The 90,656-nt window shown below is 68.6% G+C and carries 74 protein-coding genes and 4 pseudogenes; 51 read left to right on the top strand and 27 right to left on the bottom strand.

Annotation, left to right across the window (positions count from 1 at the left end; genetic code table 11):
- Positions 1-282: 282 nt before the first annotated feature.
- Both ACZ6Q9_RS29870 and ACZ6Q9_RS29875 read right to left on the bottom strand, forming a co-directional pair.
- Positions 283-837 (bottom strand): hypothetical protein, encoded by a 555-nt coding sequence (locus ACZ6Q9_RS29870; protein ID WP_396830669.1) that lies wholly within the window; start codon positions 835-837, stop codon positions 283-285.
- A gap of 666 nt (positions 838-1,503) precedes the next feature.
- On the bottom strand, positions 1,504-2,313 hold the full coding sequence (locus ACZ6Q9_RS29875; RefSeq protein WP_396830667.1) for an alpha/beta fold hydrolase: 810 nt from the start codon (positions 2,311-2,313) through the stop codon (positions 1,504-1,506).
- 221 nt (positions 2,314-2,534) lie between these two features.
- Here ACZ6Q9_RS29875 and ACZ6Q9_RS29880 point away from each other — a divergent pair, with 221 nt between their 5' ends.
- Positions 2,535-2,969, top strand: a complete 435-nt coding sequence (locus ACZ6Q9_RS29880; protein ID WP_393452268.1) for a hypothetical protein — start codon at positions 2,535-2,537, stop codon at positions 2,967-2,969.
- Between the two features lie 1,244 nt (positions 2,970-4,213).
- Complete coding sequence (locus tag ACZ6Q9_RS29885; protein ID WP_396830665.1) at positions 4,214-7,903, top strand: hypothetical protein; 3,690 nt, start codon at positions 4,214-4,216, stop codon at positions 7,901-7,903.
- 175 nt (positions 7,904-8,078) lie between these two features.
- On the opposite strand, the gene ACZ6Q9_RS29890 is transcribed toward ACZ6Q9_RS29885, so the two are convergent.
- The 4 genes from ACZ6Q9_RS29890 to ACZ6Q9_RS29905 form a co-directional block, all read right to left on the bottom strand.
- Positions 8,079-14,312, bottom strand: coding sequence for a hypothetical protein (locus tag ACZ6Q9_RS29890; protein WP_396830663.1), 6,234 nt, complete (start codon positions 14,310-14,312; stop codon positions 8,079-8,081).
- Positions 14,313-15,602: 1,290 nt separating this feature from the next.
- The gene (locus ACZ6Q9_RS29895) at positions 15,603-16,100 is read right to left on the bottom strand and encodes a hypothetical protein (protein WP_396830661.1); all 498 of its coding nucleotides are present in this window, start codon (positions 16,098-16,100) and stop codon (positions 15,603-15,605) included.
- An 11-nt stretch (positions 16,101-16,111) separates the two neighbouring features.
- A complete protein-coding gene (locus tag ACZ6Q9_RS29900) occupies positions 16,112-22,177 on the bottom strand; it encodes an RHS repeat-associated core domain-containing protein (RefSeq protein ID WP_396830659.1) in 6,066 nt (2,021 codons plus the stop codon).
- Between the two features lie 522 nt (positions 22,178-22,699).
- Positions 22,700-27,124, bottom strand: coding sequence for a LamG-like jellyroll fold domain-containing protein (locus ACZ6Q9_RS29905; RefSeq protein WP_396830658.1), 4,425 nt, complete (start codon positions 27,122-27,124; stop codon positions 22,700-22,702).
- A gap of 983 nt (positions 27,125-28,107) precedes the next feature.
- Between ACZ6Q9_RS29905 and ACZ6Q9_RS29910 the strand changes: the two genes are divergently transcribed.
- Complete coding sequence (locus ACZ6Q9_RS29910; RefSeq protein ID WP_396830656.1) at positions 28,108-28,752, top strand: hypothetical protein; 645 nt, start codon at positions 28,108-28,110, stop codon at positions 28,750-28,752.
- Positions 28,753-29,000: 248 nt separating this feature from the next.
- Here ACZ6Q9_RS29910 and ACZ6Q9_RS29915 read toward each other — a convergent pair whose 3' ends face one another.
- From ACZ6Q9_RS29915 to ACZ6Q9_RS29930, 4 genes are all read right to left on the bottom strand, one after another.
- Positions 29,001-29,759, bottom strand: a complete 759-nt coding sequence (locus ACZ6Q9_RS29915) for a tyrosine-type recombinase/integrase (protein ID WP_396830677.1) — start codon at positions 29,757-29,759, stop codon at positions 29,001-29,003.
- A gap of 2 nt (positions 29,760-29,761) precedes the next feature.
- On the bottom strand, positions 29,762-30,136 hold the full coding sequence (locus ACZ6Q9_RS29920) for a tyrosine-type recombinase/integrase (RefSeq protein WP_396830654.1): 375 nt from the start codon (positions 30,134-30,136) through the stop codon (positions 29,762-29,764).
- Between the two features lie 2 nt (positions 30,137-30,138).
- Entirely contained in the window at positions 30,139-30,507 is a 369-nt protein-coding gene (locus tag ACZ6Q9_RS29925) for a helix-turn-helix domain-containing protein (RefSeq protein ID WP_396830652.1), read from the bottom strand.
- 92 nt (positions 30,508-30,599) lie between these two features.
- Entirely contained in the window at positions 30,600-30,737 is a 138-nt protein-coding gene (locus ACZ6Q9_RS29930; protein WP_396830651.1) for a hypothetical protein, read from the bottom strand.
- 222 nt (positions 30,738-30,959) lie between these two features.
- Here ACZ6Q9_RS29930 and ACZ6Q9_RS29935 point away from each other — a divergent pair, with 222 nt between their 5' ends.
- From ACZ6Q9_RS29935 to ACZ6Q9_RS29945, 3 genes and pseudogenes are all read left to right on the top strand, one after another.
- Positions 30,960-32,144, top strand: a complete 1,185-nt coding sequence (locus ACZ6Q9_RS29935; protein ID WP_396830649.1) for an IS110 family RNA-guided transposase — start codon at positions 30,960-30,962, stop codon at positions 32,142-32,144.
- A 54-nt stretch (positions 32,145-32,198) separates the two neighbouring features.
- The gene (locus tag ACZ6Q9_RS29940) at positions 32,199-32,714 is read left to right on the top strand and encodes a hypothetical protein (protein WP_396830648.1); all 516 of its coding nucleotides are present in this window, start codon (positions 32,199-32,201) and stop codon (positions 32,712-32,714) included.
- An 834-nt stretch (positions 32,715-33,548) separates the two neighbouring features.
- Positions 33,549-33,668 (top strand): annotated as a pseudogene (locus tag ACZ6Q9_RS29945) (site-specific integrase); the annotation flags it as partial.
- A gap of 1 nt (position 33,669) precedes the next feature.
- Here ACZ6Q9_RS29945 and ACZ6Q9_RS29950 read toward each other — a convergent pair.
- From ACZ6Q9_RS29950 to ACZ6Q9_RS29960, 3 genes are all read right to left on the bottom strand, one after another.
- The gene (locus ACZ6Q9_RS29950; RefSeq protein ID WP_396830678.1) at positions 33,670-34,254 is read right to left on the bottom strand and encodes a hypothetical protein; all 585 of its coding nucleotides are present in this window, start codon (positions 34,252-34,254) and stop codon (positions 33,670-33,672) included.
- Between the two features lie 68 nt (positions 34,255-34,322).
- Entirely contained in the window at positions 34,323-35,312 is a 990-nt protein-coding gene (locus ACZ6Q9_RS29955; protein WP_396830646.1) for a TRM11 family SAM-dependent methyltransferase, read from the bottom strand.
- On the bottom strand, positions 35,309-36,187 hold the full coding sequence (locus ACZ6Q9_RS29960; protein ID WP_396830645.1) for a hypothetical protein: 879 nt from the start codon (positions 36,185-36,187) through the stop codon (positions 35,309-35,311). Before ACZ6Q9_RS29960 ends, ACZ6Q9_RS29955 begins: the two co-directional genes overlap by 4 nt.
- Before the next feature lie 1,221 nt (positions 36,188-37,408).
- Between ACZ6Q9_RS29960 and ACZ6Q9_RS29965 the strand changes: the two genes are divergently transcribed.
- The 10 genes from ACZ6Q9_RS29965 to ACZ6Q9_RS30010 all read left to right on the top strand — a co-directional run bounded on the left by ACZ6Q9_RS29965 (position 37,409) and on the right by ACZ6Q9_RS30010 (position 48,565).
- Complete coding sequence (locus ACZ6Q9_RS29965; RefSeq protein WP_396830643.1) at positions 37,409-38,275, top strand: hypothetical protein; 867 nt, start codon at positions 37,409-37,411, stop codon at positions 38,273-38,275.
- A gap of 535 nt (positions 38,276-38,810) precedes the next feature.
- Positions 38,811-39,188 carry a pilin gene (locus tag ACZ6Q9_RS29970; RefSeq protein WP_466021448.1) on the top strand — a complete coding sequence of 126 codons (378 nt, stop codon included), beginning with the start codon at positions 38,811-38,813 and terminating at the stop codon, positions 39,186-39,188.
- A 6-nt stretch (positions 39,189-39,194) separates the two neighbouring features.
- Complete coding sequence (locus ACZ6Q9_RS29975) at positions 39,195-40,115, top strand: TrbL/VirB6 family protein (RefSeq protein ID WP_396830641.1); 921 nt, start codon at positions 39,195-39,197, stop codon at positions 40,113-40,115.
- The gene (locus ACZ6Q9_RS29980; RefSeq protein WP_396830639.1) at positions 40,112-41,080 is read left to right on the top strand and encodes a PrgI family protein; all 969 of its coding nucleotides are present in this window, start codon (positions 40,112-40,114) and stop codon (positions 41,078-41,080) included. Before ACZ6Q9_RS29975 ends, ACZ6Q9_RS29980 begins: the two co-directional genes overlap by 4 nt.
- On the top strand, positions 41,077-42,864 hold the full coding sequence (locus ACZ6Q9_RS29985) for a VirB4 family type IV secretion system protein (protein ID WP_396830637.1): 1,788 nt from the start codon (positions 41,077-41,079) through the stop codon (positions 42,862-42,864). The genes ACZ6Q9_RS29980 and ACZ6Q9_RS29985 overlap by 4 nt, the downstream gene beginning before the upstream one ends.
- Positions 42,865-42,932: 68 nt before the next feature.
- On the top strand, positions 42,933-45,410 hold the full coding sequence (locus ACZ6Q9_RS29990; protein ID WP_396830635.1) for a type IV secretory system conjugative DNA transfer family protein: 2,478 nt from the start codon (positions 42,933-42,935) through the stop codon (positions 45,408-45,410).
- A 248-nt stretch (positions 45,411-45,658) separates the two neighbouring features.
- On the top strand, positions 45,659-46,141 hold the full coding sequence (locus ACZ6Q9_RS29995) for an NADAR family protein (protein ID WP_396830634.1): 483 nt from the start codon (positions 45,659-45,661) through the stop codon (positions 46,139-46,141).
- 264 nt (positions 46,142-46,405) lie between these two features.
- Positions 46,406-47,572: an IS110 family RNA-guided transposase gene (locus ACZ6Q9_RS30000; RefSeq protein WP_396830633.1), complete on the top strand. Its 1,167-nt coding sequence runs from the start codon at positions 46,406-46,408 to the stop codon at positions 47,570-47,572.
- A 252-nt stretch (positions 47,573-47,824) separates the two neighbouring features.
- A complete protein-coding gene (locus tag ACZ6Q9_RS30005; RefSeq protein WP_396830631.1) occupies positions 47,825-48,094 on the top strand; it encodes a hypothetical protein in 270 nt (89 codons plus the stop codon).
- A gap of 255 nt (positions 48,095-48,349) precedes the next feature.
- The gene (locus ACZ6Q9_RS30010; protein ID WP_396830630.1) at positions 48,350-48,565 is read left to right on the top strand and encodes a hypothetical protein; all 216 of its coding nucleotides are present in this window, start codon (positions 48,350-48,352) and stop codon (positions 48,563-48,565) included.
- A gap of 450 nt (positions 48,566-49,015) precedes the next feature.
- On the opposite strand, the gene ACZ6Q9_RS30015 is transcribed toward ACZ6Q9_RS30010, so the two are convergent.
- Entirely contained in the window at positions 49,016-49,696 is a 681-nt protein-coding gene (locus tag ACZ6Q9_RS30015) for a hypothetical protein (protein ID WP_396830628.1), read from the bottom strand.
- A 322-nt stretch (positions 49,697-50,018) separates the two neighbouring features.
- On the opposite strand from ACZ6Q9_RS30015, the gene ACZ6Q9_RS30020 reads away from it, so the two are divergent.
- The 3 genes from ACZ6Q9_RS30020 (at position 50,019) to ACZ6Q9_RS30030 (ending at position 52,288) form a co-directional block, all read left to right on the top strand.
- Positions 50,019-50,369, top strand: a complete 351-nt coding sequence (locus ACZ6Q9_RS30020; protein WP_396830626.1) for a PadR family transcriptional regulator — start codon at positions 50,019-50,021, stop codon at positions 50,367-50,369.
- A gap of 56 nt (positions 50,370-50,425) precedes the next feature.
- Positions 50,426-51,430: a hypothetical protein gene (locus ACZ6Q9_RS30025; protein ID WP_396830624.1), complete on the top strand. Its 1,005-nt coding sequence runs from the start codon at positions 50,426-50,428 to the stop codon at positions 51,428-51,430.
- Positions 51,431-51,679: 249 nt separating this feature from the next.
- A complete protein-coding gene (locus ACZ6Q9_RS30030; protein WP_396830622.1) occupies positions 51,680-52,288 on the top strand; it encodes a DUF6368 family protein in 609 nt (202 codons plus the stop codon).
- Between the two features lie 158 nt (positions 52,289-52,446).
- On the opposite strand, the gene ACZ6Q9_RS30035 is transcribed toward ACZ6Q9_RS30030, so the two are convergent.
- From ACZ6Q9_RS30035 to ACZ6Q9_RS30050, 4 genes are all read right to left on the bottom strand, one after another.
- Complete coding sequence (locus tag ACZ6Q9_RS30035) at positions 52,447-53,484, bottom strand: CU044_5270 family protein (protein WP_396830674.1); 1,038 nt, start codon at positions 53,482-53,484, stop codon at positions 52,447-52,449.
- A gap of 1 nt (position 53,485) precedes the next feature.
- Positions 53,486-54,034, bottom strand: coding sequence for an RNA polymerase sigma factor (locus ACZ6Q9_RS30040; RefSeq protein ID WP_396830621.1), 549 nt, complete (start codon positions 54,032-54,034; stop codon positions 53,486-53,488).
- A gap of 777 nt (positions 54,035-54,811) precedes the next feature.
- Positions 54,812-55,417 (bottom strand): YdeI family protein, encoded by a 606-nt coding sequence (locus ACZ6Q9_RS30045; protein WP_396830619.1) that lies wholly within the window; start codon positions 55,415-55,417, stop codon positions 54,812-54,814.
- A 320-nt stretch (positions 55,418-55,737) separates the two neighbouring features.
- On the bottom strand, positions 55,738-56,691 hold the full coding sequence (locus ACZ6Q9_RS30050) for a hypothetical protein (protein WP_396830617.1): 954 nt from the start codon (positions 56,689-56,691) through the stop codon (positions 55,738-55,740).
- A 477-nt stretch (positions 56,692-57,168) separates the two neighbouring features.
- Here ACZ6Q9_RS30050 and ACZ6Q9_RS30055 point away from each other — a divergent pair, with 477 nt between their 5' ends.
- The 26 genes from ACZ6Q9_RS30055 (at position 57,169) to ACZ6Q9_RS30180 (ending at position 78,323) form a co-directional block, all read left to right on the top strand.
- Entirely contained in the window at positions 57,169-58,095 is a 927-nt protein-coding gene (locus ACZ6Q9_RS30055; RefSeq protein WP_396830615.1) for a replication-relaxation family protein, read from the top strand.
- Positions 58,096-58,663: 568 nt separating this feature from the next.
- Complete coding sequence (locus ACZ6Q9_RS30060; RefSeq protein ID WP_396830613.1) at positions 58,664-59,482, top strand: hypothetical protein; 819 nt, start codon at positions 58,664-58,666, stop codon at positions 59,480-59,482.
- Between the two features lie 106 nt (positions 59,483-59,588).
- Positions 59,589-60,008 (top strand): hypothetical protein, encoded by a 420-nt coding sequence (locus ACZ6Q9_RS30065; protein ID WP_396830611.1) that lies wholly within the window; start codon positions 59,589-59,591, stop codon positions 60,006-60,008.
- 409 nt (positions 60,009-60,417) lie between these two features.
- The gene (locus ACZ6Q9_RS30070) at positions 60,418-61,341 is read left to right on the top strand and encodes a hypothetical protein (RefSeq protein WP_396830609.1); all 924 of its coding nucleotides are present in this window, start codon (positions 60,418-60,420) and stop codon (positions 61,339-61,341) included.
- Between the two features lie 64 nt (positions 61,342-61,405).
- A complete protein-coding gene (locus tag ACZ6Q9_RS30075; protein ID WP_396830607.1) occupies positions 61,406-62,275 on the top strand; it encodes a MarR family transcriptional regulator in 870 nt (289 codons plus the stop codon).
- A 92-nt stretch (positions 62,276-62,367) separates the two neighbouring features.
- Entirely contained in the window at positions 62,368-63,003 is a 636-nt protein-coding gene (locus ACZ6Q9_RS30080; protein WP_396830605.1) for a diguanylate cyclase domain-containing protein, read from the top strand.
- Positions 63,004-63,099: 96 nt separating this feature from the next.
- Positions 63,100-63,684 (top strand): hypothetical protein, encoded by a 585-nt coding sequence (locus ACZ6Q9_RS30085; RefSeq protein WP_396830604.1) that lies wholly within the window; start codon positions 63,100-63,102, stop codon positions 63,682-63,684.
- Positions 63,681-63,944 (top strand): hypothetical protein, encoded by a 264-nt coding sequence (locus tag ACZ6Q9_RS30090; protein ID WP_396830602.1) that lies wholly within the window; start codon positions 63,681-63,683, stop codon positions 63,942-63,944. Before ACZ6Q9_RS30085 ends, ACZ6Q9_RS30090 begins: the two co-directional genes overlap by 4 nt.
- Before the next feature lie 50 nt (positions 63,945-63,994).
- Positions 63,995-64,507 carry a hypothetical protein gene (locus ACZ6Q9_RS30095; protein ID WP_396830601.1) on the top strand — a complete coding sequence of 171 codons (513 nt, stop codon included), beginning with the start codon at positions 63,995-63,997 and terminating at the stop codon, positions 64,505-64,507.
- Positions 64,504-65,574 carry an NlpC/P60 family protein gene (locus ACZ6Q9_RS30100; RefSeq protein WP_466021449.1) on the top strand — a complete coding sequence of 357 codons (1,071 nt, stop codon included), beginning with the start codon at positions 64,504-64,506 and terminating at the stop codon, positions 65,572-65,574. Before ACZ6Q9_RS30095 ends, ACZ6Q9_RS30100 begins: the two co-directional genes overlap by 4 nt.
- 236 nt (positions 65,575-65,810) lie before the next feature.
- A complete protein-coding gene (locus ACZ6Q9_RS30105; RefSeq protein ID WP_396830597.1) occupies positions 65,811-66,035 on the top strand; it encodes a hypothetical protein in 225 nt (74 codons plus the stop codon).
- Between the two features lie 88 nt (positions 66,036-66,123).
- Positions 66,124-67,329: a DUF4314 domain-containing protein gene (locus ACZ6Q9_RS30110; protein ID WP_396830595.1), complete on the top strand. Its 1,206-nt coding sequence runs from the start codon at positions 66,124-66,126 to the stop codon at positions 67,327-67,329.
- Entirely contained in the window at positions 67,329-67,976 is a 648-nt protein-coding gene (locus tag ACZ6Q9_RS30115) for a hypothetical protein (protein WP_396830593.1), read from the top strand. Before ACZ6Q9_RS30110 ends, ACZ6Q9_RS30115 begins: the two co-directional genes overlap by 1 nt.
- On the top strand, positions 67,963-68,355 hold the full coding sequence (locus ACZ6Q9_RS30120) for a hypothetical protein (RefSeq protein ID WP_396830592.1): 393 nt from the start codon (positions 67,963-67,965) through the stop codon (positions 68,353-68,355). Before ACZ6Q9_RS30115 ends, ACZ6Q9_RS30120 begins: the two co-directional genes overlap by 14 nt.
- A gap of 388 nt (positions 68,356-68,743) precedes the next feature.
- Positions 68,744-69,862 (top strand): AAA family ATPase, encoded by a 1,119-nt coding sequence (locus tag ACZ6Q9_RS30125; RefSeq protein WP_396830590.1) that lies wholly within the window; start codon positions 68,744-68,746, stop codon positions 69,860-69,862.
- A 26-nt stretch (positions 69,863-69,888) separates the two neighbouring features.
- Positions 69,889-71,487, top strand: a complete 1,599-nt coding sequence (locus tag ACZ6Q9_RS30130; RefSeq protein ID WP_396830588.1) for a VWA domain-containing protein — start codon at positions 69,889-69,891, stop codon at positions 71,485-71,487.
- 466 nt (positions 71,488-71,953) lie between these two features.
- Entirely contained in the window at positions 71,954-72,919 is a 966-nt protein-coding gene (locus tag ACZ6Q9_RS30135) for a DUF4192 domain-containing protein (RefSeq protein ID WP_396830586.1), read from the top strand.
- Between the two features lie 96 nt (positions 72,920-73,015).
- On the top strand, positions 73,016-73,447 hold the full coding sequence (locus ACZ6Q9_RS30140; protein ID WP_396830584.1) for a DUF3085 domain-containing protein: 432 nt from the start codon (positions 73,016-73,018) through the stop codon (positions 73,445-73,447).
- 72 nt (positions 73,448-73,519) lie between these two features.
- Positions 73,520-74,047 (top strand): hypothetical protein, encoded by a 528-nt coding sequence (locus tag ACZ6Q9_RS30145; protein ID WP_396830583.1) that lies wholly within the window; start codon positions 73,520-73,522, stop codon positions 74,045-74,047.
- A gap of 432 nt (positions 74,048-74,479) precedes the next feature.
- A complete protein-coding gene (locus tag ACZ6Q9_RS30150; RefSeq protein WP_396830582.1) occupies positions 74,480-74,890 on the top strand; it encodes a hypothetical protein in 411 nt (136 codons plus the stop codon).
- Between the two features lie 588 nt (positions 74,891-75,478).
- A complete protein-coding gene (locus tag ACZ6Q9_RS30155; protein ID WP_396830580.1) occupies positions 75,479-75,739 on the top strand; it encodes a hypothetical protein in 261 nt (86 codons plus the stop codon).
- Positions 75,740-75,796: 57 nt separating this feature from the next.
- Positions 75,797-76,000 (top strand): hypothetical protein, encoded by a 204-nt coding sequence (locus ACZ6Q9_RS30160; protein ID WP_396830579.1) that lies wholly within the window; start codon positions 75,797-75,799, stop codon positions 75,998-76,000.
- A 20-nt stretch (positions 76,001-76,020) separates the two neighbouring features.
- Complete coding sequence (locus ACZ6Q9_RS30165; protein ID WP_396830577.1) at positions 76,021-76,446, top strand: hypothetical protein; 426 nt, start codon at positions 76,021-76,023, stop codon at positions 76,444-76,446.
- A 290-nt stretch (positions 76,447-76,736) separates the two neighbouring features.
- Positions 76,737-77,330 carry a hypothetical protein gene (locus ACZ6Q9_RS30170; protein ID WP_396830575.1) on the top strand — a complete coding sequence of 198 codons (594 nt, stop codon included), beginning with the start codon at positions 76,737-76,739 and terminating at the stop codon, positions 77,328-77,330.
- 157 nt (positions 77,331-77,487) lie between these two features.
- A complete protein-coding gene (locus ACZ6Q9_RS30175) occupies positions 77,488-77,865 on the top strand; it encodes a hypothetical protein (RefSeq protein WP_396830574.1) in 378 nt (125 codons plus the stop codon).
- Positions 77,862-78,323: a DUF4262 domain-containing protein gene (locus ACZ6Q9_RS30180; RefSeq protein ID WP_396830572.1), complete on the top strand. Its 462-nt coding sequence runs from the start codon at positions 77,862-77,864 to the stop codon at positions 78,321-78,323. Before ACZ6Q9_RS30175 ends, ACZ6Q9_RS30180 begins: the two co-directional genes overlap by 4 nt.
- A gap of 377 nt (positions 78,324-78,700) precedes the next feature.
- On the opposite strand, the gene ACZ6Q9_RS30185 is transcribed toward ACZ6Q9_RS30180, so the two are convergent.
- Positions 78,701-80,668 carry a DUF6461 domain-containing protein gene (locus ACZ6Q9_RS30185; protein WP_396830570.1) on the bottom strand — a complete coding sequence of 656 codons (1,968 nt, stop codon included), beginning with the start codon at positions 80,666-80,668 and terminating at the stop codon, positions 78,701-78,703.
- Positions 80,669-81,170: 502 nt separating this feature from the next.
- On the opposite strand from ACZ6Q9_RS30185, the gene ACZ6Q9_RS30190 reads away from it, so the two are divergent.
- Positions 81,171-81,563 (top strand): hypothetical protein, encoded by a 393-nt coding sequence (locus tag ACZ6Q9_RS30190; RefSeq protein WP_396830568.1) that lies wholly within the window; start codon positions 81,171-81,173, stop codon positions 81,561-81,563.
- Between the two features lie 174 nt (positions 81,564-81,737).
- Here the strand turns inward: ACZ6Q9_RS30190 and ACZ6Q9_RS30195 are convergent, their stop codons facing one another.
- From ACZ6Q9_RS30195 to ACZ6Q9_RS30205, 3 genes are all read right to left on the bottom strand, one after another.
- Entirely contained in the window at positions 81,738-82,457 is a 720-nt protein-coding gene (locus ACZ6Q9_RS30195; protein WP_396830566.1) for a hypothetical protein, read from the bottom strand.
- A gap of 138 nt (positions 82,458-82,595) precedes the next feature.
- Positions 82,596-83,321: an IS110 family transposase gene (locus ACZ6Q9_RS30200; protein ID WP_466021452.1), complete on the bottom strand. Its 726-nt coding sequence runs from the start codon at positions 83,319-83,321 to the stop codon at positions 82,596-82,598.
- Positions 83,322-83,519, bottom strand: coding sequence for a hypothetical protein (locus tag ACZ6Q9_RS30205; RefSeq protein WP_466021450.1), 198 nt, complete (start codon positions 83,517-83,519; stop codon positions 83,322-83,324).
- Positions 83,520-83,861: 342 nt separating this feature from the next.
- On the opposite strand from ACZ6Q9_RS30205, the gene ACZ6Q9_RS30210 reads away from it, so the two are divergent.
- Entirely contained in the window at positions 83,862-85,007 is a 1,146-nt protein-coding gene (locus ACZ6Q9_RS30210) for an IS110 family RNA-guided transposase (RefSeq protein WP_466021451.1), read from the top strand.
- A gap of 96 nt (positions 85,008-85,103) precedes the next feature.
- Here the strand turns inward: ACZ6Q9_RS30210 and ACZ6Q9_RS30215 are convergent, their stop codons facing one another.
- From ACZ6Q9_RS30215 to ACZ6Q9_RS30230, 4 genes and pseudogenes are all read right to left on the bottom strand, one after another.
- Positions 85,104-85,835, bottom strand: a complete 732-nt coding sequence (locus tag ACZ6Q9_RS30215; RefSeq protein WP_396830561.1) for a class I SAM-dependent methyltransferase — start codon at positions 85,833-85,835, stop codon at positions 85,104-85,106.
- 59 nt (positions 85,836-85,894) lie between these two features.
- On the bottom strand, positions 85,895-86,392 hold the full coding sequence (locus ACZ6Q9_RS30220) for a YcxB family protein (RefSeq protein ID WP_396830671.1): 498 nt from the start codon (positions 86,390-86,392) through the stop codon (positions 85,895-85,897).
- A gap of 357 nt (positions 86,393-86,749) precedes the next feature.
- Positions 86,750-86,821 (bottom strand): annotated as a pseudogene (locus tag ACZ6Q9_RS30225) (hypothetical protein); the annotation flags it as partial.
- Positions 86,794-87,024, bottom strand: a complete 231-nt coding sequence (locus tag ACZ6Q9_RS30230) for a mycothiol transferase (protein WP_396830559.1) — start codon at positions 87,022-87,024, stop codon at positions 86,794-86,796. The pseudogene ACZ6Q9_RS30225 and the gene ACZ6Q9_RS30230, both read right to left, overlap by 28 nt.
- A gap of 524 nt (positions 87,025-87,548) precedes the next feature.
- Here ACZ6Q9_RS30230 and ACZ6Q9_RS30235 point away from each other — a divergent pair.
- The 3 genes and pseudogenes from ACZ6Q9_RS30235 to ACZ6Q9_RS30245 all read left to right on the top strand — a co-directional run.
- Positions 87,549-88,136, top strand: a complete 588-nt coding sequence (locus tag ACZ6Q9_RS30235; RefSeq protein ID WP_396830558.1) for a hypothetical protein — start codon at positions 87,549-87,551, stop codon at positions 88,134-88,136.
- A gap of 49 nt (positions 88,137-88,185) precedes the next feature.
- Positions 88,186-88,496 (top strand): annotated as a pseudogene (locus ACZ6Q9_RS30240) (integrase core domain-containing protein); the annotation flags it as partial.
- A gap of 262 nt (positions 88,497-88,758) precedes the next feature.
- A pseudogene (locus tag ACZ6Q9_RS30245) lies at positions 88,759-88,950 on the top strand (S1 RNA-binding domain-containing protein); the annotation flags it as partial.
- Between the two features lie 98 nt (positions 88,951-89,048).
- Here ACZ6Q9_RS30245 and ACZ6Q9_RS30250 read toward each other — a convergent pair.
- Positions 89,049-89,381, bottom strand: coding sequence for an HflX-like GTP-binding protein (locus tag ACZ6Q9_RS30250; protein WP_396830555.1), 333 nt, complete (start codon positions 89,379-89,381; stop codon positions 89,049-89,051).
- A 282-nt stretch (positions 89,382-89,663) separates the two neighbouring features.
- On the opposite strand from ACZ6Q9_RS30250, the gene ACZ6Q9_RS30255 reads away from it, so the two are divergent.
- The gene (locus tag ACZ6Q9_RS30255) at positions 89,664-90,302 is read left to right on the top strand and encodes a class I SAM-dependent DNA methyltransferase (RefSeq protein ID WP_396830554.1); all 639 of its coding nucleotides are present in this window, start codon (positions 89,664-89,666) and stop codon (positions 90,300-90,302) included.
- The last annotated feature ends 354 nt before the right edge of the window (positions 90,303-90,656 follow it).

Raw genomic sequence — 90,656 nt, forward strand, 5'->3', positions numbered from 1 at the left:
ATCTTCCCTCGACAAGAAGAATGATCAACCAAGGGCTGTCCCCATGATCAGTCGGGGTCACCGACCAACCCTCGCAGGTTAAAGATCAAGTTAGCGGAAGCGACCATGCTGACGGCCAAGGCGACCCGGGGCATCCAGCGACCTTGACCCACAGGCAACCAACGAGCGATCTCGACCAGTAGTGCCACAGCCGCTCACCTGCACAAACAGTCCCCCGTCGTCCGGGGACATCCCGCCACCCGGGTCGCAAACGGCCCTGGCCTCGGGGGCGCGTAGGGCCATTCAGGATCCGGTCGTCTGGAATCTGCGGAGCGCAGCTTCGGCGAGCTGGGTGAGGTATTTGTTGCCGCCGGGCTTGTTGCCGTGCTCCTTGACGACCACCAAAGTGGTTCCGATCCGAACGAGAATACTGTCGCATTCCAACGTGCCAAAATCGGACATCGAGCTGCAGCTGACGTGAATACTGTCATCACCCAACTGCGGCCCTGGTGCCACTGCGAAGCGGTACCTGTCGCCGATGCCAAGGCCGGACGAGACGACGACGGTGGGACAACGGCCGATGAAGGTTCGCAGGTCGGCCATTGCTCGTTGTGCACCGTCATCGGCGTAGGTCCTGAGGACTTCGTTCCCCACCCAGAGGTCATCGGGACCCGCGTCATAGCTGAGGGTGGCTGCGGCCATCGCTGACGGAGTCCCGGTCAGCCGCGTGGCCGACAGCAGCGGGAGCATGCTGTCCGAGCAGGAGACGTCGACGCCTGAGGGCTGATCTCCAGCATCCGGCGGCATAACTGTCGCGATCTCCACAGTGAATCCGGGCGGCACCGAGTCCGTGGTCACCAAGCGTGCGGACAGCGTCGCGGAGTAGCCGGACCCGCCGGTCGCCGGAACTGCTGGGGAAGCCGGCTTCGTGGCGGCGACCGAGCCCGTCGCCTGCGCCGCGGAGGGGATCGTCTCGCCCGCTGATCGATCCGCTGTATGAGCCGTTGAAGAACCGCACGCGGTCACCATGCAGACGGCCACCACCGCGACTGACCTACGTAGCACAATCCTGAGCACCGGGCGGACTCCACCTCTTGCGCGAGACGCGTCAGGCTACCAGCGCGCGACCTCAGCCGCCGCGCACCCTGAACCGCGTAGGCCTCGCAGCTCGCCGCCAATCGATCATCGCTAGTTGGGCCGACACTGGGCCGGACGATCTTGACCCGACTCGGCGCTTCCTCCCGCCGACAGCGGGCCGGAGGAGTCGTCCCGGCGGCAGGGGTGGTGGTGCTGCCCTGGGTGACACTCCGCCCAGGGCAGCACCTGCACGACCTCCAGTCTCACCCACCAAGATCGCCGGATGCGGCATCCCTCGCGAGCACCCACACGGAAGTTTCAAGTGCCGTCCAGCCGGATGTGTCACCCACGTCCCGAGACTGATCTGTCACGGACGTCCTGAGACCCGACATCGCTCAGGCGCGAGGGTGCTTGATCGCCGGTCAGAGCAGATCACCGCTCGGCCCATCAGCCCTGGTGGTTGGCCACCCAGCCGAGGAGCAAGGCGAGGAATCGGTCGGGCTGCTCCAGCGACGGCAGGTGGGCGACGTCCGGCCAGTCGACGCGGCGAACGTTGGTAAGCCCTCCGCACACCCGGTCAGCGGAGTCTCGGGTCGTGGCGAGGTCGTGACCGCCGACCAGCACCAGCGTCGGCGCTTTGATGTCGTCCAGCCGATCCAACGCAGGCGGATCCAGCTCAACCTCGTCGACGTCTGCCCATGACGCGGTCACCTCGAACGCCTGGCGCTGCATGCGTCGTACGAAGTCCTGGAAGCCGGGGTCGACCTGCGAGGCCTCCCGGCCGGGACCGACGACCCAGGAGGCGATGTTGGCCTCGACAGCGGCATCGATGTCGCCAACGGCGAGCGCGCTCTTCTCCGCGTCGAAGAAGGCCTTGAGGTCGTCGGTCAGTTCGGCCAGCAGGCTGCCGCCTGGCGGGCACAGCAGGAGCGATTGAACGAGCTGCGGCGCCGTCAACGCCACTTCGAATGCGACGCCGGCGCCGAACGACGATCCCACGAGGTGGCATCGCCCGATGCCGAGATGGGAGAGCGTCGAGAGGACGTCGTCGACGTGCGACAGCGCCCCTTCTGGAGGAGCCGTCGATTCCCCGAAGCCGCGTAGGTCAAGCCGCACGACGTTGTGTTCGCTGCCGAGACGCTCCCATTGGGGGTCCCACATCCTACGGTCGGCGATACCGGCGTGGATCAGGACGATCGGCAGGTCGTTGGTGCCTACAGCGTGGTCGTAGGCGATTCCGAGCGGTGTGGTGGCCACAGCTCTCCTGGGGTTGGGAAGTCGTTGACGGGCGTCAGGCAAGCAGGACGACAGGTCCGTGTGCAACAGGTTTTGTCGGAGCAGTCTCCCCAGATCAGCCACCGACTCACCTCCGCACCGTCACTCAAACAGTCCTTGCGGGGACGCCCTGAAGTCGGCCACTGCGGCCTCCGCTGATCCGTGACGCTCGGCCCGTTCCCGATCATGCGACGATGACGCCCGTGTCGAGCAGCGAGGCAGACCACTCCCGAACTTTGCGGCTGATCGGCTACTGGTGTAAGCCAGGCGAAGAGCACTGGCCCGACCCCGCGCTATTCGTGGACCGCGAGGCCGATGCGGCGAGCCAACGACGGGTAAGCGACTACCTGCGTGGTGGCACGTGGTTCGTAGCTACAGCCGGCCACTCACTGTGTCGGCTGTGTGGCACCCGCAACGGATCCACCGAACTGACCGACGGCAAGTACTTCGTATGGCCAGAGGGGCTCGCGCACTACATCGACGCGCACAACGTGCGACTACCCGATGAGATCACCGAGCTGATGGATCAGCCGCCGGGGCCCGTCAACGTGGAAGCGTTCGAGCGTGACGTCCTCGAAACGGAACAGATTGTCATCGACACTGCCTGGTGGCATTCGGTGCGTGGCTCACAGTCCTGAACCCGATCACAGCCCTAGCGCCAAGCATCCTGCGACACCGCTCCGTCAACTATCGCCGGCAGCCGGCTGGCCGGGAGGTCGAGGCCGATCTCTTCGCGGATCTCCCGGCGACACGCGGCCAGCGGCGATTCATCAGCGTCGGCCACGCCCCAACGACGTGGCGAAGGGGATCGGGCACGAGCAGACGTCGACGACGTTGAACCGCTACACGCACTCGACGGCTGAGCGCGACCGCCGGGTTTGAAGTCCTTTGCTGCCTCCGAGCAACGACTAACCCTCAGATAAGAGTCAAGGCCCCTCGATCGAGGGGCCTTGAACTTGCCTTATTCATGGTGGGCGATACTGGGATCGAACCAGTGACCTCTTCGGTGTGAAGCAGGACGCCGCACCGACTCTGACCTGCGGAAACGAGAACGCGCAGGTCGTGATGGGTGCAGTTGAACGCCGTTGAGTGCCGCTGGACGCTGTTCAACGCCGTTCAGTGCATCCGTCTGCTCCCAACCCGCTCCCCTAATCCTGGCACGAGACCGCTAGCGATTGATCGGCCAGCATGGTTTCCCTTCGCGCAGACGGGTGCCCGTGTGGGCCTGGCCACGTGGTGTCATTCCCTTGCCTAAGACGCGGGCACCGCGTCGGCCGGACCTCATCCGCAGCTCTCAAACCGCTCCCTCAGGGCACCCTGTGCCAGCTCACCGTGCCAGCTCGAACGGACGGTGGTGACCGGCCGCAATGACGTTGCCGGCTCTGAGGTTCCCCCGGATTCCCGGAGGGCTCGATCTTGGCGGGGCGACTTGACGGATCCGTTATGACGGCAATCTGCTCGGGTCACAGGTTCATCGGCGCCGCCTCGGCGCAGTGGATGTTGCAGAGGTCAGGAAGCAGATCGTCAGCAGAATCAGCGTCAGGGTTGCCGAAAACGTGGCCGCACCCGTCATGACTGCGGAAGCGGGGTGGGCGCCGCCCAGATGCACAAGTACACCGCCGCTGATACCGATGATCAGGCTCAATAGCAGACCCCAAGCCAGCCAGAGGCCCCGAATTTCCAACCTTGTCATGTGATAGCCCGTCTTCGTGTCGTGTCGCGGTGTCCGACAGCTGAAGCCCATCGGTGACGACCACGCTCGGGGTCCATTAGTCCAGCGGAAAGAAGCTTGGACACAGTTGGACGACGGACCTCCTAATCGGTGCGCGCCGATAATCTGATCTCATACGGGTTCTATCCTGGACGGGGTCCGGGAGCGGTGGTGACGGGGCTGGAGGATGCGGTGGGTCCAGGGGACCAGCAAGATCTATCTGCCGCGCTGGACCAGGCGCAGGATCGGAGGCAGTTCGGAGGTTGTCTGCGGCTGCTGATGGCGGAGCGTGGTCATTCCGTTGACAGCGTGGCACGACTCAGTCGCCGGGCGGGAAAGGGAATCTCTCGTAGCACCGCCTCGAACCTGATCATCGGCAAGACGGCTACCGAGAGGTCGCTGCGAGGCTTCCTGCTCGGCTGTGGGCTGCCCGAGCAGGAGCATGGCCCGTGGCTAGTCACGCGCCAGAGAATCTATCCGAGCCAAGTGGACGTGCCGCGGACGGCGGCATCGTCCAGATGGATTATGTCGGCGGAGGCACGGGGACATTTCACCCACCGCGCCCGCGGGCACCGCAGCGGGCTGGCCGAGACTGACCTGTTCCGCGGTCGTGACGCCGCGCTGGCACAGGTAGGCGCATGGTGGACTGCGGCACAATCACCGGGACGACCTTTGGTAGTCACGGGACAGCCAGGCGGCGGCAAGTCGGCCCTGCTGGGTCGTGCGGTACTGCGACTAGAAGCCGACCACGTCAACCGCGGTGTGGCGGTCCATGCTCGAGGCCTCACTGAAGTCGAGGTTCGCAGGGCGATAGCCCCGCTCGCCCGCCTACGGGAGGTTCACAGCACCGCTGAGCTGCTGCATGCCCTGAGCGGCGAGGACGGCCCACCCCTCATGGTCGCGGTCGACGCCTTAGATGAGGCCGCCACGGATACCGACCGTCAGGCGATTGCTGATCTGTTGGTCGGCCTGGCCCAGTTGCCGCGACTTCGCGTCGTCGTGGCCACCCGCCCGCTGGGGGGGCGAGACCGTCATGCCCCCGGCACTCTGCTCTACAGTCTGGGAGCCAGCTCTACCGCAGGCCGCAATCTGATAGATCTCGACACAGACACCTACTTCGACCCTGCCGGCCTGCGCGCCTTCGCCGCCGCGGTGCTCACCCAGGACCTGCCAGGCGGCTCGTGGACCTCCTATCGGACAGACTCGGGGCTAGCCGGACGTCTCGCAGCGGCCGTGGGCGAACGCGCCGGAAAGAATCACTTGGTAGCAGCATTAGCGGCAACTGAACTTGGCTGGCGTGACCGGACGGTTGACCCAACCGACCCGGAATTCGACACCACGGCGATCCCCTCGACGGTAGGCGAGGCGATTACCAAGTACCTCGATGCCGTGCCGACATCGCAGCGAGCCATGACGCGAGCCCTCCTGACGGCGCTGGCCTACGCCCGTGGGGACGGCATCGACGAGCGGCGTTGGGTTGAGTTCGCCGAGGCGCTGGGCTATCCGGTCACCCGGATGCACGTTCAGAACCTGCGGCAGTCGCCGGCGTCCGCGTACCTGGAACACCATGAGACCGACGACGGTGACCGCACCGTTCGGCTCTTCCACCAGGCATTAAACGACGAACTGCTCCGCCAGCAAGACGATCCACGACGTGACGAGCGGGCTCTGCTGTCAACGCTGCTCCCAGCCCCGGACGGCGAGCGGGGGTGGGCAGATGCCGACGCCTATCGGCGAAGCCATGCCGCCGATCACGCGGCGGCGGCCGGACTGCTGCCAGCGCTGCTCAACGACCCAAAGTTCCTTACAGTGGCCGACCTCGACCGCCTGCTGTCACTGCTGCCGGCAAATCCGCCGCCGGAAATCGCACCCATTGCCGCAGTCCTACGGCAGGCGACCGATGCACGCTGGCGCTCTCCGCGACGTCGGGGACGCCTCTTCGCGCTCAGCGCGGCGCACCTTGGTCTGCCCCAGCTCCAGGCTTCCATGGGGTCGCTGGCCACCGACCGCTTGCGAGTCGGGTGGGCACACTCCCTCGGCAATCCTCACCAGGTGATCGGCGGGCATACGGGTGAAGGCGTGGTCGTGTCGATCGGACGGTTCGCTGGGCGGACAGTAGTTGTCAGCGGCGACGCCAAGGGAGCGGTGCAGGTTACCGACGCGGCCAATGGCTGCCTGCTGGCCGAGCTTCCCGGCCACCCGGGCGGAGTAGACGCCGTCGCGGTCGGCAACGTAGGAGGCCGCGACGTCGTGGTGACGGCGGGAAGCGGCCAGGTCCGCCTCGCCGACGCCCCGACATCAAGCTCGCTACTGGTCAGCGGTCATGGCCCTCTGGCGCTAGGCCGGATAGGCGAGCTTGACGTGGTAGTCATTGGGGATGACAACGGCCTGCTGGTGCACGATCCCGTGTCCGGTCGGATCGTGTACCGAGTGCCAGATGAACTGCCTACCTTTGCGGCGGCAGCCATCGGTCGCATCGGAACGCGCGATGTGATCGCGTACTCCGCACGCAGCGGCGTCGTGCTACTTGACGGCCACGACGGCACGACTATCAACGAGCTTGCCTGCGATGTCGAAGACGGCGTATCAGCGATTTCGTTCACCCGTGTGGACGGCCGCGATCTCGTGATCACCAGCGGCATGGGGCCGATTCAGGTGCATGACCCGGTCACTGGCGAGCGGATCCGTGAACTCGGTCAGTACCCGATGACCACATGCATCGCCACCGTTGGCGACGACCAGGTCTTCGTGGTGGCCGCCGACACGGGGGGCGCCATCGACTTGATCGACTGCAGCACCGGAAAGTTGGCAGGCACGATTCGCGGACACACTGACACGGTGATAAGCCTCGCCGTAGGTTCGGTTGGCGGACGTGACGTGGTCGTGTCCGGCAGCCTCGATGCGATGGTGCGCATCCATGACCTCGGAATAACGGCCGCCCCCGGTACCCCGCGGATTGGACACCAAACCAAGGTGGATGCAGTTGCGGTGGCGCTCGTTGACGGGCGATCGATGGTGCTATCCGCCGGCGACGGCGTGCGTATGTTCGATGCGGACACCGGCCGGCCGGTCGGCCCTCCGCTGTCAGGCGTGCGGTCGCACATGTCAATGGCCGCCGGTCGCGTCTCCGGCCGCGACGTCATCGTTTGCGGCGGCTTCGGCGGCGCCTTGCAGATCTTCGACGCGGTGACGCGCGAGGAGATCGGCGACTGGAGCGATGAGAACTGGTACTGCGTGACAGCTCTCGCTCTCGGGACGGTCGACGGCCGAGACGTTCTCGCAGTCGGAGCCAACGATGGCAGCGTACGGCTGCTGAACGCTTTGACGGGCGATCAAATCTGCCAGATATCCTCCTCCGCGCGGAAAGTGGCCATAGGGCGGGCGGAGAAGCACAATTTCGTGGCCGTCGTGGGCAACGACTTCACCTGTCGCGTCTTCGACGCCACGACCGGGAAACAGCTGAGCGACCTGTCGGAAGCCGCCGGACCGGTGTGGGCGGTCACCACCGGGTCGCTGCAAGGCCGAGATGTCGTGGTCACCGCCCGCGACGACGGGCAGGTACTGCTCGTCGACCCGCTGACCGGGGTTGCGGTGGAGAAACTGATGCAGCACGAAGGCGAGGTGTTCCATCTGGCGACCACTTACATCGGCAACGAACTCGTCGTAGTCAGCGGTGGCCACGATGCCACGGTGCAGGCGACCACGGTTCAGAAGGACGACGTCTTCGCTATCGACGTGGTTGACGTGGTGAACGACCTCGCCGCAGGCCAGGACGGTCGGATCTTCGTCGCCAGCGGCACTTCGATCTTCAGCCTGGTGCCAACCGAAGGGTTCAGACGAGGAAGTCACCGTTGCGATTGAGAAGCTGCACGGCACGAAGGGCACGGCACCATCCGCGCCGGGCCGCGGCTCCTTCGCCGACCGACCGAAGGTGTTCCGACGAACGCCGATCCCCGGCACCGGCACCGGCACCGGCACCGGCACCGGCACCGGCACCGGCAAGAGTGGCAGACGAGTTCCTTCCGCTCCGGCGGGGTCAGCGTGGCTCCGTAAGCGAGATGCGGTAGTCGCCGGCCTCTGCGGCTGGCCGGTCTTCGCGGGGGCGGGCGGGTAAGGTCCTTTGGACGAGGAGGTTACGTCGCAGCGGCCCGAACGCTTGGCGTAGCTCCGCAAGGCCGGTGTTGCTCAGTACGACTTGCCAGCCCTCGGCGCAGTAGGCATGGCCGGGAGGCTGGTGGCTGAGCTGTCCCCGCGCGCGCCGGATCGAGCGCGCCCGCCAGGTTCCGTCGTCGCCGTTCCAGCAGAAGAGCTCGCTCAGGTCAGGTGTCCAGCCGAGGTGGTGGCCGACCGCAGGATGGAGCGCGAGCCAGCGGTACAACGGCGGGTCGGTGTACATCTCCCATCCCTCGACAACCAGTTGCTCGTCTGTCCAGGTCAGGTCCCGGGCTCGGAGGTAGCCATTTGCGGGTGTGAAGCTCTTCTCCCACAGTTCCCGCGGAGGCAACATGACGCCACCCGCGTCGGCCAGGCCGTGAGCGGTCTGAATGGTTCGGCATTCCTCGGGCTTCCCCCACTCCAAACGGACCCACTCGGTGGACTCCGCCAGGACGTACGTTGATGCCACCTCCGCCGCGGTCGCGTACGTCCGTGCGGCGTGCGCTGCCTGCTTGCACCAGCCCCGCACGTCGTAGCTCGCGTCCGTGGGCGCCCGCCACGGCGCAGGTGTCGTGCCGTCCAGCGGCTCCGGAACGACGTGCATTAGCACTTCGTCGATGAGGCCCATCGCGTAGGAGGGTGCGGCGATACCGCGCTCGAGGGCCCCGGCGTCTGCCAGTTCGGCGAGAACGATCCCGAGCGCTCGGCGCCCAGCCATGAATGCCCAGGGGCGGTAAGCGTGGCGCTGCCCTCGGGTCGTCAGGCGGGTTGCGTGCGCTTGGTGCCCGCCGCGCAGCCATGGCACGTCGAGCGCTATCGCGATAGCGGCTGCGCGGTGCAGGGTGGCTTCCTCCGGCAGTCCGGCAATCCTGGCCGCAAGGCGGAGGGGCTCGTCGAACGGCGCGAGGATCTGCTGCGGATCGTGCATGTCGATCATAGGAACCCCGCGGCTGTCCGTTTCAGGCGCGGCTCGCACTGGTAGTGGGGGCAGCGCCAGCTCGTAGGTGCGGGCCAGCGGACGCATCGAGGGAATGGGGGCGGCGAGCCCGTGCCGTGCGCATAGCTGACGGGCTAGGTCGCGGCAGATCGCGTCATCGGATGCCGCTGCCGTTGCGATTGACTCCGCGAGCGCGGAGGATAGCGCGGCCCGTGGCGGCCTATGCACGGCCAGGGTGTGCAGCGCCGCCTCCGCCTGCCACCCGCCGAAGCTGTTGGACTCGGCGAGCACGGTCTCTGCCTCTGGGAGCGCCATCGCGAGTCCTGCGTGCAGGACGTGCCTGGCGCCGAAGTCGCGTGGCCGGACAGGGTGGCCGAAGTAGCCTGCGACCCATCGCAACAGCGCCTCTACTGGCGTGCTGGCAGCAGCGACCGGTTCGTCCGGGCCGGGCACCTGGTGGGCAGCGGGCGCATACATGTCAAGGTGTTCCGCCACCTGTTGCCAGGCGGATGCGACCGCGTGTTCGCCGACGATCGTCTCGAGGATCCGGCGCAGGTCGATGGGCTGGATCTGCCCCGACAACGCACCGGTCGACAACGCCCCGGCGAGATCGGAGGCTGCCAGTCGTGCGATGGTCGGATCGCGGTGCCTCAGTGCAGCACGCAGCAGGTTGAGGCGGCTGCCACCGTCGTAGTGGCGGATCCAGCCGTAGGCCGGGGTGCGGGCGAGAGCGTCGGCGAGTACGCCTGCGGCGGTCTCGGCTAGTCCGGCTTGTGCGGCCATCGCGGCGATCCCACCAAGGGCCTCGCCGTCCAGACGCAGCCGGCTCGCTTCGTTCAGCAGCGCCTCGGCAACGGCACGTGTCACACGACCGCCAGCCACTGCCTCGACCGCGGGACCCCAGTCGCGGGGTTCGGCTTCCGCTTGCGAGATGCGGCGCATCTCAGCCAACAACGCTGTAACGCTCGTTGGGGACGCAGCCAGCGCCGGGACCTTGCCCCGTTCCGTCGATGCGACGGTTGGACTCGGGCTGTGTGAGCCGTCGGAATTGGGGCTGTCGGGGTCCTCCGGCACCGACCACACTGCGATGGCATCGTCGATGGTGGCGACCGCCCGCGGCGTTTGCGGATCTAGGCGCTGCTCGATCGCCCGGCGTACTTCGTTGGAGGGCTGCCTGCGCAGCGGGATGAGCAGCTCCGCGGCCGCGACTGCGGCGAGTTCGACCGGCACTCGCGAGTCGCGCGCACTTCCCAGCAGCACGGCCTCGATCGCGTCGTTCTCTTCGATGATGCCGGTCTCGCACAGTGACTCTGCCAGGGTCGTGCTCAGAGCGGGGTCAGCCGACCACACCATTTTGATGAGCTGTGCGGCCGCTTCGGCGGCGTCCTCGCCGGCGTCGTTCGCCGCTACGAGCCTGCCCGCGTAGCAGCGAGCGGCCTCGAGGAACTCCTCGAGCTTCAGCACGTTGTCGGCTGCAGCAGCGCTGAGCCAATCGAGCCAGGCGGTTAGCTGCCGGTCGTCGTGGTGAAAGCCGGGGCCCCAGGAGGCGCGCAGTGCTGACCGGACTGCCTCCTCAGCCCGCTGCAGGTTTCCGGCTTTGCTCCACCCTTTCGCCTGTTCGAGCCAGACCTCAGCCAGCTCGTGCGGTCCGGCGGCCCAATCCGCGATGGCGGTGTCGAGTCGTTCGAGATGGTTGCGTACTCGATCGACGACGTCGGCCTTCGCGAAGGGCAGAACAGCGCGCAGGACGTGCATCTGCCGCTGCGGCGACCAGTACTTGGCACGATGCGGGTCGTCCCAAGCTGCAGTGAACCGATCGAGGAGCGCATGGACTGTATCCGGCCCACCAGCGGCGGCAAGACGGGCGAGCCGCCGGAACAGCCCGGGCGCCGCAGCCTGGACGTAGTACCAACCCGTCCAATCCCGTGTCTGGCGATTCGGCACCTCTAGCAGGCGGATGATCGGATCAGCCTCAGCAGCGACGTATGGTGCGCTGCCGCGGCCGATGTCCGCTGCGACCTGGCGTCCCTCCAGTTGCGCGAGGATGCCAAGGGCGCGCCGAAACCGTTCGGTTCCGGCGTCGCGTCGGTTAGACGGGGCTGTTGACGGGAGGCCCGTGGGCGTGGCGCTGGTCGCAGTATGCAGGACGCGCAGCTTGGCCAGGTCGATGAACGTCTGGAACGGCGTCAACCCGTGCTGTCCTGACGGGACGGACGGCCACGCGGCGACAGTGTCCGGCGGCACGAGCAAATCGAGTTCGGGCGCATCGATCAGGCCGCTGGCGATCAGCATGTCAGCGGCCCTTAAGCGAAGGTTGAGCGGGGCCCCCCCGGTCCGACGCGTTGGTGAGGCGTCCTCTTCATCGTGTTCGTCGTCTCGCTCAACCGTGTGGAGCTTGATCACCTCGCGGCTCCAATGCAGGACAGAGCTCGCGTCGCCGTCCTCGCAGGCGGCGATCGCGTGGACCACCCGGGCGCGAGCGCGCCAGCCTGAGGACGACTCCCGGTCGATCCTGTCCCGCAGGGTTGTCAAACCCGTCTCGTCACGGACCTCGATGAGCAGGTCGAAGCACCGGGCCAACATCACGTTGCGCGCCAGCGTAATGTTGGCCATGCGTTCCTCGTGATCGCGTTGGCGACGCTCGACAGCCCAGTTCGCCTCGTCGTCGAGTACTGCCGGCGGGTCATTGGGCACAGGGCCGGTGGTTGGCACCGTCAGATGGTCGTCGAGTTGCGAGAGAACCTCGTCGAGGCCGGAGATATGAAATGTGACCTCGGCCCAGTCGGCAGCGCTCGAGGGTTCGTCGTGGACGATCTCGGCCAGGCTTCCGGCAGCGCGCAGAATCTGTGCAGCGGCTTCAAAGGATCCGGTGCGAGCGAAGCGAGCAGCAGTCTTCAACGCAGGCTTAACCGGCACCCGCAATAGACCAGCCGCGACGACGTGCTCGAGCGCCCGCTCGGGCGGCCCGAGGTAGACCATCACGCTCGCGAGCTCTTCAGAGCTGATGACTAGCTCTCGCTGCCAGACCTCGTTGTGGAACAGCAGCATTCGGACGAGATTGGCGTGATCACCCGTGTCGGCAGCTGCCCGCAGCGCAAGCCGCGCCTGGTCTCGCACGACGGCTAACGGGCGCAGCTCCAAGATCTTGTCCCGCAGCAAGTTCGGCGTCGCCAGCTGGATGACTCGTGCGTAGTCCCCTGCCAGGTAACGGTGCGCCAGCTCCTCATCCCGGTATAGTGTCCAGCGCTGATCTGAGCGTCCACAGACGTCGGCCAGCACGGCGTGCAAGGCCCGGTCCCGCTCAGCGTCGAACGTCCCGGCGACTCGCGACGTCTCCTCCATGAGGAAGCGGCGAAAGCTGTTGTGGATGAACCGCCACACCGTCCCCTCGCGGCGAAAGAACGTCGCTGTCCTCTGTACGAACGCCTCGAGTACCGGCGTCGCTACCCATGTCTTGAGCCACTCGAGATCCACTGGTGTGCGCAGCCGGGCAACTGCGGCCACGACGTCTAGCAGTTCGCGATCGTCACCGACGGCCAGCAGATAGCCACGGTATCGGACCTCAACCTCGCGTCCGTACGCTGAGGCGTCGTTCAGCAGCGTATCCACGGCCAAGTTCCGCAGCTGCGGATCGGACTCTGCGGACTCCAGCGCCGCAAGATCCTGTAAAAGGTAGGTCAACGCAAGCGGGTGACCCTCGCTGGCCGCGACTAGGCGTTCGCTCTGGCCGGGAAGCAGCCACTCCCCTGGTCCAGTGGCATCGGCCAGCCGAAGCACCTCGCCCGGAGCAAGCGGCGGCAGCTCAACCGTCCGGTCGTCGGTGGTCAGCGCGTCACGGATCGGCTGCGGCAGGATGCCGGTCGTCTGTGTGCCAAGCACGACGAACACCCCCTCCGGTATGCCTGTCGGCGCGGGCAACTCCTCCAAGAGAGAGCGCGACGGGTTCTGCTCGCGCGGGATGTGGTCGAGCCCATCGACTACGATCACAGTCGCTTCCTGGCAGTCGCGCCACCGCTCGCCGGCGTCGGCAAGCTGCTCCTGCAGCATGGCGCGCTGGGTTCGCAGGTCGTTGCCGTATCCTCGACGGCGGAAGCCGACACCTTCCAGCGCGAGACTAACGTCGTGCAGGAAGCTGTCGGCCTCACCGCGCCCACTCAGCGGGTCGGACGCGTCGGGAACGAATGCGTAGTACCGGACAACCCGCCGCTGTGGCCAGGTCAAGCTGGCCAGCAACGTCGACTTGCCAGCACCGGCGGGACCGACCAGCGCGACGTAGCCACCCCTCAACTCGTCGAGCCGTACCTGGAGTTGCCGTCGAGCGGCCTCGTTCGCGGTGTAGACGGCGGGCATCGGGAAGGCGTGCGGGTTCCGGAAGCGCAGCCTGTCGGTCCAGCCGAGCCGTTCGAACAGCAGCTCGCGGCTCAGCTGCATCGGCCGGGCCGGGTCAGCGACTAGCGCCTGCAGAGTCGCGGCAAGGTGCTCCAGGTCGCTGTCTCGGGGTGCCTCATCCGGACGTAGCAGTTGATCTTCCACAGCAGGGCCGAAGTGCATATCCAAGTCGCCGACGAATGCCGCGAACGCGTCGACGTCCAGACCGGCCGCGATGCGCAGCGCCTCCCACGCTGGCTGCCAGGCGGTCACCTCGGGCAGCGTCGCAACCTGCGACCATTTGCCGCTGCCAGCGCGCAGGCGCTCCCGAGCCGGCATCCACGACCTGGCCAAGAACGCGGCAAAGTGCCGTGGCGGCTGCGCTGAGCAGGACGCCAGGACAGACCCCTGCCGTGGTGAGGTCACCGAGGGGTTCTCGTTACTCCACAGGCGGATCTCGAGCGGTCCGGACCAATTCTCACGGATGCGCTGCCACGCCTGCGCAAGCCGCCCGATAAGCGGTGTCGCATCCTGCGATGCGTTGACCAGTTCGGCCCAGCCGAAGGCGCCGGGGTACTGCGCCCACTTGACCTGCAGGGCGTAGCGGGTTCCCCCGGCCTGGAACTGGAAGTCATCCGCGACTCCCGCGTCGGGATCCGCGACCCGAATCCACTCCAGAGTAGTGATCTTTGCACGCACGGTCCGCGCAGCCAGGCCGTACTGACCGCTGAACCCGACAACGGCGGCGCGTTCACCTTCTGCTGGACGCGCGCCGGCATCGCTGGCGACACTAGGCTGTTCTGGGGGCACTCGGCCATTGTCGCCTGCCCCACACGCACTACAAGTGCGACACCAGGAGCCGACCGCCTAAAGGCGAGCTTCTATCCACACGCGGGAACCGCATCGGTCGTTCGCTCATCGGCTATGAGCAGACGTCATCGGGCCCGCGAGCCTGAGCCACGGCACTGACACCTTCGGGTACGTCGAAGAGGTCACCGAGCAAGAAGCGCTGCTCAGACGGTTGCCGGTGGGATTCGAGCCTCAGCTCCCGGGAGCCTACCAGCGCCACCAGGACGGCACTCAGAGCCGCATGTCGATGCGACATGACCCCCGGGGAACCGCATCAGCGGGCCCGAGGACGACAGCCGGCATGATCCAGGCGGGGAGCAGCTAACCCTGACCACTTCGGTCTTCTCTGGGAGGTCACGCCGGCCCACTCGCCCGCATCACCGCAGTTCAGCGCGCTGTTCCGCGTCCATCTGCGGTGAGCACTTCGGACGGAGTGACCACTTCGCCAAGCTGCTCCCAATCTGCACCCACCTGCAAGACCCGGCCACCCGGCAGCTCCTTACCGCTCTGACCTGGGCACACGTCCCTACCAGGCGACATAGAGTGTCGTCAAATGCTGCTCAATATGGCTGAGCACTCCGTGTGAAGCAGGACGCAGCACCGACTCTGACCTGTGAAAACGAGAACCGGCAGGTCACGGTGGGTGCCGGTGCACGCCGTTGCTTGCCGTTCGGTGCAGTTGAAGGCCGTTCAGCGCACCTGTTACTCCCAACCCGCTCCCCCGATTCCAGCGGTTCGGACGCCGCGTGCACCAACGCGGCACCGCCGCCGTCGACACCGAGATCAAACTCCTCGGCGGTGCACAACCTAAACAAGATCTTCGCCACGATGCCAGGCAGAGGACCTCTTGACAGTCGAAGATTGGAAGCTGTGCGACAGCCTCCCCGCCTACCTGGCCAGTGCACCGAAACCTCCCGCCCTGGACCAGGACGACCCGCAGGCCAGCCGAACAAGCAACCCGCCCAAACGACACGACGTGCACATTAGCCCACGCGCGAAAGCGAAACCAAGACCTCCACCGGTCCCCGCCCACGCCGCACAGGTTAAAGATCAAGTTAGGCGGCGCGCCACCGCGCGGCCACCTCCCCACTGCGATCACAGGTAGGGACACTGCATCGGTGTGTTGCCGTGCACTCTCCATCTCTGACGGCAACCCGAGCGGACACACGCCTCCGCCGACAGCCCTCGGCTACCATGCGTGATTCTTAGGGTATGCGGCTCGTAGGCCAGACAACATGATCAAGGATCACCTCAACTCACCGTTGAGCGAATTCCACCGGCAATTGCAACAAGCTCACCCTCAGCCGACACGCCGACCCATGCATCCCCGCAGTCAATGTATTCTGCAGCCGCCGATTCAGAAATGCCCAGGACAGCGAGATTCTCGGCTCGCGAGTAGGTCAGACTCGCCGACAAGCGCACGACAGACCGCGCAGGAATTGCGATTTGGGCGTTTTCCCGGACACCCAACTCGGCTAGATCAACCAGTGGCACACGCCCGGCACCTACCGTCGCACCTATCTCTCTATCCATCTCCCCCAATGGGGGAACGTCAATGACGATAGCTTGCATGAGTCTTCCGGTAGCAGGCTCCAGCTTCAACTCGACCTCACCGCCATTGTTCCCAGACAGTCGGACATACAGCGGCTGACCTGCGAAACGTGGGTACCACGAGATCTTCAAGTCAATCCAGGGATCGCTCTCGACGATTGCTTCGACGCATTCGACTGTGCCAGCAATTCGAATCACAACTACTCCGCCTACCCTATGTACAACGCATGAAATAGCACCGGAAGTTGACCCTCGCTGCGCGGGGCACCGAATTTGAGTTCCCAACCGCCCACATTCATCATCTTACCAAAGGAGATTCCCCCACGACCTGCTTCTCCAACCGCCGCCTGGAGGCTTGAGAGTTGGGCTTGCGTTGCCATGTCAATCGAAGCTTTCGACGCTCCACGTGAAGCCATCCCAGACAGATATTCAGCCATGTGTTCCGTAGCATTTCCATGGACCCACACCGACGTATCACCTGCCTTTAGTTCAAACGAGCGGGGCAATAAGGATCCCGTGTAGTTCGGTTGAGTTGCCTTCACGCCATCCCACACCGTCCCCGGGCGTTTTGGGGTCGTTCGGAGAGGATTCCGGAGCGGATTCAAGCCGACCACGGGCCCGGCAGATGCGGCCAGCGCTGGAGCTGAAATAATTAGAGCCAAACCGACGACGTTCACGAAACCTTTGAGGATGCAAAAGAATGAGTTTGCGCATTGGGCGTCCTCTAGGTACTTCTCAACGTTGGTGCAGTCAGTGAAACTGTTGCACCGCATCATCGGAGACCCTTTAACGCATTTACGGGCTAGGCACATCATATGGCCGCTCGGCGGGGAAGGACGTTGCACCTTCGGCGCGGTCGGCAGCAACGGCGAGTAGGGGTGCGTATTGCAACCCCAATTGCACCACATTTTCGGCGCATGCCAGTCAGGAGTGTTGTTTCCCGCTTCCTGCCAGTCGTCGTCGCCGCAGTTCCCCCCGCAGCCGTCGTTGTCGCCGGAGACCTCGGTGTAGCTTCCGTCGAGGTGTTCGTAGTCGGAGCCGGGCCGGCAGTTGTCGTCGGCGCAGGACTTGAGTCCGCTGGGGTCTGACCGTGTGATGGGGCTGTTGTCGGCGTAGGAGTAGCCGTGCCATTGCTGGGGTGTGGCGAGGTCTTGGAGTGGGTCGACGCTGATGAATCTGCCGAGGGTGGGGTCGTATTCGCGGGCTCCGAGGTGGGTGAGGCCGCTGGGGTCTTTGTCGCCGCCGACGAAGCCGAGGGTGTTGGGCCAGGTGGGTGTGGTGCCGCGGGGTTGGCCGTAGGGGTCTTGGCGTCGGGTGGTGACGGCGTGGGTGGTGGCGTTGATGGTGGTGTGTTGGGTGCCTTGGTGGTCGGTGTAGGTCCAGGTGAGGCCGGTGGCGGTGTTGCGGCTGGCGATGAGTTTGTCGCCGAAGGTGTAGTAGCGGGTGCCGCTGATGGCGGTGGTGTTGTCGCGGTGGATTTCCTGGCCGGGGAGGTAGAGGGTGGTGCCGGTGGCGTCGCGGCGTAGGAGGCGGTTGCCGTCGGCGTCGTAGATGTTGCTGCCGGCGGTGGTGGCGTTGCCGGAGATGGTGGTGAGGTGGCCTTCGGGGTCCCAGGCGAGGTGTTGGGCTTGGGCGTCGGGTGGGCAGGTGTTGGCGGCGGTGCCGGCGGGTCGGCAGGTGGTGTTGCCGGCGTTGTCGTAGCTGTAGTTGTTGACGACGGCGGGGTTGGTGCCGATCGTGGTGGTGACTTTGGTGACGGCGTGGGGGCGTGCTACGTCAGGTCCGCCGGTGGGGTGGGTGTAGACGCGTTCGGTGTTACCGGTGGCGCTGTGGGAGGTTTCTTTGGTGCGGTTGCCGACGGCGTCAAAGGTCCAGTCGAGCCAGTAGGGTGCGGGGCCGCCGAGGTTCGCGGTGGTGGGGTCGGTGGCGCAGGGAATGTCGGTCTTGGGGGTCCAGGCGGAGGTGAGGCGGCGCAGGGTGTCGTAGCGGAAGCACTGGGTTTCGCTGGTGCCGATGTTGGGGGTGTCGGTGATGGTGGTGATGTTGCCGGAGTCGTCGGGGAAGTAGCGGCGGTCGGAGACGGTGCCGGCGGCGGTTTGCGGCTGGATGGTGGTGCGGTTGGCGCGTCGGGTGATTTCGTCGTAGTAGGTGGCGTCTTCGACGTAGAGGCCGCCCGCGATCTGGCGGGTGGTGATGTTGGGTTCGCCGAACTCCGTGTAGGTCTGCAGAGCGACGTACGTGCCGGCGCTGGTTGACGTCAACGAGGTGGGCAGGCCGGTGGTGGCGTTGTAGACCGTTTCGACCTGCTCGTTGGGCAGACCGCCGCTGGCGGTGCTGCCGTTGGCCTTGTTCGGGTAGAGGATGCTGGTGGGCGTGCCGTCGTACGGCGAGTACCCGTAGCCGTAGGTCCACGTGCCGGACAGGCCGGCGCCCTCCGCGGCGGGGATGACGTAGTTGACGCTGCTCGGTTGGCCTCGCGGGTTGAAGGTTCCGACCTGCCACTTGTAGATGTTCGTCGAGCCCGGCGCGTCGTATCGGAAGGCCTCGGTCAGCTGCCCCTTGGCCCGGGCTGTCGACCCGGTGTAGAGCTGGTCGTACTTCCACTTTGCGCGCAGGGTCCCGGTCGCGGAGTCGTCACGGAGTTCGCTCTTGCGGCCGAGGGCGTCATAGGTGTACCAGAGGACTTCGCCTCGTGCGTCGGTCGTCTTCTCGAGCTCGTCGAAGTCGTTGTACTGGTTGGTCGTGGTTCCGCTGTCCGGGTCGGTCGTAACGGTCTGCCGACCCTTGACGTCGAAGGTGTACGTCCACTTGTTGCCGACGTGATCGGTGATCTTAGCGAGCTGGTCCTTGTTGTTGTAGGTGTACCAGGTCGACTGGTAGGGGCCGGTCACGCCCTGGCTGGTGGTGTGTTCGCGCAGTTCGACGGTGTGGCCCTGGGCGTCGATCACGGTGGTGGTGGGTGTGCCGCCCTTGGGTGGGGTGAGGGTGCTTAGGTCACCTTCGTAGGTGGTGGTGATGCGCCACTTCTCGACGAGGCTCGCGACGCCGTCGCCGTTCAGGAAGATCTCCGCGGTGGGCCGGTTGGTGTTGTCGTAGGTGGTACGGATGAGTGAGGGAACGGCCCAGTCAGGTTTCCACCAGAGAGTTCCAGACGGATTGCCTGCCTCGGGGTGGGTGTTGTACTGGGTGTGGGCTCGGCCGAGCTTGTCGTAGATGGTGTCGTTGACGAGGGTGACGTTTGGCAACGCGCCGGCGGTTTGGGTCTGTCGGGGCCGCAGCAGGCCGTCGAAGATTTGGTAGGTCGTCTTGTAGCCGCCGGCTGGGTTGAGCGCCTTCGAGGTGGTGTAGGGGTAGGCGTCGCGGTTGGGCGCGAAGTGGTAGGTGTACTGGGCGGACGGGCTCTCCTCGTGGCCGGTCTTGGCCCATCCGTTGAACCAGACGCGCCAGACTCGGCCGAGCCCGTCGTAGGCGACGTCGGTAACGAGCCCGTTGAGGTCGGTGGCCTTCGTCGTAGAGCCCCAGTACGGGTTGAGGGTGGTGGAGCTGGTCCAGTTGTAGGGGGCCGGGCGGGTGGTGGTGATCCCGGTTACCGGCCCGCCGGTGGCCGGTGTGTAGGAGGTGTTGACGATGTTGCCCTTGACGTCGGTGCTGGAGGTGAGTCGTCCGAACACGTCGAAGGTGCTCTGGCTCGTCGTCTGCCAGGTCGTGCCGCCGACGGCAGTCCAGTCGGCGAGTTGTTCGACCTTGGTGACCGACCCTGTGGTGGGTGCGGTGTCGGGGCTGGTGGCGCCGTCGTAGGAGCTGCGCGTGTCGGAGATGACGTGCGCGGTGGTGGTGGGTGCGGTGGCGCAGGGCAACGCGGTGACGGTGGACTGCTTGACAGTGGTGAGAAGGTGCACGGTCAGGTTGCGGTTGTAGGTGCGGGTCTCGCACTTCTCGTCGCCGGTCGCGGCGTCGTCCCCGTTGTCCTGGACCTTGTCGACCGTGCCATAGGTATCGGAGAACCAGGTCTGGCTGCTGGTAGTGCGCCATCCTCGGGCGCCTTCGACGCCCAGGGCTGTTGCCTTGTATGTTTTTTGTTCGCGGACGAAGCGGGCGGTGACGGTGTCGCCGTTGATGGTCCGGGAGGCGGTGGCGGAGGATCGCCAGGGCACGTTGACCGTCTTGGCGATGGGTTCGGTGTCGGTGCCGTTGTAGGTGATCTGTTCGCGCACCATGCCGGCGAACTGGTCCTCGTCGTACACGGTCTCCGTGCCGAGGGAGGCGGGGACGGTGACGCTGCGAGTGGTCGTGGAGGTCAACCGGTCGCCGTGCATGCCGCGCATGTAGCGGGTTTCGGTCAGGGTCTGGGCGCCAGGGACGTCACCGACGCGGGTACGAACGGTGGCATAGCCGCGGAACTGGTTCCATGTCTTGCGCTTGGGCTCGATGAGGCCGTCGTCGTCGGCGTAGTGCCATGCGGGCGCGCCGACGTACTCGTAGTAGGTGTACTTCGGCGGCGCCGCGCCGTTGGACAGTTGGACGTCGGATTCGGAGACGTTCTTGACCAGGTACTTGTGCCACCACTCCGTGGTGAGTGCCTCGCCTGCTGGGTCGTCGGGGTCCTCAATGCGGGCCGGGTAGCAGCGCATCGTGTTGTTCTGCGCTGAGGTAGGCAGGTTGGAGGCCGTGCACTCGGGTAGCGAGTACTCGACGTCGATCTTGGCTCCGGCCTCGGTGACGATGTAGTCGATGCGTTGCCAGTTGTTGCTGGTGTTGTTCTGGGTGAGGACGCGGTTGGCCATCGACACGGGGGTGAAGGTGACCGGGGGCATCGTCACGGTGGTGCCCACAAGCCCTTGGTGGACGATCTTGTCGAGCCACAGGCCGGCGTGGTCGCTGCCGTCGCCGGCTTCAGGGAACGTGTGGGTGAAGGTCCAGGAGTCGACGTTCTGCCAGTCGGCGGTGGTCTTGGTGGTGTCCCACACCCGAGTGGTGATATTCGTCAGGCGTTGGGTGGACCAGAAGGTCGGTGAGTACAGGCCCGGGCAGGACGTGTTATCGCACTCCTGGTCTTTCGGGGTGTCGGGCCAGTTGGCGTCGACAGTGCAGGAGGTGAGGCAGCGGTCGTCCGTGTCGAACAAGACCTGGGCGGTCGGGGTGACCGACCTGTCGGCGGTACCGCGGTCCCACGTGCCGTAGTCGGCGCGCACGAGGGTGCCGCCGCGGGTGTAGGAGGCGTCGTCGCTGTCGTCGATGTTGCGGGCGTACTTGTTGGTTTCCTTGTTGTACCAATACGACAGGGTGTTGCCGCGAGGATCGATGACGTAGTCGAGGTTCCATCGCCATGCCTGGTCGCAGAAGGATTCGCCGAACGAGGTCTGGTGGCAGGGCTCACCGGAGTGGTTGCCGGCGACGGGCACGGTCCAGGTGGATCCGGTGGTGGTGCTGTGGCCGGGAAGGTTGTGTTGGCCGAAGAAGTACTGAATGCCATTCGGGGTGGTGATCTTCCAGTACTCGCCGTTGTTGTCGCCGTTGCTGGCTCCGGTGAGCTTCTGCACGCGGGAGCCGTCCTCTTCGCGCGGGTGCCATCCCTTCCCGGCTTCGTAGATGAGTTCGACGCCCTGGCCGTTGAGCAACATCACCGCGTTGTCGGAGCGCCAGCACAGGTCGCCCGTCTTGACGGTGTTGTTGGCCCCGTCCTTCATGTCATCGAGGCACGGGACGTAGCGGCGTTCGATGTAGCCGGGCCAGTAGTTGAAGCCTTCGCCGATCCAGGAGGGCTGGTTGTTGGTCACCGATGAGCGTCCGTCGACGCTGGCCGACGAGTAGGAGATGTTGATTGACGGAGCGAGGCCGCTGATGGCCGGTGGCACCCGGATGGGCTGGGACCAGGAGAAGTTGCCCGACGACCCGCCCGACGTCCAGTTCGACGATGATTCCAGTGGTGTGGCGCCGAAATTTCCGGACGGTCCCGAAGGGCCGGCCGACAGGGCGACCAGGGTACCTCCAGTCGCGCCTGCGGTAGCGGCCTGTCCGGGGCTGTCGGGGGTGACGGGCACGTCGGCCGTCACCATGCCGGCAGCGGTGTCATTCGACGAAGGCAGGGCGGTGACGGTGCAGCCGGGCCGAGCGTCGTCGGTTAGCGCACAGGCCGGGACCTGCCACAGCTTGAGTCGCGACGCCCAGTCGCCTCCGTAGGCGTTACGGAAGCCCGAGTACTCGACGGAAAACCTCACCTTGTCGGGCTTGTCTGCCGAGGCTGCGGCGACGCGCAGTAGCAGCCCGTCGCGCATAGATGCGGGTGTGGCGGCGCGGTCGAGGACTTGCACCGTCACGGACGACAGCGGTTGACTCGCCACACCGGCGCGGGCCACCCTCACGGGCAACGACCCCACGCGCACCCGTCCAGCGCTACGGGCGTTGGGGGCTGGCAAGCTGACGGTGGCCGAGGCAGGTGTCGGCCAGGATGGGGCCGGTAGCGCCTCACGCTTTTGGCTGGTGTGGGGCCACGCCTTGCCCTTGGCGTGACCGCCATGGGTGTTCGTGTTGGTGGCTTGCGCAGCAAGGTGAGGGTGGGGCTTGGCCTGGGCCGGCGCACCGACAGCCATGCCATTGCTGAGCAGTGAGGTGGCGACCACACCGCATAGCAGGACGCGGAGTCGCGTGATGCGGGTTCGGCGCCGCGTGGCTGGTCCCGAACGCATCAGCGATGACGTGAGGTCTAGCATCGTGGTCTCCAACGTTCTGTGGAACGAGAGTGCGCTGAGCTGGGTGGGCTGGGCTTGTGTGCCCACCCAGCCGGGTTCCGGTGTGGGCTAGGGGTTCAGGGGTGCAACGACCTGCGCCTGGTACAGGCTGTTGACCTTGGCGGGTGTGAGAGCTCCCTGGAAGACGGAGAGGTCGTCAACGCCGCCGTGAAGCCAGCCGGTGGCGGCACCGTTGGCAATGGAGCGGCCGACGGTCAGCGGACCGGAAGCCTGCCACGGGCTCCACGCCGCCTTCATTGCCGTGGTTGTGGTGAGGGCGCCGTCGACATACAGGCGCAGCTGCCGGTTCTGAACGTCGAGGACTCCGACGAGGTGATGCCAGGACGTCCCGGGGTCGGGTGCCGCAGCGGTGACGGTCGTGGTGTCGGCGGAGTTCGTGGCCCCGGAGATCGCCGGCAAGCTGAACTTCCACATGCCGGTGGCGCCGCTGGTGGCTCCTGGGGCGTACTGGAGCAGGAACCCGCTGTTCGTGGAACCGTCCTGGGCGACGATGGTTTGTGTGGTGTCAGTCCGGTCCACCCGCACCCATGCGGAGACGGTGAAGGACTGGTCGGTACGCAGCACCGGCGTGTTCGACCAGATGTTGTACTCGTTGCCGTCCTCGTCAGTTGTCAGACCCGTGATGGTGGCCGAGCGGCCCGACTCCTGCGTGACCTCGCTGTTCTCCCCCTCGTCCGGAAAGTACCGGTCGTCGAGGTGCAGGCCGTTGCCCCGGTTACCGCTGGCGACGCCACTGCCTCGGCTCAGCGCCAAGTACCGGGCGAAAGGCGTGCTGTCGTTGGCATCGCACGTGGCGGCGCGGTCGGTGACGAAGCAGGGGTGCGCGCTCTCGAAATCCCAGCGTCCGACTTCGGTGGGTGCGAGGATGCCCGGTTCATTGACGCCCCCAGAGTCGGGGTCGGAGGCGAGTTGGCCGGTGAAGTCATGGTCGACCAGGACACGGTTGTAGACCTGCACGTCGGCGATCTGGCCCGCGCCGCTGTTGCTCTGTCCGGCACCCCACTTGGCGTACCCGACATGCAAGGCCCCGGTGGCGTTCCACGTCGAGTCGTGGTGGGCGCTTCCCTTCGCGTCGCCGTTGACGTAGAGGCGCATCTGCTTCTGGCTGGCGTCGTAGACGGCGGACACGTGGGTCCACGTGTTGACCGTCGCCGGGGCGAACACGAATGCGCCCTGGGTGCTGGTGCTGTCCGCGTTGTACATCGAGAAGCCCCACTGTTTTGTGCTGGGGACGTAGTACAGATTGAAGCCGTTGGTGACTGCGCCGTCCTGGGAGACGATGGTCTTGCAGCAGGTGGTGCCGGTGTCGGTGACGCGCACCCAGGCGGCAACGCTAAACGACTTGGTGGTATCCACGACCGGCCCGGCCGTCTGCGCTTGCCGGCCCGACCCTACGAAGGCGGCGGTCTGTCCACCGATCAGGCGGGCGTCGCTGTCCCATGTGACGTTGGTGGGGGTCAACGGTGTGTTCGCCGTGAGCGGCCCGGTGCCGTCTGTGTCGCCCAGCAGTTCTTGGCCGTCCGCCAGCGCGGCGGACTGGTCGCGCTCGGGATAGGTTTCCAGGCTCCACTGTGCGACCGGTAGGGACGGCTTGGCGACTGTGATCTCCTCGGAGTCACTGTTCCCGAGATTCCCGACGGCGTCGATGCTGCGCGCCCAGAAGATGTTCTTGCCGTACTTGTAGGCCAGAACGGTGACCGTGGCGGTCTTTTCGGTGGGGTTGGTGGGGTTGGCGGCAGCGGGTACTTCGCCGAAACTCGGCGGGGCAGCGACTGCGGCGAGGATGTCCGGTTTGGCGTCGCCGGTGAAGTCGCTGACGGTGAACACGCCCGCACCCGGGGGGATGGTGCCCTTGGTGATGCCGGCGGTGTCCAGCCACCCGCCGGTGCCGTTGCCGCGGTGCAGCCGTACTTCGCCGGTGGAGTTCAGGCGTACGAGGACATCGGTCTTGCCATCACCGGAGAAGTCGCCGCGTCCGAACAGTGCTGCGCCGCCCCAGGCGGAACCGATGACCTCCGAGGTGCCCGTGATCCAGCCGCCGGTGCCGTTGCCGCGGATCATGAAGAGAGTGCCGTCGGTCTTGCGCCACAGCACGTCGGGCTTGCTGTCTCCGTTGAAGTCACCGGGCGAGAAGATCCAGTTGGCGGTCGAGAAGCCCGTGCCGATCTGTATCGAGGTGGCCTGCAGTCCGCCGCCTACCGTGCCGGTCCGCATCCATAGGTTTTGGGTGGCGGCGTCACGGTAGAGCAGGTCGGGCGCGCCGTCGCCGGTGAAGTCGCCTGGGGAGAACAGGAATTGGGCCGTCGACCAGTTTGATCCCTCCAGGAACTCGGGAGCACCGAGGAAGCCGCCCGTTCCGTTGCCTTTGGCGATGTAGAGGCTGGCGGTTTCTTGTCGGCGGAAGACGACATCAGGCTTACCGTCGCCAGAGAGGTCCCCGGGGCTGAGAACCGTGCCGTCGGTGTACCAGGCCGACGCCGGGTCGCTGAATGTCGCGGAGAATCCGCCGGCGCCATCGCCAGGATAGGCACGCAGGCCGTACAAAGTCGCGGGTGGGCCGGTGAAGCTGTACCGGAACTTGGCAACGTCGGATGCGGTCGTGGAGAGGGTGAAGGTGATCGGCTCACCGGGGCCGGGACCCGCGTCAGGCGGGTTGAAGGTGGGTGGCGTGATCACCGGCGGCGGCGGCACCGACGTATCAATGGCGAACTGGCACCAAGCCGACCAGCCGCTCCAGATTCGGTAGGGAGCCGGGTCCACGGCGGTTACACGAAATGCGTAGCTCCTGCCCGTGGCCGCGGTTACGGCTGCGGAAGTGGCGCGGCCGTTCGCTGGCGCGGGCGCCGTCGCGGGCGGCGTCTTCCGTGGCGGGTACGTATCGGTCACCACGTCCATCCCCGCGGCTGGGATCTCAATCCACTCGTACGTGCCCGTCAGCGTCTGACCAGAGTCCGCGTCGGGGTAGACGGCGGAGAACGTGGGGGTCGTGGTGCCGATGCTGACTCCGCCGGTGGGGCAATCCACCCCGCCGACCTGCAGCTTGTTCGGCTTGCCCGGTTTCGAGTCGTAGTCCACGACCAGCTTCGCGTTGGCGGGCCGGAACTTCTTCCATCGCTGTTGATCCGACTCGTACTGGCCGTCGTCATTGCAGGCGCAGAACCCGACCGTGATCGTGTTCCAGTTTCCCGTCGCCGCAGCTTGGATTTGACTGGTGACCACCGAGCCGGTGAAGTTCATGTACATGTCGTCCTGCGGCGAGTCCGAGCACCCGCCGGCCTTGTTAGCGTGCCCGTCCGCGGCGTCGAGCCACTTGTTGAGGGTCATTCCCGTCCAGGACGCCTTCATCGTCGCGTTGATCGCCGGCGTCAGGTACATGTGGGCTGGCGAGTCACCGCACGAGTACGAGTGATACAGCTTCATCTGCACGTACGCCGACTCGATGTGCTTACCACTCAACGACACCGTGCCGTTGGTCATCGGAAATGTGAAGTAGGACCGGAACTTCGCCCCGACACACGGTCCTTCCGGGCTGTAACCCACCCGGGCCATCGTGTAATCGGTGTTGGTGCAGCCGTTGCTGGTGGCGTACGCCCACTTCGATTCCGCGACAGACCATGACGGGTCCACGAAGAGCGGGAACGTCACCTCGTCCGAGGTGAGGAGCCCCGGGTCGGGGATGATTTCCAGATCGCCAGCCTCCGTGACCTTAGTGATCACCTCGCCGGTCAAGGCCGCATCACCGGCCACGGTCGTTGACGATCGCGCCGCCGGGCCGGAGTTAGCTGGCGTGGCGGAGTCCCACATTCGTGCCGGCTCTGTGCGCGCCACCACTGCCGTACCGGCGTTGGCCTGGAGCGAGCCGTCTGGCTGCGCCGCGAGGCCGACGTCACCACTCACCCCGAGAGTCACCTTGCGGATAGCGGGGTTGGCGGCCGCCTCAGCGGACTTCACCACCAGCACGTGCGTGAAGCCCGTGTGGGTCGCGTGCACCACCAGGTCCACACCCGAAAAAACCTCTGGATAGGTGGCACCATCGCCGGACAGCACTGGGGCCGGAAGTCCGCTAGACCAGGACAACTGCAATACCTTGCCCGAGCGGCGCAACGTCACCAGCGGGGCGATACCTCCACTAGAGAACGCCACGTCCGCCACCGACGACGCCGGCCTGACCAGGCCATCCCCACCCGGCTGCAGCGTCAGGTCGACATCCGCCCACGAACCATCCGCCTGTCGCGCGCGCTGCGGCACCACCGCCGACTCCAACGACAGCCGCCCGTCCGGCTGCGCCACCACCTGCGTGTACTCAGATCGCGAGGAGTCGACCGCGACAGGAATGTTGCATGCAGCCGCAGCCGCAAGCGCCTGCGCCTCGGAGACCGCCGCCGTATCACATGACGGCGCCGCAGGCGCTGACGTGGCGGGCACTGCCGAGGCCACGACGGCCACAGCCGGTAGGAGCAGCCAGGCGGCCACCGCCCCCGCCACCCGCCCCAGCGAGAGCGGACCCCAACCCACTGCGAATCGCGTACGACCGTCAACGAGCCCGATAGGCGTCGGATTGCCTACACCGTTAAGCACACGGCCTCCCGACCGCCATGATGATCAATTGCAGCGGGACTGTAGCGGAAACCGCAATGCGCGGCCATCCCCTCACGGACAGCTACGAAGCAGAGAGTAAAGAAGGTCGTCGAGGCACCTTGCACCTGTGCCGTCCACTGCGATCGGTCTGATCTGCCTCGATCGCTGACAGTAACTGTGGCGGCGAGCTATGGAGGGACCAGCATCGGTCGCGGACAGCAACTACAGAGACGCCAGCGGCTACGGTCGTGTGACTTTGGCGACACGAATTTCGGCTCGTGGTTGCCCCTGCGTAAGCAGGAACCGCTCAAGGTGTTGCCGCCCGGCAGACGACTGCGGCGTGTCGAGCCGCGATGATGGGTGGAGGTCCAGCACTCCGGGATCCTCGTCTCGCGTCGTGCCTCAAACTCGCTCGACGGATCGCGGCCGGTCACCAGGCGGGCGTCGACCGCCCTCGGTCCGTCTGGAGCCCGACGAATCAGGCGGTGCCGTTCGAGTGCCTTCAGGTGGTGGGTCAAACCGATGAGGGTCAATTGAGACCGACGGCACCCCCACGTGCTGCGCCTGAACAAGGCGAAACCGCTGCTCATTCGCGTTCCGGGATCTCGGTCGACCGACACCTTTACAGACCGGTACGTCCACGATGGCAACTCCGATGAACCGTTTGCCGATCCGACAAACGCTGGCGGCACCGTCAGCTCCTACGAAGGCGTCACTCGCTGGCTCCAAGGCCTGCTTCAGGGGCGCAACTTAGGCCAAGTTTGTCGGTTAAGGAAGCGACGGCCGGCGAGCCAGATGGTCCTGGGCGACATGGACGCGCGGTATCGGTACCGGCGTGGGATAACGTGCGCCAAACATCGAGGGGAAGGATGTGGCGCATGGCGAGGACGAAGCTCATCGGCTCGCGACGCAGAGCGTGCGTAGCGGTGCTGTCTCTGGCCGGGCTGGTGGCAACGACCGCGGGCACACGCCTCGCCGACACCGTCGAATCCGCAGCCAACAAAAGGCCACCGCACTCACCAGCCGCGATGCGACTCGACAAGCCGAAGAAGCTGTTCGGAAGTTGGAACGAGTCGGTAGACCGACGGCTGCGCGAGCCAGCCATGGTGGATACTGACGCCTTCAAGAGGCTGCTCGACGGTGAGCCGACCAGCGCCGTGGGCACCGCCTACATACCGGTGGAGGAGAAGTACTCGCGCAGGCTCGGAGTATATCGTCCAGGCGATAACCGGGTCATCGTGGTCAATGGGGTCTCCGGCATCGTCACTGACACAGATACAACGCTGAGTCAGGTATTCGCCGCCCGGCCGGCCATCACCGACTGGGCACCGGTCTCCCCGGGTCCGCTCGGCGGCGTAGCGGGCTGCGGCAGCGGCCAAAGCAGAGACGGCCTGGTCAACATCTGTGCATGGGCCGACAACCACACCATCGGCATGGTCACCTTCATCGGCTTCGCCCAGTCCGGCGACCCGCAGGCCTCTTTCTTGCAGACCCGCGCAGAATTCGAACACCCGGCACGCTGACAGCTTCAGTTAGCCCGAATGTGTCCCCAAATCGAGGGGCCTGGTTAGGGCGTGCCAGTGGGGTCCAGATCTCAATTGGCGAGACCACCGCCGCCTTCAACACGGCTGGTTGGAGCGGTGCGTCGAATTACACCGTGCCCGTGAAATGACCGACTTATATTGAGTGCACTGGATCGTGGTGGCCAACGCGTGGCTCCGGGTTCGTGACGAACGCCTGCAGCATGTCCTCATCATCTCCCTGAGGGGTATCAGGCGACCGGGCGCAGTTGCCGGATGGTGCCGTCGGGGCGGTCGGGTTTGGTGCTTTCCCAGCGGCGGTGCAGTGCGTCGACAAGGTTAGTGATCATCGGTTCGGTGACGTGGCTGTAGATGCCCCTTACGCCGGCGAGGCGGTGTCCGAGGCGGCGGGCTTGGGCGATTTCGGGGATGCCGTCTTCGATGAGCCAGGTCTTGTGGGTGTGGCGCAGGTCGTGGAAGTGCATGCCGGGCAGGATCGGTGGGATGCCTCGTTGGGGGTTGCCGGCGACGGCGGGGGTCCAGGCGCGGCGGTTGAAGTTGGAGCGGCGCTGGTGGTAGCCGCGTGCGCCGGGGAAGACGATGTCGTGCGGGCTGTCGGTGAGGTGTGTGGCGAGGAGGTTGGTCAGGAAGCGGGGTAGGCGGATGTGGCGGACGGAGTCGTTGGTCTTGGGTGGGCCGAGGAACAGTTTGCCGTCGACTTCGTGTAGTGCGCCGGTGTCGGGGTGGATGTAGATGCTGCCGGTGGTGAGGTCGAGGTTGCTGCGGGCGAGGCCGGCGAGTTCTCCCCATCGCATGCCGGTGTAGGCGGCGGTGAGGATCATGAGCTCGTCGGAGGGGCGGGCTTGGCGGGCGGCGATGGCGGCGACTTGTTCGGCGGTGGCGTGGGGTCGTTCGGCGCGGATGCCTTTGGGGATGCGGATTCCTCGGCAGGGGTTGAAGGGGAGTCGGCGGTCTTCGACTGCTTCTTGCAGGATCATCGACAGCACCATGATCACGTCTGCGACGGATCGGGGTGCCAGGCGCTTGCCGAGGCGACGGCGAGGGTCTTGATGTGCTGGCGGCGGATGTCGACCAGGGGTAGGTGGCCGAGGGTGGGCAGGATGTGTAGGCGTAGGTGGCTGCGGTAGGCCGACCAGGTGGCTGGGGCTGCTTGATGTGTTGACTCCCAGATCGGTACCCATTCGCCGAGGGGGATTCGGCCGCCGCGGGGGTCGATGAAGGTGTCTCGGGCGAGTTCCACGTCGATTTCTTTGGCGCGGATGACGGCGTCGGCGCGCAGGTCGTGCACCGAGTCGGTGGTGACGGTGCCGTCGGTCGTGCGGAGGCGGACGCGGAAGCGGGTGCCGCGCTTTTCCACCCAGGCCATGGTTACTCCGTTCGGTGTGGCTGTGGTGCGTCGCTGATTGACGCGTGACTCTTGGCGTGTGGCAAGTCGGTGGTGGCGGGGCGTGGGGGACGGCGGGTTCGCCGTCGTCCGGTGGCGGGTTCGGCGGCGGCGGCGATGATGGCGGTGAGGTCGGCGGCGGAGAAGCGCAGGTGTTTGCCGAGGAAGGTGCGGGGGATTTGACGGCGGCTGGCACGGCGGCGCAGCCAGGATTCCGGGACGCGCAGCAGGGCTGCGGCTTCGGCGGGGGTGTAGAGGCGAGGCTGCTGGTCGTCGGTGGGGATGGTTCGGTGGGTGGATGGGGTTGCGGATGGCGGTGGCCGGCGTCGGGATCGGGGCGGGTTGGAGGGCATGAGGGCTCCAGATGATTGGGGTGACGAAGGCTTGAGGGGTTCTTCGCGGGCAGCGGTGATGGCTGCCCGTGAAGAACCGCCAGTGGCCGAGGTCAGCGATGCCGGCAGAGCAGAAGACGGAGCGCGGTCGCCGCTTGGGCGGGGACGACGCCGTTGCCGAGCACGCGCAGCGCGGCGGTGCGGGGCAGTGCGAGGGTGGGGTCTGTGACCCAGTGAGCGGGTAGCCCCATGAGCCTTAGGGTTTTCGATCGTCCAGGTGAGATCATCTGGACTACCCAGAGGGGCCGGGTGTGGCTTGGCCCATGACGCCGTCCGGTGGCCTGAGTGGTATGGCCGCCGGCTCCTTCTGGACGCTCTGGCCGCTTATTGAGAGCCGCGAATCGTCGCTGTCTAAGGCTGTGCTGGCGGGGTGCTCCGTTGGGAACCTTCGATGTCGTTGTGGGGAGGAAAGGTTGGAACGGGCCTGGATCGGGATCGACGCCGGCAAGGCTGCGCACCACGCGACAGCCGTCGACGATCGCGGACGGGTGATCTGGTCGCAGCGGGTCGTCAACGACCAGGCGGCGATCGAGAATTTGATCACCAAGGGACGAGACACCGCCCAGGAGGTGACCTGGGCGATCGATCTGGCGGGCAGCCCGGCGGCGTTGGCCATCGCGTTGCTGCTGTCGGCCGGACAGCGCCTGGTGTACGTGCCCGGCCGGACCGTGCACCGCATGTCGGGCGCGTTCCGCGGCGAGGGCAAGACCGACGCGAAGGACGCCTGGATCATCGCTGAGACAGCGCGCATGCGCCGGGACCTGTCCGCGTTGACGGTCAAGCCGGAGCTGGTCGCCGAGCTGGCGATCCTCACCGCGCACCGGGCCGATCTGACAACCGACTGGACGCGCACCATTACTCGGCTGCGCGACTACCTGACCGGTACCTTTCCGGCGTTGGAGAAGACGTTCAACTTCGCTAAGCGCGGTCCGCTGATCCTGCTGACGCTGTTCCAGACTGCCGAAGCGATCCGGCAGGCAGGACGGGATGAGATCGCCGGTCAGCTCAAGGAGCGCCAGGCCCGGCGGGCCAGCACCCTGGCGGACAAGGCGTGGGCGGCCGCCCAGGCCCAGACGGTTCAGTTGCCTGGGCAGAGGGCTACTGCCCGGCTGATTCAGCAGATGGCCGACTACCTGCTGGGCCTGCACCGCCGGATCCAGGAACTCGACGCGGAGATCGCAGAGCTGTTCAGTCAACACCCGCAGGCGCAGATCATCCTGAGCATGCCCGGGATGGGGCCCGTGCTCGGTGCGGAGTTTCTGGCCGTCATCGGCGACACTCGCAACTTCCGCGACGCCGATCACCTCGCGGCCTTCGCCGGCCTAGCGCCGGTGCCGCGCGAGTCCGGCCGCAGAGTCGGAATTATGCGTCGTCCCAAGCACTACAGCCGCACCCTGCGCCGGGTCTTCTACATGTCGGCCCTGACCAGCCTCAAGTTCGACGGTCCGAACCGCGAGTACTTCGACCGCAAGAGAGCTGAAGGCCGCAGGCCACGACAGGCGTTGATAGCCCTGGCCCGCAGGCGCGTCGACGTGTTGTGGGCGTTGCTACGCGACAGCCGGTGCTTCCAGCCGGTCGCGCCTGCGCGTGCTGCCTAACGTCTCTCGGGTAAATCACGGGCGTTTCACCACCTGGCGATCCAGGATGGGCGCGTGGAGCGCGACAAAGCCCTTGCCCGGATGAACGAAGCCGCCGCGCTGTGGAGCGTCGGCCAGGTCACCGCAGCCGAGCTGGTCGACCTCGCCTGCGAACTGCTGGTCGCCGGCTTCGACGGACTCAACCTGGCCACGCTCGCCGGCGTTCACGCCCGGCATGCCGACGAGGAAGTCCCCGAACTGCTCGAAGCCGCACTGAAGGACGTGGGGCTCAGCTACTACCCGCGCGGCAGCCACGCTGGGCAGGAAGCGGCGGTCACGATCATGGCGTCGCGAGTCTTAGCTGGGCTTCTGCCTCCCCTGGACCTGGCTGTGTGGGCGCACTCCACCATCGGCCATGACAGGTTGCCACTCGCCGAACGCCTCGTCGAACTCGACGACGTGTACGACACCCTGGAGTACACCGACATGACGGAGCAGGACATCAACGACGAGATCTTCGCCGAAGCCCGGCGGATCGTCGGAACGACCGGAACCAAAGCCGAGCCGACGGCGCCGCCCTTGACTTCGTGATTGAGATGCCATTCGACGAACGGCGGGGCCAACACCGGCTTGCCGTGCCGACCGGTTTGAGTCGGGTGGGGTGCGGGCCGGCCCAGCAGCAGCTCCCAGCGGGCGACGGCGGCGGCGTAGGCGCCCCACCGCTGCTCATCGAGTGGCCCGAGGCTGGCGATGGTGGTGCGCAGGTCCGCTCCCCCGTCGCCGTGTATGCCGGGTCCTCGCGCGTCGGACGCGCGGGGTGTGGGCAGGACCCGCACCGCCGCTGATGGCAGGGTGAGGTCGCCGTGGGAGCCCCGTTGCCCGGGGCAGCCTTTCGCCCCGTCGGTGGCGCGTGGTGTCGGCAGTAGCACTTGCGACAGCGGCGGCCGGAAGCCCGTGCCGGCGCGTCGCCCTGGCGTGCCGGTGTCGCTGGCCCGTGGGGTGGGCAGCAGCCGGGCGGCGTCGGTCACCGTTCGCCCGTGGTGATCGGTCGGGTTCGTGCGGGCGGTGGTGTTGGTGCGGGTGCTGCTGTCGGTCCTCGTCCGTGTGGGTAGCAGGTTGTGGCGGGTGCCGCCGGGTTCGACGAGGTCGGGCAGTCCGTACTGGTGGCCGGGGCCTTTGCCGTCACGGGCGCACGGTGTCGGCAAAGTCCGCACCTCGTTGCCGGTGTGTTGTGGGTGTGCCCACCTTCTTATCTGGACAGTTGAGGTACTGGCGATTCTGCGGACGACTCGTTGAGCCCCTACGTTGTCCAGCGTGCGTGTGACGAAGGTTGTTGATGCCCGGCCCGGGCGGCCGGCGGTGGAGCTGGTTGACGACACCGGCGTGCCCGTGGCCGATGTGACCGGGTTCCTCCGCCTGTTGACGGTGCGCGACTATTCGCCGAACACGGTCCGTGCCTATGCGTACGACTTGCAGAAGCTGTACCAGTTTCTGCACGAGCATGGCTTGACGGTCGAGGAGTTCCGGCCTGCGCTGGCGGTGAGTTTCATCGAGTGGTTGCGAACCCGTTCGTCGAGCCGCAAGGCCCAGAGGCTGGACCTCGCGTTGACCGCCGGGAACGGCCGCTTGTTGGCGGCCAAACCTGTAACCGGGTGCTGGCGGCGGTGTCGTCGTAGGTCAGGCAGTCCTCGCGCCGCCAACCGAGGTCGAGCAATGGGAAGATGTTGCGCATGTAGGCGACGTCGGCGTCGCGGGCCCGGCCGATCTCGTCGAGGCTGATCCCGATTGCCATCTCGGCGACCACACCCACCGGGATGCGGGCCGGGTGCGGGTAGCCGAGCCGGCGCCGCACTTCCGCCTTGATGGGTTTGATCTTGTACTCGGACGTGCATTGCCGCCGTGCCATCCCGCGCTCGCCGCCGGGCCCGAGCGTGAAGAGTGGCATGCTGGCGAACCGGTGGGCCGGGTCGAGGGCGTCGTGGCGGATGTTGCCCGCCGACACTCGCACGACCGGGATCCCGGCCGGGGCGGCGAGCCGCAGCAGGCGGCGCAGGTGGGTGTAGACCGGGGCGGGTTCCCAGCCGGTGTCGGCGAAGATCGCCGCGTCGAAGATGGGGATCTCCCCGCGCACGGCGAGGAGCAGGACGGTGGAGCTTTGGACGCCCGCGCCGAGGCTCAGGTATCGGCGGGTGGGTACGCTCACGCGACCACCCCGCCCTCGGCGGCGTCCTTCGGGATTCCTGAACTCGGGTCGTCGGGCTGTGGTCGGCGGAAGATCAGCACGTCCTCATGCGTGATCAGGTGCAGCGGGGTGTCGGCGGTGCGCGCCTTGCGCACGGCCTGGAGTTGAAAGAACGACGGCCGAGCGACGAGCTGCCCATCGCGCACAGCCGCGAGCAGCGCGACGCACCGCTCGGTCGGCACCAGACCAGCGCGGACACCAGCGGCGATCACGGCGCTGGGCAGGTCGACCAGCTGGCCGTGCTTGCGCCATGGCCGGGCGGTGACCACCACGGTGCCTCCGGGGCGTAGCAGCAGGGCGCAGCCGCGCAGGATCTGCTCGAATCCGTCGGCGAGGCCTGTGAGATCGCGGTAGGCGAGGTTGCCGCGGTCGGTGCCGTCGTTGTAGGCGTTGTCGAACTTCGCCACTCCGTCGGCTCCGGGTCGAACCAGGCCGTGGACGGTCGGCCCGTATGGGGGAGAGGTGACCACCAAAGCGACCTGTCCCGCCAGAGCAGCTGGCAGCAGCGCGGCCAGGCGGGTGGCGTCGCCGCGGACCACCGACGCCCGCCCGGTGGCGCCCTGGGCGTGAGCGTGGGTGATGTTGGCATCAGCGATGTTCGACCAGCGCGGCTCGTACTCCACGCCGATGGCGTCACGGCCGGCGTGGATGGCCTCGACAAGAGTGGTGCCGATGCCGCACATCGGGTCGAGGACGAGGTCCCCGGGCTGGGTGTAGGCGCCCACGGCGTGGGCGGCGATCGCTGGGAGCATTCGGGCCGGGTGTTTGACCGATTCCGGGACGTACCGGCCGCGTCGCTGCACCGGCCCGGTCTGCTGGGCGGTCGCCCACACTGACAGACCCTCCGGCCGCATGGCGTGGCGCTGGCCGCCGTGGTCCCGGGCGGTGTCCTGGGTCGGCTGGTGTGGGTCGGTGGGGAACGGGGTGTGCTCAGCCACGGTGCTCACCCCCGTCCCGGCGCTGAACCTGCGGCGGACGAGACGGGCGAGAAAACGAGGAGGTCCGCGTGGACCCGCAGGTGCGCGACTGCCCACCGCTGCGGGTCGCTCTGGTGGGTGAGGGTGAGCAGTTCCTCGTCGGTGACGTGGTAGACGAACGCGTCGCCGTCCGTGTCGGCGGCGACGGCGACGATGTGCTGCAGGTAGCCCAGGCCCACCTGCGCGGCGGCGGTGGCTACCGGGGTGAAGTCCTCCGGCCGACCGGCGGCGGCGGGGACGGTGACGACCAGGACGAGGCAGCCGCCGGGGCGCAGGAGCCGCGCGCACGCGGTCAGCAGCCACGCCAGCCGGACCCGGTTGGTGGTGTTGTCGGGGTCCAGCGGCCAGCAGGCCACGACCAGGCTCGTCGCCTCCGCCAGGGATGCGCTGCCGGGGACGGTGGAGGTCGCTTCGGTGGGCAGGTCGGGTTCGGTGAGGTCGTCACCGAACCACGCGCTCATGTCCGGCACGTCGTCGCCGTCCTCGCTCAAGGCGGCGGGGTCGGGGCGTGCCGGTGGGGTGGCCGGGCCGATGATCAGGCTGGACGCGTCGGTGAACCAGCCCGGGTGGTGCCGCCGGCCGCCAGCCGTGCTGACGGCGGTCAGGGCGTGGTCGGCGGTGAGGTCGACGACGACCTCGCCGGGTCGGGTGTAGGCGGCGACGAGTCGGTAGGCCAGTCGGGCGCCGATGCTGCGGCCGGCGTCGGCCGGCCCGCGGGCGGTGCGCCACACGGTGACCGGAACCGGCGGGTCGCCGGCGACCAGGTCGATCAGGGTCGGGTCGACCGCGGGCGGGCCGACGGGGTGGACAGGGTCGGGGTGATGCTGCGGCGTGTGCTCGCTCATGTGGTGTCGGCTCCGCGCCGCGCGTGCAGTGCGCTGACACCCTTAAACCCGCGTTTGTGTGCTCTGGCGAACGCCTGCCCTACTCACAGCCGCTCACAGCACGGCGGCGGACAACCCCGCCACGACGGCGCGCATGCGTGACGGTTCACCGCGCGGACGGCGGGCTGGACACACCGATTGCCGGCTCCTGTCAGCGATGCATCCCACGGTGTCGTCGCTGGCGGGTCACGTCATGTCATCGCCGTGCGTCGATGACATGACGTGGTGTCATCATGTCCGCCGCACGGTGGGGTGAGCGTGTGCCCTGCCGCCCGGCGGCTGTCGGTGACTGGACGGACGCTGGCCGCGGGACGCGTGACTCCGATGTCATCGGCGTGACGGTCGCGCGGGACTGATGGCGTGTCCGCGACCGTGTCCGGCGCTGCTTGGCCAGTTGCGCTGCGCACTCGTGACCGGTGTCAAAGTCCTGCTCAGCGACGCCGGCGGGCACGGATGTCAACGACAGTCGTAAATGTCTAACTGTGGCCGTGTCACAGTGCGCCGCCATCGCCGGCTGTCCCGCCACGCGCGCCGCGATGGCGTGGCCGCCGTGACCGGCAGGCGTTGTCACCATGGCCGACTCCATCGACATGCCTCTCTGGCATTGTCGCCGTGACACCCGGCTTCGGTCACGTCGGCGCTGGCCTCGGTGACACGCGGTGCGTGCAGTTGTCCATGTCACCGCGGCGACTGTGGCGTTTCGGCGCGGAGGTGTCGGCGGCGGCGACGAGGGTCGGGCGGCCGGCACTCGGCGCCGCCAACCATGCGCTCAAACGGTGCACCGAGATCCGTCGTCGCTTGTCACTCAACGGCGGGGAGTGGAGAGAGCGCTGTGTGAGCGCCGGTGAGCCGCTGTGAGCGCATGTGAGTGGCTGTGAGTGTCGCGACGGGTCGGTGTGAGGAGCGCTGAACGTGTGCGGTCGGGGTGTGGGCGGACCGGCGGCGCGAGACCGGTCGTCACTCACAGCCCTGCCCAGCGGCAAACAGTCAGCGTCGCGTCATCGGATGGAGCGGGCGTCTGGGTGGCAGGCGCGGGCGTCGCGGTGACGGCGGGTCCGGTGGTGGCATCACCGCCGTGACCTGCGGTGTCAGCTCGTGTGAGTTGGCTGTGGCGTAATCGGCTGCCCAGTCGTCGCCCGAGTTGACGGCGACACCGCATCCCTTTCGTAAGGAGTGGCAATCATGAGCGTGTCTCTTACGCAGTGGCCGGACTCTCCGCTGGACGCCGCTGACGTGGCATTCGCGGCACTGACCAGCGGTCCCGACCCTCTGTCGGTCGACCTGGACGTGTTCGACCCGGACGTGGGCCTGCCTGCGGGTGTGATGCCGCTGCCGGCGGTGCGGGACTGGCTGCTGGCGCACCCGCGCGACTTTCAGGCGCGCGACGCGGTGTGGGCCGAGGTGATCCGCCGCGCTCGGCTGGATGGGCCGCAGTGGGTCATCGGCGCGGTCGGTATGGCCATGCCCGCGCTGCGCCGCTACACCCGCCAGTTGTGCGACGGATACCGAGGCGATCCCGACGACATCGAGGCGGAGGTCCTGACCGGGTTCCTGGCGGCGCTACGCGACCACGTGGACCTCGCCCAGCCCGCCCCGTACGCGGCGCTGTGTCGCGCCGGCTGGCGCGCCGGCTACAAGCTGCGCCAGCAGGCCGGCGAGGCCACGCCGGTGGAGGACGTGGAGCATGTCACCGGGCCGCGTGCCCCGCAGGTGCCTTACGGGCATCCGGACGTGCTGGTCAGCCGCGCCGCCCGGTTGGGAATTCTCGACCCCTGCGACGAGCAGCCCTACATCGACGTGCGGCTGGGCCGCCGGGCGATCGAACCGATCGCCGCCCGGATGGGCATCACCACAGACGCCCTACGGATGCGATTGGGCCGCATCGACACCCGCATCGCCGAAGCCCTCGCCACCGGTCTGCTGACCGGGGTGGCGTCCCCGCAGGCCGCCGACGCTCTCGCCGCGCAGGCCGAACGGCGGACCAACCTACGCGCCGCCAGCCGTCACCGCGCCCGGCACGATACGGTTCAGGCGGCAGCCGCCGCCTGAGCTCACCGCTGCTATCTGGTTGTCGCGGCGCCCCACCGGCTTCCCGGTGCGGGCGCCGCGGCATGTCCCACATCTGCCGGCTCACTCACCCGCCCCCACGCCCGCCGCCTCACCTGCCCGCCTGCGGCCGGCGAACTCGGCCGGCTGCGGGCAGCAGCAGCGGCGCCGCGTTCTGTCAGTGGCTGTGAGTCGCTGTGAGAAGGGCAGGCGTTCGCCAGAGCACACAAACGGCGGTTTAAGAGTGCGAGACCATTTCGCCCGCCACGCGGCGGGCCCCATGGTTCCGCCCGCCGTCAGGGGGCCGGGCTCACACCGGGCGCCCCGCGTGCCGGACGTCTCCGGGTGCCGCGCAGTTTGGTGCGCTGACACCTCATCGAACACACCGCTACCCGACAAGGGAGGACGTGCTCCTCCTGGGGACGCCGTGGTTCGTGGTGCTGTCCCTGCCCGCGCCCCTCGGCGGCGGTCACCATCCTGACCGCCCACGATCGCCCCGCCGTCGCAGTGTCGGCTGGGGCCGGAGGTGCACCCGCTCATGTCCCGCATCCCGGCACGTCTTCGTGCCCTCACCCGATCCCGCGCCATGCGCCGCACGGCCACGGTGACCGCCGCCGCAGTCGTGTTGCTGTCCGCGCCCGCCGCCGCGAACGCCGACCCCGGTCGGCCGGTGGTCCTAGCGGCGAATGACTTGTTCACCGTGATCTCCAACCTGCAGACCTGGCTGATGGGCATCCTCGCCTCGGTGGCCACCCTGTTCCTCATTCTGGCCGGGGTGTACTGGGCGACCGCCGGGGGCGACCCGGCACAGGTCGAGCGGGCCAAGGGGGCGCTGCGCAACGCCCTGGTCGGCTACGGCCTGGCCGTGCTGGCGCCGATCCTGCTGCAGGTCGTCCAGAGCATCGTCGGAGGCTGACGCGTCATGGGCTTCCTGCTGGACCAGATCCTCACCTGGCTGGCGGAGAAGATCCTGGCGACCCTGGACGCGCTGTTCGGGGTGATCAGCAGCGCGCTGCTGATCACCCCGAACGTCACCGCCCTGCCGCAGGTGCAGGCCCTGACCGGCCGTTCGGTGCTCGTCGTGGACACCGTCTTCGTTCTCGCCTTCACCGCCGCCGGCGTGCTCACCATGACCGCCGGCGGCAGCGAAACCACCCGATACACGATCAAGGACCTCATGCCACGACTGATCGTCGGGTTCGTCGCCGCGCACTTCTCCCAGCTGTGGTGCGGCATGCTCATCGACCTCGCCAACGCCCTCACCACAGCCCTCACGACCCCGCAAGGGGACAGCGACGGCGCGCTGCGGGCGATCAAGACGCACATCACCGCCGGGCAGGACAAGACCGCGATCCTGCTGTTCGTGATCTGCGCGGCGATCATCGCCGTCCTGCTCGCCGGTACGGCGTTCAGCGTGATCGTCCGCTTCGCCGTCGTGCTCGTCCTCACCGCCTTCGCGCCTTTGGCTCTGGCGTGTCACGCGCTGCCGCAGACCGACCCTGTCGCCCGCCTGTGGTGGAAGGCCTACGCCGGCGTGTTGGCGGTGCCGGTGGTGCAGGGCTTCACCCTCTACGCCGGGCATTGGATGCTCACCGACCCGCAGCACATGCTGCCCGTGCTCGGCCTACCGGGAGAGCCCGGCGGGGTGCTCAACCTGTTCGTCGTCATGGTCATGCTCTGGACCACGCTGCGGGTGCCGACCCTGATGAGCCGATACGTCAGCGCCGGCGGCAGCGGCCGCGGCACGAACATGATCGGCGCGGCCGTGCGGGTCATCGTCGTGCAGCAGGTCACCCGCTCGATCCCCGGCCTCGGCCGTGCGCTGAAGGCGGTGGGCCGATGAACACCCACCCCGACCGGTCCGACGCGGGCCGCACGCGGATGCCCGCCGACGTCGACGCCCCGGACAAAGTCGCCTACGGGCTGACGTTCCGACAGTTGGCGATCCTCGCCGTCGCCGCCCTGGCCTTCTACGGCGCCTGGCGGCTGCTGCACCAACTGGTGCCGGTGCCGGTGCTGATCGGCCTCGCCGTGGTGCTCGGTGGTCTAGCCTTCGGCATCGCCGTGGGCCGCCGTGACGGGCTGCCCCTGGATGTGTGGCTGCTCGCCGCCGTCCGGCACACCCGGGCGCCTCGCGCGTTGTCGACGACGGACACGACGTCGGCGACGCCGGACTGGGTGCAGGCCCCGAAGAGCAGGGTGATGCTGCCGGCGCCGCTGACGCTGCCCGCCGACGCGATCGACGACAGCGGGGAGATCCGCCTCGGCGGCGGGCGGGCGGCGATGGTCGCCGCGTCGAGCGTCAACCTCGCGCTGCGCACCACCGACGAGCAGGCCGCCCTGATCGACACGTTCGGCCGGTGGCTCAACAGCCTGTCCACCCCAACCCAGATCGTCGTGTCCGCGCAGCCGGTCGACCTGCACCGCGCCGCCCGCAGCCTCTCCCAAGCCATGCAAGGCCTTCCGCATCCGGCCCTGACGGACGCGGCGGCCGACCACGCGCGCTTCCTCGACGACCTCGCGGCCCGGCGGGACCCGCTGCGCCGGCAGGTCCTCATCGTCACCCGCACCAGCCCAGGGGAGCGGGGCGAACACGCGGCCCGGCGGCGCGCCGACGACACCGTCCGCGCCCTGTCCGGCCTCGGCGTCACCACCCGAGCCCTCGACGGGGCGGCGGTGACCGCCGCGATCGCCGCCGCCGCCGACCCCTACCGGCCGCCCCGACCCGGCGGCCTCGCCGCGCCGGATGCCGTCATCACCTCACCGACGCCCCGCCAACGCGGAAACGGAAGGAGCCGACAGACATGAAGCTGCGCCCCCGTACCCCGCCCGCCGAGAGCGACCGGAAGCCCCAACGCCTGGCGGCGGCCGTCGCCCCCGCCTCGGTGGAGGTGACCCCGCGGATGCTGCGCGTCGGCGACGGCTACGCCGCCACCCTCGTGGTCACCGGCTACCCGGCCGAGGTCGGCCCCGCCTGGCTCGAACCCCTGCTGTCCTGGCCGGGCCGTCTCGACCTCGCCCTACACATCGACCCACTGCCCCCACCGGTCGCCGCGACCCGGCTACGCAACCAGCGCGCCCGCTTCGAATCCTCCCGACGGGCCGACGCCGAGCGGGGCAAACTACCCGACCCGACGGTGGACGCCGCGGCCGAGGACGCCGCGGACCTGGCCAACCGGCTCGCCCGAGGCGCGGCGAAGCTGTTCCGCGTCGGCCTCTACCTGACCGTGCACGCCCGCACCGAAGACGAACTCCTCGAAGCCTGCGCGCAGGTGAAAGCCGCCGCCGCGTCAACCCTGATCGAGGTGCAGCCCGCCACGTGGCGGCACCTCGCCGGCTGGACCACCACCCTGCCCTTGGCGACCGACAGCCTGCAGATGCGCCGCACCATGGACACCGCGGCCCTCGCCGCAGCGTTCCCCCTCGCCTCGGCGGACCTGCCCGCACCGCTGCCCGGCGACCCGCCCGCCGACGGCGGGGTGCTCTACGGCGTGAACCCGGACTCGCAGGGCATCGTGTGGTGGGACCGCTGGGCGCAGGAGAACCACAACTCCGTCGTCCTCGCGCGTTCCGGCGCCGGCAAGTCCTACTTCCTGAAGCTGGAGATCCTGCGCAACCTCTACCAGCAGGTGCACGTCGCCGTCATCGACCCCGAAGACGAATACCTGCGCCTGGCCGACGCGGTCGGCGGCACCGTGGTGCGCCTCGGCATGGCAGAGGTGAAGGTCAACCCCCTCGACCTGCCCACCGGCGACCCCCGCCCCGACGTCCTCACCCGCCGAGGACTGTTCCTGCACACCCTCATCGCGGTGCTGCTCGGCCAGCAACCGCCCCCAGCGGAACGGGCCGCACTGGACCGGGCGATCCTCGCCGCCTACCGCAACGCCGGCATCACCGCCGACCCGGCCACACACCACCGGCCCGCCCCACTGCTGCGCGACCTCGCCGACTGCCTGCACGCCGACGACGACCCCGCCGCGCGGCAGCTCACCGCCCGCCTCGCCCCGTGGGTGCACGGCTCGTTCTCGCACCTGTTCGACGCTCCGACCACCACCCGCCCCGACGGGCACCTGGTCGTGTGGTCGCTGCGGCACCTGCCCGACGAGCTGCGCACCGTCGGCACCCTCCTCGCCCTCGACGCGATCTGGCGGCAAGTCGACGCGCCCGGACGCTCCACCACGCGGCGGCTCGTGGTGGTGGACGAGGCGTGGCTGCTGATGCGCGACGGGGAAGGCGCCCGGTTCCTGTTCCGCATGTCCAAGGCCGCCCGGAAACGCCACGCCGGCCTGGCCGTGATCACCCAGGACGTCGCCGACGTCCTCGGCAGCGACCTCGGCCAAGCCGTCGTCGCGAACGCCGCCACCCAGGTCCTGCTCAAACAGGCACCACAGGCCATCGACGCCATCGGCGACACGTTCGGCCTCACCGCCGGCGAACGCCGGCTCCTGCTCACCGCCCGCGTCGGCACCGGCCTGCTGATCTCCGGCACCAACCGGACCAGCTTCGAAGCCATCGCCTCCGACGCCGAGCACCAGCTGTGCACCACGAGGCCGAGCGAGCTGGCCGACCTCGACGACGAGGAGGACCTGTGACCACGCCCGCCGCCCACCTCGCAACCGTCCCCACGCCCACGCCTGTGCCTGCCCCGAACGGGCCCGGCGTGGGCGTCGCACCCCCGACCGGGGCGACCCGGTGGGTTCACGACGCCGCCGCCTGGGCGGCACAGAAGCCCTGGCTGCTCGCCGTCGCCGCGGCCGCGCTGGTCACCTACGTTGCCGGCCGTAACCTCCTCGCGGCCTGGCGGCATCGCCGCCACGCCGACGGGGCCCGCCATGTCACCATCGCCCCGCCACCCGAGGTTGACCCCCACAGCGCCGCAGCGCTGTGGGCCAACCTCGCCGGCACCCTCACCCCGTCGCGCCGCCGCCGGCTGCTCTACGGCAGCCCACACGTGGTGTGGCAGTACACCTGGACCGGCCGGCGGCTGCTCATCAGCATGTGGGTACCCGGCACCGTCCCACCCGGCGCCGTCGAGGCCGCCGTACGCGCCGCATGGCCCGGCGCCACCTGCACCACCGACGACTCCGCGCCGCCGCCGATACCGCTCGATGCGCCGACGGTGGTAGGTGGGCACCTGCTACCCACCACCGCCGAATGGCTGCCGTTGCACACCGACCACGACAACGACCCGCTACGCGCCCTGATGTCCGCCGGATCGGGACTGCGGGCCGACGAGCACGCCTGCGTGCAGGTCCTCGCACGGCCCGCAGCCGCCCGCCGCGCCCTGCGCGCCCGCCGCGCCGCGACGCGGCTACGCGACGGCAAGACCGCCCTGCCCGCCATCAACCCCGCCGCGCCGCTGCTGTGGCTCGTCGAGGTGTTCCTGCCCGGCCGCCCCACCCACACCACCACCCGGCCCGCAGCGACAGGCCACCGCGACCCGGGAATCGAACGCGACGTGCGGGCCATCCTCGACAAGACCTCCCACCCGCTGTGGGAGACCGCCGTGCGCTACGCCGTCGCCAAGGACACCCGACGCGCCACCACCGACCAGCGCCCCCGGGTGCGGGGCATCGCCGACACCATCGCCTCGGCGTTCGCGGTGTACTCCGGACGTAACCGCCTCACCCACCGCACCCGCATGCCCCATCCCGCCGCCGTGCTGGCCCAACGGCGCCTCGGCGGCGGGTTCCTCACCGCCACACCCGAGCTGGCCGCGCTCGCCGCCCTGCCCCGCGACCTGGCGGTGCCGGGCCTGGACCGGGCCCGAGCCAAATCCATGCCGGCGCCGGTCGCCGTGCCCACCGGCGGACGGGGCGTGAAGGTCCTCGGCGACGCGCAGGTCGGCGGGCACGGCGTCGCCCTGTCCGTGCCGGATTCGAGATATCACCTGCACGTGATCGGGTCGACCGGCAGCGGCAAGACGACACTGCTGGTCAACATGGCCGTCGACGACATCAAAGCCGGCCGCGGCACCGTCGTCATCGACCCCCACGGCGACCTCGTCCTCGACATCCTCGACCGGCTCCCCGCCTCCGTCGCGGACCGGGTGGTGCTGTTCGACCCCGACCAGCCCAACCCGCCGACAATCAACCCCCTCGCCGGCGACGACCCCGACCTCGTGGTCGACAACCTCGTGTCGATCTTCGGAAACATCTTCGCCAAGGCGTGGGGACCCCGCATGGACGACGTCATGCGCGTCGCCTGCCTCACCCTGCTACGCCACGCCAACGTCACCCTGCAGCACATCCCACCGCTGCTCAACTCGGCGCAGTTCCGCTCCGCGATGACCGTCGACCTCGACGACCCGGCCGGACTGCGTGGCTTCTGGCAGTGGTACGACGAACTCAACCCGGCCCTGCGCTCCCAGGTCATCGGCCCGGTCCTCGCCCGGCTGCGCGCGTTCCTGCTGCGGGACTTCGTCAAACGCACCATGCGCTACCCCAAGTCGAGCTTCGACATGGGCAAGGTCCTCGACAGCGGGGCGCTGCTCGTGCGTATCCCGAAGGGGCAGTTGGGGGAGGACACCAGCAAACTGCTCGGCTCCCTGATCCTGGCGCAGGTGTGGCAGGCCGCGACCGCCCGCGCGAAGATCGCCCCCGACAAGCGCCGCGACGCCACGCTGATCATCGACGAGGCGCAGAACTTCCTCACCCTCGCCAACAGCCTCGACACGATGCTCGCCGAAGCCCGCAAGTACCGGCTGTCCCTCGTGCTGTCGCACCAGGACCTCGCCCAGTTCCCGAAAGACCTCCTCGCCGCCGCCTCGGCGAACGCCCGCAACAAGGTCTACTTCTCCTGCGCCCCCGAGGACGCCCGCGTCCTGGCCCGCCACACCCTGCCGGAACTCGACGAGCACGACCTGACCCACCTCGACGCCTACACCGCCGCGACCCGCCTGGTCGCCGACGGCCGCCAGACACCGGCGTTCACGATGAAGACTCGCCCGCCCAAGCCGGTGGTCGGGGAAGCCACCGTGATCAGACAGGCCGCCGCGAAGAAGGTCGAGCCCCAGGACGCCAGCGCCATCGACGCCCTCGTCGAGCGGCTATCCCAACAAACAAAGGACGACAGCGAGCGCCGCACGGCCGACACCCGCGACACCAAACGCAAACCTCGCACGTCCCGCTCCGCCTGACAGCCACAGGTGGCTATGACGGACGAGATGGGCTCCACCGGGACGGGCCATGACTGGCCCCACCATGGGCTGACTGTCGCTGCTCTCGGCTACCGAACGTAGTCTGCGCTGGTGCTTATCTAGCGGCGATCGGCGCCGACCCCGCGCGTTGTCTGCGGCAGATCCGGATGGTGGCCAGCGAACTCGGTTGCCGCTCTGTCGATGCCTGTGACACGGTGCAGGTCCCCGACCCCCGCTCCGAGGCCCAGATGACGATCTACTTCTACGGTGCCGACGAGGTTCCGTACGGTTGCTTCTCCAACTTCTCCGGCCACGGCTTCGACCTCGACGGCCACTGGTGGACGACCTCCGAGCACTATTTCCAGGCCCAGAAGTTCCCCGGCACCCGCCACGCCGAACTCATCCGGCGGACGGCGACCCCGTTGCGGGCCGCCGAGCTGGGCCGCGACCGGTCCCGGCCGCTGCGCCGCGACTGGGAACGGGTCAAAGACGACGTGATGCGCCGCGCCGTGACGGCCAAGTTCACCGCCCATGCCGACATCCGCGCCATCCTGTTGGACACCGGCGACGAGGAGATCGTCGAGGACACCAGCACTGACCACTACTGGGGACGCGGCCGGAGTGGCACCGGCAAGAACGTGCTCGGACGGATCTTGATGCGCACCCGCACCCAGCTACGCGCCGACCTCACCCAGAACGCCAATATCCAGGGCCGCCGACAGCGGCGATAGCCCTGAGCACAACCATCGCGAACGCGCTGTCCGCGGCTACTTAGAGACTTGGTCCAGGACCGGTGTCCGGCCAGACTCGGTCCAGGTGCCCGGCGAGACGCTCCCACATTGCGGCTGCCCACCGGTGTCATTGGTGTGGCTCTCTCATGGCCTGCGGTCTCGCCGGGCACCGCGCGAGGAGTGGCTGGAAAGGGGTTGTTCTGCTCGAAGTAGCGGTGCCCTCCTTGCTGACAACTCCGTCGAGTTCAGCCAAGGGAGGCGCCGATGAGCGTGATCATCGGGATGGACCCGCACAAGCGTTCAGCCACCATCGAGGTCGTCGACGAACGCGGTCGGGTGCTGGCTACGGGCAGGTACGGCACCGACAAGGCCGGCTACGCCGACATGCTCGCTGCCGGTCGCAGGTATGCGGATCGGGTCTGGGCGGTGGAGGGCTGCAACGGCATCGGCAAACACATCGCCCACCGCCTGGTCCACGACGGTGAGACGGTGCTCGACGTGCCCGCGAAACTGTCGGCGCAGGTGCGGGTGTTCGCCACCGGCAACGGCCGCAAGACCGACCCGGTGGATGCGCACTCGGTCGCGATGGTGGCGCTACACAGCCCGAATCTGGTGCAGATTCAGGTCGACCCGGACCTGCAGGTGATGGGCATGCTCGCCGACCGGCGTGACGAGCTCGGCCGCGCCCGCACCCAGACCATCAACCGGCTGCACCGGTTGCTGCTGGAACTGTTACCCGGCGGGGCGAAGAAGTTCCTGTCCGCGCCACAGGCCCGCGCCTTGATCGCCACGGTCAAACCCCGCGACATCGTGGGCAAGACCAGACGCCGCCTCGCCGTCGAGCTGATCAGTGAACTCGAGGGGATCGACAAGAAGATCAAGGCCGCGGAGAAGGACCTCAAGGAGCTGGTGGCCGCCCGCGGCTCCACCCTGATGGAGCTGCACGGCATCGGCCCCTCAGGCGCGGCCCGCCTACTGGCAGACGTCGGAGACATCAGCCGGTTCGCCGACCGCGACCGGTTCGCCTCCTGCAACGGCACCGCACCCCTGGACGCCTCCTCCGGCGACCAGAAGCGTCACCGGCTCTCCCGCGCCGGCAACCGGCGGATCAACCGCACGCTGCACATCATGGCCGTGGTCCAGTTGCGCAACCGCACGCAAGGCCGCGCCTACTTCGACGCGAGAAAGGCCGCCGGGAAGACCTCCATGGAAGCCATGCGCGCCCTCAAACGCCGGCTGTCCAACGTGGTCTACGCACGCATGGTCGCCGACCAGAGGAGAAGAGATGCGGCGGACCCGGGAGGGCACTCGGGGACGACTCTGCAATCCAGCGTGACCGACCTGACCCCGGACATCGGCCCTTCGGACAAGCCACTTCCCGGACCCGCCACCAACCACCCTAAACCCTGTGTCAGCGGCGCCTTGACATAAAGGGGTGCCATGAGCGGATACCGAGATCTCCCCATCCTTTTATCGCATGGGTCTCGCAGTTGTCGCGGCTAACGTGTGGTGGTGGGCGAAGCGGAGTTGACCGGGCACGAGCTAATCGAGCCGTGTGTGGAGTGCGGGGCCGCGACGGCTAGCGTGGTCACCGAGACGGTCGATGGGGACAGGCTCGCCTGGGCGGTGTCGACCCGGTGCAGGGGTTGTGGACGCGCCACGGAGCTGGATGGTTGGGGCGAGATGCCCGCCATCGAGAGGTCTGCGCTTATCGCCCGCGTCGGCCTGGCCCGGATGCGGGCAGACCCCGATGCCAGCCGCCTGATCAGAGTGCGACTCCTCCGTGTGTTCCGCAAGCAGGGTGCCACGATCGACGAGGCGACCAGTGCATTCGCAGCGCTGGTCGGCAGCGGGCTTCTCGGCACGCCTGCTGAGATGGCACTGCTCGCCAACCGGCTTACCGCAGCAGGCGCGACCCTTTGGCTGGCACCAGAGCGAGCCGCCACTGAGTAGTTCGGTACACCAGCATTCGGAGCGCCCATCGCGGCTACCTATTGACTGGTGGTACGACCGCAGCCAGGCCAGGCTTGGTCGAGGTGACCGGTGGGGTCGCTCTCATCGCGGCTGCCCACCGCAGGTTGGTGTGGCTCTCATCTGGCGTGCGCCCCGCCGGTCACCGCGGCGGAGAGAGGCTCAAGAGGGGACTGCCCGGCTCAAGGTAGCGCTGCCCTCCCGTCGACGAACACTGTCGGATCGAGGGAGGACACGATGGCCCGGGTCATCATCGGCGTGGACCCACACAAGCGTTCCGCCACCATCGAAATCATTAACGCTCGGGAGAAGACGGTCGGGCAGGGCCGGTTCGGCACCGACCGCGACGGCTACCAGGCCATGCTGAGCGACGCGGACGCAACATCGCCACCGACGGGCACATCCGTGCCCTGCACCCGGCCAGGACGGTGGCGTGAGCAGGTTCGGACGTGACCGGACGTGAGGCCGTTCTGTGTCTGGCCCCGTCGGCCGACGGCGAGGCCGCCCGCTTGATTGACCCCGTCCGGTCACGGTCGCACCCCACCATGCCCCCCAACCCAGGCGGGGCGAATGGATGACCGGCAGCCGCACCTCGGCCTGCCCTTCCGGCAGCAGTCGGAACCTGGCGACGCGACCACACCCCACAACACCGTCTTCCGGCATCATCACGATGGCGCCCACGGCGCCGGCGTCAAGGCCAAGCCCTACGGGTGGGCCTCCGGCCCAGCCTTGACCCCGACACCGCACACGCCTGCCCGAAAACCTGCCGGAAGACGGGCAAAACAAATGCCACCGGGTCAAAACCCCACCCTTGACCGGCCCCGCTCCTTCATGGATGACACAGAGGGGTGCCAGATCCGGATGCTTGAGCCGGCTGCGGGTAGCTCCGGCGCTGTGGCCTGTTCAGCGGGGCGGGGTTTCGTGTTGTATGCCGGCCGCTCGGCGCCAGCGGTCGGCTTCGGTTTCGTGGGATCCGGTAGCGGTCGCCGTCGCGACGGCCGCCGGATCCGCTCCGCCGGTCAGTAGGGTCAGGGGCCAGGCGGGCACGCCGCCCGCGCTGTCGTAAGCGGCCCAGGTCCATGGACCGTCGAAGCGCCAGGCACGACCGTCGGCGTCGGCAACGTCGTCGCTGGCCTCCAGGAAGGCGTACGGCCGGAAGAGCAGTTCGAGCGTGAACGGAACACCGCCGCCGGGCTCGATGCTCGTGCCCTGGAACTCCGATGCCGCGTCCGGAGCCTCGCCGGCGCACAGGACGAGCAGACTCAGGCTCGGGCGGGGCAGCCAGCCCGTCTCCTGCGGCGGATCGTACTCGTGAACATCGATAACGTGAATGATCCGCGCCGGGATACCGACCCGACAGGTATCACCGGCTGCAAGGCAGAGGGCAGGCGGGTCGGTCGCATACAGCTCGTCCGGATCGGCGCGGCCCAGGGCCGCCTCGCCGTTCCAGCGCGAGCCCTCCGCGTCCGGGTCGATCTCCCACCAGGGCCAGCAGACGCTGACGTGCGCCTCGTCGACGCCGGTGACGACCGTTGGCGTGAACGGGCAGGAGATACGCAGCACGTCCCCGACGCGGTAGACCATGCGCGGCAGATTAGCGCGGTGCCGGGCAGGACGCCGGCCGTGGAAGGGACTAGGGGCCGGCGGCCGCTGCCTGCTCGAAGCGGTTCGCGTGGCCGCACGGACGGCGCCGCCGTGCTGCCCGACGAACGCGCTGTTCGCGGCATGTGCGGACATCACTGGCTGGGCGGCCCGGGTGAACTACGCTTCGAGGCCGGCCTGCCCAATGCGCGGCGCCGGTACCGCGCGTCACTGAGCCCAGTCGTGGCAGCCGCGTGGAGTGCTCCTGCGGCCGGCTGTGATGGCGATCTTTCGGCATACCTTCGCAGCCGTTATATTGCCGTGTGTGGAGACTCCGTTGCGCGAACCCACGTTCCTGATTCTCACCGCCCTGGCCAGTGAGCCGATGCATGGGTATGGCTTGATCGCTGAGGTGGCCCGGCTTTCCGACGGCCGTATCTCGCTGCGCCCCGGCACGCTGTACGGCGCCCTCGACCGGCTGGTTGACGCTGGCCTGGTGGCCGTCGAACGGGAGGAGATCGTCGACGGCCGGTTGCGCCGCTACTACCGACTCGCCGAGCCGGGTGGTGAGGTACTGGCCGTCGAGACCGAACGCATGCGCCGCAACGTCGAGGCGGCGACCGCCCGGCTGCGCGCCACTATGCCGTCGCCTCGCCTAAGTGGTGGACTCGCATGATCCCGGTGGAGAGCTGGCATAACCGCACTGGAGAACAGGATGGAGGCAGCTCTGCCGTGACCGGGCTGGAACGCCGCTATGCGCGGTGGACGGTGCTGTTCTATCCGGTCGACTATCGGCGGGAGCGCGGTTCGGAGCTGGTGGACACTTACCTGTCCCTGGCGGCGCCCGGACGCAGGAGACCCTCCGTCAGCGACGTCGCGGACCTTGCGGTCGGTGGACTGCGGCAGCATCTGAGGATCGCGCAGGGACTCGGTCCCGGTTTCCGCCTCGCTGGCTTGCTCGCGTTGATGACGGCGACCGCGTTCGCGACCTGGTGGGCCGGTTTTGAAGTGCTTGCCTCCATACCGCCCTGGTCTTCGCGGGTCGGGCCGTTTCTCTCACTCGCTGTTGCGGCGTGGGGGGCCTGGTTGCTCGCCGCCGTGGTACATGTCGCGGCGAGCAGCCGATGGTTGCGCTGGGCGGTTGGCCTGGCCGTACTGGTGACTGTCGGCATCGTGCCGGCCGCGGCGCTGACCGGATTGCCCCGCCCGCCGCTGGCGGTGCTGCTGCCCCAGATCGTGCTCGGTGTCGTCGCGCTCGGTGCGGCGGGCCAGCGCCAATGGTGGGTCCGGCTCATGCCGATCGCCGCTGCGGCGGCGGTCCTGCCGATCACCATCGGTACCGCGCCCAGCCTAGATTTTATGACCGGCTACTTCGATCTCACCATGACGGCCTTGCCCGCCGCTGCGGTCGCGCTGCTGATCGGCACGCTGCTGATCGCGCTCGGCTTGGCCGCCCGGCGCGACTTTCGCGGTGCTTGGGCGATGCTGATTCTGCTCGCCCCGATCGGGATGCTCGCGGTGAACCCGCTTGGCGCGGTGCTCGACTCCGGCTCCGGCCGGGCCGTGATTCCGGAGTGGTCATCCATGGTCGTCGCGTCGGTGCTGGCGGTCACGATTGGACCTATGCTGGTGTCGCTCGCCCTTGTGGCACGGGGGCGTTGGTCGCCGAGCCGCCGTTCGCGCGGCACGGGCCGGCGCCATTGCCCTACCTGCGGCGCACCCTCGACGCCCGCGTAGTCCACAGCACGACCGAAGCGCAGCCTGCGAGCCGGGCACCGGCCTTCCACCCCATCCCATAGAAGGTCTGGGCGCACGGTGGACCGCAGCACCTCATCGCCTTGATCAGGTGCACTGTTCTCGGCATGTTGGTGCGCCGCGGCTCGGAGACCAGCACCCTTTCGCCGACACGGACGGTGACGAGCCCGCCAACGACCGCGCGCCTTGACAGCGGCATGAGCGGATACCAGGTGCCCTCGGCCGTGGTGCATGATTGTCATCGTGTCCGGGCCTTCCGCCGCAGTTCTGCTGCCCGTCGAGTGGACCGCTGACGACGTCAGGGCATTCCGGATGTGGCTGTCGGAGTCGCTCAGCCCGGACAGAGATAACTGGTGGGCACTTCGGGAACCGCGCAACCTCGGCATGGCGAAGCCGTCGTCGAAGACCGGGCCGATGCTCATCGAACCCGATCCTTACGAATGCGACGACGCTGATGAGGCGGTCTGCTTGACGCGCGCGGCCGGCTTCCTCCCGATCACCGAGATCGTCCTGGCCGCAGCAGTCAACGGCAAGGATGACCACCGGTTTCTCGCCCAGCTCGCTGTGGCGATAGCCCGCCAATACGGCGGCCTCATCGATCTCGATGGCCCGCTTCCGGTACCTCCACCGCCGGGCGTCTCCGCTCTATCGACTCTGCAGTCCGGCCCTGGTCGCCGACGATGGGAGGATCGTTCCCGGGCAACTATCGCCACGCTTTCCGGAAGGTGGCACGAGATTCCCTACCGGACGGCGTGGGATGAGGTTGCGGTCCGCCATGTCGTCGATGCCGATCTCCTCGCCTCCTGGCTGCAGCACCCGCTCTTCCAGATGGTGAAGTGACCAAGTCTTGCCGGACATCCGCTCATCGGCATGACAGCGCACGGCGCCAGGCGTCACCGCGCGGACTACAGCCGCCAACTCCCGCTCGGCTCGGCTGAGCAGTACTGCGCCGATCGTCGGGTGGGTCGTGTCTTCACGACGCACACGTCCGACTTTCGTCAGCGTGGCATGGCGGTGTACTCGGCCGTGAGGTAGGAGCGGTAGGTGATCACCGCGGGGATCGTCACGTTCAGCTTCCCCGCCGTGGTGGTCAGCATCTCCTCATATCCCAACAGAGCGCCGGAGCGCGGATCGACGATCACGGTGTACTGGGCGGGCAGGCCGTGGGCGTTGGTCGTGATCGAGAAGGCCTCCCCGGTACGTCCAGCGCGGTCAGTGACGGTGCCGGTGACCGTGATTCCCGGGAGGTCGGCAAGAAGTGTAAGCACCGCGGCGCGCTGCGCGGGGTTCAGCAGCCGCACCCCAGCGAGCTGGGCGACGTCCTCCAGGTACTGCACCGGCGCCTGAACCGCGGACGTGCCTGCTCTCAGCCAGCGGCGCAACGCGGAGGCGTCCGCCGGCACCGCACCTCGGAAGCCGCTGTAGAACTCGCCAGCCGGGTAGTCGCGCACCTCCTCCGAGGACTCGATGCGGCCACCCCACTTCTGCCACTGCCTGCGGTCAGCGTCCGAACGGAAGATCGGCGGCAGATCCTTCTTGACCATGCGTCCGGCGTCGTCGTCGGTCCGCCAGGACTGCCACTGTTGAGGCACCACAGCAGATACCGTCCGCCCGCCGGAGATCGAGGAGTTCAGGAACCAGTTCGCCGACTCCAGGTGCTCCACCGTGCCGGCCGGCCGCGCTGGCATGGCCTGCGCCGCCGCCACGGCGGCCAAGCGCCGAAGCCGGATGCTGGCTGGTTCCAACGTTGCCGGCGGACCGTAGTTCAGGATCGCCGGAGTAGCCGCGTACGCAGGCTGCGGCTCGCGGTACATCTCGATCGCCACCCCACCGCCGGCCGCCGCCACGACCACCGCACCGGCCGCGGCCAGCACGAACCGACGACGCGGAACCACCCGTCGCGGGGTGCCTGCCGTGCCGTCGCAGGAAAGAATATGAGCCAGATCCTGCTCACGGCGACTGTCCTCGGCCGGCCGGGTGTTCCGGGCCGGGTCCAAGCCACCCAACAGCTGGCGCACCTCATCCATGGCCTGCATGTCATCCACCCCAACTCGACATCGACGGCGCCGCGCTCGGCGTCCGCCCCGCCCCGTCACTCGCCACGCCGAGCTGTGTCCGTAACCGACGACGGGCTCGCATCAGCCGCATCGCGAACGTCGTCCGCGACTGGCCCAGTACGGCCGCCGCCTCCACAGGGGTCAACCGCTCCCACGCCACCAGCCGCAGAATCTCCTGATCGCCAAGAGACAACCGGTTGAACGCCACCGCGACGTCCCGCTGGCTCACCACCCCGTCCGCGTGATCCACCACGACCACCTGACCCGGCTCCGCCGCCACCCGCAGCGTCAACTCCTGCCACCGCCGACGGCCCCTGGCCTCGTTGGCCAGCACCAAACGCGCCACCCCGTACAGCCACGGCAGCGCCGACCCGTCCGGCACATCCCCCAGACGTCGCCACGCAACAAGGAAGACTTCAGCGACAACATCGCCCACGTCAGACGCGACGATCCGCCGAGCGACGTACCGCCACACGTCACCGTGATGACGCTCGTACAGCTCGGTGAACTGCTCCTTCGCAGCGTCCATCCCACCTCCTACGTGCTTATGTCCGGCACCGGCCGAAGCGTCACACTCCGCAACGAAGGAACCACCCCGCCCGACCCTGTCCCACCTCAACCAGGCGTAACCAGCACGCTTGACCTCTTCAGCCACACCGAAGAGGTCTCGGAGCGCGTACCGCGGGTCAGAGGGTTGCTGGTGGGATTCGATTCTCAGCGCTTGAGATCCATGCTGATGCCCCCACCACCGCAGGCAGAGCCGAGCATCGATGCGGAAGGACCTGGCGACCGGCACCATCGGGCCCTCGACGACAGCCGGCACCGGCCAGGCCGGGAGCAGCGGACCCTGACCACTTCGGTCTTCTCAGGGTGGTCACGCCGGGTTGCTCGCCGGCATCGTCGCAGGTCACAGCGCTTCCCTATGTGCAGCGCCGATGAGCGCTTCGGACGCGGTGACCACTTCGCCAAGCTGCACCCATTCTGCACCCACCTGTAAGGCCCGCTCAGACAGCAAACCTTACCGCTCTGACCTGCGGATACTCGCCTATCAGGCGATATAGAGCGCCGTTGGCTGCCGTTCAGCGCCGTTGAGTGCAGTTGTGTGAAGCAGGACGCCGCACCAGCTCTGACCTGCAGAAACGAGAACCCGCAGGTGGGCGCGGGTGCAGTTGAGCGCCGTTGCGTGCTGTTGAATGCAGTTCCACGCCGTTCAGCGCACCCGCCCACTCCCGGCGTGCTCCCCGATCCCGACGGGCGACAGCGGCGTCGCCCGGCGCCTCGGCGCTTCGCTTCGGCAAGTCTCCACTTACGGCGAGTTCGAAGGCTTGGCCTTCTGCGGGTAAATCGTCTCGTGACGGGCCAGCATGGCAACGAACTCGCTGATCTTCCGCTCGCGGGTCTGCGCCCGTTTGACGGCATTGACGCGGTAGATGAGAGCAAACCGGTTGGTCTTGGTGAGCACGTCGAACATGGCCTGGGCAGCGGGGTCGGCAGCGATGGCGGCAAGGAGGTCGGCCGGCACCTCGGCCTCCGACGGCGGGGCGTAGGCGGCCGCCCACCGCCCGTCCGCTTTCGCGGCTTCTACCGCAGCGCGGCCCGGGGGCAGCATTCGCCCCTGCGCTTCCAGCCGGGCCACGTGGGCGACGTTGCGTTGTGACCAGGAACTGCGCGGCCTGCGAGGGGTGAACCGGATCCAGGAGGTTTCCTGATCCCGTTTACGTGCCTGCCCGTCGATCCAGCCGAAACACAGGGCCTCGTCGACCGCCTGCTGCCAGGTCAGCGTCGTGACTGTGCCGCCCTTCTTGGTCAGGGCGAGCCAGACGCCCGGCGACGTGGCGTGGTGAGCCGACAACCACGCGCGCAGTTCGTCGGCGTCCGCGACGATCAACTCATCCAGTTCGGCACTCGCCATGACGGCAGGCTATCGCTGCGCCGTGGCCGCAGCCTCTGCCTGTTGGACTGCCCGACTCGTCGGGCTGCCGGCGCGCCGGTCGCTCGGCGGACCTCGGGGGCAGGACCTCGATGCTCAGGACGGTTGCGACGTCGGGCCGGCATGTCGGACTCCCCGTGCATGTGCGGGTTGCGGCGAGCGTCGTCCACGACCACGGGCCTCTGACAATCGCCAGCGCCATCCACGGTGGCCGCCAGACGCCGTACGAGCCGGCGACGCCCGGCGATCCAGCCGCCCGGTCTGCGGCATGAGAGGGCGCTGGATCGGATGGGCTCGACCCTTTACACACCGGTGCTGGCCGCTGCGGTGCTCAGACTGTCGAGATCGGTGTGATACCAGGTGGATCGGATGAAGGTGTGCAACTTTCCGCCTCGGACGATGTACTGCAATCCGCGGGTTTCCATGCCGTCAGGGAGCACGACTCGGCATTGCGCACCCAACTGAGGTTGGTCGTCTCGGCTGATCCGCAGCATCGTCGCGACGTCGTACTCCGGACCCCAGCCCCTGATCAGAGCGAGATCCGGGCCGCGTCGCAAGAGGTGGTGAGCAGACCTGTACGGGGACGGCCCCCAGTCAGTCACCTGGCTGCCGGTCGCGGAGAGGATGTGGAAATGGGTGTAGGGACAGAAGTATGCGGTTTCTCTAGCGACGTTAAGCGAGTAGCAGTCCGAGATGTAGGGCAGCCCGGAGTTCAGCGGGTAGAGCCAATCGACGGTCAGGTCGCTGTTGAAGCGCGCGAGGCCGTGGCCTTCGGGGCCGCATCCGCCCATTGCCTCGTCGAAATAGCTGGCCCACACCTTGCCGGAGGGGGTGGTCAGCAGATCCTCGATGGCGTCACCGAGGTGGCCCCGGTGCTGTAGATCGCCGCTGCTGGTCCATACCTCAGCGTTGGCTTCCCCAGTCCGGGCCCGAGCAGCCGCCAGGAGCACGCGCCCCTCAGGCAGCGGCTGCACGAAGCTCACCCGCAGGTCGGTTTCGACATCGACAGCACCGAGGACACGTCGCCTGCCGGGGACATGCCACGTCACCTGCTTGCGATTGACGCCCTCGCGGAACCGCCACACGGCGAACGCGGTGCCGTCGGGACCTACGCCCACCGCTTCAGGCTCCGGCATCGTGTCCGCTGGGTGCGCTGGCGTCACGAATCCGTGGCGTTGCAACGGCGCGACCGGCAACTTCAGAACCTCCAATCGCCGCAGGAGGTTGGCCCGATCACGCTCCACGTCAGTTCTCATCGCAAGCGTCATCTTGACATGGCGGTCTGCCGATGCGGACGCACCGCCGCGACCGGCCCGTCAACTGAGAGCCGAGCCGCTGAAAGCACTCTTCTATCCGTGCACTGTCGTGCGGCACACCAGCAGTTTGGCCCTTACGCACCGTTACTTCGTGCTCGGCAAGACCGGCTCGTGGTGGGGCCAGTTTATGGCCGTCCCGGTGGAGCCCATCTCGTTCGTCATAGCCACACAGGCCTACGTCGCCCGCACGATGCGGTGGCTCACAGGACGAACTGGTGAGGGTTCCGTGGCGTCTTCCGTCGCGGCTTCACCGCTCCTTCACCACCTCAACTCACCGTCACATCCCGCACGGAGCGCGGATGCGGCTGTCAGCGCAGCACACCGCCGGTGACCAGCTCCGCTGACCGGTGGTGACAGTTCCAGACTCCCTCCTCACAGGAGGGACTCTCTCCGTTCTACTCGCTGAGGAGATCCCTCATGCCACCCGACTCACCGGCTTCCGAACCTCGCCCGTCCGAACCTCGTTCCACTGCTCCTCATCGGCGTTCCAGCAAGGCGCACCGGCTGTCCTACCTGCGCCGGCTGACCCTGCGCGACCGGCAACTGCTGGCCTGGCTCGCCGAGCACTACGTGCTGTCCACCGCTCAGATCACCACCGCGCTGTTCCCGTCGGAGCGCTCCGCGCGGCTGCGCCTGGCCACGCTGCACCACATCGACGCCGTGCACCGCTTTGTCGACGTCACCACCGGCACCGGCCAACACCTCTACACCCTCGGCCCGCTCGGCATGCTCGTGCGCCCCACCACCTACACCGACCCCGAGCGACCGGACGCCCGACCGCCGCGCTCCAGCATCGAACGCACCGAACGCATCATCGGCAGCCCCCGCCTGCGGCACCTGCTCGGCGCCAACCAACTTTTCGTGGACCTGCACGCCTACACCCACACCGACCCCAGCGCCCGCCTGGTGCGCTGGTGGTCCGAGCAGCACGCCACCGCCGCCTACGCCCTCGCCGACATCCGACCCGACGGCCACGGCATCTGGCAAGCGGCCGACCGCACCGTCGGGTTCTTCCTCGAACACGACAACGGCACCGAACCCCTGCGCACAGTGCTGCGCAAGCTGCGCGCCTACGAACGCCTCGCCGAGTTCGGCCCCCGCTACCCTGTCCTGCTGCGCGTGCCCAACCACCGCCGCGAAGCGCACCTGCTCGACGCCCTCGCTGGCATCCCGACAGCCATGCCCGTGGCCACCGGCCTGCACGACGAACACCCCGCCGGCCCCGCCTGGACCCTCGCCGCTGATCCCGGTCTGCGCCGGTGGCTGCACGAACTGCCCAGCGATCACGGCCCCGACAACACCGCCACCAACTCCCACCGCTACAACGACCCCGACGACGCCTGACAGCCCGCCGGCTCGCTCACAGCCGCTCACACCGCAGGTCACCACCCGTCCGGCAGCCGCATCGGCGGCTCGGGACGGCCCGGCCCACGGCGAGCGTCTGTGAGCGGGCCCGCCACTCACAGCCACTCACACCAGCACCGCCCCGCAGTGGTGGTTGATCTCTCACACCGCAGGCCAACCCGCCTGCCAGGTCGCCGCTGCGGCTCACAGCCGCTGTGAGTGCCCAGGGCTACTGTTCACGGCACTACCGCACCTCACATATGGCACCACCCCGGTTCGGTCCCACCCCAAGGGATCCTCGCCGCACCAACCCGGTGCGCCACGCCCACCCGCCTACGCCGGTCGGCAGACGCACCGCGCGGCGCCCCTGAAGGTCGCACCAACCACCCGCGCCAGCGCACCACGCGCGGCGCAGCCATCGACCTGACCCACGTACCCGGTGGGCATGGTCGCCTCGCGCGCCCTGCGCGACCCCCGTTCCTGCCGCGCTGACCCGACTCACGAAATCGGTGAGCCGGTCAGTCCCGCGTGGCCGAACGCACCACCGGTCCGAAGGAGGACTACGCCTATGTCCGCTGTCAACGGCACCCCGCTGACCCGTCACGGCAGCCGCGTGCCCGCCATCGCGGCGCGACCTACCCGGCCGAAAGCCACCTCGACGCCTGCTGCGCCGCCAGCCCGCGTCCAGGCCACCGCTTCCCGGCTGCCGGTCACGCCGGCCCCCACCATCAAGATCATGGTCATCTGCCTGCCCGACGACCTGCCGGCTCAGGCACTGACCGATCACAGTCTCGACACGCACTTCGGTGTTACCGGCACCCTCACACCGCTGTTCTGGGCGGTACCGCAGCTGCGGCTGTGGCAGCGCCACCAACTGATCGGCCTGCGCAAGGGCCGACCCACGCCGTGCGCGGGCGGACCAGTACGGCTGCTCGACCTGACCGGCATGCGCCACGCCGCCGCCGTCGGCGCCGGCATCCGCTACCAGATCTGGCAGCAGGTCGTACAAGGCACCACCGCCGCCGACCCCTGGCCGGTGTTCGAAACCCGCCACCTCACCAACCCCGACCGCTACCCCTACGACACCGCGATCGCGGACTTCCACAACCAGCCCCGCGTGCACGCCATGCGCCTGCACGCTGCTGCCACCGGCGGTCGCGGACAGCCCGGCGTCGGGGAACTGGAGATGTACCAGGCAGGCCCGCGCGCCTACCAGCACTACACCGCCGGCAGCGCCATCGCCGGCGACGCCCTGCTCACCGCCGACGGCCGCAAGCTCGCCCCGGCCAGTGACGCCCTCGCCCACCGCATCACCTACCTCGAACAAGCCCTGGCCCACCTCGACACCGTCGGCCCGGACCAACGGCTGCTCGCCGTCGCCCTCTAGCCCCACCACCCACCACGCACAGCGGATATCCCCGCCGCTCGCTCGCGGTCAGCCGTGGGCGCTGCGCGTCGTGTCCCGATACCACAACCCTCATGGAAGGAGCACCATGTCCCGCTTCCTGTACTTCGACCTCCAGGCCGTCGCCGCCCAGGCACAGCACGCCGTCCTCGCCGATCGGAGCATCCGCACCCGATCCGAGTCCGACAGCGGCCGGACCGCCGAGCCGGCGTTGTGGTTCTACCGCCACCTCGGGCAGCCCCGGCTCGCCAGCAACGGATGCAGGAACCTGCACGACATGCTCCCGCCGTCCGTCACCGCCGACAACCAACTGACCAGCCCCGCCGTCCTGCTGCCGCACGTCGACCACCCGCAGCGCCTGCCGCTGCTCGACAGCGCGGGACCCCAGCTGATGGACCTGCTCACGCACGGCCTGACCGACGGCGCCCAATGGGTGATGGTCGACCCGAACACCCACACCGTCGGAGTCGGCCGCCGCCGCCTGCGCCATCGCCGCACTCCCCGCTGACCCACAACCACATCCGCCGATGGGCCGGTCTGTCGCACCGCGGACAGCCGGCCCATCTGCGGCTGTGCCCCCGCACCCGCCGCTCGTGCCGTCACCGAACTCACGGCGCGTCCCGTAAGCGGTTTCCTCCCAGCCTGGCTCGCCACAAAACACCGGTGACCTGCACGCCCATCGAGGCATGCACCTTGCACCCGGATCTGCCCCCAGTGCCACCACCTCCACGGCCCTAGCCCAACCACGGCCCGTCTCGCTCGCTGCGAGCACACCAACCCCGTCCACCGCCGCGCGGTCGGAACTTCCCCGCGAACGCCGTGCGCCCCAGGCGCGGGGCGCCCGCATCCCACCTGGCCTCAGAGAGGCCGATTTGTTTCTCTTCCCGCCATCGCCCCTCCACGGAGGTCCCCTCGCCATGTCTCACCGACTGTGGTTCCGCGTCGAGGACGTGCTGCCCCTGGCAGAGCACGCCCTCGCCTGCCCCACCCACCGCCTCACCAGAGCCCAGGTCGCCGCAGGCGAGCACAACACCCCGGCGCTGACCCTGTGGCGCGCCGGCTCTGAAGGACAGCTGCGTTCCAATGGCGTGCCGGTCTGGCACACCACGCACGGCGTCGAACAGGTCGCCTACGGCGGATCGTGGCGGCTCGTAGGCGCGAGGACGGAGCCCGATCAGCACTGGTATCTGCCGCTGCGGCACGCCGACCCCGACGGGCGTCGCCTCATCGACGTCCTGCGCGCCGGCCGCGCCCTCGACCGCAACTGGCTCACGATCGACACCGACACCGACACCGGGCCCGGTTGCACGCTCGACGCCAGACACATACAGCTGTCCGACCACCGCGCGGACATCGCCCCACCACACGTGCGTTGGCACCCGATCATGGTCACCTCACCGAAGACCGGCGACGAGGTTTACCCCGCGCTGGTCGCCGATGGCTACGACGCCGGCGATGACGGCTACCTGATCTGCCGCTTCCACCCGCACACCGTCCGGCAGATGGCCGCGGACCTCGCCGGGCCGTGGCGCGCGGGCACGATGCCGGGGGAGTACCCGCTGCTGCGCTTCGACGGCACCACCGCCGTGCTGCTCGAAGAGACCGACGTCGGCGACGGAATCCGTCTCGACGTCGACGACCGCTGCTACCCCGACCGGGACGGCTACTACAGCATCGGCGCCTACCGGTGGCTCTGGCACACCTCACCCACTGACGCCATGCCCGCCCGGGACCGGCTCCGGCTGCACCTGGCAGCACTGTCCGGCCGCCTCCGCGCTGTCACCGCCACCGGTCGCCCGTCTCGGCAGACGCCCGTCGCTCACGACGATCCATCGTTCTGACCCCGCGACATCCCCAGCTGCCGCCGAACCGGATCTCGGATGCCTCGAGATCCGGTCATCGCACTTGATCGTCGCCGCGAACGAAGCGTGGATCAGTGCTGACCTCACACCCAGGGAGATGCCCATGACCGACGCACCAGAACCCGTACCGGCACACGCCATGTTCAAGGTCCTCGCCGCGCTGGCCGAACTCGGCGAAGCCACCGCCGCCGCCGTCGCCGACAAGGCCGGCCTCGGCTACTCCACCGCCACGGCCAAGCTCCGCGCACTGGAACACACCGGGCAGGCCGAACCCATCCGCACCGAAGACAAGCGCGCGGTGTGGCGGCTGACCGACGCCGGCCGCACCACCGTCGGCACCGACCACAGCCCCCTGCCGGCCCACGACACCGGCACCGACACGCCGTTCGAAGCCCCGGCCCAGGCCACTGCCAACGACGACCCCGCCGAGGAACGCGACACCACCGAGGACGCCGACACCGCCGACGAGGAATCACCTACCCCACACACCCCACCAGCCGCCGCCTCCAGCGCCACGGCCGACGCACCCTCACAGGCCGATGGCGCAACGGCAGAACCCGCAGTCGCATTCGACATGGACAGCGAGCACCCCGCCGCAGCATCCGAGGACCCCCAGACGGACCCGGCCGCCCCGACCGCCGAGGCGGGCACCTCGACCGCGGGTAGCCGCCGGACGAAGGGCTCGCTGAGAGGGGCGGTGCTGGACATTCTCGAAGCGCACCCTGACCGGGCCTACAAGACCAGTGAGCTGTGCAAGCTGATCGACGCCGCGAACACCGGCGCCGACGCGAAGAAGGCCAGCGCGGGCGCGGTCAACAACGCGTTGTTCAAGCTCGTCGCCGCCGGCAAGGCCCTACAGACCGTGGAAAAGCCGGCCACCTTCCAGTTCGCCCCCGCCACCGGCGGCGAGTGACTTTTCCACCCGTCAGGCAGCCCGAGGGCGGGCGTCGAAGTTGGCGCCTCACGCCCGCCCCCGGTGCTCCTTCTACACAAGGAGCGTTCCAAGTGTCTTCCATCCTGCACACGATCGCCATCGCCGTCGGCGGGATCCTCGCCGGCCTGGCCCTCGCCGGAGCCCAGCTCTGGCGGCAGCGGCAAGCCCTCGAGGCGGCCCGCCACGAGGCAACCCACGACGAGATCACCGGCCTGCCGAACCGGCGGCTGTTCCTCACCAGCTTGCGCGCCGCCCTCGCCGACAACGCGCCCGTCGGGGTGGTGCTGCTGGACCTCAACCGGTTCAAGACCGTCAACGACACCCTCGGCCACGAGGTCGGCAACGACCTGCTCCACCAGGTCGGCCGGCGACTGGCCAGCCTTTCCGCCCCGGTGCGTGTCGCGGCCCGGCTCTCCGGCGACGAGTTCGCGCTACTGGTGACCGGCGACCGCGAAGACACCGCCGCTGCGGCGCATGCCGCCTGGCAGGTGATCGCCGCCAACCCCATCCGCGTCGTCAACGGCGACCTGCAGGTGACCGCCTCCGTCGGCTACACCCACGCCCACCACCCCCACACCAGCACCCGGCAACTCCTCACCCAGGCCGACTGCGCCATGTACGAGGCGAAACACACCGGCAGCGGCGTACACGAGTACCTGCCCCACCGCACAACAACCGTACGCAGCCGCGACCGTCACCACCGCTGAGCGCAGCTCCCCGCGCGAACCACGCACGTCATAGACCCCGCAGCCGCCCTAGCTGCGGGGTCTTTCGCCTTTGCACCCCTGACAAGGGAGACCTCGGTGTCGTCCTTCAACGCTGTCCACACCCTCACCACCTGCCTCATGGCGGCGGACGCCGACGCAGACCAGCTGGGCTGGGGCCAGCCGCCGACGCTGCTGCTCGTCCACGACTGGCTCCTGACCCCGGTTACCCCGCGGCGACGGCGCATGATGCGCAGCCTGGAGTTCCCGCTGCACCCCGAAGACGTGCTCGCCGAGCCGGCCGGGCTGCCCGCACTGTTGCACCGCCTCGCCGCAGGCCTCGACACCCCCACGACGCCCACGCCCTACCAGACCACCCTCGACACGATCATCACCCGGATCCGCGCGACCGCGCCCGACGCGCGTCTCGTGGCCTGGGCCGCCTGCTACGACGACATCCACATCCTCGACGGCCAGCCGAGCCAGGTCCGCCGGATCGATGCCGTCGACGCCGACGGGCGCGTCTATCAGCTCACCCGCCCGCGCGGCGAGGACCACCCGCTGGTGCGCGTTGACGACACCCCCGACCCGGCCGACATCGCCGCCACCTATTCCGGCCTGGTCGCGCTGCTGACCGCCACCGCCCGCTACACCCAGACCAGCACTGCCGGGGGCAGGCTGTGACCCCACCGATCCCGCCCCGCAGCGACCCCGACGAGCCGGTCTTCAGCGTGGACGGACCCGACGGCGCGTCCATCCGCTGCCGGATCTGTGCCGCCGTCGACGAGATCGACTCCGACGAGATGCCATCCATGGCCGGCTACGGCGAGGACACGTACGTCCGCTGCACCCGCTGCGGCTCTGTCGAGACCACCGACCCGGTCTTCGGCTGGCGCGCCAAGCCTGCCATCTGGCCTCGCGGCCCCGAGCACGACCAGAGCTGACCCTTCGGGCGCTGCCCGATCCTCACCCTCTTTGCGAAGGAGTCTGTTCCGTGAGCACCCACTGCTACATCGGGACCATCCCACCCGGCACCCCGCACCTCGTGCACGCCCGGTTCGTGCTCTACGACGGCCACCCGGCCGTCGTGCTGCCGACCGTGGCCGCCATCTGGGCCGGCCACGCCCACCGCGACGTGCAGGCGCTGATCACCGCGATCCTCACCAACGACTGGGAGCAGCTCGACTCGGACGTCACCGCCGCCATCAACTCCCCGTTCGCCGGCCAGAAGCCGGTGCCCGGTGTCGGCATCACGTTGGCTTCCACGACCGACGGCATGACCGTGGACCAGCCGGAGCCGGTCACGGTGTTCCCGCTGTGCCACGCGGGGCACCTCGACGCCGAATGGATCTACCTCATCGACGCGGACACCGCCACGATCGGCGTGCACACCAGCGACGGCAGCCGCGTCGCCACCTACCCACTGGGCGGCTGCCTGCCTCCGACCGGCGCCAACCGGGAAGGGCGGCCGTGCGGACCTCGATCAGCGGCGAGGGTACCGCGATGAGCGCCCGTGTTCTTGGCGCGGTCGCTGCCGGGGTGATCGCCGCGCTGGTGCTGTGCGTGGGTGGGTTCGGCGCCTTGTTCACCGGCGGCGGCGCGGCCTCGGCCGCCTGCTACGGCGTGGTCGGTTCGGACGGGCAGCCGCTGCTGCCCACCGCCCCCGTGCCGCGATCCGCAGTCGACGTCCGCGGTGGGTGGAGCAGCGAACAGTCGGCCAACGCCGCTGTGATCGTCACCGTCGGCGCGGAGCTGAAGGTTCCGCCCCGAGGCTGGGTCATCGCCTTGGCCACCGCCATGCAGGAATCCACCCTGCGCAACCTGCCCGGCGGGGACCGCGACTCCGTCGGGCTGTTCCAGCAACGCCCCTCCCAAGGCTGGGGCGCGCCCGCCCAACTGCGCGACCCCCGCTACGCGGCCGCAAAGTTCTACACCGCGCTGCTGGCCGTTGACGGCTGGCAGGCCATGGCGCTGACCGACGCCGCCCAAGCCGTGCAACGCTCCGCCTACCCCGACGCCTACGCCAAGTGGGAAGACGACGCGGCCGCCCTGGTCCGCGCTGTGGGTTCCGCCAATCCCTCACCATTTCCGGTCGATCTTGATCGATGTCTGAGCACGTGCCCGTCGGTCGGCAGCGGCGGTGCCGATGGTTGCGCTGACGTTTCCACCGTCTTCGCACGGGCCCAGTCATGGTTGACCGTCTGGTCAGGTGGCCCGGTGCCGTACCTGTCCAGCGGAGATCCTGGCGACTGGTTCCAGGGATACCGGCGCGACTGCTCGGGCTACGTGTCCATGGCCTTGGGCCTGGACGGGCCCGGGTTGAACACCGACGGGCTGGCCGCCCGGTCCACGGTCATCGCAATGACCGATCTGCGACCGGGGGATCTGCTGATCAACACCGCTCCCGACCTGCGCGGGCACGTGGTGCTGTTCGAGCGCTGGTCCGACCCGTCGATGACCCGCTATTACGGCTACGAACAATCCGGCGACGGGGGAACGCATCACCGACTCATTCCCTACCCGTACTTCGGTGACTACCCGATGACCCCATACCGGTACGGACGCACAGGATGACCCCGTCCCTCGATCGAAATTTTGTCCTGCTTTCGCGCGCGACGGTGTGTCGTCGCTGCCCGGGCGGGGGCGCGGGGGTGGGATGCCGGGACCTGTGGCCGGGGACTGCTGTTAACCCCGACAGCCACGACAGCGCCGCCCGCCCCCGGCCACCGCGGCATGCACCTCCGCCAAGGGCTGATCGTGCAAGCCCCACGCAGCAGCGCGATGTTCGTCAAGGTCAGCCGTCTGTCCGCGTGGGCCTGCCAGCGCTGCTGACCGAGGCCGCACGGACCCTGTTCACCGTGCACGACGGCCACGCCAACCTGGCCACCCTCGTCACCGCCGGACAACGGATGCGCGCCATCGAGACCGCGCTCACCGAGATACGCGAAGAGCGCGACACGACGCACAGCCGGTTCCAGGAGGCGTGCGCCGTTCCGTCAGCACGGCGGAGCGCTCGTCGAGGCCGGTCGAAGTAGCAGCCGTCGCAAGGCGCGACCTGCTGACAGGTCCGGCTGCCCGACACCCCTGCATGACCCCGCGAGGCACTCAACAAAAGGACATGACATGAGCAGCTCAGACAACAACACAAGCCCGCCGCAACCAGAGGACTCCGCTGCGGATCACCGCTCGGCCCAGGACACCTTCCGCAAGGGAGACCGGGTCGCACTCGAGCACACCAGCGACCCGCACACCCGGCTGCGCCCCGGCGACGAGGGCACCGTTCGCCGCTACGACCCTGAGCAGCGGGCCCTGGACGTCGACTGGGACAGCGGATCCCGGCTGTCGATGCTCCTCGGCGCGGGCGACCGCGTCCGCCGCGTAACGAACGCCGGCTGGCAGCGCGTGCTCGACGCCCTTCACGACGCCGGGGCCGCAGCCGGTCGAGACGCCGCCGAGTGGTGGGCGCAGGACACGATCGGCGCATGGGCCAGCGGTGACGTGGCGGCGACCGCGCGGCAGGTCCTCACCGCCATCGAGGTCGCCGAGGGGCGGGACATTCCCGGGCTGCCGTTCGCCGAGCGGTACGACCTTGCCGCCGGCCTCACTCGTTACGCCGAGCACGCCTCGCCCGACGCACCTCGATGGGAAAACCTGCGGGCATGGCAGATAGACCAGGCGCGGTGGGCGTGGTGCGACGGCTTCGACGAGGCGGTCGAGGCCGAGGCGACCCGGCAGTGCCGGATGGTTCTGCATCCCGACGGCGACGACCGGGACCTGCAACATGTGTACCCGCAGCGGGTGCGGCTGGGCGGCCCGGGCGTGTTCGCCGGTGACTGGGCGTGGGCGCCGAACGAGGCTGGGCAGATGCGGATCCCGGTCGGGTTCGTCGGCACCCTGGTCGACACCTGGAACGGGTGGGCGGTGTTCACCTGCACCCGCGAGGTCGCCGAGGCGATCGTCGCCGACCAGCAGGCCGCCCGCGACCGCTACCGCCGCTATCTGGCCGCAAAGGGTGCCGCGGAGGCGGACCTGGACGGCCTGGTGGACCAGTCCATGGGGCGGATGTGGTTCGACGGGGACGTCATCGTCGCTGACGACACCCGGGTGCAGGACGATCCGGAGGCGATCGAGCGCATGGGCCCGAACGCCGACGGCCACTACGTGGTGATGGGCTGGTCCTGGACCTGGCTGCAGGTGCATCCCTACGACTGCGACCGTATCGCCGGCACCATCCCCGACACGTCGGCGGCCATCGGCCCCGTCCCCGCGAACTCCCGGCCAGCCGCCCACCGCTCCTCGGCGCGGACGGCCGGTCAGGAGGCGCACTGATGGCTCATCACCTGTATGCGGTCCTCGTGCGTGCCACCGCCACGGTCACGACCATCGACGCGCACCTGGCCAAGCCGATGCGCCTCGCGACGAGCGCCCACCACATCGACAGTTACCGGCTCGGCGGGCAGGTCACGGGAGCGTGGGACCGCGACTATGATCCCGTCGCCGACCCGAACAACTGGCACCCCTGCCAGGCGTGTGCCGGCACCACCGTGGTCCAAGGCGCCATGTGTAGCGAGTGCGCCGATGCCGTCGCTGCCGGTCGTAGGCCGGGCACCGTGGTGCCCTGGAGCTACACCGACTGGGCGCGGTATCCCGGGGACATCGTGTCGCTGCCGAGGCTGCTGCATCCCGGCTGGCGGTTCCCGCCGGGCCGCACCCCGGTCGCCTGGGTCGACCTGGCCGGCGCCGTCTGGCTCGGCACCGGCACCGACACCAGCGCGGTCCCGCCCCGCCTGCTCGCGGTCTTCAACGACCTGGTTGCCGGGCGTCGTGACCCCGACCCTACGGCCCCGCCAGTACGGCGCAGGTCCACGCGAGCCGACTGGTCCGCGCCGTGGCGTACCGCAGGCCGCCCCCGGCGACCTCGGGTCCGGTCCGAGCCCGCCGACTGGTCGGTGGCGGTGGTCGATGCCCACTCCTGACTACACACCGCCACGCGGCAGCACCGCCGTGTTCTCCGGACCGTGGCTGCGCTACGAGCCGATCCCCGGCTCTCACCGCTACTACGAGGGCTACACCGCCACGCTGATCGGCTGGTGGAACGGAACCTGCGAACTCAGCATCGACGCCAAAGCGGTGACTGCGCTCGCCCGCATGTTCACCGCGATGGCCGACTACGTGGGCGGTGACTGGCGCACCATCGACTTCGACGGTCGGATCCTCACCGTCGCCCGCCCGCTGTCCCTCGGCGGCGGAGTGCACCGGGTAGAACCCACCGGTGGCCGCTACCGGATCGGCTGGGGCCTGCCCTGGCTGCCGGTCGACCCTCGCCGCTGCGACCGCATCGCCGGCGAAGCCTAGGCACCGCCGCACCGGCAGCGGGTCGGACTGCTCGACGATCTCGCGGTCGCCAACAGGGATGCCCGGCTCCGCGCACCCGCACTCACACGGGTTGCGACGAGATCAATTCGCCACGACCACGCGCTCAACACGCGTGTGCCTATCGCACCGCATCGCGACCGGGATTACCCGGCTGGTGCACCTGGCCCGAGACCTGTGATCACCACGTCACCTACCGGGCCGAGCAGCCCGTAAGCCGGCTAACCCTCACACCGGCGGTGTCGAACCGTCTTGCTGGGAGCCGGGGCTCTCGCTCCACCTGATTCCTGTCTCCGCTGCGCGGATTTCGCTTCTGCCCGCGCACCCGGAGACGGGTGCGCGGGCCCTACCCCTTGACGGGAGGACCCGTATGGATCCCACAACCGCACCTGCCGCCCCGCCCAGGACGGCCGGTGGCGGCAGGCGTCCTGGCTACCTGTATCACAAGGTCGCCTCGCACCTCGCCGCTCACCCGGACCGGGTGTTCACGGTCGGGGAGGTCACGAAAGCCCTGTCTGTGCCCTCGACTGGTGCTGTCTTCGAGGCGCTGAAGAAGATGGCTGCAGCCGGTTACGCCACCCACCTGACCGGCCCGCACCGCTTTCAGATCACCCAGGCCGGTATCGACGCTGCCGGGGTGATGCCGCCGCCCGCCCCGCGGACACCCCGCCAAGGACATCGCGGAGCGGGTCGACGCCAGCCGGTCACCCGCCCGAACGGTGACCTGTACTTCCCGCGCAACCTGGCGGGGGCCACCGACGTGGATGTGCTGTGCCGGCTACGCGAGAAGCGTATCCCGGTGCTGCTCTACGGCCCGCCGGGCACCGGCAAGACCGCCCTCGTGGAGGCCGCCTTTCCCGACCTGCTCACCGTGGCGGGCACCGGGGACACGGTGGTGGAGGACTTCCTCGGCAACTTCATCCCGCTGCCCGATGGCGGGTTCGAGTTCGTCTACGGCCCCCTGGTCATCGCGATGCGCGAGGGGCGGGCGCTGCTGGTTGACGACGCCACGCTCATCCCGCCGAAGGTCCTCGCCGTGCTGTACCCGGCGATGGACGGGCGCCGAGTGATCACCATTCCTGGGTACCGCAACGAACGCGTCGAAGCCGCGGAAGGGTTCTACGTCATCGCCGGGCACAACCCCGGCGTGCACGGCGCGATCCTCACCGAGGCCCTCGCGTCGCGGTTCGACGTGCACATCGAGGTCACCACCGACTGGGACCTCGCCCGCCACCTCGGCGTCCCCCGACCCGCCGTCGAGGCCGCGATCGCGCTGAACACCGATCTCGCCGCCGGACGCGTCGGCTGGGCGCCGCAGCTACGCGAGTTGCTCGGCTTCACCCGCGTCAGCAAGACCCTCGGGTCCGCGGCGGCCGTGGCGAACCTTGTCGGCCGCGCCCCGCTCGAGGACCGGGAGCAGGTCCTCGCCGCCCTCAGGCAGCAGTTCGGCACGGACATCAACCCGCTGACCCTCGGCAAGCAACGCTGACCCCTCCCCGAGAAGGGAAACCATTCATGCCTCATCCCTCCACCCACCGGCGTGCCGGCTCGGGCACCTCAACCGCCAACGTTGCGGACTGGCGTCCGTGGAGCGACGCCTGGACCCGGCACATCCCGGTCCTGACCGGCCGCACCGACTTGAGCGTCACCGTCGCCCCAGGTGCGGGCGGCGGTGCTCCAGCCTGCTTCTACCCCGACGCCCGCCGCATCGAGGTCGACGCCACCCACATCGGCGCCCCCGACATCACCGATCCCCGCAAGGCCGGCCACAAACGCCTGGTGCCCACCGCCTACGGACTGCTCGTGCACGAAGCCGCCCACGCCACCCACAGCCTGTGGAAAGCACCCGCCGGCACCCCGCCGGTCGTCGCCGCCGTCGCCGACCTGCTCGAGGAGTCCCGCGCCGAGAACCGCCAGCGCAGCCGGCGGCGCGGCGACCGCCGGTGGCTGCGCCACACCATCACCACCCTGCTCGACCCCACCGACGCACCCGTAGACGACGCCTGGCACGCCGCCCACCTCGCCGGCCTGCTCCTCGCCCGCGTCGACGCCCGCATCATCACCGCCAAGGACATCAAGGGCGTCCGGGCCGCCGTCACCACCGTCCTCGGCCGCACCACGCTGCGCCAGCTGCGCGACGTGTGGCGCCAAGCCCACACCGTCGACGACACCGACGCCACCGTCATGATCGGCCTCGCGTGGCGGTGGTGCCGCATCCTCAACATCGACCCCCACCAGCAACCGGAACCACCACAGCCGGACCCCGGCGAGTTCGCCGGCCAGCTTGCCCAGGCACTGACCGATTACCTCGCGCACGCCGCCGGCCTGACCCCCGCCGAGTACGCCACCGGGCAGATCCAAGCCCGGCACTGCGCACCCGCGTCGTGGACGCGCCGTGACCCCACCGACGCCGAACGTGCCGCCGCTCGTCGCCTCGCCGCACGGCTGCGCCGCGCCCGCACCCACCAACCCGAACCCGACACGCGACCCAGTCCGCTACCACCCGGGCGGCTACGCACCCGGCACGCCATCACCGCCAAAGCGCAGATCGCCGCCGGCAGCCTGCCCACCGCCGCACCCTGGCAGCGCCGCGCTCACGTCCCACCACCGAAGCCACACCTGCACCTGGCCGTGCTCGTCGACACCTCCTTTTCGATGCACCCCTACGCGGCGCCGATGTCCTCAGCCGGGTGGATCCTCGCCCACGCCGGCCACACCAACCAGGCCACCACCGCCATGATCGGATTCGGCAGCCAAGCCACTCTGCTCGTGCCGCCTCGACAGCACCCCGCCCACGTTCTCGAAATGCGGGCGGTTGGCGGCACCACCGCGTTTCTCGACGCGGTGAAGCTCGCCGACCAGCTACTGCACCTGCGTCAACCCGGCAGGTTGCGGATGCTCGCTGTCGTCTCCGACGGCGAGCTACCCAACACCGCACCCGCGCAACGGCTCATCACCACCCTGCACCAATCCGGGTGCGTGGTGCTGTGGCTGCGCCCTGCCGACCTGACCGGGCACACCTTCACCCACACCAGCACACTGATGGTCGCCAATCCCATCCAAGCGGCCGATGCGATTGCCGACGCCGCCGTCGCCGCACTCGAACACGCCTGATCACGAGCCCCCGCAGACACGAACCAAACGAGAGCGCCGGCTCGCACTCAGGCTAGGAGGCTGCTCGGCGACGCCCTCACCCCCGGACGCCCGCACACCGCTCGCAGCGCGATCAACGGCATCGAATTGGCCGCTGGCCTCGCAGCCGCCCTCACCCGACACCACCGTCCGGGCGTCGACATCGGGGCGAGGGCCTGCACGGCTGGCAACGCCGACACCTACGTCCCGCAGGGCTGCTGCCCCGGCACCGAACTGGCCGCCCCGCCGTCGCCGCTGTTCGCCAAGGTCCGTCCATCGGCGCCCGTCCCGGGCGCAGCGGTTCTTCTCGCGATCACCGCAGATGACCACTTCCTGACCTGGCCCGCCCGGCGGCGGCGCGAAGCCGTGATCTGCCGCCGGCACACCACCTCAAGCTCCGCACGCCCCAACGGCTGCGGAGCTCTTTCCTTGAAGGAGTGATCCCACCATGACGCACGACCAGCCGACCCGGCTGCCGGTGACCTCGATCAGCGACCTGCTCGCCGCCGTGCCGTACCTGCTCGGCTTCCACCCCGCCGACAGCCTCGTCATCGTCGGCCTCACCGGCCAACGCATCACCGTGGCCGGCCGCGCGGACCTGCCCGATCCCGCCGCCGTCATCGACTGGGCGCCCGTCACCGCACGGCAGTACCTTGCCCTGCTGCGCAACGTCGACGCCACCAGCGCGGTCCTCATCGGCTACGGACCGGCCACCACCGTCACCCCGGTCTTCGACGCCCTCACCCCACGCGTCCGCACCGGCGGCATCGCCCTCCTCGACACGCTGCGCGTCACCGACGGCCGCTACCACTCCTACCAATGCTCCGACCCCGGCTGCTGCCCGCCTGACGGACTGCCGTTCGACCCGCACTACAGCCTGACCGCGGTGCACGCGATCGTCGCCGGGCAGACCGCCCTGCCCGACCGGGCCGCTCTCGTGGCCAGCATCGCCCCCACCGGCGCCGTCACCGCCGACGCAAGCCGACGGGCACAGCAACGCGCACTCGTCGTCATGACCTCCGGCGGGCGGGCAACTCTCATCCGCGCCGGCCGAGAAGCCGTGGACGAGGCCGTCGCCCGCTACGCCGCCGACGCCGTCCTCACCGACGACGAGGTGGCCTGGCTGTCCGTCCTCCTGGCCGACGTCGCCGTTCGCGACCACGCGGGGAAGAAGGCGACCGGTGACCAGCCGTGGCACCTGGCCCTGTGGACCGACATGACCCGCCGTGCCGACCCTGCCTACGTCGCCGCCCCCGCCACCCTGCTCGCCCTCACCGCCTGGCGGCACGGCCAAGGCGCCCTCGCCACCGTCGCCCTCGACCGGGCGCTCGCGGCCGACCCCGACTACCGCCTCGCCCACCTCATCGACCACGCCCTGCGCCACGCAATTCCGCCTACCGCCTTCAACGACTGAACCACCTCCGGTAACAGCCCGAGGCACCTCAGGCCCGGCTCCCAGCCTTCACCGTCCAGCCGCCCGGGCCTTTCGCCACATTGCAAGGAGAGCCTGATGGCACTGCACCTGTACTTCGACCTCACCGACACGCTGAGGCTGGCCGAACACGCCGTCGCCGCCTCCGAGCACGCCGCGACCTTCACCGAACGGGAAGAGCACACCCTCTGCCGGGGCGCGCTGGAGTGGGTCCACGACCACGGCGTCTACCTCATGTCCAGCGGCCTGCCCCGCCTCAAGGACCCGAACCTGCCCGAGGCGAACCTCATCGTCTACGCCCACGGCTGGAACCCCGACACCGACGGCCACCGCCACGACCCGGAGCTCGGCGGCGACGACTTCGTCGAACACCTGCACCTCACCGAGGCGCCCACACCGCTGATCGACATGCTCCGCGCCGCCCACGCCACCGGCTACCAGTGGCTGCATCTGACCGTGAGCGCCGACACCTACGAGGTGCGCGTCGCCCGCACTCGCCGCCCCGACTGACCACCCCGCCCGACGGCCCCGCCCCACCTAAGGGGCGGGGCCGTCGGCTTCTTCACCGACTCGGAGACAGCCATGTCCACTCCTGACAACCACGAGCAACAACCAGCAAGCCTCGAGGCGGTCCTGCGCGACGCGTGGGACGCCTTCTACCCCGACCAACCAGCTCCCCTGGGATGGCTCACCCACGCCGCCGCACGCGTCCACGACCACCTCCGCGCCCAGCAGCCTGCCCCGACCGTGACCGCCCCGCCTGCGGTCATCGACGACCAGCCCGCGGCCCTGCGCCGGCACGTGTGGCAGACGCTGCGCGACGCCGCCGCCGAGAACCACATCGACCCGGACGCCGCCGACCGAATCCTGCACGCCCTGGAGCTGCCCGGGCTGCCGCGCCGCTGGCAGGTCCGCCTCACCCTGCCGATGACGATCGAGGTCACCGCCACCAGCCAGGACGACGCCATCGAGGCCGCCGAGGACGCCATCGACGCCGCCCTCACCGGCACGAGCCACGACACCCACCTCGACTGGGACAACACCACTCGAGACGACGCCACCCCCGGCGACATCGACACCACCACCGACACTCCGGTTGGCCTGCGATGACACCTTCATCCGCCGACCGGGCCACCCCTGCACGAAGGAAGCCGCCCATGCTGCCGCACCTCGTCCGCACGTACACCGGCCGCACCATCGGCGACGACGAGATCGCCCACGCGCGGCAGCAGGGCACAGCCGCGGCGGCGATCGCCGCGGCCGTCGCCGACGCCTGCCACGCCCTGGCCGGCACCAAAGCCAGCCTCGCCCAGTGCGCCGATACCGTCGCCGGGCACCTCGACGAGATCCGTCGCGCTCTGGCCGCCGGCCCCGGCGAGCCGACGGCCACCCTCAACCCGACCAACATGCCGCAGGCCCTCAATCCGCGCCTAAACACCCTGACCGCTCAACGCGCCATCCAGATCACACCTACGCGCGATGGTCCCCGTCTGGCTCGCCCACCACACTCCAACGACGCCTACCGCCAGTCAGACCGAGCGGGTGCGCCGCTACGCCGAAGCCGTCCTCGCCGCGATCGCCGACGACATCCGCGAAGGCATCGTGCCCACCGGTATCGGCTCCTACGCCGACCTGCACCGCTACCTCGATGCCAACGACCATCTCATCGCCGCCGGCGTCCCCTACGACGGCACCCAGGCCAGCATCAACCTGATGGTCACTGTGCAGGGCCTCGTCGTGGCCCGACTGCGCCACGGCGATCGCCCGTACTGCACCCACGGCGCGTGCGCGTTCCCCGCGCACGACCACACCACCGCGTACGACCCCGACGGTCACGACCTCGGCCAGGCGCAGCCGATGCGCTGCCGGCATTGCGGCCAACCCGCCCACTACGACGCCCGCCACGACGACCCCGCCACGCCCGGCTGCTTCCTCATTCACCGCGACGACTGAACCCCACACCCCTGACACGGGCGGCAAGCCGCGCCGTGCTCCGGCCGGATCGCCGACGAGTAAGTCGACAAGCACCGCCCCGCAGACCGGCCGACGACTTGATCAATACGCAAAGTCGAGCGTCACTGCACCTCGGCCCGCCACCCCCTGCGGCGCACCCGACGGCAGGCCCCATGCCGCCAGCCACAAGGGGGGTGGCGGCCCCTACCCGCCGAACCCCACACGAAAGGGGGCATCAACTCATGGCCTCCCAGCACCGCCGCGCGATACCGCACACGGTCACCGACGTCTTGTTGTGGCTGCTCGCCAGCGACGTCGCCGCCGCCCACCAGCCTCGGCTACACCGGCCCGGCCGCTGCGCCAACCTGCGCTGCGCTGGCCAGGTATACCCCTGCCCACCCGCACGCGACGCCCACCGCGCCCAGCAGGCGGCCACCCGTCCCCAGCCGCGAGCGCGAGGCCGCGCCCGGGTGTTCACCACCGCTGACCGACTCAACGGCTGGTTCCGGCCAGCCCGTATCCAGCCCCGCGCCGCCTGAGCGACGCGACACCCACATACGCCGAGCAAATCATGTCAAAGGAGGCACCGTGAGTTTCCGTAGCGAGTCGACCCTTGCCTGGTACGCCAACGCAAGGGTTGACCTGCGCGCCCGCATGGCCGACTACACCCGTAGCCGCTTCGCCCAGCAGTACCTCAAGGCGTTCCTCGAACCCGCTACAGAGGCGACCATCGACGGCCCCGAGGCGTCCGCCATCGACGCGTTCAGCCGCGTCGCGCACCAACCGTGGCAGGACGGCGAACCCTACGTCCTCGCCCCCGCCATGACGGCGATCATCGCCGCCGCCTAGGCCCTCGACCTCACCGGCGACATCGTCGGCAACGACGTCGCCCCCAGCGACGCCGGCGTGCTTTTCCTCCCCGAGCCCATCTACGAACGCGGCGTCCACGGCCAGGTCCCCTCGATCGGCGCCATCGCCTGGGCGAAGTTCCACCACACCAGCAACCGGCGCACCGGCTGGTGGATCACCGGCTGGGCAGACCGTGACGACCCCCTCGACCCCGCGCCGCCGCCCGTCGCCGCCGCCAACTCGCCGAAGACCCTGAACTGACCGCCCAGTTAGGCCCCTACGTGCTGCACTCCTTTGCCGAGATCCCCATCGGCATCCCGATCACCGCCCCCGGCGAACTACCCGATGCCGTCGACCGCGACTGGGAGACCGCCCCAGACGGACGCTTGTGCATCGACGAGTCGTCGCTGCGGATGCGCGCCGTCGCGGCCGTGCTCTACGCGTTCTGGCGCATCCAGGAACAACCCCTCGCCACCGTCGCCCAGCCGCCCCTGGACCGGCCCGCCTGCCGCCGCGCCCACCGGGCCAGCCTGCGTCACGACACCCGCGTGGTCGTGCTCCGCCGCACCACACCCGTCACCGAGCCCACGAACGAGGCGAAGTGGCACTACCGGGTGCGGTTCCTCGTGCGGCCACTGGCGGCGCCTGACCAACGCCGACGGGCAGCCCTACCGCATCTGGATCCACTCCTTCATCAAAGGTCCTGATGGGGCACCATGCTGCTCGGCGAGACCGTCTCCGTCCTCGCCCGATAACCCCTCCACCCCACGTCCTGCCCCTCGCACCGCAGATCAGCGGGCAACTCGACACGGTCGCCTCGTCATAGCGGAACTCGCCGACTAATGCCCGCTGCGGCTCACGACGGGCAAAAGCAGGCGCTGACACGGCGACTGGCCGTGCGATCAACCGCTGCGACCGCACCGGGATGCGAACCCCCTCCATCCTGCGCATGCCTCGCGGGCCGACAGCATCGCCGCGACCTATACCGGGAGAACCAGTGCACGACATCGAATACCCCTTCGACACCATCAACCGCGCCTACCAGCGCTTCCTCAGCATCGCCAAAGACCACTTCGAGGTGGTCGGCTGGGACAACGCAAACACTGGCCGGCCCACCCTGATCACCCTGATCGACATCGGCAGCCGCGACGCGTTCAGTCTCGCCCTGCTCGACAGCGTCGAGGACCATCAGCCCCACGCCCTGCTGGCCGTCACCACCACCGCCGCCCTGTCCCTGCACGGACCTATCCCCGGCCGCGCCGCCACCGCCGACTACGCGCCCCACCTGGCCATGCACAACGCCGACATCGCCGCCACCACGCCTGTGGCCCTACACAACCCCGACGACCCACACATCGGCGACGACGAGTGGACAGCCGTTCCACCGGACATCGCGCATGCCGCCCGCACCACCACCCTCGACGCCGACCGCGTGGCGCTGGCCCTGCTGGATCGCGACCGCGCTCAGCTCACCGTCGTCGGCCCCTTCCCCAGCATCGACGCCGCCGAAGCCTGGCGGCCCACCGCCGACGGGTGGCCACCGGTCGACCGGCTCCTCCTCGCCGTCCACGCGCCCGCGACGGGGCAGTAATCGCGCCTCGAACACCCGGCCCGCCGGGTCCGCTGGCGGGCCCGGCAGCACAGGCACCGGCGGCAGCAGCCGCACCCGATCGCAGCACACCACGATCCGACACCAGGGGGCGTCGCCATCGGGCGACGCCCCCTGCCGATGAACGGAGGCAAACAACATGGAACACGTCCCCAACCCCGGCGAAGCGAATCTCGACGAGCCCCTCAGCGTCGGCGATCCGGTTCTGGGAAAGTCGCGGCTGCTGTCGCGGCAATGCGGCACCTGCATCTTCGCCCCCGGCAACCGCATGCACCTCGAGGCCGGGCAGCTGCGTGCTCTCGTCAGGCAGGCCCGCGAGCAAGAGGCCTACGTCATCTGTCACGACACCTTGCCGCACTACCTGTACCCGCATGCCAAACCCGCGATCTGCCGCGGCTTCGCCGACCGCTACCGGACCCAAGCCCTGGAACTCATCGAGCGGCTCTGGGGCTTCGTCGAGGTCGACCCACCCCAAGCGCCCGATCGTCACGACGGTGTGGAAGGAGGTGACCGGTGAGCGGCATCGAGGACTTCATGCGTCGCCAGAGCGAGATGATCGACCGGGTCGGCTGGTCGGTGACGTTCGTCCACCTCAGCGCGGACGATACCGACGAAGGCCTCCCGTTCGCCTACACCGTCGGGTTCACCGCCCACGGTCATCCCGAACTGCTGATCGCCGGCCTCGACCCCGCCATCTCCCAGCAACTACTCAACGACTTCGCCGCCCGCGTCTACGACCAGGCCGAGCGCTTCACCCACGGCCAGCGGCTCGGCGACCTGATTGCCGGCTACGACGCGACCATCATCGACGGCGCCCCCACCGACCAGCTGCACACGGGCGCCGCGATCGCCCGATGCGGCGACCAGCATGTCCGCGTGCAACAGATCGCCTGGCCCAACCTGGCAGGCCGCTTTCCCTGGGACGACGGCTACGCCTACCCGTCGTCGGTGCAGCCGGTCCTCGGCTGTCCCTGACGGTCGGGGGCGACGTCAAGCATGGGGCGTGTCCGCTGACTGTCGGACGTCCAGGGGCGTGGCCCCGGCGTCGGCAGCCGCAAGGCACGGCTCGCACTACCGCAGCGCCACACCTGACGGGTGCACCTTTGCAGCCCACGGTGGGCTGGGCAGGGCCCCTGTCCAGCCCACCGCCGCGCCTCGGTCCCTTCCTCGCGCAAGGAATGTGGTCCGGATGGCGCCCCTGACCAGCCTCTGAGAGCAGGAGACGGGACCTTTTGTCGTTCGGTCGCGTCGTGTGGGGTCTGCCGTCGGTGATCCGGCCGCGCCTGCCCAGGGGGTCCTGGCGGACCGCAGCCGGCAGCGGCGATCCGCAGATCCGGGCGGCGCCTGGGCCGTCATTGTGCAGTGGATCTGATGGTCCAGGCCTGGGCGTTGGCGACCAGGTTCGCCGCATGCGGGCCGGCGGCGTAGCGGGCCGCGTGCATGGTGTCCGTGGCCGCCGCGACAGGGTCCGGGTTGGTCGCGCGGTGGAGGGCGAGCCAGACCCACCGGTGTTCGCCGTCGTCGAGTTGGGATCGGCGGGCGCGTAGGTGCGCGTCCGGGGTCAGGGTGCGGGCGGCGATGCTTGCGGCGATGTCCGGGTCATCGCCGAGGCCTGCGTAGCGGGCTGCCTCCGCGGCGAACCACCAGGTGAGGTCCCGCAGTTCGGGTTCGGGTAGGGCGGTCAGCGCTTCGGCGGGAATCCCCGGCGCGGTGACCTCGGGCAAGGCGGGGCCGAGGCGTTTACCGCCGTGCTGCGGCCGGCGCGGGTACAGCGTGGGCAGGTCCGGCACGATCCGGAAACCGATGTCGGCGGCCTCGATCCGCGCCAGGTCTTCGGCAGTGATGCCGTGGCCGGTGAATCGCTGCACCGCGACCAGGCCCATCAGCCGCTTGTTGCGGTAGTGGTCGGCGAAGTCGAGATCGGCGAGCGTCGCGGTGACCGGTGGTGGCGCGTCGACCTCGCCGAACGGTTCCACCCGCAGCAGCACCTCGCCGCGTTCGGCGAACGACAGCCGGGTCACGGCGTTGATGTTCCAGAACATGCTGGCGGCCCGCCCGCCGGCGGACACGCGGGTCAGCACGGGCGCGGTCGAACCCTGCCAACCGTTGTACTCGACGGCGAGCACGGCGTCGCCGACGTCCAGCATCGCTACCCACGGATCGATCGACTGCCGGCGCATCAGGTCATCGTTGATGGCCCGCATCGACTCCGGTCGGGCCGGGTCCGCGCCGAAGGCGCGCAGTACGTCCGCGACGTTCGTCCCGGTCACCACCGTGACCGTCGCGGCCTCCCCGAGGGTGCTGTGGCGCAGCCATCGGTAGGCGGTTTCGGGCTGGTCGGGCCGCGCCGGCTCCGGCTCGCCGCGCAGCCGATGGCCGAGCCGGTCTCTACGGGAATACACGATCTCGGGCGCGGCGGGCGCCTGCCACACCACCAGCTCGTAGTACTCGGCGTCGCGTTCGTCGGTGTCGTCCCTACCGCGGGCGTGCACGCGCAGCCGGTAGTCGCCCGGCCAGGGTGGGGTGACCCGGCGCAGGTGCGAGTCGCTCGTGTGAGGTCCGACCACCGAGGCGCCGCCGACGGCCGCCCGCCAGCTGACCTCGACGATTTCCTCCCATCCGGTCGCGACGTCCGGCGGTGGCCCGTCCAGGATCCGCAACCCGATGCGGACGTGCCCGGTCTCGACGCCGGTGCGGATCACCGCACCGCCCGGCACGACCGCGACCAGCCCGTTGCCGCCGAAGTCGGCCTCTGGGACACCAGCGTCCTCCAGCAGCGCGAACCGGTGCCCGAACACTGGTGCCGACCCGCTGGTCTGGCGGGGCAGCAGGTACTCCGCCCGGGCCCGGTCGAGGACCGCAGCGGCGTAACCGGCGGGCATCGGGGCTTCGCGTAGCAGCAAGACTGCGGTGCCGATCGCGACGCCGAGCACCGCCGGTGGTTCGATGGCCCAGGGGTGGATGCCCACCCGGTGCAGGACGGCGACGGTGGTAGTCACGGCCAGCGCGAGCTGTGCCGCGCCGTGCGCTGCGGCGATCCCCCGCTCGTCGGTGATTGCAGGCGCCACCGCCAGCAGGGGGGCCACTCGCGCGTGAGAGGCCAGCCGGCGGGCCAGCGCGGCGACCAGTGGCACCGCGCCGGGCCGGATTTGCTCCAGCACGGCTACGCCGGTAACCGCCTCGCTCTGCCCGCTCATGCTCGCGATGCCGAACGTGCCGGTGAACGGCTCGCCCAGGAGACCGGTCAGGTCCGGGGCACCGGCCAGGTCCAGTTCCCGCACGGTCAGTTCCAGTGCGCCGAGCAGGCGTTCGATCAGCAAGGGAGGCAGCGAGCCGAGCGCTTCTCGCACCGGCGAACTGCCCGATCCGGCCACGCCGGAGCGGAACTGGGCCACCGCCGGGTGCCGGACGGCCGATCCCCGGATCGGCCAGGTTTCGCCGTCAGCGAGTGCCCGCAGCCGGCCGAGCTCGGCCGCCGGTGCTGTCGGAACACGGGCAACGATGAACGGCAACGCAGCGGCGACCGGACCCGACAAATCCGCCAATACCGCATCAGGAATCTCGACCACAGCACCCCCGCCGCCCGCCTGTACAGGACGGCACATTCTAGCCATCGATGATCTTACAGTCGGTGACAGTTTTCGCGTTCCCGACCAGCCTTCCCAGGACGCGCCACACTGCGGCGAGTCGCGCTCATCGGCAGGTGCGGATGTCCGCTCGACTCAGAGGCCATCTACCGGCCGTGACCGCTCTTGATCGGTCAGCACGCACGGACGGCGGCATGTGCGGATGGTGGCGTGGGCGCCGTGAGACGATCTAGACGTGACAGAGTTCCGGCTCGACGTGCTGGTCGAGGAGCAGCTTGAATCGGTCGTCTTCGTCAGGGACTACCTGCAGCTCGACTTTGGTGACGCACGTTTTACCGCCTACGTCTGGCCAGCTGTGACCGTCGGCAACACCGTCCTCGAGTTCGGTGAGCCAGGCTATCGGGATGCGCTCTGTGCGTTCATCTCGCAGGAAGTCACCGCCGTATCGGAGTCACCAGAATGTGGTCTGGTGATCCGCTTCGCCTCGGGTGAAATTGTCACCAATCCCAAGCCATCCGACCTAGATGGACCGGAGATCGCGCAGTTTGAGGTGTATGACCCCGTATGCCCGCTGCTCGGGGTTTGGCGGCCCGGCGAGGACATCTTCGCTGGCCTCGATTGGTCGTAACTACGACGCGCGGTCCTCGGCACATCCGGACGCCGGGCGCCCGGCGCCGACGGCACGTGAGTGACGAGCGCTTCGCGGCAAATGAGCGCGGTCGCGCCCGAACGGCGTCGGCCTGCAGCGGTGCCCGGCCAGGTCGTGGACGACCCGGAGCAGGGTATGTGGGTATGCCCCTGGTCACCGTCTGGTGGTGGTAGCAGGCTGCGACTGTCGCCATAGGGCCAGGTGTTCGAATGCATCGCTTAGTTGCCGGGCGATGTCGGGATCAGCGGTCGCGGAGACTTCGGCGGCGAGCACGTCCGCGGGTATCGGGCCGGACAGCCAGTCGTTGACCTCGCGCCAGAAGCCGTTGTCCTGCCTCGATGAGACGAGAAGGTCGCTGACGAGTTCGGCGAGTTGCCGGGCCGCGGGTTTCCCGACGTGCACCGGCCATGCGGCGAGATAGGGCGAAACGTTCTGTCCGCATTCGGCGATTGTGTCCAGCACCTCCCGCGGCTCGCAGAAGCTGGGCCACGTCGAGGTGGTGTCCCGCCACCAGGCCCATGCGAAGTCGCTGATCACGCGCTGTTCATCGTCCGAACCCGACCGCCACAGGCCCGCGAGCCGAGATGGCAAGAAGATGTGGTAGCTCCAGTCGTTCATTTCGCCGGCCGCCACCAGCTCTAGGAGCCGGGGCATGAAATGGTTGAGGTACCTCTGATCACCCCACGTCGTCGTCGAGTTGAACAGCAGCGGACCGAGCTGCTCGGCAGTAACATGGCGCAGTAGCGTTCGGTGCAGCGTTTCGACCTGCTCCGGGTCAACGCAGTGGTCGCAGTATTCGACACCCTCGACCAGCCGGTAGCGGCCGAATACCCGGTACAGGTCGTCTAACGCCGCCTTCAGCTCGCTGCGCATCCGGTCAGGCTAACAACGAGGCCTGGACTGCAGGACAGTCAGATGCAGCTCCCGGCAAGCGATGATCGACGCGCTGATCGTGGCTGATCAGGATGCCTGACGCGCCTGACCACCCGTGCCTGCGGTCTGGCTGGCGCTTCAAATTCTGTGTGCTGCGGCGTAGAGCACGTACCACAGCGCCGCACTCAGGGCACCGTATGAGGTGGCTGCGGTAAGCAGCGTCGGCCATGCGCACCAGAGACGGTGCGCCGTGGCCAGCCAGACCAGGACGACGATCGGAAGCACGATCTTGACGAGTTCCCCGACCACAACGTCTCGGAAGAACTCTCCTTGGTACGGGTCGGACACTGGCCGAGGATCTTCCCGGCGATGATGTGCCCGACGCCGCGGATTTCGGTGATGGTGGAGTGCGTCTCGCTCAGGACCTGCCGGATCTGGGCCTGGTTGGTGTGCGGGCCGGTCCAGGTGGCGTAGGTCCGCGATCAGTTCACGAGCCAGGTCGCGGCGGCAGCTGTCGGTGGCGGTGAGCGGCCGGGTGGTGCGCAGCAGCACGGCGGCCTTGTCCGCGGTGAGGTCCAGCGCCGCGCCACCGGGGATCAGATCACGCAGCAGCACGTGAAGCCGGTTGAGCAGCCGGACGCGTTCGCGAGCCAGGTCGTCGCGGCGTTCGGAGAGCAACCGCAGCCGGGTGTGATGGTCCTCGGCGACGACTTGGCGCAACCGCTGGTGCCGCATGGCGGCGTGAGCGACGCTGGCGGCGTCCGCGGCGTCGGTCTTGCGGGTGCCGCCGGTGTCCAGCAGTCGAGCTCGAGCGGCCAGGGCGGCCGGGACGTCGACGACGTGCTCGCCGGCGGCGGCCAGCAGTTACGCGATACCCCGCCCCAGCCCAGCGGCGCCTTCGACAGCGAAGCGGCGTTGCGGCCAGCGGGCGGCCCAGTCGGTCAGCGTCTTGTATGCGGCGGCGTTGACGGTGATCCGCCTTGTCGCCAGCAGGTGACCGGTCTCGTCGAGGGCGACAGCGGTCAAGGAGGACTTGTGCGGGTCGATGCCGATCGTGGTCACGGAGAGCCGGGTTCCTTTCGCCATAGCGAACGAGGATCACCGTGGCGGGCAGCCTGACTTGGGGAAATTCGGTGAGCACGCCTCTGTTGAGCCACGCCACGGCCGGGCGCCGGCCAGCGGCGGCACGCTCTTGAAGAGCCAACCCGAGGGCGGCAAGGGGTTTGCGAGCCAGTGCCGACCGGCGCCCTGACGCTACGGGCTGCAGACCCGCGCATCTGACTCCAGTAGACAAGTCAGGGGTTTGCTCAGCTCGAAGTAGCGTTGCCCTCCCGGCTCGACAACCAGGTGGATCGAGCATCGGAGGACGCGTTGAGTGGCACATCAGATCGTGTGGTCATCGGGATGGACCCGCACAAGCGCTCTGCAACGATCGAGGTCATGGCCCGCGATGAGACCGTCATCGGCGGCGGCCGCTTCGACACCGACCGCGACGGCTACACAGCGATGAGGAAGTACGCCAGCCGATGGCCGCACCGGGTCTGGGCGATCGAGGGCTGCCAGGGCATCGGCCGGCACATCGCCAACCGGCTACTGGCCGACGGCGAGCAGGTCGTCGACGTCCCGCCGAAGCTGTCCGCCAGGGCGCGGGTCTTCGCCACCGGGCAGGGCCGCAAGACTGATGCCACCGACGCCCACTCCATCGCGCTGGTCGGCACCCGCATGGCCGGGCTGCGCCCGGTCGTCAACGACGAACAACTGACCCTGCTGCGGATCCTGGTCGACCGGCGCCGGTCTTTGGGTGAGGACCACACCCGGATGGTGTCCCAGCTGCACCAACTGCTCCTCGAACTCATTCCAGGCGGGGCGAAGAAGAGCCTGTCCGCCGCCCAGGCCAAGGCACTGCTGGCCACCGTCCGACCCCGAGACGCGGTCGGCAAGGCCCGACGGCGGGTCGCCGCGGAGCTGATCAGCGACCTCGAACGGGTCTACCGGCGCTCCAAGGAAGCCGACAAGGAACTGACCGAACTGGTCGCCTCCACCGGCACCACTCTGATGAACCTGCACGGCATCGGACCATCCGGCGCCGCCCGGCTGCTGGTCGAGGTCAGTGACATCACCCGGTTCCCCAACCGGGCCCACTTCGCCTCCTGGAACGGCACCGCCCCCATCGACGCATCCTCCGGCGAACAGGTACGACACCGCCTCTTCCGCGCCGGGAACCGGCAGATCAACCGGGTGCTGCACATCATGGCCACGGTCCAGCTACGCAACCCCACCGAAGGACGCGCCTACTTCGACCGCAAGAAAGCCTCCGGCAAGACATCGATGGAAGCGATGCGCGCCCTGAAACGACGCCTGTCCGACATCGTCTACCGGTGCATGACCGACGACGCCACAGCTGCCACGGCGGCGGGCCCGGGAGGACAACGGGGAACGACAACTGGCTCCAGCGTGACCGACTCTCATCCCCCAGCCGGCTCTTCGGAGAAGTCACTTCCCGGACCCGCCGAGACCCAGGATAGAACTCTCCTCCCGACGGCGTCTTGACACAGAGGGGAGCCACGACCGCGCACCGCCATCCATGGACAGCGGCTCCGCTTCGTGACGCTCGGTCGGCTGCATGTGCGGACGTTGCCGGTGCGGTTAGTGGTCTTCGGCGTAGTGGGAATGCACGGCGGGTTGTCCGGTGTAGTTGGCGCCAGCGCGATCGTCGGCGCCGAGGTAGCTGTACGGGAGGCGGACCTCACGGCGGCCGGTACAGCTGATCCGGCGGCGACGGGGATCGTAGGAGAACCCGGCGGCACGGAGTCGGGCGGTGAGGCGCTGCCCAGCGGGTCGCCCGTCAGGAAGCCGGATGCTGGACAGGTCCAGGTCGGCCACGAGCCGGCCGGTGGGAGTTAGCCAGCCGGCCGCCCGGCTCAGGACGGCGAGCTTGTCTCCGACGTAGTGCAGTCCGTGCAGACAGGTGATCAAGTCGAACGTCCGCGTTGGTGTCCACTTGGCGACGGAGGCGCAGCTCAGCTCCAGGTTCAGGGATGGTGCCGGTACGGGATCGAAGGCGTCAACCAGGTCGACCCCGACGAGAACGGTCCGCTCGGTCAACCCTGTCAGGCGCAGCTCCCCGGCAGCCTGGATCAACGCCCGACCAGTGCCGCAGCACAGATCCAACCAGCCAGCGGCTGCCGAAGGTTCGGCCCGACCGGCGCCGACAAGGCCGGCGGCGAGAACGTCAAGAGGGTTGAACCCCAGCTCCCGGGTGTAGCTGTTGACCCCGGACAGCTGCCGCTCGCGGTTCATGGTGCAGTTGGCCACCACCGCCGACTGCTCCAAGGCCTCGTGGCCAAGCAGTCCGAAACTGGCGCGCTGGTCGACCACGGCAACATCATCCCAGAAACAGCTCCTCAGACTGAACCCCCGACCAGCGGCAAATGAGTTCACCGAAGCTGGAGCAGCCCACGTTTGGCCATGAAGGCTCGCAACGTCTCTGCGTCCTCCGTGGACATCAGGCGGCGTGGGATTACGGTCGCCGGCTCCCGACCGACGTACACGATCCAGAACTCGGGGGTGTCCCCTACCTGGGTGACCCCGTCCCAGGCGATGCCGCCGGACTCCGAGCCACTGCGCATCATGATGTTGTCGTCGGTGATGTCGTACGCGCCCTCGACAGCGTAGCGACTGGAGCGGGACCGGGCGCGCAACCGCACCCACGGCGAGTACAGCATCGACAGCACGCCACCCACGACCATCGCCATGCACAGCGTCGAGATCTGGTCGCCCCACGCGAACCCCCGCGAGACGGCGAAAGCGATCGCCCCGGCCGCCGCCAACACGGCACCGATGTAGCCGTACTTGCGCAGCCGAACACTGCTGAGCGCAGCGGCCACGCGGCCTGGGTAGGCGGAATCGGCTGGGACGTCAAAACGGATGTGCACGCCAAAACGATAGTGCCCCCATCTGCCCTCGGGCAGCGCCTGACTCGCACTCAGCTGGCCGGATCGCCGGGAGCCGTCCGTTCTCAGCGGCAAATCCGTGCATGTGACCTTAGCTTCGGGCTGCGACGGCCGCTGGCAGAATGCAAACGGTTGCTCGGACGAATTGGACGGCATCCGCGGGGGCGAGGATCGCGTCCTCAGGCGAACTCGCGTGCGATGGATTCCAGCCTCTCGCGGTAGGCGGCCCACCACGCCTCGTCGCCCTCGACCACGTTGTCGCCGGGCCGCCGCCAGCCGACCTGGCCCCTCGACCAGTTCGCGCACGATGTCGGCGTGCCCAGCGTGCCGGTTCAGCTCGGCGAGCACGTGCACGAGGACGAGGACGAGGACGAGGTGCAGCGTCACCGGCGTGTGGCGCCACCACCGCACCGAGCCGGGCGCGCGTCGATCGGGAGTGCCTCGATCGTGGCGTCCGCGTGTGCCCAGACTCGGTGCCACAGGCCGATGACGTCGTCCCGGGACTCGTCGGCTGCGGCCCACATGTCCGCGTTCGGCTCGGTGCCTTCGTCCAGGCCCGCGACGGGTTCGGGAAAGGGGCGGTCGAACACCTCGCCGAAATACCCGGCGGTCACCGAGGCCATCAAGCAGTACCAGCAGTTCCTCGCCAAACGACGAGCTCAGCGGCCCCCAGACGAGTATCGGGAGCCGACCACCGAGGAGTGGAGCGACTTCAACGAGCACTTCGACAAGCGCCGCGTCGAACTCGGCTCCTGGCGGCCGGCCTTACGGCACCCCCTGCCGGCACGAACACGCCTGCATCCGCCCTGCATCCGCTGTCCGATGCTGAGCATCAACCCCAAAGTGCTGCCCCCGACTCGACGAGCTGGAGGAAGATCTCACCGCTCGTCTCCGCCGTACGGAGGAGGAAGGCTGGAGAGGCGAGATCGAAGGACTCACGCTGACCCTCACCTTCCTTCGGGGAAAACGAGCACAGACCAAGAGAATCGCTCGCGCTGGGACACCCCGGACAGATCGATCTCGGCACGCCCAAGCCACCACCACACCAGTGACCCAACACTCGTGGCGGGACCCGTCGCGGACCTCATGCCACGGCTCCGATCACCTCGATGAGCTGTCCGCGGTCCACAATCGGGCCATGAACGTTCCCGAGATCCTGGGCGCCGCGGCCGAGCTGGCCACCGCTGACCTCCGAACCGATGCTGGGCTCACACTGGACGACATCCGACGTGACCTCGACCTGGGTGAATGGGAACTCGCCCTGGGCATGCTGGAAGACGTCAGCGACGAACACCCGCAACCGGCTCGCTTCTGGCAGCTTTTGGCGGACGCGGCCGGCCTCCTTCAGCTCGATCGGAGCGTCGCCTGGTGCCACTGGAGAAGCTACGAATCGACCCACGGCGTGATCAGGGCCGACCTGGCGCTCAGCTCGCCGGAGGCCGGAGGTCGTCGGACCGCCATCCCTGGGGCTGGAGTGCTGCGACCGATGTGGGACATCGGACACCGCACCAGTGCTGGCACACCGGACCTGGCCATCGCGCGCATCTGGGTAGAGTTCGCGCCTGCCCTGGAACCTGGTCAACAGGGAACGGTCCGGTTGGCTCCACTAACTCCACCGCGATGGAGGCACCTGACACCGGGAGACGTGATCACTATGCACGAGATTGCGGAACCGATCGGCATCGCCGAAGTCATCGGCGTTCTGCCACCTGCCGCCAGCGGGTGACGCGCTGGAAACGGAGACCCGGCCCGCTTCAAGATCAGCGCAGAGAAGGTTCAAGACGTTGAAGTACGCGCTGGTCTTCCCGGACCGGATCGCGTCCCTCGCCCGGGCGCGGGCGTTCATGAACGACTTCGTGACCTGGTACAACCACGCTCATCGGCACTCCGGGATCGGCCTGCACACCCCGCCGACGTCCACCACAGCCGTCACCACACCGTCCGCGCCAACCGCGAGGACACCCTCGCCGCAGCCCGGACGGCGCACCCGGAACGGTTCGGCACCACCCGGCCCCTACCCAAGATCCTCGACCTGCCCGAACAGGTCTGGATCAACAAGCCCGAGCCGCAACGGCAAGCCGCTTAACTCCCGTTGGCCTCAATCCCTTGACACGTTCCGTAGCGACCGATCGGCGGCAGAAGCGTGCACCTGGTCAGGAGCCGCAAGTTGCTACCTCGGCTCTACAGGGACCTGGGAGTACTTCTGCGACCCTGCCGACGTGGTGCACGCTGGCCAGCAGGTCTCCGTCGAGGTGCTCGACTTCGACGTCACCCGTGGACAGGTGCAGCTTTCGCTGAAGGCGTTGCAGGAGGATCCACTGGTCCAGTTCGCGGACCGGGTCGGTGAGGTGTTGTCCGGTCCGGTCGTCAAGGTGGTGCCGTTCGGTGTCTTCGTCCGCGTCGCGCCGGGCATCGCGGGACTGCTCCACGAGTCAGTTTTGACTCGGAGGCCAGTGATGGGAGAGATGGTCACCGTCACGATCGCCGAGGTGGACCGGCCGCGGCGCCGAGTGCGGCTGGAGCTCGCGCTGACGCGTTGATCGGTCGCCCATTACGGGCCGCCCGAATCAACACCGTCGACAACGGTTTCAACGTCCACGAAACCCACGCCACGCGCGGATCGCGGCAGATGCGGATGCTATCCGCCGGGTGTGAAGAGGTCCTCAGCGCTGAGCACGGTGCAGCCGCACATCTCGCCAAGGACGGTTCGCTGGTGCTCAGTCAGCGGATTCGCGAACACCACCGCCCCAACCTGACTCGCCCGACACGCATCGGCGACTTCCCGGGCCTTGCCCGCGCTCAGCAATGTCCGCCGCGAGAACGGAGTGGTCATCTTGTCCGCGCCGCCGTGCGATACCCCCCGGCGCTGAGCGTGCCGGCCCACGACCCGCGCACCGTACACCTCCACCGCCGTGGCCAAGAGGTCCAGCTTGGTGTCCATCTCGGTGTCCTTCGCCGAGAACAGGCCCACGAGTAGCACCTCGGCGCCCGCCAACACTCGGTGCGTCGACTCCGTCCGGCGTTGGATCACGCAGCGATCATGTCACCCCCGACCCCGCCGGGCGCGCGCTCATCGACACATCGGACGCCGGGCGCCCGGCGCCGACGGCACGTGGGTGACGAGCGCTTCGCGGCAGATCCCTGTACCTGATCATGAGCTGGGGACGACATGACTACGGTCTGAGTCACGCAGATGGATCATGGTGTCGGCCAGACCGACGCCGCTCCCCGGGTCGGCGCTATCGTGCGGCGCATGCGCGTTCCTGGATGGTTGGACGACACCCGGACCTCTTACGACACGGTGGCGGTCAGCTACGCCGACCTGCTGCGCGACGCTCTCGCCCGCGAACCGTTCCAGCGGGGCATCCTCGCCCTCTTCGCCGAACTGGTCCGCGCCCAGGGAAACGGGCCGGTCGCCGATATCGGCTGCGGCCCCGGCCGGATCACCGCCCACCTGCACAGCATCGGCCTGGACGCGTTCGGCATCGACCTGTCCCCCGCGATGATCGACGTGGCCCGACGGGACCATCCCGGCCTGCGCTTCGAGGTCGGCTCCATGACGCGCCTCGAACTGGCCGACGATCACCTGACCGGTCTGCTCGCCTGGTTCTCCCTGATCCACGTCCCCGACGACGAGGTATCCATAGTCCTCGCCGAGTTCCACCGCGTGCTGCGGCCCGGCGGGGTCATGCTGCTCGGATTCCATGCCGGCGACGGCAGTCGACTCAAGACGGAGGGCTACGGTGGCCACCCGATGAACGTCTACGTGCACCGCCGCCCACCGGATCGGGTCGCGGCCTGGCTGGACGCCGCGGGCTTCACCGTCGAGGCCGAGATGGTGCACCGCCCAGCCCCGAACGTCGAGGGCGGGTTCATCTTTGCTCAGCGGTGAGGTGGGCGGAGGCATCCGAATCGCGGCCCGAGACGCGCCGGACGCCTGCCCTCGCGAATGGGCTTGTCCTGTTCGGGCCTCGGTGTCAGATATTCAAGTCGGAGCGTTGTACCGAGGTGTTCGGGTGCGCGCTTCCCAGCACGACTACGCCGGCCGCAGCCGCTCCTCGTCGCGTTCCATGACGCCCGATCGGCGGCATGTCCGGATGTCCCGAGTCCGAGGGATGCCCTGGTGATGCCCGGCCCCACAGTGCCACGCTGGGGGGTGTCCCTATGGGTTTCGTCAAGCGGTGATCGGCGGTGTGGGGCGGGGCTGGTAGGGGATCTTGTCGCGGAGCATGGCGAACAGGACGTC

This window comes from Micromonospora sp. NPDC049139 (genome assembly GCF_055586845.1).

Coding starts and splice junctions, on each gene's coding strand:
- ACZ6Q9_RS29900 (WP_396830659.1), bottom strand. CDS start 22,177: ATGCGCGACGGGCTGCTACTGCGCGTCGCCGCAGCCTCGGCAGACAAG.
- ACZ6Q9_RS29910 (WP_396830656.1), top strand. CDS start 28,108: ATGGCGAGGACGAAGCTCATCGGCTCGCGACGCAGAGCGTGCGTAGCG.
- ACZ6Q9_RS29915 (WP_396830677.1), bottom strand. CDS start 29,759: ATGGTGCTGTCGATGATCCTGCAAGAAGCAGTCGAAGACCGCCGACTC.
- ACZ6Q9_RS29920 (WP_396830654.1), bottom strand. CDS start 30,136: ATGGCCTGGGTGGAAAAGCGCGGCACCCGCTTCCGCGTCCGCCTCCGC.
- ACZ6Q9_RS29925 (WP_396830652.1), bottom strand. CDS start 30,507: ATGCCCTCCAACCCGCCCCGATCCCGACGCCGGCCACCGCCATCCGCA.
- ACZ6Q9_RS29930 (WP_396830651.1), bottom strand. CDS start 30,737: ATGGGGCTACCCGCTCACTGGGTCACAGACCCCACCCTCGCACTGCCC.
- ACZ6Q9_RS29960 (WP_396830645.1), bottom strand. CDS start 36,187: ATGAGCGAGCACACGCCGCAGCATCACCCCGACCCTGTCCACCCCGTC.
- ACZ6Q9_RS29965 (WP_396830643.1), top strand. CDS start 37,409: ATGAGCGTGTCTCTTACGCAGTGGCCGGACTCTCCGCTGGACGCCGCT.
- ACZ6Q9_RS29970 (WP_466021448.1), top strand. CDS start 38,811: ATGTCCCGCATCCCGGCACGTCTTCGTGCCCTCACCCGATCCCGCGCC.
- ACZ6Q9_RS29975 (WP_396830641.1), top strand. CDS start 39,195: ATGGGCTTCCTGCTGGACCAGATCCTCACCTGGCTGGCGGAGAAGATC.
- ACZ6Q9_RS29980 (WP_396830639.1), top strand. CDS start 40,112: ATGAACACCCACCCCGACCGGTCCGACGCGGGCCGCACGCGGATGCCC.
- ACZ6Q9_RS29985 (WP_396830637.1), top strand. CDS start 41,077: ATGAAGCTGCGCCCCCGTACCCCGCCCGCCGAGAGCGACCGGAAGCCC.
- ACZ6Q9_RS29995 (WP_396830634.1), top strand. CDS start 45,659: ATGACGATCTACTTCTACGGTGCCGACGAGGTTCCGTACGGTTGCTTC.
- ACZ6Q9_RS30000 (WP_396830633.1), top strand. CDS start 46,406: ATGAGCGTGATCATCGGGATGGACCCGCACAAGCGTTCAGCCACCATC.
- ACZ6Q9_RS30005 (WP_396830631.1), top strand. CDS start 47,825: ATGCCCGCCATCGAGAGGTCTGCGCTTATCGCCCGCGTCGGCCTGGCC.
- ACZ6Q9_RS30010 (WP_396830630.1), top strand. CDS start 48,350: ATGGCCCGGGTCATCATCGGCGTGGACCCACACAAGCGTTCCGCCACC.
- ACZ6Q9_RS30015 (WP_396830628.1), bottom strand. CDS start 49,696: ATGGTCTACCGCGTCGGGGACGTGCTGCGTATCTCCTGCCCGTTCACG.
- ACZ6Q9_RS30030 (WP_396830622.1), top strand. CDS start 51,680: ATGATTGTCATCGTGTCCGGGCCTTCCGCCGCAGTTCTGCTGCCCGTC.
- ACZ6Q9_RS30035 (WP_396830674.1), bottom strand. CDS start 53,484: ATGCAGGCCATGGATGAGGTGCGCCAGCTGTTGGGTGGCTTGGACCCG.
- ACZ6Q9_RS30040 (WP_396830621.1), bottom strand. CDS start 54,034: ATGGACGCTGCGAAGGAGCAGTTCACCGAGCTGTACGAGCGTCATCAC.
- ACZ6Q9_RS30045 (WP_396830619.1), bottom strand. CDS start 55,417: ATGGCGAGTGCCGAACTGGATGAGTTGATCGTCGCGGACGCCGACGAA.
- ACZ6Q9_RS30050 (WP_396830617.1), bottom strand. CDS start 56,691: ATGAGAACTGACGTGGAGCGTGATCGGGCCAACCTCCTGCGGCGATTG.
- ACZ6Q9_RS30055 (WP_396830615.1), top strand. CDS start 57,169: ATGCCACCCGACTCACCGGCTTCCGAACCTCGCCCGTCCGAACCTCGT.
- ACZ6Q9_RS30060 (WP_396830613.1), top strand. CDS start 58,664: ATGTCCGCTGTCAACGGCACCCCGCTGACCCGTCACGGCAGCCGCGTG.
- ACZ6Q9_RS30065 (WP_396830611.1), top strand. CDS start 59,589: ATGTCCCGCTTCCTGTACTTCGACCTCCAGGCCGTCGCCGCCCAGGCA.
- ACZ6Q9_RS30070 (WP_396830609.1), top strand. CDS start 60,418: ATGTCTCACCGACTGTGGTTCCGCGTCGAGGACGTGCTGCCCCTGGCA.
- ACZ6Q9_RS30100 (WP_466021449.1), top strand. CDS start 64,504: ATGAGCGCCCGTGTTCTTGGCGCGGTCGCTGCCGGGGTGATCGCCGCG.
- ACZ6Q9_RS30110 (WP_396830595.1), top strand. CDS start 66,124: ATGAGCAGCTCAGACAACAACACAAGCCCGCCGCAACCAGAGGACTCC.
- ACZ6Q9_RS30115 (WP_396830593.1), top strand. CDS start 67,329: ATGGCTCATCACCTGTATGCGGTCCTCGTGCGTGCCACCGCCACGGTC.
- ACZ6Q9_RS30120 (WP_396830592.1), top strand. CDS start 67,963: ATGCCCACTCCTGACTACACACCGCCACGCGGCAGCACCGCCGTGTTC.
- ACZ6Q9_RS30125 (WP_396830590.1), top strand. CDS start 68,744: ATGGATCCCACAACCGCACCTGCCGCCCCGCCCAGGACGGCCGGTGGC.
- ACZ6Q9_RS30130 (WP_396830588.1), top strand. CDS start 69,889: ATGCCTCATCCCTCCACCCACCGGCGTGCCGGCTCGGGCACCTCAACC.
- ACZ6Q9_RS30135 (WP_396830586.1), top strand. CDS start 71,954: ATGACGCACGACCAGCCGACCCGGCTGCCGGTGACCTCGATCAGCGAC.
- ACZ6Q9_RS30140 (WP_396830584.1), top strand. CDS start 73,016: ATGGCACTGCACCTGTACTTCGACCTCACCGACACGCTGAGGCTGGCC.
- ACZ6Q9_RS30145 (WP_396830583.1), top strand. CDS start 73,520: ATGTCCACTCCTGACAACCACGAGCAACAACCAGCAAGCCTCGAGGCG.
- ACZ6Q9_RS30175 (WP_396830574.1), top strand. CDS start 77,488: ATGGAACACGTCCCCAACCCCGGCGAAGCGAATCTCGACGAGCCCCTC.
- ACZ6Q9_RS30195 (WP_396830566.1), bottom strand. CDS start 82,457: ATGCGCAGCGAGCTGAAGGCGGCGTTAGACGACCTGTACCGGGTATTC.
- ACZ6Q9_RS30210 (WP_466021451.1), top strand. CDS start 83,862: ATGGACCCGCACAAGCGCTCTGCAACGATCGAGGTCATGGCCCGCGAT.
- ACZ6Q9_RS30235 (WP_396830558.1), top strand. CDS start 87,549: ATGAACGTTCCCGAGATCCTGGGCGCCGCGGCCGAGCTGGCCACCGCT.
- ACZ6Q9_RS30255 (WP_396830554.1), top strand. CDS start 89,664: ATGCGCGTTCCTGGATGGTTGGACGACACCCGGACCTCTTACGACACG.